Source organism: Ruegeria sp. C2 (assembly GCF_056537765.1).
This window is the reverse complement of record NZ_JBQFRZ010000004.1, coordinates 1-115343: the sequence shown is the minus strand read 5'-3', so window position 1 is coordinate 115343 and position 115343 is coordinate 1. Positions and strand designations below refer to the sequence as shown.

101 protein-coding genes and 1 pseudogene (1 of these 102 running past the window's edge) are annotated in these 115343 nt (G+C 57.1%); 59 read left to right on the top strand and 43 right to left on the bottom strand.

Going from position 1 to position 115343, the window contains the following annotated elements; translation table 11 throughout:
• From ACR0IV_RS14595 to dctP, 5 genes are all read right to left on the bottom strand, one after another.
• Positions 1 to 1096 carry the 5' portion of a M24 family metallopeptidase gene (locus ACR0IV_RS14595; protein ID WP_480659509.1) on the bottom strand. Its footprint begins 74 nt before the window's first position, so the window shows 1096 of its 1170 coding nt (coding positions 1–1096); it begins with the start codon at positions 1094 to 1096; the stop codon falls past the left edge of the window.
• A gap of 11 nt (positions 1097 to 1107) precedes the next feature.
• Positions 1108 to 2262, bottom strand: a complete 1155-nt coding sequence (locus tag ACR0IV_RS14590; protein ID WP_480659508.1) for a M24 family metallopeptidase — start codon at positions 2260 to 2262, stop codon at positions 1108 to 1110.
• A gap of 157 nt (positions 2263 to 2419) precedes the next feature.
• Positions 2420 to 3715, bottom strand: a complete 1296-nt coding sequence (locus tag ACR0IV_RS14585) for a TRAP transporter large permease (protein ID WP_480659507.1) — start codon at positions 3713 to 3715, stop codon at positions 2420 to 2422.
• A 1-nt stretch (position 3716) separates the two neighbouring features.
• Entirely contained in the window at positions 3717 to 4328 is a 612-nt protein-coding gene (locus ACR0IV_RS14580; RefSeq protein WP_480659506.1) for a TRAP transporter small permease, read from the bottom strand.
• A gap of 65 nt (positions 4329 to 4393) precedes the next feature.
• Positions 4394 to 5398, bottom strand: coding sequence for a TRAP transporter substrate-binding protein DctP (gene dctP / locus ACR0IV_RS14575; protein WP_480659505.1), 1005 nt, complete (start codon positions 5396 to 5398; stop codon positions 4394 to 4396).
• 152 nt (positions 5399 to 5550) lie between these two features.
• Between dctP and ACR0IV_RS14570 the strand changes: the two genes are divergently transcribed.
• Complete coding sequence (locus ACR0IV_RS14570; RefSeq protein WP_480659504.1) at positions 5551 to 6297, top strand: maleate cis-trans isomerase family protein; 747 nt, start codon at positions 5551 to 5553, stop codon at positions 6295 to 6297.
• Positions 6298 to 6341: 44 nt separating this feature from the next.
• Positions 6342 to 7031, top strand: a complete 690-nt coding sequence (locus ACR0IV_RS14565) for a GntR family transcriptional regulator (RefSeq protein WP_480472298.1) — start codon at positions 6342 to 6344, stop codon at positions 7029 to 7031.
• Positions 7032 to 7274: 243 nt separating this feature from the next.
• Here ACR0IV_RS14565 and ACR0IV_RS14560 read toward each other — a convergent pair whose 3' ends face one another.
• The 4 genes from ACR0IV_RS14560 to ACR0IV_RS14545 are packed head-to-tail and all read right to left on the bottom strand — an operon-like array spanning position 7275 to position 12335.
• Positions 7275 to 7838, bottom strand: coding sequence for a sarcosine oxidase subunit gamma (locus tag ACR0IV_RS14560; RefSeq protein WP_480472297.1), 564 nt, complete (start codon positions 7836 to 7838; stop codon positions 7275 to 7277).
• Positions 7831 to 10785, bottom strand: coding sequence for a sarcosine oxidase subunit alpha family protein (locus tag ACR0IV_RS14555; RefSeq protein ID WP_480659503.1), 2955 nt, complete (start codon positions 10783 to 10785; stop codon positions 7831 to 7833). Before ACR0IV_RS14555 ends, ACR0IV_RS14560 begins: the two co-directional genes overlap by 8 nt.
• On the bottom strand, positions 10782 to 11072 hold the full coding sequence (locus tag ACR0IV_RS14550; RefSeq protein ID WP_480472295.1) for a sarcosine oxidase subunit delta: 291 nt from the start codon (positions 11070 to 11072) through the stop codon (positions 10782 to 10784). The genes ACR0IV_RS14555 and ACR0IV_RS14550 overlap by 4 nt, the downstream gene beginning before the upstream one ends.
• Before the next feature lie 12 nt (positions 11073 to 11084).
• Entirely contained in the window at positions 11085 to 12335 is a 1251-nt protein-coding gene (locus ACR0IV_RS14545) for a sarcosine oxidase subunit beta family protein (RefSeq protein WP_480659502.1), read from the bottom strand.
• A gap of 380 nt (positions 12336 to 12715) precedes the next feature.
• Here ACR0IV_RS14545 and ACR0IV_RS14540 point away from each other — a divergent pair, with 380 nt between their 5' ends.
• The 24 genes from ACR0IV_RS14540 to queF all read left to right on the top strand — a co-directional run bounded on the left by ACR0IV_RS14540 (position 12716) and on the right by queF (position 33463).
• On the top strand, positions 12716 to 13741 hold the full coding sequence (locus ACR0IV_RS14540) for an ABC transporter ATP-binding protein (protein WP_480659501.1): 1026 nt from the start codon (positions 12716 to 12718) through the stop codon (positions 13739 to 13741).
• Positions 13729 to 14826: an ABC transporter ATP-binding protein gene (locus tag ACR0IV_RS14535; protein ID WP_480659500.1), complete on the top strand. Its 1098-nt coding sequence runs from the start codon at positions 13729 to 13731 to the stop codon at positions 14824 to 14826. Before ACR0IV_RS14540 ends, ACR0IV_RS14535 begins: the two co-directional genes overlap by 13 nt.
• A complete protein-coding gene (locus ACR0IV_RS14530) occupies positions 14823 to 16334 on the top strand; it encodes an ABC transporter substrate-binding protein (protein WP_480659499.1) in 1512 nt (503 codons plus the stop codon). Before ACR0IV_RS14535 ends, ACR0IV_RS14530 begins: the two co-directional genes overlap by 4 nt.
• 61 nt (positions 16335 to 16395) lie before the next feature.
• A complete protein-coding gene (locus tag ACR0IV_RS14525) occupies positions 16396 to 17340 on the top strand; it encodes an ABC transporter permease (RefSeq protein WP_480472290.1) in 945 nt (314 codons plus the stop codon).
• A gap of 1 nt (position 17341) precedes the next feature.
• A complete protein-coding gene (locus ACR0IV_RS14520) occupies positions 17342 to 18205 on the top strand; it encodes an ABC transporter permease (protein WP_480472289.1) in 864 nt (287 codons plus the stop codon).
• An 18-nt stretch (positions 18206 to 18223) separates the two neighbouring features.
• Positions 18224 to 20017, top strand: a complete 1794-nt coding sequence (locus ACR0IV_RS14515) for a gamma-glutamyltransferase family protein (protein WP_480659498.1) — start codon at positions 18224 to 18226, stop codon at positions 20015 to 20017.
• Position 20018: 1 nt separating this feature from the next.
• Positions 20019 to 20768 (top strand): DUF1028 domain-containing protein, encoded by a 750-nt coding sequence (locus ACR0IV_RS14510; RefSeq protein ID WP_480659497.1) that lies wholly within the window; start codon positions 20019 to 20021, stop codon positions 20766 to 20768.
• A 3-nt stretch (positions 20769 to 20771) separates the two neighbouring features.
• Positions 20772 to 21605: a sulfite exporter TauE/SafE family protein gene (locus ACR0IV_RS14505; protein ID WP_480659496.1), complete on the top strand. Its 834-nt coding sequence runs from the start codon at positions 20772 to 20774 to the stop codon at positions 21603 to 21605.
• 2 nt (positions 21606 to 21607) lie between these two features.
• Positions 21608 to 22327 carry a FadR/GntR family transcriptional regulator gene (locus tag ACR0IV_RS14500; protein WP_480659495.1) on the top strand — a complete coding sequence of 240 codons (720 nt, stop codon included), beginning with the start codon at positions 21608 to 21610 and terminating at the stop codon, positions 22325 to 22327.
• A gap of 79 nt (positions 22328 to 22406) precedes the next feature.
• Positions 22407 to 23549, top strand: coding sequence for an NADH:flavin oxidoreductase/NADH oxidase (locus tag ACR0IV_RS14495; protein WP_480659494.1), 1143 nt, complete (start codon positions 22407 to 22409; stop codon positions 23547 to 23549).
• A 285-nt stretch (positions 23550 to 23834) separates the two neighbouring features.
• Positions 23835 to 24608 carry an urease accessory protein UreD gene (locus ACR0IV_RS14490; protein ID WP_480659493.1) on the top strand — a complete coding sequence of 258 codons (774 nt, stop codon included), beginning with the start codon at positions 23835 to 23837 and terminating at the stop codon, positions 24606 to 24608.
• Position 24609: 1 nt separating this feature from the next.
• Positions 24610 to 24912 (top strand): urease subunit gamma, encoded by a 303-nt coding sequence (locus ACR0IV_RS14485; RefSeq protein ID WP_480472282.1) that lies wholly within the window; start codon positions 24610 to 24612, stop codon positions 24910 to 24912.
• Between the two features lie 15 nt (positions 24913 to 24927).
• Positions 24928 to 25089, top strand: a complete 162-nt coding sequence (locus ACR0IV_RS14480; protein WP_480659492.1) for a hypothetical protein — start codon at positions 24928 to 24930, stop codon at positions 25087 to 25089.
• The gene (locus tag ACR0IV_RS14475) at positions 25086 to 25418 is read left to right on the top strand and encodes an urease subunit beta (RefSeq protein ID WP_480472280.1); all 333 of its coding nucleotides are present in this window, start codon (positions 25086 to 25088) and stop codon (positions 25416 to 25418) included. The genes ACR0IV_RS14480 and ACR0IV_RS14475 overlap by 4 nt, the downstream gene beginning before the upstream one ends.
• Positions 25393 to 27153, top strand: coding sequence for an urease subunit alpha (ureC, locus tag ACR0IV_RS14470; protein WP_480659491.1), 1761 nt, complete (start codon positions 25393 to 25395; stop codon positions 27151 to 27153). The genes ACR0IV_RS14475 and ureC overlap by 26 nt, the downstream gene beginning before the upstream one ends.
• An 18-nt stretch (positions 27154 to 27171) precedes the next feature.
• The gene (ureE, locus tag ACR0IV_RS14465; RefSeq protein WP_480472278.1) at positions 27172 to 27624 is read left to right on the top strand and encodes an urease accessory protein UreE; all 453 of its coding nucleotides are present in this window, start codon (positions 27172 to 27174) and stop codon (positions 27622 to 27624) included.
• A complete protein-coding gene (locus ACR0IV_RS14460; protein ID WP_480659490.1) occupies positions 27608 to 28261 on the top strand; it encodes an urease accessory protein UreF in 654 nt (217 codons plus the stop codon). The genes ureE and ACR0IV_RS14460 overlap by 17 nt, the downstream gene beginning before the upstream one ends.
• The gene (gene ureG, locus ACR0IV_RS14455; protein ID WP_480659489.1) at positions 28258 to 28887 is read left to right on the top strand and encodes an urease accessory protein UreG; all 630 of its coding nucleotides are present in this window, start codon (positions 28258 to 28260) and stop codon (positions 28885 to 28887) included. The genes ACR0IV_RS14460 and ureG overlap by 4 nt, the downstream gene beginning before the upstream one ends.
• A gap of 93 nt (positions 28888 to 28980) precedes the next feature.
• A complete protein-coding gene (locus ACR0IV_RS14450; RefSeq protein WP_480659488.1) occupies positions 28981 to 29934 on the top strand; it encodes a LuxR C-terminal-related transcriptional regulator in 954 nt (317 codons plus the stop codon).
• Between the two features lie 124 nt (positions 29935 to 30058).
• Positions 30059 to 31051 carry an MBL fold metallo-hydrolase gene (locus tag ACR0IV_RS14445; RefSeq protein WP_480659487.1) on the top strand — a complete coding sequence of 331 codons (993 nt, stop codon included), beginning with the start codon at positions 30059 to 30061 and terminating at the stop codon, positions 31049 to 31051.
• A 185-nt stretch (positions 31052 to 31236) separates the two neighbouring features.
• Entirely contained in the window at positions 31237 to 31935 is a 699-nt protein-coding gene (gene queC, locus ACR0IV_RS14440) for a 7-cyano-7-deazaguanine synthase QueC (RefSeq protein WP_480472273.1), read from the top strand.
• A complete protein-coding gene (gene queD, locus ACR0IV_RS14435; protein ID WP_480472272.1) occupies positions 31935 to 32288 on the top strand; it encodes a 6-carboxytetrahydropterin synthase QueD in 354 nt (117 codons plus the stop codon). Before queC ends, queD begins: the two co-directional genes overlap by 1 nt.
• Positions 32285 to 32986 (top strand): 7-carboxy-7-deazaguanine synthase QueE, encoded by a 702-nt coding sequence (queE, locus tag ACR0IV_RS14430; RefSeq protein WP_480659486.1) that lies wholly within the window; start codon positions 32285 to 32287, stop codon positions 32984 to 32986. The genes queD and queE overlap by 4 nt, the downstream gene beginning before the upstream one ends.
• A 15-nt stretch (positions 32987 to 33001) precedes the next feature.
• Complete coding sequence (gene queF / locus ACR0IV_RS14425; protein ID WP_480659485.1) at positions 33002 to 33463, top strand: preQ(1) synthase; 462 nt, start codon at positions 33002 to 33004, stop codon at positions 33461 to 33463.
• Positions 33464 to 33581: 118 nt separating this feature from the next.
• Here the strand turns inward: queF and speB are convergent, their stop codons facing one another.
• Genes speB through speA form a run of 4 tightly spaced genes read right to left on the bottom strand, consistent with a single transcriptional unit; the run spans position 33582 to position 38775 of the window.
• On the bottom strand, positions 33582 to 34430 hold the full coding sequence (gene speB / locus ACR0IV_RS14420) for an agmatinase (protein WP_480659484.1): 849 nt from the start codon (positions 34428 to 34430) through the stop codon (positions 33582 to 33584).
• Complete coding sequence (gene nspC / locus ACR0IV_RS14415; RefSeq protein ID WP_480659483.1) at positions 34427 to 35596, bottom strand: carboxynorspermidine decarboxylase; 1170 nt, start codon at positions 35594 to 35596, stop codon at positions 34427 to 34429. Before nspC ends, speB begins: the two co-directional genes overlap by 4 nt.
• Positions 35597 to 35654: 58 nt before the next feature.
• Positions 35655 to 36866: a saccharopine dehydrogenase family protein gene (locus ACR0IV_RS14410; RefSeq protein ID WP_480659482.1), complete on the bottom strand. Its 1212-nt coding sequence runs from the start codon at positions 36864 to 36866 to the stop codon at positions 35655 to 35657.
• Between the two features lie 19 nt (positions 36867 to 36885).
• A complete protein-coding gene (gene speA / locus ACR0IV_RS14405; RefSeq protein ID WP_480659481.1) occupies positions 36886 to 38775 on the bottom strand; it encodes a biosynthetic arginine decarboxylase in 1890 nt (629 codons plus the stop codon).
• Positions 38776 to 38955: 180 nt separating this feature from the next.
• Between speA and ACR0IV_RS14400 the strand changes: the two genes are divergently transcribed.
• The 3 genes from ACR0IV_RS14400 to ACR0IV_RS14390 all read left to right on the top strand — a co-directional run bounded on the left by ACR0IV_RS14400 (position 38956) and on the right by ACR0IV_RS14390 (position 42155).
• Complete coding sequence (locus tag ACR0IV_RS14400; RefSeq protein WP_480659480.1) at positions 38956 to 39306, top strand: hypothetical protein; 351 nt, start codon at positions 38956 to 38958, stop codon at positions 39304 to 39306.
• Between the two features lie 250 nt (positions 39307 to 39556).
• Entirely contained in the window at positions 39557 to 39844 is a 288-nt protein-coding gene (locus ACR0IV_RS14395; protein WP_480659479.1) for a hypothetical protein, read from the top strand.
• Positions 39774 to 42155 (top strand): caspase family protein, encoded by a 2382-nt coding sequence (locus ACR0IV_RS14390; RefSeq protein WP_480659478.1) that lies wholly within the window; start codon positions 39774 to 39776, stop codon positions 42153 to 42155. Before ACR0IV_RS14395 ends, ACR0IV_RS14390 begins: the two co-directional genes overlap by 71 nt.
• 6 nt (positions 42156 to 42161) lie before the next feature.
• Here the strand turns inward: ACR0IV_RS14390 and ACR0IV_RS14385 are convergent, their stop codons facing one another.
• Positions 42162 to 44246: a serine/threonine protein kinase gene (locus ACR0IV_RS14385; RefSeq protein ID WP_480692758.1), complete on the bottom strand. Its 2085-nt coding sequence runs from the start codon at positions 44244 to 44246 to the stop codon at positions 42162 to 42164.
• Between the two features lie 143 nt (positions 44247 to 44389).
• On the opposite strand from ACR0IV_RS14385, the gene tssH reads away from it, so the two are divergent.
• The 5 genes from tssH to ACR0IV_RS14360 are packed head-to-tail and all read left to right on the top strand — an operon-like array spanning position 44390 to position 51397.
• On the top strand, positions 44390 to 47101 hold the full coding sequence (gene tssH, locus ACR0IV_RS14380; RefSeq protein WP_480659476.1) for a type VI secretion system ATPase TssH: 2712 nt from the start codon (positions 44390 to 44392) through the stop codon (positions 47099 to 47101).
• Between the two features lie 9 nt (positions 47102 to 47110).
• The gene (locus tag ACR0IV_RS14375; RefSeq protein WP_480659475.1) at positions 47111 to 48211 is read left to right on the top strand and encodes a DUF2169 family type VI secretion system accessory protein; all 1101 of its coding nucleotides are present in this window, start codon (positions 47111 to 47113) and stop codon (positions 48209 to 48211) included.
• Positions 48208 to 49251 carry a 3-oxoacyl-ACP synthase gene (locus ACR0IV_RS14370; RefSeq protein ID WP_480659474.1) on the top strand — a complete coding sequence of 348 codons (1044 nt, stop codon included), beginning with the start codon at positions 48208 to 48210 and terminating at the stop codon, positions 49249 to 49251. Before ACR0IV_RS14375 ends, ACR0IV_RS14370 begins: the two co-directional genes overlap by 4 nt.
• Entirely contained in the window at positions 49248 to 50480 is a 1233-nt protein-coding gene (locus ACR0IV_RS14365; RefSeq protein WP_480472140.1) for a PAAR-like domain-containing protein, read from the top strand. The genes ACR0IV_RS14370 and ACR0IV_RS14365 overlap by 4 nt, the downstream gene beginning before the upstream one ends.
• Before the next feature lie 11 nt (positions 50481 to 50491).
• Positions 50492 to 51397, top strand: coding sequence for a beta propeller repeat protein (locus ACR0IV_RS14360; protein ID WP_480659473.1), 906 nt, complete (start codon positions 50492 to 50494; stop codon positions 51395 to 51397).
• Here ACR0IV_RS14360 and ACR0IV_RS14355 read toward each other — a convergent pair.
• Both ACR0IV_RS14355 and ACR0IV_RS14350 read right to left on the bottom strand, forming a co-directional pair.
• Positions 51394 to 51708 carry a hypothetical protein gene (locus ACR0IV_RS14355; protein WP_480472142.1) on the bottom strand — a complete coding sequence of 105 codons (315 nt, stop codon included), beginning with the start codon at positions 51706 to 51708 and terminating at the stop codon, positions 51394 to 51396. The genes ACR0IV_RS14360 and ACR0IV_RS14355 overlap by 4 nt on opposite strands.
• Before the next feature lie 38 nt (positions 51709 to 51746).
• Positions 51747 to 52160, bottom strand: coding sequence for a DUF6484 domain-containing protein (locus ACR0IV_RS14350; protein WP_480659472.1), 414 nt, complete (start codon positions 52158 to 52160; stop codon positions 51747 to 51749).
• Between the two features lie 228 nt (positions 52161 to 52388).
• Here ACR0IV_RS14350 and ACR0IV_RS14345 point away from each other — a divergent pair, with 228 nt between their 5' ends.
• From ACR0IV_RS14345 to tagF, 13 genes are read left to right on the top strand one after another with little or no spacing between them, the layout of a single operon-like run.
• Positions 52389 to 53513, top strand: coding sequence for a type VI secretion system protein TssA (locus tag ACR0IV_RS14345; protein ID WP_480659471.1), 1125 nt, complete (start codon positions 52389 to 52391; stop codon positions 53511 to 53513).
• A 19-nt stretch (positions 53514 to 53532) separates the two neighbouring features.
• Complete coding sequence (tssB, locus tag ACR0IV_RS14340) at positions 53533 to 54069, top strand: type VI secretion system contractile sheath small subunit (protein WP_480472145.1); 537 nt, start codon at positions 53533 to 53535, stop codon at positions 54067 to 54069.
• A gap of 2 nt (positions 54070 to 54071) precedes the next feature.
• Complete coding sequence (tssC, locus tag ACR0IV_RS14335) at positions 54072 to 55580, top strand: type VI secretion system contractile sheath large subunit (RefSeq protein ID WP_480472146.1); 1509 nt, start codon at positions 54072 to 54074, stop codon at positions 55578 to 55580.
• Between the two features lie 25 nt (positions 55581 to 55605).
• Positions 55606 to 56085 carry an Hcp family type VI secretion system effector gene (locus ACR0IV_RS14330; protein WP_480472147.1) on the top strand — a complete coding sequence of 160 codons (480 nt, stop codon included), beginning with the start codon at positions 55606 to 55608 and terminating at the stop codon, positions 56083 to 56085.
• Positions 56086 to 56108: 23 nt separating this feature from the next.
• A complete protein-coding gene (tssE, locus tag ACR0IV_RS14325) occupies positions 56109 to 56828 on the top strand; it encodes a type VI secretion system baseplate subunit TssE (protein ID WP_480472148.1) in 720 nt (239 codons plus the stop codon).
• Entirely contained in the window at positions 56828 to 58705 is a 1878-nt protein-coding gene (gene tssF / locus ACR0IV_RS14320; RefSeq protein WP_480659470.1) for a type VI secretion system baseplate subunit TssF, read from the top strand. The genes tssE and tssF overlap by 1 nt, the downstream gene beginning before the upstream one ends.
• Positions 58669 to 59721, top strand: a complete 1053-nt coding sequence (gene tssG / locus ACR0IV_RS14315; protein WP_480659469.1) for a type VI secretion system baseplate subunit TssG — start codon at positions 58669 to 58671, stop codon at positions 59719 to 59721. The genes tssF and tssG overlap by 37 nt, the downstream gene beginning before the upstream one ends.
• A complete protein-coding gene (gene tagH, locus ACR0IV_RS14310) occupies positions 59718 to 61031 on the top strand; it encodes a type VI secretion system-associated FHA domain protein TagH (protein WP_480659468.1) in 1314 nt (437 codons plus the stop codon). The genes tssG and tagH overlap by 4 nt, the downstream gene beginning before the upstream one ends.
• 5 nt (positions 61032 to 61036) lie before the next feature.
• Entirely contained in the window at positions 61037 to 61483 is a 447-nt protein-coding gene (tssJ, locus tag ACR0IV_RS14305) for a type VI secretion system lipoprotein TssJ (RefSeq protein WP_480472152.1), read from the top strand.
• 23 nt (positions 61484 to 61506) lie between these two features.
• The gene (gene tssK, locus ACR0IV_RS14300; RefSeq protein ID WP_480659467.1) at positions 61507 to 62847 is read left to right on the top strand and encodes a type VI secretion system baseplate subunit TssK; all 1341 of its coding nucleotides are present in this window, start codon (positions 61507 to 61509) and stop codon (positions 62845 to 62847) included.
• On the top strand, positions 62844 to 64199 hold the full coding sequence (icmH, locus tag ACR0IV_RS14295) for a type IVB secretion system protein IcmH/DotU (RefSeq protein WP_480659466.1): 1356 nt from the start codon (positions 62844 to 62846) through the stop codon (positions 64197 to 64199). Before tssK ends, icmH begins: the two co-directional genes overlap by 4 nt.
• Positions 64200 to 64201: 2 nt before the next feature.
• The gene (tssM, locus tag ACR0IV_RS14290; protein ID WP_480659465.1) at positions 64202 to 67732 is read left to right on the top strand and encodes a type VI secretion system membrane subunit TssM; all 3531 of its coding nucleotides are present in this window, start codon (positions 64202 to 64204) and stop codon (positions 67730 to 67732) included.
• A gap of 3 nt (positions 67733 to 67735) precedes the next feature.
• Positions 67736 to 68209 (top strand): type VI secretion system-associated protein TagF, encoded by a 474-nt coding sequence (gene tagF, locus ACR0IV_RS14285; RefSeq protein ID WP_480659464.1) that lies wholly within the window; start codon positions 67736 to 67738, stop codon positions 68207 to 68209.
• Positions 68210 to 68226: 17 nt separating this feature from the next.
• Here tagF and ACR0IV_RS14280 read toward each other — a convergent pair whose 3' ends face one another.
• The 4 genes from ACR0IV_RS14280 to ACR0IV_RS14265 all read right to left on the bottom strand — a co-directional run bounded on the left by ACR0IV_RS14280 (position 68227) and on the right by ACR0IV_RS14265 (position 74720).
• Positions 68227 to 70527, bottom strand: a complete 2301-nt coding sequence (locus ACR0IV_RS14280) for a type VI secretion system Vgr family protein (RefSeq protein WP_480659463.1) — start codon at positions 70525 to 70527, stop codon at positions 68227 to 68229.
• A gap of 87 nt (positions 70528 to 70614) precedes the next feature.
• Positions 70615 to 73065: an ImcF-related family protein gene (locus ACR0IV_RS14275; RefSeq protein WP_480659462.1), complete on the bottom strand. Its 2451-nt coding sequence runs from the start codon at positions 73063 to 73065 to the stop codon at positions 70615 to 70617.
• A 3-nt stretch (positions 73066 to 73068) separates the two neighbouring features.
• Positions 73069 to 73959: a M15 family metallopeptidase gene (locus ACR0IV_RS14270; RefSeq protein ID WP_480659461.1), complete on the bottom strand. Its 891-nt coding sequence runs from the start codon at positions 73957 to 73959 to the stop codon at positions 73069 to 73071.
• The gene (locus tag ACR0IV_RS14265; RefSeq protein WP_480472160.1) at positions 73959 to 74720 is read right to left on the bottom strand and encodes a PP2C family protein-serine/threonine phosphatase; all 762 of its coding nucleotides are present in this window, start codon (positions 74718 to 74720) and stop codon (positions 73959 to 73961) included. The genes ACR0IV_RS14270 and ACR0IV_RS14265 overlap by 1 nt, the downstream gene beginning before the upstream one ends.
• Positions 74721 to 74856: 136 nt before the next feature.
• On the opposite strand from ACR0IV_RS14265, the gene ACR0IV_RS14260 reads away from it, so the two are divergent.
• On the top strand, positions 74857 to 75573 hold the full coding sequence (locus ACR0IV_RS14260; RefSeq protein ID WP_480659460.1) for an OmpA family protein: 717 nt from the start codon (positions 74857 to 74859) through the stop codon (positions 75571 to 75573).
• A gap of 11 nt (positions 75574 to 75584) precedes the next feature.
• Here ACR0IV_RS14260 and ACR0IV_RS14255 read toward each other — a convergent pair whose 3' ends face one another.
• From ACR0IV_RS14255 to ACR0IV_RS14240, 4 genes are read right to left on the bottom strand one after another with little or no spacing between them, the layout of a single operon-like run.
• Complete coding sequence (locus tag ACR0IV_RS14255; protein ID WP_480659459.1) at positions 75585 to 76541, bottom strand: UDP-glucuronic acid decarboxylase family protein; 957 nt, start codon at positions 76539 to 76541, stop codon at positions 75585 to 75587.
• 4 nt (positions 76542 to 76545) lie between these two features.
• On the bottom strand, positions 76546 to 77340 hold the full coding sequence (locus ACR0IV_RS14250) for a formylglycine-generating enzyme family protein (RefSeq protein ID WP_480659458.1): 795 nt from the start codon (positions 77338 to 77340) through the stop codon (positions 76546 to 76548).
• Positions 77337 to 78029, bottom strand: coding sequence for a formylglycine-generating enzyme family protein (locus ACR0IV_RS14245; RefSeq protein ID WP_480659457.1), 693 nt, complete (start codon positions 78027 to 78029; stop codon positions 77337 to 77339). The genes ACR0IV_RS14250 and ACR0IV_RS14245 overlap by 4 nt, the downstream gene beginning before the upstream one ends.
• Positions 78030 to 78031: 2 nt before the next feature.
• Positions 78032 to 79771: a caspase family protein gene (locus ACR0IV_RS14240; RefSeq protein ID WP_480659456.1), complete on the bottom strand. Its 1740-nt coding sequence runs from the start codon at positions 79769 to 79771 to the stop codon at positions 78032 to 78034.
• A 175-nt stretch (positions 79772 to 79946) separates the two neighbouring features.
• On the opposite strand from ACR0IV_RS14240, the gene ACR0IV_RS14235 reads away from it, so the two are divergent.
• On the top strand, positions 79947 to 81002 hold the full coding sequence (locus ACR0IV_RS14235; RefSeq protein ID WP_480659455.1) for an NAD-dependent epimerase/dehydratase family protein: 1056 nt from the start codon (positions 79947 to 79949) through the stop codon (positions 81000 to 81002).
• On the opposite strand, the gene ACR0IV_RS14230 is transcribed toward ACR0IV_RS14235, so the two are convergent.
• From ACR0IV_RS14230 to ACR0IV_RS14215, 4 genes are all read right to left on the bottom strand, one after another.
• Positions 80991 to 85766 carry a glycosyltransferase gene (locus tag ACR0IV_RS14230; protein WP_480659454.1) on the bottom strand — a complete coding sequence of 1592 codons (4776 nt, stop codon included), beginning with the start codon at positions 85764 to 85766 and terminating at the stop codon, positions 80991 to 80993. The genes ACR0IV_RS14235 and ACR0IV_RS14230 overlap by 12 nt on opposite strands.
• A gap of 17 nt (positions 85767 to 85783) precedes the next feature.
• The gene (locus ACR0IV_RS14225; protein ID WP_480659453.1) at positions 85784 to 86209 is read right to left on the bottom strand and encodes a hypothetical protein; all 426 of its coding nucleotides are present in this window, start codon (positions 86207 to 86209) and stop codon (positions 85784 to 85786) included.
• Positions 86210 to 86678: 469 nt separating this feature from the next.
• On the bottom strand, positions 86679 to 89801 hold the full coding sequence (locus ACR0IV_RS14220) for an efflux RND transporter permease subunit (protein ID WP_480659452.1): 3123 nt from the start codon (positions 89799 to 89801) through the stop codon (positions 86679 to 86681).
• Between the two features lie 35 nt (positions 89802 to 89836).
• Positions 89837 to 90958 (bottom strand): efflux RND transporter periplasmic adaptor subunit, encoded by a 1122-nt coding sequence (locus ACR0IV_RS14215; RefSeq protein WP_480659451.1) that lies wholly within the window; start codon positions 90956 to 90958, stop codon positions 89837 to 89839.
• A 545-nt stretch (positions 90959 to 91503) separates the two neighbouring features.
• Between ACR0IV_RS14215 and ACR0IV_RS14210 the strand changes: the two genes are divergently transcribed.
• A complete protein-coding gene (locus ACR0IV_RS14210) occupies positions 91504 to 91857 on the top strand; it encodes a hypothetical protein (protein ID WP_480659449.1) in 354 nt (117 codons plus the stop codon).
• 305 nt (positions 91858 to 92162) lie between these two features.
• On the opposite strand, the gene ACR0IV_RS14205 is transcribed toward ACR0IV_RS14210, so the two are convergent.
• From ACR0IV_RS14205 to ACR0IV_RS14155, 11 genes are all read right to left on the bottom strand, one after another.
• On the bottom strand, positions 92163 to 92585 hold the full coding sequence (locus ACR0IV_RS14205; RefSeq protein ID WP_480659447.1) for a universal stress protein: 423 nt from the start codon (positions 92583 to 92585) through the stop codon (positions 92163 to 92165).
• 74 nt (positions 92586 to 92659) lie between these two features.
• Positions 92660 to 93694 (bottom strand): Ldh family oxidoreductase, encoded by a 1035-nt coding sequence (locus tag ACR0IV_RS14200; protein ID WP_480659446.1) that lies wholly within the window; start codon positions 93692 to 93694, stop codon positions 92660 to 92662.
• A gap of 60 nt (positions 93695 to 93754) precedes the next feature.
• A complete protein-coding gene (locus ACR0IV_RS14195; protein WP_480659444.1) occupies positions 93755 to 94933 on the bottom strand; it encodes a UxaA family hydrolase in 1179 nt (392 codons plus the stop codon).
• A gap of 12 nt (positions 94934 to 94945) precedes the next feature.
• Entirely contained in the window at positions 94946 to 95251 is a 306-nt protein-coding gene (locus tag ACR0IV_RS14190) for a UxaA family hydrolase (protein ID WP_480659443.1), read from the bottom strand.
• 19 nt (positions 95252 to 95270) lie between these two features.
• A complete protein-coding gene (locus tag ACR0IV_RS14185; RefSeq protein ID WP_480659442.1) occupies positions 95271 to 96233 on the bottom strand; it encodes an alcohol dehydrogenase catalytic domain-containing protein in 963 nt (320 codons plus the stop codon).
• A complete protein-coding gene (locus ACR0IV_RS14180) occupies positions 96230 to 96967 on the bottom strand; it encodes an SDR family NAD(P)-dependent oxidoreductase (protein WP_480692760.1) in 738 nt (245 codons plus the stop codon). Before ACR0IV_RS14180 ends, ACR0IV_RS14185 begins: the two co-directional genes overlap by 4 nt.
• 8 nt (positions 96968 to 96975) lie before the next feature.
• On the bottom strand, positions 96976 to 98283 hold the full coding sequence (gene hisD, locus ACR0IV_RS14175) for a histidinol dehydrogenase (protein ID WP_480659438.1): 1308 nt from the start codon (positions 98281 to 98283) through the stop codon (positions 96976 to 96978).
• 36 nt (positions 98284 to 98319) lie between these two features.
• Positions 98320 to 99651: a TRAP transporter large permease gene (locus tag ACR0IV_RS14170; protein ID WP_480470772.1), complete on the bottom strand. Its 1332-nt coding sequence runs from the start codon at positions 99649 to 99651 to the stop codon at positions 98320 to 98322.
• A gap of 15 nt (positions 99652 to 99666) precedes the next feature.
• On the bottom strand, positions 99667 to 100182 hold the full coding sequence (locus ACR0IV_RS14165) for a TRAP transporter small permease (RefSeq protein WP_170694801.1): 516 nt from the start codon (positions 100180 to 100182) through the stop codon (positions 99667 to 99669).
• A 107-nt stretch (positions 100183 to 100289) separates the two neighbouring features.
• A complete protein-coding gene (locus tag ACR0IV_RS14160; protein ID WP_480659436.1) occupies positions 100290 to 101435 on the bottom strand; it encodes a TRAP transporter substrate-binding protein in 1146 nt (381 codons plus the stop codon).
• Positions 101436 to 101466: 31 nt separating this feature from the next.
• Positions 101467 to 101658, bottom strand: a complete 192-nt coding sequence (locus ACR0IV_RS14155) for a hypothetical protein (protein ID WP_480470774.1) — start codon at positions 101656 to 101658, stop codon at positions 101467 to 101469.
• A 155-nt stretch (positions 101659 to 101813) separates the two neighbouring features.
• Between ACR0IV_RS14155 and ACR0IV_RS14150 the strand changes: the two genes are divergently transcribed.
• Positions 101814 to 102863, top strand: a complete 1050-nt coding sequence (locus ACR0IV_RS14150) for a LacI family DNA-binding transcriptional regulator (RefSeq protein ID WP_480659434.1) — start codon at positions 101814 to 101816, stop codon at positions 102861 to 102863.
• A 225-nt stretch (positions 102864 to 103088) separates the two neighbouring features.
• On the opposite strand, the pseudogene ACR0IV_RS14145 reads toward ACR0IV_RS14150, so the two are convergent.
• A pseudogene (locus ACR0IV_RS14145) lies at positions 103089 to 103302 on the bottom strand (IS6 family transposase); the annotation flags it as partial.
• A gap of 186 nt (positions 103303 to 103488) precedes the next feature.
• Positions 103489 to 104799, bottom strand: coding sequence for an aminotransferase class I/II-fold pyridoxal phosphate-dependent enzyme (locus ACR0IV_RS14140; protein WP_480659433.1), 1311 nt, complete (start codon positions 104797 to 104799; stop codon positions 103489 to 103491).
• 60 nt (positions 104800 to 104859) lie between these two features.
• Between ACR0IV_RS14140 and ACR0IV_RS14135 the strand changes: the two genes are divergently transcribed.
• The 7 genes from ACR0IV_RS14135 to urtE all read left to right on the top strand — a co-directional run bounded on the left by ACR0IV_RS14135 (position 104860) and on the right by urtE (position 112690).
• Entirely contained in the window at positions 104860 to 105783 is a 924-nt protein-coding gene (locus ACR0IV_RS14135) for a LysR family transcriptional regulator (RefSeq protein ID WP_480659431.1), read from the top strand.
• Positions 105784 to 106022: 239 nt separating this feature from the next.
• Positions 106023 to 106409: a hypothetical protein gene (locus ACR0IV_RS14130; RefSeq protein ID WP_480659429.1), complete on the top strand. Its 387-nt coding sequence runs from the start codon at positions 106023 to 106025 to the stop codon at positions 106407 to 106409.
• A 287-nt stretch (positions 106410 to 106696) separates the two neighbouring features.
• Complete coding sequence (gene urtA / locus ACR0IV_RS14125; protein WP_480659428.1) at positions 106697 to 107971, top strand: urea ABC transporter substrate-binding protein; 1275 nt, start codon at positions 106697 to 106699, stop codon at positions 107969 to 107971.
• A 65-nt stretch (positions 107972 to 108036) separates the two neighbouring features.
• Positions 108037 to 109992, top strand: a complete 1956-nt coding sequence (gene urtB, locus ACR0IV_RS14120; protein ID WP_480659427.1) for an urea ABC transporter permease subunit UrtB — start codon at positions 108037 to 108039, stop codon at positions 109990 to 109992.
• Between the two features lies 1 nt (position 109993).
• Entirely contained in the window at positions 109994 to 111256 is a 1263-nt protein-coding gene (gene urtC / locus ACR0IV_RS14115) for an urea ABC transporter permease subunit UrtC (RefSeq protein ID WP_480471016.1), read from the top strand.
• Positions 111253 to 111993: an urea ABC transporter ATP-binding protein UrtD gene (urtD, locus tag ACR0IV_RS14110; protein WP_480471017.1), complete on the top strand. Its 741-nt coding sequence runs from the start codon at positions 111253 to 111255 to the stop codon at positions 111991 to 111993. The genes urtC and urtD overlap by 4 nt, the downstream gene beginning before the upstream one ends.
• Positions 111983 to 112690 carry an urea ABC transporter ATP-binding subunit UrtE gene (urtE, locus tag ACR0IV_RS14105; RefSeq protein WP_480471018.1) on the top strand — a complete coding sequence of 236 codons (708 nt, stop codon included), beginning with the start codon at positions 111983 to 111985 and terminating at the stop codon, positions 112688 to 112690. The genes urtD and urtE overlap by 11 nt, the downstream gene beginning before the upstream one ends.
• 146 nt (positions 112691 to 112836) lie before the next feature.
• Here the strand turns inward: urtE and ACR0IV_RS14100 are convergent, their stop codons facing one another.
• Positions 112837 to 113745 (bottom strand): c-type cytochrome, encoded by a 909-nt coding sequence (locus ACR0IV_RS14100; protein ID WP_480659609.1) that lies wholly within the window; start codon positions 113743 to 113745, stop codon positions 112837 to 112839.
• Positions 113746 to 113758: 13 nt separating this feature from the next.
• Positions 113759 to 114226: a c-type cytochrome gene (locus ACR0IV_RS14095; RefSeq protein WP_480659426.1), complete on the bottom strand. Its 468-nt coding sequence runs from the start codon at positions 114224 to 114226 to the stop codon at positions 113759 to 113761.
• Positions 114227 to 114312: 86 nt separating this feature from the next.
• On the opposite strand from ACR0IV_RS14095, the gene ACR0IV_RS14090 reads away from it, so the two are divergent.
• Positions 114313 to 115158, top strand: a complete 846-nt coding sequence (locus ACR0IV_RS14090; RefSeq protein WP_480659424.1) for a LysR family transcriptional regulator — start codon at positions 114313 to 114315, stop codon at positions 115156 to 115158.
• Positions 115159 to 115343: the final 185 nt, after the last annotated feature.

The following is a 115343-nucleotide window of genomic DNA, read 5'->3' as shown; positions in this document are numbered from 1 at the left end:
TCGATATGAAGTAGTCCGTCACATCGGTGTTGGTGAACCAGGAATGCGCATGCACGACCATACCAACCTCGATCTTGCGTTCAGAGTTAGGAAACAGCGAAGTCACCATCGAACCACCGGTCCAGCTGGGCGGGAAACCAATGCCAACCAGATAACCGCAGTGGTGACGATGATAGTCGTTCAAACCGGCGCTGCAGGCGACCTCACGCCAGGCATCATAGGCATCACCTGCCTTGTTGCCGGGTTGAAGCGCCTCGCAGATGGCTTTCATGCCGCGCATGGCCAGTTCGGCAGATTCGTGGGCACCATCGGGCGCGTCACCGACATAGACCAGTCGACCCATCGGTGCCTGATACTTGCGATAGGCGGCACAAGTTTCCATGAACACCGCATCGCCGTTGCCGAAGGTGTCACCACGCCACGTGGTGTGTTCCTCACCCAGACGGGTGGTCGGGCGGAAGAATGGGCCGAAGCCCGGATATTCGCTGCCTTCAAGGATCATCTTATTGTGGTAAGCGGCCGAGATTTCATAATCCGACGCCCCATCGCGAACCGCTTCAATCGCAGCCAGCGTGCCCAGATCTGCAGCGCGTGCAGCTTTGCGGGTATATTCCATCTCGAGCGGGGATTTCACCAGACGGATATCGTCGATGATACCCGACGCGTCGCTCCACTGCGTACCGGCACCGTCGTCCTTAATACGCTCGGCATGGCGCGGGGTCAGGAACAGGCTGCGCTTTTCAATGCCGACGCGGCCGCCCATGATGCCCAGATCCTTCATCGCCTGATGCACGTAGTCCGACAGATCTTCATGGTCCTTGTGACCATAGAATGCGGCGTTGTTCACCTGGTTGTCGTAGGTGATCTTTTCCATTGCGCGGCAGGCCAGACCCATCTCGCCATTGCGGTTCAGGATCACCACATGGGCTGCGAAGAACCCCCAGTGATCCATACCTGTCAGGTAATAGATGCTTTCGGGAACCGAGATCAGGATCCCGTCCAGATTGTTATCGGCCAGCGCCTGGCATGCGCGATCAACGCGTGTCTTCAGCTCTTCTGCAGGAAAAGGCATGGCGTTCATGATCATGTCTTTCATCGATAGTGCTCTTATTTACTGAGCAGGATTTGTCGAGGGTAGTTTGTGATGTATTCGAATCCTGTTTCGGTGACGACGACGGAGTCGCCGATCCGACCTGCGGTTACGCCATCGACTGAGATGCCGCCATCGACGGCGAAGGTCATTCCCGGTTGCAGCACGGTCTTGTCGCCGGCCTTCAGCTCGGGCGCTTCGAGGTAGGCGACGCCGATGGAGCGGCCTGTGCGGTAGCCTGTCTCATACCCACGTTCCTGATAGACTTCGTTGGCGGCTGCGGCGACGTCCTCGGCCAGAACGCCGGGACGGATCGCGTGGATCGCGGCCTGCTGGGCGTCGATCGCAGCCTGCTGCACTTCGCGGTCCAGATCCTTGACGTCGCCGACATGGAACATGCGGTCAAAGCCCAGCTTGTATTGCTTGAACTGCGCCATGTTGCAGAAGCAGAAGTAAACCGGATCGAACTTCTCATAGGCTTTCACGCTGGCGCGGCCATGCACCATCGAGGTTTTCTTGCCGCTTTGCACGATCTGCAGGTTGTGGATCATGGGCGAGACGAAGCTGTCCCAACCCTTATCGGTCAGAAAGCCCGCCGCCTTGCGCGAACCCGCATCAATCACAGCCAGCGCACTTTCGTATTCCTGCGCGCCTTCCTTCAGCGAGTTATGTGCGGCCAGCATCATCGCGCCTGCGATCTCACCGGCCTGCTTCATCACCTCGATCTCAAGCGGCGACTTGATGGTGCGCATCGCGCCCAGCACCGGCGAGATATCCTTGAGCGGAACGCCCGGATAGGTCTCGTCCAGGTGATTGCGGACAATCGCCGGGATCGAACTTTTTTCGATCCAGATCTCGGACGGGTTTTCACCCAAGGCACCCGCCAGAGCGCGGCCCCAGGTGCGCTGACCGATATCTTCCCAGGTGCGCACATCCTCGACCCAGGTCATGGCACCGACCATTTCCGATTCCATCAGCGGGGTGATGACGATGGGGGCATCGTCAGCATCCACCACCAACATCGACGGGCGGCCGAACTCGATCCCCAGATAGCCCCAGAAGCCGGCCAGATAAGCCATCGAACTTTCGTCAGTAAACACGGCCTTCTGGATGCCCGCATCTTTCATGCGGCCCTGAAGCTCGATTGTTCTTTGTTTTGCGTGTTCAAGCATGTGCCTACATCCTTCAAGAAAAGCCATCGGCATGACACTAAAACCGAAGGCAGGGTTGGTCCTAGGGAAACGCCATGCTCACACAGCATGGACGACCGCTTCTTTTTTCGAATAATCCGTGCCGCCCGCCTTTCACGCGGGCGACACGATTCACACCTCAGTCGAGGAGGCCCGGCAGGAACAATGCCACGGGCGGTATGAAGGTCACAACAAAGACCATCGGCAGGTGGCCCAGCAGCAGGAACTTCAGGGTCGGGCCGACATAGGTCGACAACGGCTGCCGGGTGACACCACCGGCCATGTAGAGCAGCGGCGCACAGGGCGGAGAGATGTTGCCCAGGCCCAGATTGGTGCCCACGATGGCGGCAAAGTGGATCGGGTCCAGACCGATCTTCTGCGTGACCGGCAGCAGGATGATCGCGGCCAGAACACCACCCGATACGTCATCGATGATCATGCCCATGATCAGCAACAGCAGGTTGATCAGCAGCAGGATGACAATCTTGTTCTCCGAGATGGTCAGCAGCAGATCGGCAAACTGGGTCGGCACCTTGGCCAGAACCATGCCGCGGCTCATGACGAACAGGAAGAACAGAACCATCAGGATCGCACCGGTCAGACGCGCGGCCTCGACTGTCGAGTTGAACAGCTTGTCAAACGGCAGCGTGCGGTAGATCAGCAAGCCAACGGCCAGCGTATAGACCAGAGCCATCGAACCGGCCTCGGTCGGAGTGGCGATCCCACTATAGATACCGCCCAGGATGATCACCGGCATGATGATCGCAAGGCTGGCACGTTTGCCGGTCTGGCCGATATCTTTCACGGTGTCAGAAAAGGACAGTTTTTCCGCGACCGTGATCGTCGTGTTGTTGCGCAGGAACCAGAAGTTGAGCGCGCAATAGGTGGCGGCCAGCAAGATCCCCGGACCCATGGTCGCCAGGAAGCACTTGGCCACGGACTCGCGGATCGCAATCGCGAAGACGATCATCGGAATACTTGGCGGGATCATCAGCGCCAGAACAGACGACACCGCAACAAGAGCGGTTGCGTGCCCCGGGGGATACCCTTCCTTGATCATGCGCGGGACCATGATTTTGCCGATGGCGGCAATCGCGGCCGAAGCTGATCCGGAAATCGCGCCGAACAGCGCGCAGGTGACAACGGTCACCGCACCCAGACCGCCCTTGGTGCGGCCCACAAACGAGTTGACAAAATCCAGCAGCCGCTCGGAGATCCCCGACGCCCCCATCAGGGTGCCCGACAGGATGAACAGCGGAATGGCCAGCAGCGAGAAGGCGCTGACCTGCGAATAGCCAAACCCGGCATGGAACGAGATATCCGTACCCTGCAGCGTGCCAAACACAAGGGCACCAATGCCGAAGGCAAAGCCCACCGGGACTTCGATCAGCAGCAGGAAGATGACAATCGCGATGGCGATGAAGAACAGCGTCATATCATTCTCCTCCCTTACCGGTGATCAATGCGCGGGCTTCGAGGAAGATCTGAAGCAGCATGTAGAAACTCATCAGCACGAAGCCAAAGACCATGCTGAGATCCCACATGTATTTGGGGAATTTCATATAAGAGCTCTTGCGGTTCAGGTTGATATTGAACTGCGCGAAGTCCCAGGCGTATTTGGCAAACACAACCAGTGCGATCAGGCAAACGACCGAGCCGAACAGACGCAGCGCCAGCAGGGCCTTCCGGTCCCGGACAACCAGCGACATGACACCACCTTCGATGTGGTCGCGCTCACGCGAGCAATAGGCCATGCCGATGAAGTAGATCCACAGAGCCATCATCGGGGCCAGTTCTTCGATACCAAGGAACGGAGAGGCGATGACGTAGCGCATGAACACCTGCGCCGCCATGACCAGACCCAGCAGGATCATGGCTGCGAACATGATCACCCGCATCAACCAGGCAACCTTGGCCTCGAGGCTGTAAAGGCCTCCCAGACCGCGATAGACAGGCTGATCCCGATCCTCCGGCGCAGGCACCGGTATGATCGGTGACGGCACCAGAACGTCGTCCAGACTGTCCGTGTGCAGAATATCTTTGGTCATTTCTCCTCCCTTCCTCCAAAGGAAGACACGCGCAAAGCAGGCTTTGCGCGTGTCCCTTGCCAGCGTTATTCCACGCCAGCTGCTTTCTTGATCTCGCCCATAACTTCGGCGCCGATGATCCCTTCCATGTAGGGGTATTCAACGGCCACGATCTTTGCTCGATAGTTTTCCAGCTGCTCTGGTGTCAGCTCGACCACTTCAATCCCGGCGGCTTCGATCTGCTCGAACCATTTCGGGCTTTCCGCTTCAGCATTTTCCCAGGCCCAGCTCACAGCTTCATTTGCTGCTTCTTTTACCCAGCCCTGCTGCTCTTCGCTCAGACCGTCGAACCATGCCTTGTTGGCGGTCCAGAAGGTGTGCTCAAAGTTTTCGCGGGTGAAGACGTAGGCGCTCAGGACATCCTTGAACAACAGAACTTCGGATGGCGGCGAATAGGCCCGGCCATCGATCGCGCCGGTCTGCAATGCAGTGTGCACCTCGGAGAAGGCCATCGGAACAGCCGAGAAACCGGTCGCCCTGTAGCGCTCGATCGCCATCGGCTGGCCCGGAACGCGCATTTTGAAGCCTTCGGCATCTTCGGGGAAGTTCACAGGAACATCGACGCCCTTGCGCACGACAAAACCGGTGAAGTCGGTCGGGATCGTGCCCAGCAGCTCCATGCCCAGATCGTTCATGACGCCGTTATAGACTTCGTTCATGGTCGAGCCGGGGCCGTAAACTTCTTTACCCTGCTCCCAGTCATTGGCGATGTAGCCCAGAATCGACACGTCCCAGCGGGGGTCAAGCTCGGAGTGGTTCCACGACATGGTCATCTGAACCGCACCCTGGGCAACCTGCTCAACGATCGACGTCCAGTCACCCAGATCACCGCCCGGGTGATACGAAACAGACATGGTACCGCCGGACAGCTCGTCCAGACGCTCCATGAATTGCTCGGATACTTTGTGGAAGATGTGTTCCTGATCCATCACGTGACCCAGGATGATATCCTGAGCCGATACACTGGACGCGGCAAACCCGGCAAAGCCGAGCGCAACAGCACCAGTCTTCAGAATTTTCGATACCTGCATTTGCGAAGATACCTCCCTTTAATGCGAACTCTGCCTGCTTTCGGGGCGGCCCCAGCAGACTGGCAGAGTTATTGACCTGTATACAGCTGTATGTCAATAATTGATTTATGGCAGCATTATATGCCGTTACCTAAAGGAGATGCATGCAGGTTATGAAGATTGATCCAAGATCCCTGTTCGACGAAGGCCGCCACAATCGCGCTAAAATAGGATTCGTACTGCTCGCTACAGAGCAGACAATCGAAGACGACATGATGACAATAATGCCCAATGGCGTAGGCACACACTTCACGCGCGTCGCCATCCCAAACAGCATAACCGTCAAAAACCTGACCGATGTCGGAAACGATTTGGCACGCGCTGCGTCGACCCTCTTGCCGGATGGAAGCCTTGATGTGATCAGCTATGCCTGCACGTCCGGTAGCCTGGTTCTGGGTGAAGACACCGTAGTTCGCGAGCTGCGCAAAGGTGCGCCCAATGCAATTGCAACCTCTTTGATCACCTCTGCCATTCGCGCCCTCAATACACTTGATGTAAAAAAGATCGCGGTGTGCACACCTTATTTGGATGAAGTGAATCTGAAAGAAAAACAGTATCTTGAAAATCAGGGGTTCCATGTCACGGAAATACGCGGCCTCAATCTTGAAAAAGACAGCGACATGATCCGAGTGCGCCTGGACGTGATCGAAAAACTGGCTCATTCGGTCAATTCCGCGGCAGCCGAAGCCGTGTTCATAAGCTGTGGTGCCCTGCGGGCAATCGAAGTGGTCGAACAGCTCGAAGACGCCCTGAACAAACCCGTAATTTGCTCCAATCAAGCCATGGCCTGGGATGTGTTGCGCCAAGCGGGCATCAAGGATCAGATTTCAGGATACGGACGGTTGTTGAGAGATTACTGATTGGCGGTCAGAAACGGTTAAGAACACGAGGAGGGATCAGAACAGTGACTATTGCAGATCCGGAAATCACGGCGCCCCCAAAGGTGACTGTGGACGAGATCCAAGAGCAAATTCTGGAGCGCATTTGCTTTGCGTATTACCCACCGGGCGCTCAGCTGAAAGAGGCCGTGCTTGCCAAGGAATTCGGTGTCAGCAGAACACCCGTCAGAGATGCCATTGCGCGAATCGGACATCTTGGACTGATCGAAACCCGCAACGGGGTTGGTACAGTTGTCATTGAGCTTTCGGCAGAGCGTGTCCGCCATCTCTATGAGATGAGGATGGAGCTGGCCCAGATGATCGGAACATTGTCGCCGATCACTGTTACAGCGCATCATCGGGAAGAAGCGCGCGCGATTTACGAAGATGCTGTTGCGCTGCGAGAGCGGTTGGATTCCCAGGAATATGTAAAACTGAACCAACGGCTGCAGGCACTGATCGCATCGTTGATCGGAAACCGCTCGCTGCGCGAGTTCTGGAATCAGGCATATTTCCAGTCGTCCAGCGTCTGGCATCGCATGGAACAGATTGTTGGTATCGTCGCTTATGACGCTGTGGTTCAGGAAACCTTTGATCTGGCGAAAGCGCTGGAGCGTGAAGACATTGCCGCCGTCGGGTTTCTACAGAGAATCTACATAGGCTATGCTTTTCAACTGATCGAAAAACACCTGCTAGACCCACAAAAAAGAGATTGAATTTGGCCGCGTAGACCGGTTCTTCGGGTCGGCGCTATCGGCTAAACCCATCGAGGCGAGAGAGCTGAGCCAGTTGCTTTTTGCCACAGGTCTGAACCGTGTTTTTTCGCGCCCATCCAAAGCAATACCGTCGTCGATCACATACTGAATCGTGCAACGTTTGGACTTGCGCCGATCAGTAACCGGCGTGCAAAGAACTCGACACGGGTGGGCAGCGATGATGCGCTGCCCTCGGGCTGACGCTCAGGCGATGGATTTCGCCGCCGCCAGCAGACCATGATGAAGTGATCCTGCCGAAGATCTGGGCCCTATGACGGCCACATGATCGTCTGCCAGCTTCCACAGGAAAACGCCCAGATGCTCAGCCGTGGTACGGATCGCCGCGCCCTGTTCCATCGTGCGAACCGGGGCATTGCTCAGCCGTTCGAACAAGTCGGACAAGGCAGCACCTTGCACATCGAACCGGCACCATCCGTCGGTCTGCTCGGCAACCGAGGCTGGATCGCCGGTGATTTGTTTCAGCTCAGATGCCAGCAGCTCGTGGCTGTCATGCGGTGCAGTGACCATCCACTGATCCGGCCCCATCCAAAACACGGCATAGGGTGCCGCCACGTCGGATTGACCAACTTCGGGCAATGTCACACCAATCTTGTCGGCCAGTGCATTTTGCACGGCACCTGCCTGATCCGTCCGTGCGGCGACCGAGGCCAGCGCTTGATCCACTACTTCGGTGATGGTGATCGTGCCGATGGTATCGACGCGCGGTGCGTCGCTGCCCAGCGGGGTGATGGGTTTCAGTTTATGCACGAAGCTTCTCCCCTTCCGGGTCCACGAAATGAGCGCTGACGATTTCGACCATGATCTCTTGTCCTTCCAGCGGGTTCACAAGACGCAGCTTTTCGCCCTTGCGATCGAAACCGCCTTTGACGAAGCCCAACCCGATCGAGCTTTCAAGGATCGGCGAATAGGCCGCCGAGGTCACATAGCCCTGATCATGGGCAGCATCGACCGGCCCGGTGGCGTTCATCAGATGCCCGCCCGCTGGCACGGTGTCCTTGGCATCCACTGGCTTCAGTCCGACCAGCGCAAGCGCCTCCGGGGCGTTCATCCCCTCACGACGGCTGAGCACATTGCCGATGCAGTCCTTCTTGGTGCTGACCATACGGCCCAGCCCAAGGTTCAGCGCGGTGGTCGTGCCGTTCAGTTCGTTGCCCGCAGCGTGACCCTTTTCGATCCGCATGACACCCAGCGCTTCAGTGCCGTAAGGCACGACGTCGAATTCTTCGCCCGCCTCCATCAGCGCGCGCATCAGCGCGTCGCCATAGCGTGTGGGTACAGCGATCTCATAAGCCAGCTCGCCCGAGAACGAGATCCGGAACAGCCGGGCACGACAACCGCCGCAGACAGTGATCTCACCACAGGCCATGAAGGGGAACGCCTCGTTCGAGATGTCAAACTCAGGATCCACGATCTTTTGCAGCAACTTGCGGCTGTTCGGTCCGGCCACAGCATACTGCGCCCAGGCCTCGGTGGTCGAGATCAGCTGAACATCCATATCCGGGTACAAACACTGGCGCACGAATTCCATGTTGCGATAGACCAGAACCGCGTTGGCGGTGGTCGTGGTCACGACAAAATGGTCCTCGGCCAGACGCGCGGCGGTGCCGTCGTCATAAGCTACACCATCTTCGCGCAACATCAGGCCATAACGCACTTTGCCGACAGGCAGTTTAGCGAAGCCATTGGCGTAGATCGTGTTCAGGAAAGCCGCGGCATCCGCGCCCTGCACATCGATCTTGCCCAGTGTGGTCACATCACAGACACCGACTGAGTTACGGGTCTGCAGAACCTCGCGGTCCACTGATTGTCGCCAATGGGTTTCGCCCTTGCGGGGGAACCATTGGGCGCGCAGCCAGTTGCCGACTTCGACAAACACCGCGCCCTGTTCCTCGGCCCATTTGTGGCTGGGCGTCAGGCGGGTCGGGTGGAATTCCTTACCGACCGCGCGGCCACCAAAGGCCCCCATCGCAACAGGCGTATACGGCGGGCGGAAGATGGTCGTGCCGGTTTCGGGGATGGACTTGCCGGTCAGCTCGGCCATTACCGCAAGCGCCCCCACGTTCGAGGTTTTGCCCTGATCGGTCGCCATACCTAGCGTAGTATAGCGCTTCAGGTGCTCGACCGAGGTAAAGTTCTCCTGTTGCGCCAGCTTGACGTCCTTGACGGTGACGTCGTTCTGGTAATCCAGCCAGGCGCGTTTTGAGCCTTTGACGTGCCAGAACGGGCTGATCGAAACTGGTGCATCTGCCGCAGCGGGCAGATCGGCAGGGGATGCTGTGATTCCCAAATCGCTCAGAGCGGTTACCGCCGCCGCCGCGCCGCCTTGCAGCGCCGCATCGGTGGTCAGATCGCCCTTGGCCGCGCCAGCAACGATTTGGCCGACGGGCAGGCCGTCACCGGGAACAAAGGCGTGGATATCCGCGTTCCAGACCGGGCGACCACGCTGATGGCAGGTCAGGCCCAGATTCGGGTTCCAACCGCCGGACATCGCCAGCGCTTCGCAATGCAGATCGCGGGTGTAACCTTTGTCGGTGCGCACCTGCACCGAGGTCAGACCAAGGCGGCCCGATGTGTTGATGATCTCGGCCCCTTTCAGGACTTCGGTGCCCTCAACATCGGGCGCGTCGGGACGCGTATCGACAATGGCCGGAACCTTGACGCCCTGTGCCATCAGATCGCGCGCCGTCTGATGCGTATCATCGTTGTTTGCAAACACCACAACCGATTGTGCGGGCGTCGCGGCCCAGCGGTTGGCGTAGGCCCGTACCGCTCCGGCCAGTAGAATGCCGGGCCGATCGTTGTTCTCGAACGCAATCGGGCGCTCGATTGCTCCGGTCGCAATCAACGCGCGCTTGGAATAGATCCGCCACAGGGTCTGGCGCGGCTTGTCCGCCTCAGGCGCAATCAGGTGATCCGCGTTTCGTTCGACCGCGCCATAGATGCCGTGATCATAGGCACCAAAGACAGTCGTGCGCGGCATCACCCGCACATTCTTCATCGACGCCAGCTCTGCCAGAGTCTGCGCAACCCAGTCGGTTCCAGAGATATCGGCCAGCGCCGCAGTCTCGGCAATCAGACGCCCGCCCATACGGAAATCCTCATCCGCCAGAATGACCTGGGCACCCGCGCGTCCAGCGGTCAGCGCCGCTGCCAGACCCGCCGGACCCGCGCCGACGACCAACAGATCGCAGTGCAGAAAGCCCTTGTCATAATGATCCGGGTCGGCTTCTCCGGTCAGGCTACCCAGACCGGCAGCCCTGCGGATGATCGGTTCGTACAGCTTTTCCCAGAACGCCTTGGGCCACATGAATGTCTTGTAATAGAAACCCGCGGTCAGAAAGTTCGAGAACCGGTCGTTGATCGCCATGAAGTCGCGCTCCAGCGACGGCCAGCGGTTTTGCGAATTGGCGTTCAGCCCGTCATAGAGCTCGGCCACGGTCGCGCGGGTGTTGGGCTCCTGCCGTCCGCCCGAGCGCAGTTCGACCAGCGCATTGGGTTCTTCACTGCCCGAGGTCAGCGGCCCGCGTGGACGGTGGTACTTGAACGACCGCCCCATCAGCCGCACGCCATTGGCGAGCAAGGCCGAGGCCAGTGTGTCGCCCTCAAACCCCTGATAAGACTTGCCATCGAATTTGAAGCTCAGGCTGGCGTCACGGTTGATCAGGCCACCGTTCAGACGATTGCGTTGTGTCATTGGGCAGCCTTCCTTGCGGTTTTGGCGACATCGCGCGCCAGCTCGACGTTCAGAATTTCATGGGTCACCGTGTTGCGGGTCACCACCAGCCACGACCGGTCGCCTTGTTCGTGGAACCACAATTCACGATGTTCGCCCGCGGGGTTGTCGCGCAGGTAGAGGTAATCGTGAAACGCCTGCGCCGCATTCTCAGCCTGCCAGTCGGGCCGGTTGATAAGGGACGCGTCGCCCAGATAGGTGAATTCCTGCGCGTCGCGCGGGCCAAGCAAAGGATGGTTGATAATCATCTGATAAGCCCCTCAGTGCAGGTTCGGTTGGGCGCCCTGCCCTTTTTCGTCGATCATGTGCCCGGTCATGAACCGGTCCAACCGATAGGCGGTCGCGGTTTCGTGCGGACGGTCGGTCTTCAGAAGATGGGCAAAGCAATAGCCGGACGCCGGCGTTGCCTTGAAACCGCCATAGCACCAGCCACCATTGAAGTAGAGCCCATCGATATGCGTCTTGTCGATAAAGGGCGAGCCATCCATGGACATATCCATGATCCCGCCCCAGCTGCGCAGCAGGCGCGCGCGACCCAAAGCAGGGATCAGCGACATGCCGCTTTCGATCACGTCCTCGACCACCGGCAGATTGCCGCGTTGCGCATATGAATTGTACATGTCCAGATCGCCACCGAACACCAGCCCGCCCTTGTCGGACTGGCTGCAATAGAAGTGCCCCGCCCCATAGGTGATCACGCCGGGGATGAAGGGCTTGAGCCCCTCTGAGACAAAAGCCTGCAACACGTGGCTTTCGATCGGCAGGCGCATCCCGGCCTTCTCAATCACGCGGCTGGAACTGCCTGCCACGGCGACGCCGACCTTCTTGGCACCGATGAAACCGCGGGAGGTGTCGACCCCAAGGACCTTACCGTTTTCGATACGGAAGCCCGTGACCTCACAATTCTGGATAATGTCGACGCCGCGCATGTCCGCGCCACGCGCATACCCCCAGGCCACCGCATCGTGACGCACCGTGCCGCCCCGCCGATGCAGCAATCCGCCTTTGATCGGGAACCGCGCATCGTTGAAGTTCAGGAACGGATACATCGCGCGGACGCCTTCGGTATCCAACAGCTCGGCATCGGACCCATTCAGGATCATCGCATTGCCCCGCCGCCGCGCCGCATCCCGCTGCGCGTCGGAATGCACGAGGTTCAAAATACCGCGTTGGCTGACCATCGCGTTGTAATTGAAATCCTGCTCGAGGTTTTCCCACAGTTTCAGCGAAAACTCATAAAACGGTTCATTGCCGTCCAGCAAATAGTTCGACCGGACAATCGTCGTGTTCCGACCGACATTGCCGCCACCGATCCAGCCTTTTTCCAGAACCGCGATACGGGCCCCACCGAATTCCTTGGCAAGATAGTAGGCAGTCGCCAGACCATGCCCGCCACCTCCGACGATGACATAGTCGTAAGCATCCGCAGGCGCCGGGTCACGCCATTGCGGACCCCAACCCTTGTGGCCGGTCATAGCCTCCTTGAAAAGTCGCAGAGCTGAAAAACGCATGAAGGCTCCTGTTCGTTGCAGTCTTTGGTTTGCACCCAACTCGGCTTGTGTTGCAGATGCTGTTTCGGACAGAATCCATTTCAGAACCGACAAACTTGGATGTCGCCCCCCCCCAAAAAAAAAGATCAGCGCCTGAGCTTCGGACAGAACCTATTTTGCCTGCCAAAAAGAGAGCCGGGAGCGCGCGACGACCTGCATATAGAGAACCGGTTTTCGAAAGGGCAACTGCATCTTCCGAAGGAATAAGTCGAAAGCGAAGCTCATCCTACGCTGTCGGCGAGATATGATCCTGATGGCGAAAAAGCAGCAATGATACATTGACAACTGCGCTCTAAAATTGCAACCAATTACATATTGGTTTAATGTAAAGGTTGCGAGCTGTGCCCAACCAAAACCCCAACGCCAAGCCTGACTCGTCAGTCGAGATCCTGAAGCTGTCTGACTTCAGCCTGTCGTTTCGCGGCCAACCCGCATCAGCCGTGGATGGTTTGGACCTGTCGGTATCTGCTGGCGAGACGTTGTGCATCGTGGGTGAATCCGGATGCGGAAAATCCGTCACCGCCATGGCCCTGATGGGGCTGCTGCAGCGAGACGTCATCGATATCCCGTCTGGTCTTCTGGAGTTTGAAGGTCGGCCATATGACCTGCGCACCGAACAGCTGGACGGCGCGACGCGGGGCGATCGCATGGCGATGATCTTTCAGGAACCGATGACCTCGCTCAACCCCGCCTTCAGAATCGGCGATCAGATCACCGAGGCCGTTTTACATCACCGCAACTGCAACCGAGACGAAGCTGACGCAAGCGCTTTGGCCATGCTGCGCCGCGTTGGCATCCCAGCCCCGGAACAGCGGTTGAACGAATACCCTCACCAGCTTTCCGGTGGCATGCGGCAGCGTGTGATGATCGCGATGGCGCTGATCAATAACCCCTCGCTGCTGATCGCGGACGAACCGACAACGGCGTTGGATGTCACCATCCAGGCGCAGATCCTCGATCTTGTCCGAGAGCTTCAAACAGAAACCGGAATGGGAACCTTGTTCATCACCCACGATCTGGGTGTGGTGGCTGAAATCGCGACGAATGTGGCTGTCATGTATGGGGGCCAGATCGTCGAGAGCGGCCCTGTCGACGCGGTATTCGACGATCCGCAGCACCCCTATACCATCGGCCTTATGAGCTCGGTCCCGCGGATGGCAGGATCGCGGGATCGGCTGATCACCGTGCCCGGAACCGTGCCGTCTCTGGCCGATATGCCTACTGGATGCCGGTTTCGCACGCGCTGCCCCTTTGCCACTGGCGAGTGTGCAGACCGCCCGATCTTGTCAGAGATGGGGTCCGAACATGCGGTTGCCTGCCACTACGCCCCACTGGAACAGCTCAAGGGGGTCAGATGCGCGATGTAATCCTTGAGGCGCGGAACCTCACACGCCATTTCACACTGGGTGCCGGGCTGTTCGAACGCAAAACCAAAGTGCGCGCGGTCGATGGCGTTTCGCTGTTGGTGCGCAAGGGTGAAACCTTTGCAATCGTCGGTGAATCGGGGTGCGGAAAATCGACGCTTGCGCGCCTTTTGATGCGGCTAGATCGACCGACCTCTGGCCAGGTCCTGTTTGAGGGGCGGGAGGTTCAGGACCTCGCCCGTCGCGAAATGGCCCCTTTGCGCCAACAGATGCAGTTTGTCTTTCAGGACCCATTCTCGTCGCTGAACCCGCGCATGACCGTCGGCAAACTGGTGGGCGAACCGCTGGAGGTGCATGCGCCTGAATTGGACGAGACCGCACGCCGTGAAAAGGTGGCTGCGTTACTGGCTCAGGTTGGGTTGTTGCCGGATCACGCCAACCGCTATCCGCACGAATTCTCAGGCGGTCAAAGACAGCGGATCGGCATCGCGCGCGCGCTGGCTTCAGGACCAAGGTTGTTGATCGGGGATGAACCGGTCTCGGCATTGGATGTGTCGATTCAGGCGCAGGTGATCAATCTGTTGAATGACCTGAAACAGGATCTGGATCTGACCCTTGTGATCATCGCCCACGATCTGGCCGTGATCCGGCATATGAGCGATCGCATCGCCGTGATGTATCTGGGTCAGGTGGTCGAAACCGGCCCTGCCGATCAGGTTTTCGAACAACCGCGCCATCCGTATACGCATGCCCTATTGTCCGCGATACCGGAACCCGAGCCGGGCCGCGACCGTGATCACATGGCACTTAGAGGCGAAACGCCCAGTCCATCTTCTCCGCCATCGGGTTGCCGGTTTCACACCCGTTGCCCCTTTGCGCAGGACGATTGCCGAGCCCAGACCCCGGTTCTTGACGATGCGGATTCGGATCATCACGTCGCCTGCCATCACTGGAAAACCATACCAGAGGCCGGAAAACCGGCCCCGCCCCGACGCCGCAGCGCCGGAGCAGAAGAGCGGTTCGCGCTGTATCGCGCGGCTGTCCAATCTCCCCAGGCTTCTGCCAAAAACAGAGAGGAAATATCATGAATGTCTTGAAAACCGGTCTTGTGGCCGGATTACTCGGCGCGACTGCCCTCAGCGCACAGGCCGCCGATCTGCGCATCGCCCTACAATCGGACGCCGATGTGCTCGACCCTGATCAGTCCCGTACGTTCGTGGGACGCATCGTCTACGCCTCACTCTGCGACAAGCTGGTCGACATCACCCCCGAACTGGAACTGATCCCACAACTCGCCACCGGTTGGGAATGGAGCGAGGACGGCACGTCCCTGACCATGACCTTACGCGAAGGCGTGGTGTTCCATGACGGCACGCCCTTCAACGCACAAGCCGTGGCCGACAATATCGACCGCTCGCAGAACCTTGAGGAATCGCGCCGCAAGTCAGAATTGAAGTCGGTGACCGGAGTTGACGTGGTCGATGACTATACGGTTCGCTTCAACATGGCCGCACCTGATGCAACTCTGCTGGCGCAATTCGCCGACCGCTCGGGCATGATGGTCTCTCCAACCGCGGCGAAGGCTGCGGGTGCAGATTTCGGGCTGAACCCAGTGTGCTCTGGCCCGTTCAAGTTCAAGGAGCGTGTAGCCCAGGACCGTATCGCGCTGGAGCGATTCCCGGATTACTGGAACGCGGATCAGATCCACTTTGACAGTGTCACTTTTCTGCCGATCCCCGACACCACCGTACGTCTGGCCAACCTGCAATCCGGTGACATCGACATGCTGGAGCGTCTGGCCGCGACTGATCTGACGCAGGCCGAGGGCGACGCTGGCATTAGTGTCGAAAGCGCTGTTTCGCTTGGCTATCAGGGCATAACGATCAACGTGAACAACGGAGACAAGGGCGATAATCCCTGGGGCAACGACAAACGTCTCCGTCAAGCGCTAAGCTATGCGTTGGATCGTGACGCGATCAATCAGGTCGTGTTTGAAGGCGCCTTTGCGCCGGGCAATCAGCCCTTCCCACCCACATCGCCGTGGTATGACGCCGACCATCCGGTGCCTGCACGCGATATAGACAAAGCCAAAGCGCTGCTGACCGAGGCGGGCTATCCTGATGGGATCGACCTTGAGGTTCAGGTCCCCAACACCACCGTCCCTCTGCAACTGATGCAGGTCGTTCAGGCCATGGCCGCCGAGGCCGGGATCAATATCGAGATCACGTCCAAAGAGTTCGCCACACTGCTCGCCGATCAGAGCGCAGGTGACTATCAGGCCAGCCAGATCGGGTGGTCGGGCCGTGTGGACCCGGATGGCAATATCCATCAGTTCATGACCACCGGCGGAGGCATCAATGACAGCCACTATTCGGACCCGAAAGTGGACGAGATGCTGAACAATGCCCGTGCCTCGACAGACTTTGACGCACGCAAGGCTGAATATGACGCCGCGCGGGACATTCTGGCCTCGGATATGCCCATCGTTTACCTCTATCACCAGACATGGATCTGGGCACTGGATGATGGGCTCAAAGGCTTCACCCCCTATCCTGACGGCATGATCCGTCTGGAAGGCGTGAAGCTGGAGAAATAAGCCGCTCACGGCCTGCCCGGTCCTTTGGCCGGGCGGGTTCCTTTGATCGAAAGCCCAAGCCATGTTGTCTTTCATTCTGCGCCGCATCCTGATTGCGATACCGACGATCCTGCTGATCTCGATCTTCGTTTTCAGCCTGCAAAAGCTGCTGCCCGGCGATCCCGTGCTGGCGATGGCAGGCGAAGAGCGTGACCCGGAAGTACTGGAATTCCTGCGCGAGAAATATCGCCTGAACGATCCAATCCCAGTGCAATACCTGACCTGGGTTGGCAACGCGTTGCAGGGCGATCTGGGGATTTCGCTGCGCACCAATCAGCCAGTGACCGAACTGATTGCAGAAAAGCTGCCGGTGACGATCCAGCTTGCCATTATGGCAATCTTGTTTGCGCTGGTGATCGGCATCCCGGCGGGCATCTTGTCAGCGGTGAAAAAGGGGACCGTCACGGATTACGTGGCCAACATCGTGGCGCTGTCCGGACTATCCATTCCGAATTTCTGGCTGGGGATCATGCTGATCCTGCTTGTTTCGGTAAAGCTCGACCTGTTGCCCGCCTCGGGTTACGTGCCCTTGTCTGAGGATCCGGTGAAATCCATCACCACCATGCTGATGCCCGCCTTTGTGCTGGGTACCGCACTGGCGGCAACGCTGATGCGACATACGCGGTCGGCCATGCTGGGCGTGCTGAAATCTGACTACGTGCGTACTGCCCGCGCCAAGGGTTTGCATGAACGCCGGGTCGTCCTGAAACACGCCTTCCGCAATGCGCTGACGCCGATCGTGACCCTGACCGCACTGCTGTTCGGCGAGCTGATCGCCGGAGCGGTGCTGACCGAACAAATCTTCACCATCCCAGGTTTCGGCAAGATGGTCGTCGATGCCGTGTTCAACCGCGACTATGCCGTGGTGCAAGGCATCGTACTGGTCACCGCCGTAGGTTTCATCGTGATGAACCTGCTCGCAGACGTGGCCTATGTGCTGCTCAACCCACGCCTGAGGGCTGCCTGACATGACCGTTGCCGATCCTATCCTGTCTCGTCGTCCCGAAAACCGTGTGTGGAAGAAATTCCGCACCCACAAAAGCGCCATGCTGGGCGGCTTTCTTGTCACCTTCTTTGTGTTGATTGCCCTACTGGCCCCGATACTGCCGGTGCCTGATCCGGCGGCCACCGATTGGGGCGCGGTGCGCAAACCACCAACCGCCGCTCATCCGTTTGGTACAGATGAAATCGGGCGCGACGTGCTGGCCCGGATGATCTGGGGGGCGCAAGCCTCGCTTCTGGCTGGGGTGGTTTCCGTTGGGATCGCGGTGATGCTGGGCGTACCTCTGGGCATCATCGCCGGGTATTTCGGTGGATGGGCCGACGCCATCATTTCACGCTGCACCGAGGCGCTGCTGGCTGCGCCTTTCCTGATCCTTGCGATCGCATTGGCGGCCTTTCTAGGGCCATCACTGACCAACGCGATGATTGCCATCGGTCTGTCAGCGACCCCGATCTTCATCCGGCTGACCCGCGGACAAGTGTTATCGGTCCGGGCTGAGGATTATGTGACCTCGGCCCGCGCCATCGGATTGCCCACGGCGAAGATCCTCAGCCGCTACATCTTTCCCAACGTGCTGCCACCGGTGCTGGTGCAGGCCACGCTCACCATCGCCACCGCGATCATCGCGGAGGCGTCGTTGTCCTTCCTCGGCCTCGGCCAACAACCTCCAGCACCCAGCTGGGGATCGATGCTGAATACGGCCAAGAACTTCCTCAACCAGGCCCCATGGATGGCCATGTGGCCGGGCATCGCGATCTTCCTCGTTGTGCTGGGGTTCAACCTTCTGGGCGACGGGCTGCGCGATGCGCTTGACCCGCGCGAACACTGAATTTCGGAGACAAAGAACATGTCAGATTTCACCACCCGCCCCGAGATCCGAGGCACCTTCGGAGTCGTCACCTCGACCCATTGGATCGCCTCGGCTGTGGGCTTTGGCATTCTGGAAAAGGGTGGCAACGCCTTTGACGCCGCAGTTGCCACGGCAATGACCTTGCAAGTGGTTGAGCCGCATCTGAACGGCCCGGCAGGCGACATGCCCGCGATTTTCCACTCGGCCAAAACCGGCAAGACCGAGGTGCTGTGTGCGCAAGGTCCCGCCCCCGCTGCTGCGACAATCGAACACTATACCGGGTTGGGTCTGAATCTGATCCCCGGTTCTGGTCTGTTGGCCACAGTGATCCCCGGAGCCTTCGATGGTTGGATGCTGATGCTGCGCGATCATGGCTCACTGCCGCTGCGCGATGTGATGGCGCCCGCTATCGCCTACGCGCGCGACGGGCACCCTGTGCTTCCGCGCGTGGCGCATACCATCAACGGTCTTTCAGATTTCTTTGAAGACGAATGGCCTACATCCGCAGAAACCTGGATGCCGGACGGCAAAGCCCCCGAGCCGCACAGCAACTTTGCCAATCCGGCGCTGGCGGCGACCTATGAACGCCTTGTGACAGATGCCGAAGCTGCGCATAAAGATCGACTGGAGCAGATCGATGCGGCGCGGCGCGTGTGGCGCGAAGGCTTTGTCGCGGATCGCATCTTCGAATATCTGGCCGATGCCAAGGTCATGGACGTGTCAGGCCAGCGCAACAGCGGGGTCATGGCGCGTAAGGACATGGCCGACTGGCAAGCAACCTACGAAGAGACACTCACCTACAACTACCACGGATGGACCGTTCATAAGACTCACGCCTGGAGTCAGGGGCCGGTCTTGTTGCAAGCTTTGGCCATCCTCAAGGGGATTGATCTGGGCGCAATAAACCCGAACGGGGCCGAGTTCGTGCACACGGTGATTGAGGCGATGAAACTCGCCTATGCAGATCGCGAGGCTTACTATGGTGATCCGGCGTATAGCGAAATCCCGATGGACTATATGCTAAGCGACGAATACGCCGCCCAGCGCCGCGCCATGATCGGCCCGGATGCATCACAGGATCAACGCCCGGGCCGGGTGCCCGGTTTTGAACACTTGGCAGACGCCTATGTCGCTCGCGCAGCGCGTGATTTCTCGGCCAGAACCGGGGCCAGCGCGGGTGAACCGACCATGTCGCATCTGACCGAGAAACGCGGTGACACCGTGCATCTGGACGTGATCGACCGCTGGGGGAACATGGTGTCGGCAACGCCGTCCGGGGGGTGGTTGCAAAGCTCACCCGTCATCCCGGGGCTGGGATTTCCGCTCAACAGCCGGGCACAGATGTTCTGGTTGGAACCTGGCTTGCCGACCTCGCTGGCACCCGGACGCAGGCCACGTACGACACTGACACCCAGCCTTGCGGAAAAGGACGGGGTCCAGCTGGTCTTCGGCACTCCCGGAGGAGATCAGCAGGACCAATGGCAATTGATCTGGTTCTTGCGTTTCGTGCATTTCGGGCTGGGGCTGCAGGAATGCATGGACGCGCCACTGTTCCATTCGATGCATTTTCAGGGCTCGTTCTATCCCCGCGCCACAGCGCCCGGCGAGATGATGATCGAGGAAACCTTTGGCGAGACCGTGATCGAGGACCTGCGCGCGCGCGGTCACAAGATCACCGTGGCCGAGCCCTGGACAGTTGGGCGCCTCACCGCAGCCCTTCGGGAAAAAGATGGAACCTTGCGCGCGGCGGCAACACCGCGGCTGATGCAGGCTTATGCAATAGGACGCTGACATGACGTATTCCCTGATCGCAAAAGACCCCGAGACCGGAGCCATCGGCCTGATCGTGGCCAGCCGCTTCTTCGCTTGCGGCGCGCGCGTTCCGTGCGTTGGTGCGCGCAGTGCGATTGCCTCTCAGGCGTTCTCGAACCCGGTCTGGGGAACCGAAGGGCTCAGGCGGCTTGAGGCGGGCGAAGCTGCGCAGGCGGTTCTGGATGATCTCGTCACCCGGGATTCAGGTCGGGACGCGCGACAAGCCCACCTAATGGACGCACAGGGCAACTTTGCGGCCTATACCGGGGCTGATTGCGTCGACTGGGCCGGGCATCGGCTCGGTGAGGCACATTCGGTTGCAGGCAACATGCTGGCTGGGCCGGATGTCGTGGACGCCACTTTCGAAACCTACGCCTCGGAAAGCGGCCTGCCCTTTCCAGAACGCCTGATGGCGGCCATGGAGGCTGGCGAGCGCGCGGGGGGCGACAAACGCGGCAAACAGGCCGCCGGTCTTGTCATTCATCGCGGGCAATCGCATGCATGGCTGGATATGCGCAGCGACGACCACGCTGACCCTCTGGCCGAACTGCGCAGGCTTTATGATGTGGCTGCTGAGCGGTATCTACATTTTGCGGAGGCGATGCCCAGCGAGCAGAATTTCTCGGGCAATCCCGACCGGGGCGCGCTGGAAGAGGCGATTGCCCGCGCGGACGCGAAACGTCAGGCCGAAGGGCGGGTAAGCCGCTCGCTGGCCAGCGACCCCGCGTGAGATATGGGCGGGATTGACCTTTCCACTCTGGCAACGCTGATCGCCATCGCAGGTGCGGCCGGAGTGTTTGGTGGTATTCTGGCCGGTTTGCTGGGCGTTGGCGGAGGGATCGTTATCGTTCCGGCGCTTTACTTTGCCTTGTCATTGACCGGCAGCAATCCTGCACTGACGATGCAGGTTGCAGTGGGTACGTCGCTGGCAACCATCGTGTTCACGGCGCTGTCCTCAAGCTGGGGGCACTACAAGCGTGGGGCGTTGGACATGGCGCTGCTGAAACGCTGGGCCCCGGCCATTCTGGTTGGAGTGATCATTGGCGGCCTGCTTGGCGGCGTGGTCAGCGGCTATATTCTGGTCGCCGTCTTCGCGACGGTTGCCGCTCTAGTGGCGCTGGACATGATCTTTCGCAAACCCGGCAATAGCGGCCCGCCGCGCAGTTTCTCTCCGCGCGTCTGGGCTGCGACCGGTGTGTTTGCCGGTGCGATTTCCGCGATGATGGGCATCGGTGGCGGCACTGTCTGCGTACCGGTTCTCAACTTTCTGGGCTACGACATCCGACGCGCAGTGGGCACCTCGGCGGCAATCGGCTTTGTCATCGGCCTGCCGGGCGCGCTGATCTATGCCGGAACAGGTCTGGGGCAATCCGGCTTGCCGCCTTTCTCCATCGGTTACGTCAATCTGGTCGCAGCAGCGCTGATCATCCCGCTGACAACCAGCTTTGCCCATGTGGGCGTCCGCATCGCGCACACGATTTCACAACGTGCCTTACGCCTTGCCTTTGGTGCATTCCTGATGCTTACGTCTTTGCGCATGTTTTATGACCTGATCGGAGCGTTCTGAACTTGGGAAATTGTCCAACAGATACTGAGCTGACCGCCGCCCTGCGCGCTGGCATCGAAACCGGCGATTTCCTGAAGAACGGCAAGTTGCTGCCCGAACGCGCACTGGCCGAAGCGCTAGCCGTTACCCGCGCCCGTATGCGTCGGATTCTGGATCAGCTCGAGGAAGAAGGCACTGTGTTTCGCAGGCACGGGCAAGGCACGTTCGTGTCACCACCCCCGGCCGTTGGCGCAAGCCCGTTCCGCGCCGTTGCAGCCAAGGTTATGCCCCGTGATGTCATGGAAGTACGTCTGGAGATTGAACCGGCATTGGCGGCATTAGCGGCACAACGCGCCTCGATCAAAGAATTGCGAACGCTTGAACAACTCATGCGGGCCACACTGGATGCTGCCGATACGCAGGCTTACGGGGTTGCCGATGATGTGTTTCACTACAAAATCGCGGAACTGGCTCACAATCCGTTGTTCCTGACGGTATATGACTCGATCCGCGCTGTACGGAAGCAGTCGGAATGGACACGTCAGCGCGAGACACAATATTCATCCGCGACTCTGGTACGCCTTGGCGAACAGCACGAACTGTTGTTCAGCAACATCGCATCACGCGACAGTCAGGCCGCCGCAGAGGTCATGCAATCGCATTTGCTTTCGGTATCAAACGCCATGCTGCGAGACAGGACCTATGGGCAAGCCGAGAACCTCACCGAGCAGCCAGAAGGTTAGCATGACCTTGGTGTCTTCCATCAGGTTTGGATGACCCCCTCCCCTCCACCTTCCTAAAACAAGACAGAGACAGAGAAAGATGCCCACACTATTCAGCAGCTTTCACCTTCGTGATGTGACGTTCAAAAACCGTATCGCTGTCTCACCGATGAGCCAGTATCGCGCCGTGGAAGGCCGGGCCAATGACTGGCATCTTGTGCATCTAGGACGGTTTGCCATGGGCGGAGCGGCGCTGGTCTATGCCGAGGCAACGGCGGTGACCCGCGACGGGCGTCGCACGCCCGGGGATCTGGGCCTTTGGGACGACAGCCAGATTGAACCACTGAGGCGTATCGCTGAGTTTATCACGCGCGAAGGTGCGGTACCGGGTATCCAGCTGAGCCATGCCGGGCGCAAAGCATCCGAGCGACGGCCTTGGCACGGCGAAACGCCACTGGATGAGGAGGATGTAAGCGCACGCAACGAAGAGGCATGGCCAGCCATTGCGCCGTCTGCCCTCCCCTATGCCGAAGGTTGGCCGCCGCCGCGGGAAATGACGCAAAGCGATATCGAAGCCGTCATTTCCGCGTTTGGTTCCGCTGCGAGACGTGCCCATTCCGCCGGTTTCAAGGTGATCGAAATCTATGCGGCCCACGGCTTTCTGGTGCATCAGTTTTTGTCACCGGTGACCAATCAGAGACAGGACAGATGGGGCGGCAATGCAGAGAACCGAATGCGGTTTGCCGTTGAGGTCGCACGCGAAATCCGCAGAAACTGGCCCGAGGGTTTGCCACTGGCCTTTCGCCTGTCAGCGACCGATTGGCTGGAGTCGGGACTGACCGTCGAGGACACAGTTGAGGTCGCGGCAGCGCTCAAATCGGTGGGTGTCGATATGATCGATTGCAGCACGGGCGGGATCGGCGGCAAAGAGAGGCCCCAGCGGATGACCATTGCACAAGGGTTTCAGGTGCCTTTCGCCGCGCAGATCAAGGCGCAGGCAGATATTCCCACCATGGCTGTCGGATTCCTTTGGGACCCGAAGGTTTGCAACGCTGTCATAGAACGGGGCGACGCCGACATGATCGCCCTCGCACGTGAGCTGTTGGACGACCCCAACTGGCCCCTGCACTGTGCTGCGGAGCTGGGGGAGGACACCGGTCACGCCCGTTGGCCGGTCGAGGCGGGCTGGTGGCTGATGAAACGAGAGCGGCTGCTGTCCAAACTTGGTCTGCGTCCGCTCTAGTCACCTGCCAGCAATCGGAATGCGATTAGCCCTGAAGCCGGATTGCAGGTGAGACGACGGTAGCTAAAGCGCAATTTGCCCATTTCTTGGGCGATTCCCCGAAAAGCGCTTAACGAATGACCACACGCTCCTGGTTGGTGGCCGCCAGCATTGTCGAAGAGTGGTTTCCAAACGCACTAACGCGGAAACACGGGACTCGAACCAACGCGTTGCGGGTGCGATATTACTCAACTTGCCTCCATATTGCCCATATCGGAAAGGGTGCAGCCACGTGCGAAAGGCTCTGTGAGCCTCAGCACCAAACGGCTGGGTGACAGATCGGTGCTGGATGTCCTGCACCAATCCGGCTCGTTTAAGTGTCTGTTTCCCCGCGCGCTCTCGCCTGCATTGGACACGGTTCTGCTGAATACTGCCGGTGGCGTTACAGGAGGTGACTCATTTCGGTTCAGTGTCACAGTTGCCACGGGAACGACACTTACACTGACCACTCAGGCCTGCGAACGTATCTACAAAGCCAAGCCGGGCCCAACAGGCCAGGTCACCAACCATCTGACGGTTGGGTCAGGTGCACGGATGAACTGGTTGCCTCAGGAAACGATCCTGTTCAACGGCTGTGCTCTCGACCGCCGACTGCTTATCGAGATGGCACCCGATGCAACAACGCTACTGGTCGAGCCATTGGTCTTCGGGCGTGCTGCGATGGGAGAGACCCTGACTGATATCCGCCTGCGTGACCGGATCGAAATCCGGCGCGATGGCATGCCTATCTTTCTGGATTCCATACGGTTCTCAGGTGACCTGCACAGCCATCTCTCGGGGCAGAACATAGCCAATGGCTCCCTCGCGATGGCGTTGATCATCTTTGCCGGGCCCTCGGCCGAGGGTCAGTTAGATGCTGTGCGCCGGATGCTGCCCGATACTGCCGGAGCCAGCCTGATCGGAAATGAACTTCTGGTCATCCGGATGCTGGCCCCGAACAGCTTCACTCTGCGCAAGGCTCTGCTGCCGGTTCTGCGCCGGTTGAACAACGATACCTTACCACGATGCTGGATGCTCTGACATGAACCTGACCCCACGCGAGAAAGACAAACTGTTGGTCGCCATGGCTGCCGAAGTTGCCCGCAAGCGGCTGGCAAGAGGCGTCAAACTGAACCACCCCGAGGCGATTGCACTGATCTCCGACGCGGTGGTCGAAGGCGCGCGCGATGGCCGGTCCGTGGCTGACATGATGCAGGCGGGGGCCGAGGTGATCACCCGTGCACAATGCATGGAAGGTGTGCCCGAGATGATCCACGAGGTTCAGGTCGAAGCCACCTTTCCGGATGGCACCAAGCTGGTGACCGTTCACAATCCCATTCGCTAACGAAGGAACTCTGATATGACCCGTATGCTCTTCCCTGCCCTGATCCTGGCCGGTCCTGCCGCCGCCCATACCGACACACATATCCACGCCCATGGCACCGACTATGCCACACTTGGTATTGGTCTGGCGGCTGCAGCGCTGGCCATGGTGGCGCTGATGATCAAGCTGAACAAATGATCCCCGGAGAAATCATTCCGGCCGAAGGCTCTCTGACGCTCAATGCCGGACGACGCAGTCGCCTCGTCGTTGTCGCCAATACCGGTGATCGACCGGTGCAGGTCGGCAGCCATTATCATTTTGCCGAAGCAAACTCGGCTTTGGACTTTGATCGCTACGCTGCCTTGGGGATGCGCGCGGACATACCGGCGGGCACTGCTGTCCGCTTTGAACCGGGACAGATCCGCGAGGTCATGCTGGTGCCATATGAGGGGCGTCGGCACATCTATGGCTTTAACATGCACATCATGGGGGCTTTGAAAGATGCCGGGCAAGATAAGTCGGAGTGACTATGCCTCGATGTTCGGTCCCACGGTCGGCGACAAGGTACGTCTGGCCGACACTGACCTCATCATCGAGGTTGAAAAGGACCTGATCGTGGATCGCGCGACCGCCGCGCGTTTCAGTGAAACGGGTCATCGCGAAGACGTCTATGGGGAAGAAGTCAAGTTCGGCGGCGGCAAAGTCATTCGCGATGGGATGGGACAGTCACAGGTTACTCGCGCGGCAGGTGCTGTGGATACGGTGATCACCAACGCGCTGATCGTTGATCATTCCGGCATCTACAAGGCAGATGTGGGCCTGAAGGACGGACGCATTGCCAAGATCGGCAAAGCCGGCAACCCTGACACCCAGCCCGGCGTCGACATCATCATCGGACCCGGCACCGAGGCCATCGCGGGCGAAGGGCGTATCCTGACCGCAGGTGGGTTCGACAGCCATATTCACTTCATCTGCCCGCAACAGATAGAGGACGCTCTGCATTCCGGCCTCACAACTATGCTGGGCGGCGGAACCGGTCCCGCGCATGGCACTCTCGCCACGACCTGCACCCCCGGCCCCTGGCATATCGGGCGGATGCTGCAGGCGGCGGATGCCTTCCCCATGAACCTGGCCTTCGCGGGCAAGGGCAACGCCTCATTGCCCGCGGCACTGGAGGAACAGGTAAAAGCCGGAGCCTGCGCCCTGAAACTGCACGAGGATTGGGGCACGACCCCGGCTGCCATCGATTGCTGCCTCTCGGTGGCTGATGCGATGGACGTTCAGGTGATGATCCACACCGACACGCTCAATGAATCCGGCTTTGTGGAAAACACCGTGGCCGCCATGAAAGATCGCACCATCCATGCCTTCCACACCGAAGGCGCGGGCGGAGGTCACGCCCCGGATATCATCAAGATCTGCGGCGAGAACCATGTTCTGCCTTCATCGACCAATCCCACGCGGCCCTTCACGGTCAATACGGTTGAAGAGCACCTCGATATGCTGATGGTCTGCCACCACCTCGACAAATCCATCCCCGAGGACGTGGCCTTTGCCGAAAGCCGCATCCGTCGCGAGACGATTGCCGCCGAGGACATCCTGCACGACATGGGCGCGTTCTCGATCATCGCCTCTGACAGTCAGGCGATGGGACGCGTGGGGGAGGTACTGATCCGCACCTGGCAAACCGCTGACAAGATGAAGAAACAACGCGGCCGCCTGCCCGAGGAAACCGGCGAGAACGACAACTTCCGTGTTCGCCGCTATATCGCCAAATACACGATCAACCCTGCCATTGCCCACGGCCTCAGCCATGAGATCGGCAGTATCGAAGAGGGCAAGCGCGCTGATCTGGTCCTGTGGAACCCAGCCTTTTTCGGAGTGAAGCCCGAGATGGTTCTGTTAGGTGGTACAATCGCCTGTGCACAAATGGGCGATCCAAACGCCTCGATACCAACCCCACAGCCGGTCTATAGCCGCCCGATGTTTGGCGCCTATGGGCGCTCGGTCGAACACTCGGCGATCACATTTGTTTCCGAGTCCGCGCAAGCCGAGGGGATTGGTGATACACTGGGACTGGCCAAGCAGACCGTCGCGGTCCGCAACACGCGGAATATCGGCAAGAAAGATTTGTTGCTGAACAACGCGACCCCACATGTCGAAGTCGACCCCGAAACCTATGAGGTCCGCGCCGACGATGAGCTGCTGACCTGTCAGCCCGCCGAAGTTCTGCCCATGGCGCAGCGCTATTTCATGTTCTGAGATCCCACGAGGCCCCCGATGACTCCTGAAATCAAAACTGCCCGCATCTATCACGATCACTCACATGCCCCGGCTCATGCGCAGGTCTCGCTGGACTATGACGGGCGCTTCCTGCGTCGAAAAATGCTTGCCACCGACGATGGAGAGGCGTTTCTGGTCGACCTGGCCCAAACCTTGTCGCTGGATCACGGCGGTGTCCTGATACTGGAGGACGGTCGCAAGGTCGAAGTGATCGCTGCACCGGAACAATTGCTGGAAGTGACCGGAGGTAACCTTCTTCGCCTGGCTTGGCATATCGGCAACCGCCATACGCCTTGTCAGATTGAACAGGATCGTCTGCTGATCCAGCGTGATCATGTCATCCGGGATATGCTTGGTAAATTGGGGGCGACCACCCGCGAAGTGGTTGAACCCTTCACACCCGAGGGCGGCGCATATGGTCATGGTAGGACCCATGGTCACGCCCACTAACGCAGATATCCTGACGCTGACCCAGTGGTTGTCTCCCGCTTATCCGGTGGGTGGCTTCGCCTATTCCCATGGTTTGGAATGGGCAATCGATTGCGGTGATGTTCAGACGGCAGACGACACCAAAGCCTGGATTGCGGATGTGATCACCTTCGGCGCGGGCTGGTCCGACTGCGTGTTTCTGGAATCGGCATACAAAGCTCAATCGACCGAAGCATTGCACGAGGTCGACATGCAGGCGCGCGCCTACTGTGCCTCATGCGAGCGATTGCAGGAAACACACCTTCTGGGTCAGGCCTTCTGTGAAGTAACCGCAGCGGTGTGGGCGCTGGATCTCGCCGCTCTGACCTACCCGGTTGCTGTTGGTCGTGCGGCGCGTTTGCGGGGATTGCCGGCCGAACTGACCACCCAGATGTTTCTGCACAGTTTCATGTCCAACCTCACCGCTTGCGCGACGCGTCTAATACCGTTGGGGCAGACACAAAGTCAGCGCGTCGTACACGAGATGACGCCCGTTTGCGTCCGTGTTGCCTCGGACGCTCAGACAGCCAACCTGGACGACCTGAGCGCAACCAGTTTTCTGGCCGACATCGCATCGATGAAACACGAAACACAACATTCGAGGATCTTCAGAACATGAGCAACATGAACGGCCCGCTTCGCGTTGGTATCGGCGGCCCCGTGGGCGCGGGCAAAACCACGCTGACGGCAGCCTTGTCCCAGGCGCTGCGGGACAAGCTGTCGGTTGGAGTGATTACAAACGATATCTATACTCAGGAAGATGCCGAAGCCCTAATGCGCATGCAGATCTTGCCTCGGGATCGTATCATCGGGGTGGAAACGGGCGGTTGTCCGCATACTGCGATCCGAGAGGACGCCTCGATCAATCTGGCGGCCGTCGCCGAAATGCAGGCCCGCCATCCGGATCTTGATGTTGTCCTGATCGAAAGCGGTGGCGACAATCTGTCCGCGACCTTCAGCCCGGAATTGGCGGATCTGACCATCTACGTGATTGATGTCGCTGCCGGTGAAGAGATCCCGCGCAAAGGAGGTCCCGCGATCAAGAAGTCAGACATCCTGATCATAAACAAAACCGATTTGGCACCCCATGTCGGTGCGTCATTGGAAGTCATGGAACGCGATGCGCAAACCATGCGAAATGGACGGCCCTTTCTGCTGACGTCGCTTCGTCACAGGAAAGGCGTTGATGCGATTGTCGATCTGCTTGTCCAGCAGGGTGGCCTAGACGTATCGGCCACCCACTAACCGTCGCCTTGGATTATCTTCAACAGTGTTTGGATTCTCGGGCTTTGCCGCTAGTCTGTGATCAAGTGAGTTCCATTTGATCGAAGCTACATCGTGCGCCCTATCATATCACCGGAAACCATCGCCAAATGGCAGCGGATCGTCGATCTGATCGCACGCGTTGCGGACGTACCCGCAAGTCTTGTCATGCGCACGCATGAACCGCACCATTCGGTCTTTGTCACCAGCCACAACGAAGGAAACCCTTATGCGATCGGTCGCCGTTTCACGCTAAACGAAAAGCTCTATTGCTATGGCGTTCTGGAATGCAACGGTGAGCTTACTGTCGAGGATGCCGCCAGCAATCCGAGATGGCAGGACAATGATGATATGGAACTTGGGATGCGATTCTATATCGGATATCCGCTGAAATGGCCGGATGGATCGATATTCGGTACAATCTGCGTTCTGGATTCACGTCGAAATCGGCGCGCCTTGCTATTCCGAGAGGGGCTACAGGAATTCGCCAGGGTTATCGAAGACGACCTTGCGCTGTTGATAGAGATCCAGCGGCGCACCGAGCTTGAGAAAGAGTTGCAGGCAACGTTGGACCAGTTGGAGCAACGCGTCGCCAATCGCACCAAGGATCTTGAAGAGGCGAACGCTGCGTTGCGCGTATTGCTCAATAGCGTGGAAACCTCACGCGAAGACTATGACGAAAAAATATTGCGCCAGATCAAAGGTCTCGTTGTCCCATATCTCTCCAAACTGCGCGGGCGGCTGGATCACGACCCTGCCGGGCAGGCTTATCTCGAACTTGCTGAAGAAAACCTCAAATTGATCACTTCAGAGATGAGCGATCATCTGACCACGATCTTCGAAGCTTTGACACCTGTCGAACAGGAAATCGCGCAGTTGATCATGCGCGGGCAAACCACAAAGGATATCGCGCGAACGCTATCGCGCGAGCCCAGCACGATCGAGTTTCATCGAAACAACATTCGCGCCAAGCTTGGATTAAAGCGCAGCGGCAAGAACCTGCGTAGCCTGTTGTTGGCCGCGCAATAAAACATGGGGATGACCCCCATGTTTTCCCCGTGTTTTTCCGATGCGAAGGCTAAGACATCCGATGGTTACCCTAAGTCAGGTCCGGGTCAGAACCGGATCAGATGACAACAGGGAAATCTAAACGATGGAAAAAGACGATCTGAATATGAAACCGACACTATTGCGCGGCAACGAGGATGACTTGGCGCCGGGCTTGTCGCGACGCTCCTTTTTTATGGCTGCCGGTGCTGCTGGCGTAGGTGGTGCGGCCTCACTTCTGACAACCACATCTGCCAAGGCGCAATCCACCGATTGGACTCAACCCGGCAACAACAATGGTGTCATCGAGTTGCAGAAGACCACCGGGCAGTCGGTAGATGGCGCAGTCGGAATCGACTATTTCGGCCATTGCGCAATCAAGATAACTTCGCCGGGCGGAGCAACCGTTCTGTTCGATCCCTGGCGCGATGATCCCTCGGGCGCATGGGGTCTATGGTTCAAGAATGAATTCCCGGAAACCCCGGTCGACATCTGCATGTCAACGCACACGCATTTCGATCACGACGCCATTCATCGCCCAATCTCGACCATGGTGCTGGACCGGATGGTTGGAAATTTTGAATTCGCAGACATCAAGATTACAGGCTTTGCTGACAAACATGTCTGCCGGGCTCCGGGCTGGTATGACTGGACCAACGCCTTGGGTGAATTCGGCGTTCAGGCCTGCCCACCGGACAACGTCAGCCATATGGATATGGTGGTCTATCTCGTCGAAACGGGAGGAATTCGAACCCTGATCTGGGGTGACAATCGGCACAACCCGCCACAGGAGTTCTGGGATGCCATCGGACAGGTCGACGTACTGACTCTGCCAGTGGACGGATCACAGCATATTCTGGACTATAAGCAGGGAGATGACATTGTCGCGCGTCTCAAACCCAAAGTCATTATTCCAACCCACTACCTGAACGAAACGACCAGCTATACCCTGACAACGCTGCAGCATGCAGACGATTGGGTAAAATCGCAAAGAAGCTACAAGATGCTGGACTCGGCCAGCCTGTCGCTTGAAGCCGGTGAAGTGGCAGGAATGGATCGCGAATTTCTCTACTTTGGTCACAATGCACTTGTGAGCTAATTCCCCCCAGCCCTGGGCGATCTGGAACTTGTCGCCCGGGGATCCTACCGCTCATGTCGAAAATGATCACGATACCGACAGCACGATACGTGAGATCAAAACGGCATTGAGCCTGACTGTGAAATACAGTAGCGGTCCCCGCGCCGGTCGCAGCCTACCCGGTTATCAAAACAAGGACTGACATCATGAAAACGACTTTGGTCTGCTCTGGCGGACTGGATTCTGTGTCTCTGGCACATGTGCTGGCGGGCCAGGGACACCTATCGCGCCTGGTCTCATTCGACTATGGCCAACGACATACAAAAGAGCTCGACTTTGCCGCCGCCTGTGCCACACGGCTGGGCGTCCCCCATCATCTGATCGATCTGCGCTCGGTCGGGGCGACGTTGACCGGATCGGCATTGACCGATGATCTGGACGTGCCCGACGGTCATTATGAAGAAGAGACCATGAAGGTAACCGTGGTCCCAAATCGCAACGCCATCATGCTGACGATTGCATACGGCATCGCATCGGCACAGGGGGATGATACGGTGGCGACTGCGGTGCATGGAGGGGATCATTTTATCTATCCCGATTGCCGCCCTGATTTCACCGATGCTTTCGATACCATGCAACGTGCAGCTCTGGACGGCTACGCGCAGGTCGCTTTGCATGTACCATTCGTGCATCGCGCGAAAGCCGATATCGTAGCGGACGGCGCGCGGGTTAACACGCCATTTGACCAGACGTGGTCCTGCTACAAAGGCGGCGATCTGCATTGCGGGCGCTGTGGCACTTGCGTTGAACGGCGCGAAGCATTCGATCTGGCGGGCGTTCCCGATCCAACCCTCTATGCAGACCCAGAGTTCTGGCGTCAGGCGGTCGAGAGGAAACGCGCCTGATGTACAGGATCACCAAGGAATTTCACTTCTCCGCTTCACATCAACTAACCCACCTGCCTGACGATCACCAATGCGCGAGACTACATGGGCATAATTATATCGTCGTGGTCGAACTGGCCTCGCGCGATCTAAATAACGACGGGTTCGTGCGGGACTATCATGAACTGAAACCACTCAAGAGTTATATTGACGAAACGTTCGATCATCAGCACCTGAATGATGTACTGAACTGCGTGACCACCGCCGAAAACATGGCGCGGCATTTCTATGATTGGTGCACCGCACGCTGGCCGGAAACGGCTGCAGTGAAAGTATCCGAGACGCCCAAGACCTGGGCCGAGTACCGGCCATGACCCTGCGCATCGCAGAAATCTTTGGCCCCACCGTTCAGGGCGAGGGCGCACTGATCGGACAACCCACTGTCTTTGTGCGCAGCGGTGGCTGCGACTTCCGTTGCGCGTGGTGCGATAGCCTGCACGCGGTCGACAGCGCCTTTCGCCACGATTGGAAGGCCATGAGCACCGAGGATATCTGGACCGAAGTTCAACACCTGTCCGGCGGGCAGCCTTTGACCGTGTCCCTGTCGGGCGGCAACCCCGCCATTCAGGACTTCGGACCGCTGATCCGGCACGGTTCGGATGCGGGTTACCTCTTTGCCTGCGAGACACAAGGCTCGGTCGCAAAACCTTGGTTTACGGATCTGGCCACTCTGGTGCTCAGCCCGAAACCGCCCAGCAGCGGTGAGCAGATGGACTGGGCCATGTTCGAGGCTTGTCTGGCGGTCCGCCCCGAAAACACCGTTCTGAAGATCGTAATCTTCGATGAGACCGATTTCACCTGGGCGCAGGATGTAGCCAACCGCTATCCGCATCTGCCCTTGTACCTGCAGCCCGGCAACCCGGAAACCGACCCCGATCTGCCGGTCGATCTGACTCAGGCAACCGGACGGCTGGAATGGCTGATTGACAAAACCCTGAGCGTTGGGTGGTTCACCCCGCGTATCTTGCCCCAGTTGCACGTGCTGGTCTGGGGCAACAAACGCGGCGTATAACGAACGGAGACGGCTATGAGCGATATCTACAGCAAACTTACCCAACTGGGCGGCGACACCGTCCTGCCGACCAATCCTGACGAAGCCGTTTTGGAGCGGGTGCAAAACCCGCAATCTGACGTGTATTACAATGTGCGTTTCACTGCGCCCGAATTCACATCGCTTTGCCCGATGACCGGGCAGCCGGACTTTGCCCATCTGGTCATCGACTATGTACCCGGCGACTGGCTGGTAGAAAGCAAATCGCTGAAACTGTTTCTGGGTTCTTTCCGCAACCACGGAGCGTTCCACGAGGATTGCACGATTTCGATTGCCCGCCGCCTGCAAGAGTTTATGAAACCGCGCTGGCTGCGCATAGGCGGCTACTGGTATCCGCGTGGTGGCATCCCGATCGACGTGTTCTGGCAAACCGGACCCTTGCCCGAGAATGTTTGGGTTCCTGATCAGGGTGTTCCGCCTTATCGCGGGCGTGGCTGAACTGTTGGCTGAAAGCTACGCTCTGAAATCCAGCTCGTTTCCTGAACAGGTTGCGAGCGCCAGTGCTTCACTGTGCATGGCAGAATTCAGGTCCGACAGATCTTACGTGCGACCGTTCTCAACCGTCGCACGCCGCCATCAGGCGATAGGTGATCTGGGCCGCGGTAAAATCCCACGCTGCTTCGCCGTTGGGCGCAAGTTCGACAACGTCGAAACCGACACAGCGTCGGCCTTTCAGCGCATTTTCTACAAGGTGCAATGCCTGATAGAACGATAATCCGCCTGGAACCGGTGTTCCCGTTGCAGGCATCTGACTGGGGTCTAAACCATCCACATCAAAGCTCACATAGATCAGTTCGGGGAAGTCTTCCGGTAATTCCACCGATAAGATGTTTCCCGTCACCAGTTCCTCGGCGTCCACGTGAAAGACCTTGTTGGCCAAACGACTTTCTGCTTCCTGTGGGCAAAGCGCGCGCACACCGAACTGAGCCAGACGAATGCCATCTTCGACCAGCAGGTGCATCACCGACGCGTGGGAGTGTTTTTCACCCTGATAGGCAATCCGCAGATCAGCATGGGCGTCAATCTGCACAATGCCGATGGGCTGGCCCAATGCACGCGCTACTCCGGATACTGCGCCGTAACTCAGGGAGTGTTCGCCGCCCAAAGTCACGGGGATTTTGCCGGCTTTCGCGACGGCTTCGGTCGCGGCGGCGATGCGCTCCATCACCTCAGGCAGTGGCCCTTCGCAATCTATCGGTTGGTGTGTATAGATGCCTGCGCCGCAGGGTTCCTTGCCTTTGCACAGGCGTTCAAGCTCGTTGGATGCCTCGATGATTGCGTCTGGTCCGGATGCCGTGCCAGAGCCGTATGAGACGGTGCGCTCCAACGGTACGGGAATGACATGAAAACGTCCGGCTGCATCCCGTTCCGCCTGGGTAAGCTCACTGTCCAGAAAAACACTCATGAGAGCCTCTCCTTAAAATCTTCATAGCCAAACTGTTTCACGATTTTCAGCGCGTCGGTCTCGCTATTCCACAGAGCGATGGCAGGCAACGGGACACCATTGAAGGTGTTGGTTTTGACCATCGAATAATGAGCCTGATCGAGAAACGCAAAGCGCTGCCCGATGGTCAGCGAAGCGGGCCATGTGTAATCTCCGATCACATCCCCCGCGAGGCAGGACGGACCGCCCAGCCGATAGGTTGTTCCCGCCTCGGATTCATTCATCAGCGCGGGACGATACGGGGCTTCGATCACATCTGGCATATGACATGTTGCCGAGATGTCTGTGATCGCGAGATTCATGCCGTTGACAGGTAAATCGAGGATTTCACCCACCAAAATACCCGCATCCAGCGCCACGGCCTCACCCGGTTCTAGATAAACGTCAACCTGATGTTTGGTTCGAACCTCCTGAAGGAATGCAACCAATGCGTCACGATCATAATCCGCACGGGTTATGTGATGCCCTCCTCCGAAGTTCACCCATTTCAGGTTAGGCAGATAGGGGGCCAGCTGAGGTTCAACTGCGGCCCATGTCCGGGCCAACGGTTCAAAACCCTGCTCACATAGTGTGTGCATGTGAACGCCATCCACGCCTGCCATGTTTTCGTCCGTCAGAGAACTGACAGGCGTGCCGAGCCGGGAACATGGCGCGCAAGGATCGTATTTCGGAATTTCACCCTCCGAGTGCTCGGGGTTGATCCGCAGCCCAACCTGCACACTGGCGTTCCGGGCCTGATCGAGGAAACGGTCTTTCTGCGCGGGGCTATTGAAGATGATATGATCAGAGAGTGCCAATATCTCGGCCATGTCCTGTGCTTTGTAGCCCGCGCAGAACGTTGCAACCTCACCCCCGTATTCTTCGCGCCCCAATCGCGCCTCGAAGATACCACTGGCACAGGTGCCGCCGAGATATCTCTGCACCAGAGGCGCCAGAGAATACATGGAAAAGGCCTTGAGTGCGCTCAGAACATGCGCGCCGGATCGGTCTGAGACATCTTTTAGGATCGACAGGTTCCGCTCGACAGCCTTTTCGTCAACGACAAAACAGGGCGAAGGAACGCGGCTCAGGTCAAAATCGCGAAAGGCACCAGCATCGCCGGCCTGTGTCGTCATCATCTCGGACATGGGTCCCACCTGGTCAGGGCGCAGGAAGGGTGTCCCTCCCGCGCGGTCTTGTTATGGATCAGAACGTAACCGGGCCGTCCAGTTCATGCACTTGCCAGGGCAAACCATGGTCATTCAGCATATCCATGAAATTGTCGGGATCCAGCTGCTCCATATTCCAGACGCCGGGTTCGACCCAGTTGCCTTTGAGAACCTGCGCCGCGCCGATCATCGCCGGAACGCCGGTGGTGTAAGACACTGCCTGCGAGCCCACTTCCGCATAACATTCCTCATGGTCGCAGATGTTGTAGATGTAATAGGTCTTCTCGCCCGAACCATCCTTTGCCTGTCCGGTGGCAATGTCGCCGATGCAGGCTTTGCCCTTGGTTTGCTCGCCCAGATCACCGGGATCGGGAAGCAGTGTTTTCAGGAACTGGATCGGGATGATTTCCTTACCGTCATGCATCACTGGGTCAATGCGGGTCATACCGACGTTTTCCAGAACCTTGGCGTGCATGATGTAAGCGTCGCCGAAGGTCATCCAGAAACGGGCACGCTCGATTTCGGGGAAGTGAGTCGAAAGCGACTCCAGTTCCTCGTGATACATCAGGTACATATTCTTCGGACCAATGCCCGGAAAGTCGAACTCAACCTTGTGGGACATGGCAGGTGTGGTCCGCCAGTCGCCGTTTTCCCAGTGGCGTGCTTCCTGCAGCACTTCGCGCAGATTGATCTCGGGGTTGAAGTTGGTGGCGAAGGCTTGATCATTCGACCCGCCATTCGCATCGAGCACATCAATCTGACGAATGGTGTCCAGCTTGTGCTTTTTCAACCAGGTCGCAAAAACAGACGTTACGCCCGGATCAAATCCTGAACCCAGGATCGCCATAAGCCCGGCTTCTTTGAACTTGTCCTGATACGCCCACTGCCAATGATATTCGAACTTGGCTTCATCCTCAGGCTCATAGTTTGCGGTATCCAAATAATGGCACCCGGCTTCCAGGCACGCGTCCATCAGTTTCAGATCCTGATAGGGCAGCGCGAGGTTCACCAGAATCTCGGCCCCGGTTTCACGGATAAGCGCCACGGTGGACGCGACATCCATCGCATCCAATTGTGCCGTCTTGATATCCACACCCACGCGTTCCTTGACGCTGGCCGCGATGGCATCGCATTTCGACTTGGTCCGGCTGGCCAGAGTGATATCCGTGAAGATATCGGCATTCATTGCCATCTTGTGCACTGCGGCATGGCTGACGCCGCCGGCGCCTACGACAAGTGTCTTTCCCATGGGTTTCTCCTGATCGTGGTTATTCAAAATAGGTGTATCCATTCATCGAGTCGCGATAGGACCCGATCAGCGTCTTGCGTTCATCAGCCCTGATCTTCCCTGCCGAGATCGCTTCGTCCACCATCTTGCGGAAGGCGGCGATACAATCGGCCGGATCATACTCAACATACGAAAGCACTTCGGCAATGGTATCGCCCTCCTGTTCGTGGAGCAGATCGAACCCGCCGTCGGCCCGCAAGTCGATTGTTACCACATTCGTGTCTCCAAAGAGATTGTGCAGATCCCCCAGCGTTTCCTGATAGGCGCCCACGAAGAAGACCCCAAGATAATAGGGCTTGGCTTCAGGTAGAGAATGCACAGGCAAGGACGGCGAGGTTGAGCCTGCCAGTATGAACTGATCCAGCTTTCCGTCGCTGTCGCACGTGATATCCGACAAGACCACGCGCCGGTCAGGCTCTTGGTTCAGCATCTGGAGGGGCACGATCGGGTGTAGCTGATCAATCGCCCAAACATCGGGGAGCGACTGGAAAACCGAAAAGTTGCAGTGATACACATCCGCAATCTTCTGCAGTTCCTTTTCCAGATCACCGCTTTGCTCGGCCTCGGGGGTGATCGTTTTGATCCGTGCCATGAGGTTCAGATAGATGCGTTCGGCCCGCGCCATCTGGCGCAGATCCACGTAGCCGCGGCGGAACAAGGCACGCAGTTCGTCCCGATAGAACCGAGCATCGTTCCAGCATTCCTGCACCCGTTCAGGCACAAGATATCCCGAAATTGCGGCCAGATCCGACACCAGGTGGTTATCATCCGGTTCAACCGCCGGTGCGTCCGGCGCGTCATAAAGCGTACTCTCCAGCACGTCGAAGACGAGCATGGACGACGTCGCCGTGACCGCCCGGCCGCTTTCCGTCACCAGAATTGGGTGATCGATCTCGGCCTCATCCATGGCATAGGCCACGGTTTCCACCACATTGGCGCAGTACTCTGACATCGAGTAGTTGATCGAGTTTTCGGTCGCTCGTTTTTCACCGGTGTAATCCACGCCAAGACCCCCGCCCAGATCCAGATGGGTCAAGGGCGCACCTTCGCGGGTCAGTTCGGTGAAATAGCGGCAAGCTTCGGTCGCGGCGCGGCGCACATCGTTCACGTCCGGGACCTGACTGCCCAGATGGGAATGCTGCAGCTTCAGACAATGCAACAAACCTTCGTCTCGCAGGCGATCCACAACGCGCAACAACTGGTCGGTGTTCATGCCAAAAGCTGATCGATCCCCCGAACTGCTTTGCCATTTGCCGCTGATCTGGTTGGTCAGCTTCACGCGAACCCCCAGCAACGGATCGATCCCCAGCTCTTTCGCGACTTCGATGACGATCTCTGCTTCCTTTGGGCTCTCCAGGACGATTACTGTATTAAATCCCAAACGGCGTGACAGGATCGCCAAGCGTACGAATTCTGCATCCTTGACCCCGTTGCAAACAATAAGCGCCTCTTTCGACAAGCGATGAGCCAGGGCAATAACAAGTTCGGGTTTGGATCCCGCCTCAAGGCCATAGTCATACTGGCGGCCAAATTCGATGATCCGATCCACGACCTGTGCTTGTTGGTTTACCTTGATCGGGAAAACCCCGCGATAAGGTGCACGGTATCCAGTCCTTGAAATGGCTTGCGCGAAGCTCTCGTTCAAATGCCGGATTTCCGCTTCAAGGAAACTTTTGACGCGCAGGACCATCGGGCTGGCGATGCCGCGCTGTTGCAAGTCATGCAGGATCGCCGGCAGGCTTACTGCCGCAGCCTCGGGATAGGCAGGATCACACAGGGCGACGTCACCGTTCGCAAGGACGGTGAGCAGACCTTTGCCCCAACGGTCGATACCGTAAATGGAGTCGGAAACGGGCTGTTCATCAGGCATTCGAACAAACCTTTTCTGAGATGTATTGAAGATAAGAGTACAGCAGCTCAGCGGAATTGCCGAGTAGCACTACGCAGGTTCTATCTGTCCGGCGTTATGAAGATGAAGCCATTTCATCTGCGTATACTCCAAGTCAAGCTCTCTTCAGAAAGCTGAGCGGCGGATATAATTGCGGAGTTAGTGAGTCAACGAAAAACTTCTTCCGATGACCTTGGTGCCAACGGTGATCTGTTCAACGAATTTGTTCAAATATTTCCGTCTGACCATTTAAATCGGAAGCGGACAATCGAACCCTTTCAAAGTACTTTTGATGGCTTTAAGGCTCGCTGTGTTGGCTCCACCACTGCTGATGACGATCTTCTGTCGCAAGCCATTGATCTCAATCATATGCGCAAGGAACCTCGTAACGGCTGCTTTGTTTCGGCATTGAAAAAGCATGAGATCGAATATGGAAGAAGACTGCGAACAAGATCACGTCCTTCGAATACCTATGCGACCGTGAAAGAAATCACGAACAGGCTTTCGACTTAAAACACCTAGCGCCTTTCACCTAAAGTGTTTGCGGGTGTCGACAGCCAAAAATTTGCAACAGAACCGCTTCATGTCTTTTCGAGATAAGGGGAGGACGAGCAATCAACCTAAAGGCCAGTTATGGACAAGAGTGACTAACTTCACAGCACTGCAAAATGGTCTTTGTTAAACAAGCATGGACAGATTGAGCTTACTCCACGTAAAGTAATTATTGTATTATTATGGTTGAATTTAAGGGGGGAAACCCGTGATGGTCCGAGTATCACTATCGTTCATGATGTGCGGCACGTTAATTTTGGCAGGCTGCGATGGCCTTCCGATCGATAGCAGCCAGACAGAACCGACTGTTGAGCCACAACCCGCTGCAGCTGCTGCTCCGGCGGTTGCAACACCCGCAGCTCAATCACCTGCATCCGCCCCTGTACAGACACCTTCACCCAGTTCTTCGTCCATTGGTGAGGATCGCGATGGCGGCGACGGAGGCGGCGGAGGTGGTGGTGGTGGCGCTGGAGGCGGCGGCGGAGGAAGCTGGGGCTGATACGGAGGAGCCACGCATGTTCTGGCGCGAAGTTGCAGGCCGAATACTGGGTGTAATGCTTCCTCTATGCCTGCTCGGCAACGCGACGCTGGCACAAACGCCGGGCGCACCGCGCATTGCGATTGTGATCGGCAATCAGGACTACACCCATGTCGGTGACCTCAGCAATGCACGCAAGGATGCTCAGGACATCGCGGCATTGCTGCGCGAGTTCAACTTTAAGGTCTATGACGGGTATGACCTTGAAAAGCGTGAATTCGAAGAACTGCTCCGTACCGCCGTCCTCAACATCCCGGATTCCGCCAATGTTCTGTTTTATTATGCCGGGCACGGAATCCAGATCGGGCGCAGGAATTACCTGCTGCCTGTGGATGCCAGGTTCGAAAGCATCTATGACGTTCCTCTTGCGACGATGACCCTGGACCGGGTTATCGATACGCTATCCGCCCGTAGTTCCGCACATGTGGCCATTCTTGATTCCTGCCGGGACAATCCTTTCAGCGACATCCGACTGGCGGCCGATCTGGACGCCAACCTGTTCGAAACACGCACCGGCTTTGATGTGTTCCGAACGCCGCTGAATTCACTCGTGGCCTATTCGACCTCACCCGGGGCGGTGGCCAGCGATGGGGCTTCGGGCCAGAACAGCCCCTATACAGCGGCCGTTCTGGAGACCGCACGTGCCGCGCCGTTTGAAAACATTCAGGCTCTGTTTCCGGTCATTCGAGAACGTGTGCACAGTTCGACCAACGGGCAACAGATTCCATGGGAAAGCTCAACGCTGGTTAAACCTTTCTACCTGACGCAATCGCAATCCGAGGCGGTGTCGGAAACACCTCAGGCAGCAATATCTCGGTCGTTGGATCTGACCCAGCAATTCAACAAGAACGTGCCGCTGTCCCAGCTTCTGGAGCAGGCACTGGGCACCGATATTGACGAAGTTCAGTTGGTCGAGCGACCCGAACAGGGTGTTATTGCCATTGGCTCAGGACAGGATAATGGCGCAATCTCCTACGCTCCGGAAATTTCCGACATCCGCGCGGTGGATTTCGTCACACCCGACCTCTCGGATACATTCTCGGTCGAGATAGTGACCTCGGGCCAGCAGCGCCAGCGGGTTGATGTATCGCTGAAACTGAACATGAACGCCTGTGATCTTGAGGCGGGCGATGCATTGGATCTGAACGGCGTGGGCGTGTTTCGTCTGCCCAATGAAATCAGAATTTCCGATGGGCTGAAGGCCTGTCAGACAGCTGTTGCGACCGACCCCGACAATGCGCGGTTTCGTTATCAACTTGGTCGCGTTCAGCAAGCCGCCGGTCAACTAAGCGAGGCTTATGCCAACATCTTGGCCGCTGCACAGGCCGGTCATATCCGTGCGAAATATGCCCTTGCAGTTTTGCTGGACTCTGAACGGATAGACCGTGCGGTTACCCGCATCCCCCGTGATCCGCAGATGGCGCTGGAATTGTTGGAACAGGGTACTGCCGAACAAGATCCTTATGCGATGCATACGCTGGGCAAGAAGTTGCTGCGCGAAGGTACAACGCAAGCGGCCAAACAACGCGGCTTTGAATTGCTCGAACGTTCAGTCGAGCTGGGTCATACCTATTCGATGAACGAACTGGGGCTGTATTTCCTGCGTGAAAACTCCGACCATTATATCCCTGAACGCGGTATGCGTTATTTACGGGCGTCCGAATTGCGTAAGGACATTTACGGGTACGACAACCTCGCTTACGTGGCCCTGAACGGGCTGGGCGGCAATCCGGTGGATCACGACAAGGCGCTGGAGTATTTTCTGGCCGCCACCGAGGGAGGTCACCCAACAGCACCTGCCAGCGTGGCCCGCATGATCTTACGAGGTCAGCTTCCCGGTCGGACTAAAACAGAAGCGCTGGGCTGGTATGACATGTCGCTGGCACGTGGCGATGCATGGGGCGGGGCAAACGGCGCTTATATCATTCTAGACGGGCAGGTCCCGGGTAAGGGGCCAGCGGACGCGGCCTTGCGTGCGGCCAAGGCTTCACTTCTGGCAGATACCGACGCCGCAGGACAGGCCAGCGATCAATTGGGGACTCTATCACGTACTGCGCTGGATCGGGGTTTGCAGTTGGCCTTGAATGAACTGGGGCAAAACGTGGCGGTCGATGGCCAGGTCGGACCGGCCACCAAAAAGGCCCTGGAAAACGTCGCAGTAGCACAGGGTGTTCCACTGTCCGCAGCAACATTGAATGATCCCAAAGAACGTCTGCTTTTGGCAGCGCGGGTGTATTGGGCCATCAACCCAGTGCGGTTCGATCTGTTCTAACCAGCCTCAGGGTCGGGCATCAATGATCCGGCTGGCAACGCCGATGATTTCCCCCTCTCGGCCTTCTAAGGCTCCGGCCAAAGCCTCAGCCACCGATGTCACGCTTTCATCGCGGGGGCGGCGGAGATCGAACAAGTCCGAGCGGCTCAGAATTGCGATCACTTCGGTTTTTCCATAGTCGCCTTCATTGATCCGGATCGCCAGGCGCGTATTGTCTTGCTTGAACTCTTCAATCGAATGAAGAACCCGCACCTGTCGTACCCCGTTCTGGATCTCTCCCAGAGAAGCCAGGTTATGTGCGGTCCGGTTCACATTCGGCAACACATGGAACACGGTTCCAGTATTGTCGACCACCATGACCCACAGCGACCCGTCCGAAATCGTTTCAGGCACATGCACTTCGACCATCGGGTTTTCGCCTGTCCGAAATACACCGCTGAGCGAGGGCGCGCCAGTGGCCCCATCTCCCAGCCAAATTGACAGGTTCGCGGAAGGCACATCCGGAAGCACTGCGCGAATAGCACAAAGCTGATCATTCAGGATCGTGGTGTCAAAACGCAGGTTTCTGTCACCCACTACTGGGCCCAGCGCACGCTGGATCGTATCCTGATCAGATCCGTTGGCCAGATCACCGGTGATGGTGATCGTGTCAAACAACGCATATGTGCCGTCAGCAGTGGCTGAGGCGCTAAGCGGCCCGCAATTTCCCAGTCGCGACAGTGACGATTGCAATGCAGCGCGTGACAGAACGCGGGGACCTGCGACAATATCCCGTTCGACCTCAATGCCCGAGGCGCTGACGAACTGAGCCAGTTGAGCCTCAAGAGCACCCCGCGCCGAACCACTGGACGCGATACCACTCAGATTGGCGTGCGCGTCCGTCACCGACAGCTCCCAGCTTTCCAGATTGGCGGCAAGGCCCATCAATTGGTTCATCAACGTGGGCCACTCAGGGCTGGGCACTCCATCAGCCAGAGTGACGGCCTCTTGCGATGCTGACTGTCCGGTTGCGCGCTCGAATCCGGTTCGGATGACATCGGCCCCCGGCTGATCCGGCGCATGACTGGCCAAAACCATACTGCCGTCAACCAGAGTGGTTACGGTCAGCTCATAGGGGCTGGCGACTGGCAGTGGTGGTTTGAACAAGTCGTCAAAAACTCCACCTGCCCACAGCCCTCCGAGCACGGCAACCAAAGCAACAGGCAAACCAATAAACATGTTTCTACCGGGTTTTCCGCGACCCTTTGTGCCACGTTCAGAAGAAGCACTGACCGGTTTCAGTTTCCCACCAACCCATTCCAACGCTTCTGCCGCATCGCTGGGACGATCGTCAGGCGCGGGAGCAGACAACCAGTCAATCAGGTGCCGCAGGTTTTCACCAAGCCCGGATGTGTCCAATGGTTGTTGTTTGCGCCGGATGACCTCGCCCGGCGTCGCACCAAGAAACGGGATTTCCCCTCGCGCTGCGGCCAGAAGCGATGCCCCCAACGCATACAGATCCGTCCGACGCTCAGCCCGGCCTTCCAATTGTTCGGGCGCGGCATATTCATATTTTCCGGCAAAATCGTTCCCAACGATTGTACGGGCACCTGTCGTTGTATCCTTTGCGATACCGAAGTCGATAATCGTCGCCCGCTCGGGGTCACCATCGCGCAGGATGATATTGTCCGGGCTCAGATCGCGATGCACGATCCCGTTGCGGTGCACCTGAACCAACCCTTCAAGCACGCGGTGCGCGACAATCAAAAGCTCCCGATCTTCGATCCGGCGCTTCACCATCAGGTCGTTCAGCGAGGTTCCGTCAACAAACTCCATCACCAGAAACACGTGGTTCTGATCTGACATCGAGCACTCGGAATAGCGCACCACTGCATCGTGCACGATGGTACGTATCTCTTCTTCGCGCTTCATTAGCTCGACATAGTCAGCGTTGCCGGAAAACTGTGAATTAAGCGCCTTGATCGCCACCTTCCGGTCCACGACCCGGTTGCGGGCCAGGTAAACCTCGCCCGTACCACCCCGGCCGAGCACACCCAGAATTTCATAAGTGTTGTTCAGAACCTGGCCGGTCTGAAAAATATCACCTGGCATCGGATCAATCATCAACGCGCCCCGCTGGAATTAGCCCATTGTCAAAACTATCGATTCAATTCCGGAATTAGCTTATACTTTATGTACTATACCGGTTTGCTTTTTCAGAGAATTTAAATTTTTTCGCAATTGAGGGACAGTGTATGGCACCACGGGGGTCGCAGGAAACAGTGAAACGCAAAGAGCTTGTGGGCAAACTTAATCCGATTTGTTTCGCAGCTTTTTCAGGTGCCGCACAAGCCGCGAAAAGACGCGGTAATCCTTATGTCGAGCTTGTGCATTTCATAACCGAACTGGCAGATTCCGAGCGTTCAGATATGGACATCCTGCTGGATGCTGCGGGTGTTGATCGCCACAAACTGACCGGTGACATGCTGCGTGCAACCGATGCCCTGCCCCATGGTGCCGGATCAGTCGAAGAATTCTCGGATCATATTTTCCGGGCCATTCAAGAAGCATGGAACTTTGGATCGCTTGACTTTGGCGATGACACCGTTCGTTCAGCCTATATTTTGCTGGGCGCCCTGCAGGTTCCCGTGCTGGAGGGGTTGTTGTTCAAGATCAGTCTTGAGTTCGACAAGCTCGACCCGGCGGCGATGGCAGCGCAACTTGACGACCTTCTGGCGGCTTCGCTGGAACGCATTGAACCCGACGGTGCCGCAGAAGCCCCCCGTAAACCGGCGCGCGGTGGCGAGTCGTCGCTTGAAAAATATGCCACCAACCTGACACAGCGCGCCCAGGACGGGGCGATGGATCCGGTTGTCGGGCGTGACGCCGAGATCCGTCAGATCATCGATATTCTGATGCGTCGCAAGCAGAACAACCCGATCCTGACGGGTGAAGCAGGTGTGGGTAAAACCGCCGTGGTCGAAGGATTTGCCCAACGTCTGGCACGGGGCGATGTTCCGCCTCAGTTGCGCAACGTGGACCTGCATATGCTGGACATCGGGTTGATGCAGGCCGGGGCATCGGTCAAAGGCGAATTCGAAAAGCGCCTGAAAGCCGTGATCGACGAAGTTCAAAGCTCAGACACACCCATCATCCTTTTCATAGACGAAGCTCATACGTTGATCGGCGCAGGGGGTGCGGCTGGAACAGGCGATGCTGCCAATTTGCTGAAACCTGCACTGGCAAGGGGAGAACTGCGGACCGTCGCGGCGACAACATGGGCTGAATACAAACAGCATATCGAACCCGACCCCGCCCTGACCCGGCGCTTTCAGGTCGTCAAAATCGATGAACCGTCCGAAGACAAGGCCATATTGATGTGCCGTGGCGTCACCGGAGTGCTGGAGAAGCACCATCAGGTCGAGGTTCTGGACGAAGCGATAGAAGCTTCGGTCAAACTCTCGCACCGTTATATTCCAAGCCGTCAGTTGCCGGACAAGGCGATCTCATTGCTGGATACCGCCTGCGCCCGGGTCGCAGTGTCGCAACATGCCACACCTGCCGAAGTTGACGATGTCGAACGACGTCTGGCCGCGCTGGAGATCGAAGCTGGAATAATCGACCGAGAAGGCGAGATCGGCATCGACATCGACGAGCGCAAGACCGATGTCGATGCCGCAATCGCAGCGGCCCAAGGCCAACTGGAGGCCGCCAATGCCCGGTGGGAGGCGGAACAGGCACTGGTCAAAGACATCCTTGAACTGCGCGGCCAGTTGCGCGCCTCGGGCGCAGTTCTGGATGAAACCGGCGCCGAAATTGAGGCTGGTGCGGATGAACAAGATAGTGATCCAACCAAACCTGAAACCGAACCCTTTGATCGCGATGCCGCGCTATCTGAACTGCGCCAGAAAATGACCCAGCTAACCGAGGCGCAGGGTGAGACTCCGCTGATCCTGCCATCAGTTGATAAGCAAGCCGTCGCCGCCGTTGTTCAGGACTGGACCGGCATTCCCATGGGGCGGATGCTGTCCAGCCAGAGCGAACGAGCGCTGGCGCTGGCAACGACCATGGCGGAACGGGTTGTTGGACAAGACCATGCGATGGAGATGATCGCTAACCGTATTCAGACTGCCACTGCGGGTCTCGGCGCACCGGAAAAACCGGTCGGCGTTTTCATGCTGTGCGGACCATCCGGTGTTGGCAAGACCGAGACTGCGCTGGCACTGGCTGATCTGATGTATGGCGGCGAAGGGAACCTGATCTCTATCAACATGAGCGAATTTCAGGAGGCACACACGGTCTCGACCCTGAAAGGGGCACCTCCGGGCTATGTTGGCTATGGCAAAGGCGGCATTCTGACCGAAGCCGTGCGCCGCCGCCCATACTCGGTCATTCTACTGGATGAGGTCGAGAAAGCTCATTCGGACGTGCACGAGATTTTCTTTCAGGTCTTTGACAAAGGCATGATGGATGACAGCGAAGGGCGCCGGATCGATTTCAAGAACACGCTGATCCTGCTGACCTCGAATGTTGGCTCGGACGAGATCATGGCGATGACCGAAGACGGCAGCAAAACGGCCGATATGGAGGAGTTGACCGCGGCGCTGCGCGCTCCGCTGTTGAATGTCTTTCCCGCCGCTTTGCTGGGGCGAGTGGTGACGATCCCCTATTATCCATTGTCAGATTCAATGATCGAGGCCATCGCCGGGCACAAGCTGCGCGGTATCGCCAGACGGCTGGAAGAAGGATACGGCGCTGAGCTGACTGTTGGCCCAAGTGCGATGCAGCTCATCAAAGATCGCTGCACTGAAATCGAAAGCGGGGGCCGGATGATCGATGCGATCCTGACGAATACGCTTTTGCCCGAGCTCAGCCGCCAGATCCTGAACTATTCGCTGGAAGGGGCTGAGCTGACTTCGGTAGTTGTTTCCGGTGGCCCGGACGGGTTCGCCTACAAATTTGCATAGGCCCAGCAGATGCAGGTTTTCAATAAAACTAATTTCGCCTATGGCATCACGATGGGAATGGATGTGGCCGGGCGCGAATATTTGTCGCTGGTGGTCAAGGGCACCTTCGGATTTCCCGACCATCCGGATCAGCCACCGCTGCCAATGCCACAGCAGGCTCCGTTGGTGATGGCCGATGAGTACAGCGGTGAACCGGGGTATTCGGCAACCACATGGGAAACTGATTTTGCGTTTCGCAAAGGCAAATGTGACGTCGTCCTGAACGGGGCCGCATATGCGCCGGGCGGTAAACCCGCCCAAAAGGTTCAAGTCGGTTTGAAAGTTGGTGCCATGGCCAAAACGTTCAACGTCATCGGTCATCGGGAATGGCGTGTGATCGGCCCAGCGATCACGACGACTGACCCTATTCCCTTTTCCCGGGCGGCGTTCAGCTATGATACTGCTTTTGGCGGAGCCTGCATGCTGGACCCGGAAGACAAGCTTCCACCCGTCTACCTGCCCAACCCGATAGGACAGGGATTTGCCAGCCTCAAAAACCAGTCACGCCTGAGCGGGCTTCCCCTTCCAAACACCGAAGAAATCGGAGTGCCTGTTACTTCGCCCTATGAAGATTACAAACCAATGGCGCTGGGGCCAATATCGCGCGTTTCACCCGAACGGCAGCGATTTGCCGGAACTTACGACGATAACTGGAAGGACAATGTCTTTCCGTTTTTGCCCGCAGATTTCGATGAACGCTATTATCAGCAGACCGCGACCGATCAGCAGATCGGCTATCCTGCCGGCGGCACTCAGGTGGTACTTGTCAACTTGACGCCGCGCGGGAAAGAAGCATTTTACCTGCCCGATACCAGATTGCCGCTGACCATCTGGCGCGATTGGGAGAAAGCACTGGAACAAACTGCCCTACCTGACACGCTGCTGATTGACGCCGAGAAAAGGGTTTTCTCGCTCACCTGGCGTGTCGAGGTGGCTATTCGCCGGGTGATCACCGAATTTACCGAGTTCTGGATTGGACCGCCTACGCGCGCGCAGGTGCGCGCCAAGCAGAAAGGCAAAGTCTACAGGCCAGCCCTTTCCTTGCGCATACCTGAACAGGTTGCGTTATGACCGGCGGCGTCAACATCCTGTCCGCAGGAATGGTCACGGCCGTCGGCTTGAATCGCGCGGCATCTGCGGCGGCCATGCGTGGCGGGCTGGACGGGTTTCAGGAAACCGATTTTCTGGCTGCCGATGGTGAATGGCAATTGGGGGCTCCGGTCCCCCTGCCCCGAAATTGGGTCGGTGAAAAACGTGTCGCACATCTGGCAGCTGGTGCTGTGGTCGACGCGCTTGACGGCTTCCGCGCACAGATCGAAAACCTGACCGTCATTCTCTGTCTGGCCGAAGAAACCAGACGCGGCGCGCCCGTGCGCGACCCCGACAGTTTCGCCCGCAAGCTGATCGAATTTTCGGGCCTGTCGCAACAGACCAGTTTCGAAACCGTGGAATATGGCCGGCCCTCGGGCTTTGCCGCACTGGAACGCGCCAGTCGCATACTCCGTCAGAACCCGGATGATCACGTACTGATTGTCGGCGCAGACAGCCTTTTGACGGGTCCCGCCGTCGCCAGTTTCATCCAAGCCGGTCGTCTTCTCGACGGGAACAATGCCAATGGTTTCATTCCTGGCGAGGCAGCCGCCGCGCTGCTATGTACTGGCGGGGCGCCGACACAGCTTGCGATGACAGGTCTCGGCCTGAACCGCGAGTTGGCCTATTTGTACAACGATGAAGAACTGCCGCTCCGCGCCGATGGCATGACCAGCGCTTATCGTCAGGCGCTTGAGAACTCGGGCATTACATTCGACCGGATTGATTATCGCATTTCTGATCTGACCGGTGAGGCTTATTTCTTCAAACAAACCGCGTTGTCGATGCAACGGCTTTTGCGTGAACACCGGGAGTTACAGGAACTCTGGACTCCGACCGAATGCATCGGGAACGTGGGCGCCGCAGCAGTTCCGATAATGATCGCCTGGGCGCTGGAAGCTTCGATCAAGCGCTACGCGCCAGGTAATCCGGTGCTTATAGAAGCCTCGGGGGATGATGGAACCTGCGGTGCGGCGGTGTTCTTCGCGCCCGACATTTCCGACAAGGCCAGCGCCGCATGACCGTCTTCGCCAATAATCTGGAAGTGTCCTGCAAGAAGCAATCCAACCAAGTGATTGCCGCGTTTCCCGATGTTTGTTTCACGCCGCCGCAAGCCCCGCCAACACCGCCGGGCGTTCCGATCCCCTATCCTTCCTTCGGGATGGACAGTAATACGGACAAAGGCACCGGAACCGTCAAAATCGGTGACGAAACGATCAACTTGAAAAACAACTCACATTTCACAAAAACCACCGGCACTGAAGCCGGAAGTGCGAGTAAAAAGGGCATCGTCAGCTCAAAGAACACCGGCAAGGCCAAATCGCAGGCCTATTCGATGAATGTGAAAGCCGAGGGCAAGAATATATGCCGGTTCTCGGATATCGAGACCAACAATCATGGCTCACCGCCCAACGCGCCACCCTGGCCGAAGATTGGGCAACCTTGGGTGGTTGACCCGACAAATCCCTGCGCCAAAGATATCCAAAAGATGCAGGAAGGCTGCAAAGACTACAAGAATCTTGATGAAGCTTGCAAAGCAGCGGGACTAAGCCTCTCCCCCGGTGTAGACAACACTACCCGGAGTTCGGACGATACAATTTCACATAAAGCCGGCGGTGCGGTCTTCGTTGGTCTAAAGGCGTCAAAAGATCTGGCGTCAGACGAAAACCGCGTAAACAAAGAACGTATGCGTGACTCTGGTGCGGCGCGCAAGAACCCTTGTCTTGCAGCAATGAAATGCAAACTTGTGGCAAAAAAGGACGCCGACAAGGGAGAATGCTGTGGCAAGCAAACAGGCCACCACCTAGTACCCGAATCCAGTTTTTCGGTGGACGGAACCGCACTGCCTGGAGTCAGCTACAATGAGAAGGCAGCACCATGTGTTTGCGCCGAAGGGGCAACACATAACAAGGGAAGCCATGGATTGATGCATAACGACATGTATTGCGAGATCCTTGACAATGCATTGTCACCAAGTGATCCAAAGAACCCATTGAATTGCCATTCGCTTACTTATGGCCAGATGCGTGATAAATCGATTTCATCAATGAAAAAGGTTTTTCCGGAATCTGATTGTAGCCCCGCCTGCATCAAAGCGCAGCTTGACGCATTTCACGAAGAAGCAGGGGTCACAGAGAATACACCGTTGCGCGCAGACAAAAATCCGGGCCGACCGGCAGTCGAAGCAAGGCGCATGATCGACAATATCCAGTCTTATCTCGACAAGGCAATGAAAATGGCCGGCGGTTGAGGAAGCCACATATGCAACCTATTCTTAACGATTTCTCACTGACTTGTGGAGCTGCCAAGGATGATATCACGCTGGCTTTTTCATGCGTCATTGACGAATTGGCTGGCGATAAGAACGAACCGCACGCAGCCTTGCTGGAAATGCATAACGGTACGGTCAAACCCATCGGAAATCGCGATCACAGCATTGTTTCTGCTTGTTACAGTGAAGGTCACCAATCAGGCCCAGCCTTTTTAGGAGACTGGGGTAAGTTCATTCATTTTGTTAATGGTGAAACAATCGAAGAAGACATCGCTGTCAAACGTGGGCCGTTGCGTAAACTTGCCTGGATCGATGGCAGGTTTTATGCCGCTGGAACATCTATGCAAGTTTTCCGGCGCGACGGCGCCAACAAATGGACCGATATCAGCCCATCCGAAACACTACGCAAAGAATTTGATCAGCAGAACTTCGAATCCATTGATGGTTTTGGTGCTCACGAGCTCTACGCAGCGGGGGAATTTGGTGTGGTCTGGCGTTTTGACGGAACAGATTGGCATCCGGTTCAAAGTCAGACAAACGCTTGTTTCTACGCTGTCTTATGTACGAAGGGTGGGCAGGTTTATACGGCCGGTCAGTACGGGACTGTATTGCGTGGTAGACAGGATGACTTCGAACTTCTTTGCAGCGAACCCGGGATAATCGATATATGGAGCGTAGCGGAGTATCACGGAGACATTTATTTGGCCGGGTTCACTGCGTTGTTCATTCTCGATGTTGAAGATGAACTCACGCTTATTCCGGAACCCCTCAAAATTGCTAACAGTTTTTCAGAGCTTGTTGTTGGCGGAGACACATTGTGGTCGCTAGGTATGAAAGACGTTCTGATATTCGACGAGGAATATTGGTTAAAATTTGATCAGGTGACTATGGCCTAACCCGCTAACTTCTCTGCCAAATACGCCCGCACCCCATCCAGATCCAAATCGGCGATCCAGACATCGGCGGCGTTGGGTTGCAGCATCCTCAAAACGAACAGCTCACCTGGTTCAGGATATTCATCGAACCGTTCCTGCGCCACGCGTAACCCTTCCTCACCTGCAACGCGGAGCCCGTCGATATGAGCGTTCAGACGTTCCACGACCCGGTCGATGCGCTCTTCATCCATATCAGGGTTTTCATCGGGATTGAGCAACGCGTAGTCGTAGATATTCCACAGATGCGCCGCCTCTTCTGCGTGTTGTCGCACTATGTTTTCAAGGATCAGGCTTGTCACCAGTCACCTGTTCAGTTGATGTTGACCGAACCGCCGCGGATACGGTTGGACGCCGTTGCATGGTTGACCAGATAGCTGCCCCTTATGGTGATATGACCATCCGCTTCCATGATGATTGATGCCTTGCCGCAGCGCAGTTCAATCCGCTCCTGACCGGTGACGCACACGCGGTCTCCATCCCGGACAATCTCGGCACCATCGCCCGGCGCAATAATCCGTCCAAGGATCAACGGGCAATCAACCTGCCCTTGTTCGAATTGGAGCGCCACCTCGCATCCGGTGTGATTGTCGTCCAACATCACCAGACTGCGCGCAGCGACCGGGTGATCCAGCGGATTGGCCGGATATGCGACCAAAGGCACGCCGTCCTCGAACCCCTGAAGGACACCGATCATAATTCCATCGATCCGTTCTGTAACACGCATGCAACCCTCCGGCGTAGTTGCTGTTCAGTATCACATGAAGCTGCACCCTTCACCAAAAGCAAATTCGATTTCATGACCCGTCATCCACGATGGCCAAGGCTGCAGACATCTTCTGGTATCTAGTTCACACAAATAATGCCAAATATCGAGATATAGTGATTTTATTGCAAGAATCAGATTGTTTTGCGAGACTTTGAACATTGTTGAACGCAAATTTTAGGCTGCTGTATGGATTTTGGGATCCTTCTTGAGCCGTTGGAAGGTGACAACCCTTCCGGGGTGGAACTGAGGAACGAACCGCGTTTCCACGCGATAGAACGTTTGCTTGAAACAGCGACGAAGACTAATCGTGTGCTGCCCGACGGGACACTCAACCCCTCTGCTGCACCGATCGACTGGTCATCTATTGAACGCGACGGATTAGACCTGGCCCAGACGGGTCGCGATCTGCGGATGTTGAATATTCTCATCCGTGCCGGTGTCGCCACTGACAGTTTCGAGGGGCTGGCAGCTGGCCTTAAGATGCTGGACGCAACGCTGGAAACCTATTGGGACACTCTGAACCCGGCACTGCGGGACCGCGATACGCCGCAAGCCTGCGTTCAGCCCAGGCAGAATGCGATCAAACAGTTGGAGAATGATGACAACGGACTTCTTGGTGACCTGAAGTTTTCAGTCGCACTCAGCCCCCGTGGCATCGGCCCCCTGACCGGAGAGGATTTGGCGGCCGCCACGTTGAGCGCGTTTGACGCGCAAGCCAAATATGCCGGTGCTACCGAAGAAGAACTGGCAGGGATCGCGGCCAAGCACGAAGCCCGCGTCGGGCGCGTCAAGGCGGGAACACGTGCGCTGGCGGCAGAAGAACCGGATCGCGCCGAAGCACTGGTTGCAGCCTTGAATCAGGCACAGGAGGCACTTGGCTCCATTTGCGTACGTTTCAACACTCAGGCCGGTTACGAAAAGGATCCGGGGCTGAACCTGAACGAACTAGGGGAATTTCTGGGACAGGTACGAACCACGCTGGAGGTGGCAATGTCAGACATCCGTCAGTCTGACGGCGAACAGGAAATCGTATCCGAGCAACCGCGGGCTGCTCCGGCAACCGCCACGCCCGCCAGCTCTGCGACACCCGGCGTCGTGAATTCCCGTGCGGATGTCGAACGGTGCCTGGACAGCATTATCGCCTTTTACGAGCGCACTGAACCGTCAAGCCCGATTCCTCATCTGGCCCGTCGGCTAAGGCGGATGGTCCCGATGGATTTCATGGACTTGATGGAGGAAGTCGCCCCATCCGGCCTGAAAGAGTTTCGCAACGTTGCAGGCGTGGAGGACGCCAAGGGGAGAAAGTCTTAAAATTTCGAAGGAGTTTTAAATGTCCGAAAGTAAGCAGAAGGTCATTGAGCGTAATCGCGCCCCGAGGGTGCAAATTGCTTATGACGTTGAACATTATGGCAGTCCCACGACGATTGAATTGCCATTTGTGATGGGCGTAATGGCCGATCTGGCGGGGAAATCCGAGACACCTGAAGCCAAAAAACCCGTAGGTGAGCGCAACTTTGTCGAAACCGATGCGGGTCGTTTCAACAAATTCATGGAAGCCCTTGGTCCGCGTGTGAAGACCCGTGTTCCAAACACATTGCCATCTGCAGATGGCGGGGAAGCCGACGAAGAACTTTTCGTGGATCTGACCTTTTCCAGCATGGGTGACTTTGCCCCAGACAAGATGGCGGCGCAGGTTCCGGCGCTGAACGAGTTGCTGAAAATGCGCAACCAGCTTGAGGAATTGCTGGGATACATGGACGGCAAGGTCGATGCAGAAAAGCGCATCGCCCAACTTCTGAACAACGAACCGCTTCTGGCGCAGGCCGCCGAAGAAGCCCTGAAAAACGCTGAAAGCGAGGAGGGTTAAGCATGGCTGAGAAAGAAGCACAGGCCGCCGGAGGCGCCGCCGAGGCCGAAGAACTGGATCTGGGTGAATTTTCCGACCTGCTGGAAAAAGATTTCCGCATAAAAGACAGCGAAAGTGACAAGCTCAAGGGGCTGGTTGCCAATCTTGCAATAGCAGCCAAGGATCGTTCAGGCTCGGCAACAATCTCGGGCAATGCGATCAAATCCATCAAGTCACTGATTGCCGGTATCGATGGTCTTCTGACCACGCAGATGAATGAAATCCTGCACAATGACGAAGTGCGTCAGATGGAAGGCACCTGGCGTGGTCTGCACTATCTGGTGAACAACACCGAGACGGATCAGAAGCTCAAGATCCGGGTGATGAACATCAAGAAAGAGGATCTGGGCGAAACGCTACAGGACTTCGAAGGCCAGATGTGGGACCAGTCCCCGATCTACAAAAGCATCTATCAGGCCGAGTATTCGCAATTCGGCGGCGAGCCATTCGGGGCGATCATCGGCGCTTATGAGTTCTCACACAATCCGCAGGACGTCAGTCTGTTGCGCGAGATGTCGGGGATATGCGCCTCAGCCCACGCACCGTTCATTGCCGCCGCTGCACCGCAGCTGTTCAAGATGGAAAGCTGGCAGGAATTGCCCAACCCGCAGGATCTGGAAGGCATCGTGTCGTCTCCGGATTATGCCAGCTGGCAATCGCTGCGCGAAAGCGAGGATGCACGATACATCGGGTTGACCATGCCACGCGTGCTGGGCCGCCTGCCCTATGGCGCGGACACCATTCCGGTCAAGGGTTTCGATTTCGAAGAAGCCATTGACGGCAAACATGATCACTATGTCTGGATGAATGCCGCCTTTGCGATGGGCGTGAATATCAACCGCAGCCACAAGCTGTATGGGTGGGGAACCCAGATCCGGGGCGTGGAATCCGGTGGAACCGTGACCAATCTGCCGGTTCACAGCTTCCCGACCGACGATGGCTCGATTGCAATGAAATGCCCGACCGAGATCGCCATCGATGACCGGCGCGAGGCTGAACTGGCCAAGCTGGGCATGATGCCGGTACTGCATCGCAAGAACACCGATCTGGCTGCCTTTATTGGGGCTCATTCGCTGCAGGATGACGAAACCCGGGCCGGACGTTTGGTCGATCCGGATGCGCAGGCCAATGAACGGCTGTCTGCCAACCTGCCCTATCTGTTCCCGGTCAGTCGGTTCGCGCATTACCTCAAGGCCATTGCACGCGACAAGGTGGGCACGTTCAAAGAGCGGTCCGATATGCAGGTTTGGCTAAGCGAATGGATCAACCGCTATGTGTTGGCCAATCCGTCCATGGCTGATGACAAAGCCAAGGCCAAACGTCCACTTGCTGCGGCAGAGGTTGAGGTGGACAGTGTCGAAGGACGCCCTGGCTACTACAATGCGCGGTTTTTCCTCAGACCTCATTACCAACTGGAAGGCATCAACGCGAGCTTGAGGCTCGTATCCGAGCTGCCCTCCGTCAAATCGTAGTTCATTAAGTTAAAGGAGTAATTCCATGTTAACCGGATATATGCTGATCGACGACGTCCCTGGCGAAAGCGTGCGCGCTGATCACGAAGACGAGATCGATGTCCACTCCATCGACTGGATCATCCAGCAGGGCGCAACTGCACAGGTCGGCAGTGGTCGGTCGCTTGCCCGTGCCCAGGTTGGGGCCGTCAAAGTCAACAAGTTCTATGACGCCTCCTCACCCTATCTTGCGCTAGCCTGCATGCAGGGCAAGGACTTCCCAGAGGTGACAATCGCGGTTCGCAAGGATTCCGGCGAAGCGCATCTGGATTATCTGGTGATCAAAATGGAGAATGTCGTAGTTTCAGGTTATGAAATTCTTCCAACACCTCAGGACAGTCTGGTGATTGAAGAACATGTGAGCCTGACATGTGAGAAGATCTCGATCCTCTACACCGTTCAGGCCGACGACCACAGCGCCGGAGATGAGCACGAGATTGAATACGATATCTCAGCCGGTGCGTGACCCAAAAAGGGCCGACTGAACTTATGTCAAACCAAAGGTCTGGGCTGTCTGCCCGTCAAGAACGCGTCCAGCCGTCCCTGTGGGACCGGCTGGTCGATGAATTGCCGGGTGTTCTGGCTGAAACCGACAGTATGCGCCTGGAACTTAGCAAAGAGCTGGGACGCAATGTCGACTTGGAGCAGGTCGTTTTGGGCGGTGCGCGCGCGGTTGAGCAGCTAGTAGACCTTGGCGACGAACAGCGACAGAAACTGCACGTCTACGTTGCCAAGATGCACCAGCGTCAAAGGTTGGAAGACAGCGGCATTGTGGTTGATGCCGACACTCTGCGCGAAGCGGTGCGTCGTGATATCGAGATGCTGTTCAACATCGAACGGATGGAGGCCGATTTTCTGCTGACCGAACTGGAACAGATGACCACACAGACCACCGCCGAAGAACTGACGGATTTTCCGCAGGTCCGAAGCTCGGTGCTGAACTATGGTGTGCCATCATTCTCGGGGCGTCGCGGATCCGATTTTGACAAAGACGCTTTAGAGCGTGAGATCAGGCAGGTCCTGCACATCTATGAGCCACGGCTGAAGAAAAACACCGTTCGAGTAAAGGTCGATTTCAATGACAAGACTGGTATGCGGATCACCATCGACGGCGTTCTTTTGCTGTCTCCGGTGCCAGAACGGCTGCGCTTGTCCACAGCGATCGACCTCGACAACGGAGAAGCCGCAACAACGTTGGTAGAGCTCTGATGGATCGCGCGTTCCTGGCATATTACGAAGAGGAACTGACCCATATCCGCGAATTGGCCGGAGAGTTTGCTGCAATTCATCCGAATGTGGCACGCAACCTTTCGATTGAAAGCACACCTTGCCCCGATCCCTATGTTGAACGCCTGCTCGAAGGCGTCGCATTTCTGGGCGCTCGTACCCGATTAAAGGTAGATGGTGAGGCCAGCCGCTATGTACGCAACCTGCTGGACACTCTGTATCCCGATCTGGCCGGCCCCAGTCCGGCCATGTCCATGGCGCGTCTGGCCCCCGGCCCGCAGATCGACAGCATGGTGGGCGGGCACGAGGTTGTCCGGGGCACAAGATTGGTATCTGGCTTACGCGACGGGCTGACCACACGTTCAACATTCACAACCGCACAAGCGGTGCACCTGTGGCCCGTCAAAATCTCCAAGGTGGAATACCTGCAGGACCCGGGCTCCCTGCGAGAGGCAGGGATCGGGGATCAGGCCGGATCGCAGCCCCAGGCGGGCTTGCGGATCGAACTGACACGCACCGGCCCAGGGCTAATGTCCGATCTGAGCTTGGACAGTCTGGATATCTACTTCGGAACCAGCAGTAGAGCAGGTGCAATTTTTGATGCGGTGTTTGGATTCGGGCATCGTATGGTGGTACGCCCAGCCGAACGCAACGCACGATTTCAGCCCGCGGCGGCACCGACCATGGTCGGTATCTCGGACGATGAGGCACTGACCCCCAAAGTTCGCCACGCCTTCGAAGGCTATCGATTGCTGCGGGAATACTTCCTGATGCCGGAGCGGTTCCATTATGCACGACTGTCGGGCCTGTTTAGCGCAGTAGAAACTTGCACAGGCACCAGCATCGAATTGGTGATCTTGCTGGACAAGGAACAACCCGCGCTCAACGATGTGAAGTTGAAGGATTTTCAACTTTTTGCCACTCCGCTGGTCAATCTGTTCGAACGGGAATGCAATCTGGTTCAGCTAGATCCGCAGAAATCGGCACACATCATTCATGCTGACCGCACGCGCCCCCGGGATTACGAGGTCTATCGCCTGCTTCGTGTTGAAGATGCCGAAACCAACGGGCCGCAGGCGCGAGTTACCCCGATATTTTCCGTCGAACAGCGCTCGGATTCCGGCTATGTCTACTCGGTCGAACGCCGACCGCGCCGACCGGGCGAAGATGAAATCAGACGTGGGCAAACCCGGACCAGCTATACCGGTGACGATCTGTTCATCTCGGTGACCCACCCCGCTGGCATGAACAGCAGTGGGGCCCTCAAACGGCTGGATATCCGGGCCCTCTGCACAAACCGCGATCTGCCGATCCTTGATGACACCCCGGTGCTGACATTGGAAACCGGTGATCCGGTGGGCAAGGTCGATCTGCTAAGCGCCTTCAAACGGCCGCGCCCATCGCTGCGCTCGGCCCTCCCATCGGGGTCCGGGTCTGAGCGCAAGATGGACGATCTGACCTGGCGCTGGATCGCACAACTCAGCCTGAACCACATCTCGTTGGCAGCCGAAGGGCGCGACAGTGAACCTTTGCGCGCATTGCTGATGCTATATGCCGATCGGGGCGATCCAACGCTGGAACGCCACGGCCGCTCGCTGACGCGCGTACAATCCTGGCCCGTGATTGAGCGGATCCAGCGCCCTGGACCTATCTGCTTTGGCCACGGAGTCGAGATCACGCTGGAAATAGACGAGACCGTTCTGTCGGGTCACAGTTCGCTGCTTCTGTCAGCTTTGCTGTCGCACCTGTTCGCCCGCCATGTCGGCATAAACTCATTCATCCGGACCCGCACGCATCTGACGCAGCAACAACAGGAGGTAGCATGGCCGATGACGCCCGGCGCGCGCAGCCCGATCTAGCAGAACAAAGCATCACCGAGATGGATTTCTTCCAGATGCTGGCACTGCTGGAAACTGATGGGCAAAGGTTTGGCCGCTCTGGCGGGCCGATGAACGAACCTGCCCGACTGGGTCAATCACCAAGGCAAGGATTTGCCACACAAGATGTCGCCAGCCTGACCCTTCGCGAAGGCGGCGTTCCACAGGTTTCCGTCAATGTCCTGGGCCTGTTGGGTCCTGAAGGTCCGATGCCGCTACACCTGACCCGCTGGGTACGCGAGCGCTTGTCGAACCGCTGGTTCGCTGGCGACAACGCCGGCGCACTGGCGGACACGTCCTTTCTGGACCTCGTCAACATGCTTCAGCACCGGATGCTGGCGTTCTACTGGCGCGCCTGGGCCGACGCCCGTCCGGAAATTCACATGGTCCATGACGATGGCGGGCGGGTAACTGCCATGCTGCGAGCCCTAGCGGGGCTTGGCCTGCCCGGCACCCTATCCGACGACAGAAAACTGAACGATGCCAAGTTGCGGCACGCAACATCGCTGGTTCAGGATCGTCACAGTCCCGAACGTTTGACCGCCTTTATCGAGTCTGTCGTGGATGCGCCGGTTGCGCTTGAAGAATTTGTCGGTGTCTGGATCGATCTGCCCGAAGCGCTGCAAACCCGCTTGGGCCAGGCTCATTCAGGTCTGGGGACTGAGGCGGTCGTGGGTGCGCGCAGCTTTGACCGCCTGTCACGAGCCGAGCTACGTGTCGGCCCGTTGAGCTTTGACCAGTTCGCTGCATTTCTGGAAAACCCAGATCTTTGGGAGCGACTGTGCCATGCCGTGGTGTTTGCGGCCGGGCGCGAGATCGAATTCAACCTGCGCCTTGTCCTGCGCGCCGACGAAGTACCGGATGCCCGGCTGGGCGCATGCCAATTGGGGCGTACGATCTGGCTCAACCCGCTGCCGGATCAGGATGCTGACGACCTTTGCGTGCCCAGTATCACAAAAAACTGGAGTGCCACCCCTGACAACAAGGTGGCCGCATGAGTGTAACCCTGACCCTCGAAAGCGCCCCACATGCGCAAAGCGAAACGCAGAAAACCTACCTGGGTGGCCAAATGTTGATCGGGAGAGGTGAGGATTGCGACTGGCGGCTGGATGACCCGGATATGTTCATTTCGCGCAAACACCTCATACTGACCGACGAGAGCGGTGAGCTTGCGGTTCTGGATGCCAGCTCGGGCGGGCTGTTCATTGACGGATCATCGGAACCATTGGGCACGGGCAACAGCCTCCGACTGGAACATCAGATGCGCCTGCGTCTTGGCGATTTTGTCATTCGCGTCGATCTGCACGACGCTAAGACGGACGAAGCCACTTCGCCACAACCAGACGGCGACAGCTTTTTCGATTTCGGCACATCTGAGATGCCGGATGCTGCACCAAAGGAAAGACCCAAGGAGTTGCCCGACCCATTTGGTACCAGAAGCACATCCGACGAGTGGGACAAATGGACCGAGCCGAATGAACCGGCCCCTCCGCCCCGCCCGCTGGATCAGCGCGATCCGTTTGAGCTTGACCTCAGCAGGCAATCTGCCACCCCGCAGGAGACTTCGTTTTCGGCGAGCCGATATTTCGAAGACACGCCCACCGAGACACACGAAGATCCTCTGCCGGGTCAGGCAGCAGATGCGACAGATCCTGCGCCATCCGTAAGGATTGCCCCCGAACCTGCATATAAACCGACAGAGCCGGTTCGGCCCCAGACGCCTTTGGCAACCGAAGACGCCGATCTGCGCACAGCTCTGTTTCGGGGTTTGGGGCTTTCGGAAGAAGAAGCTAAACACGCCACAGCAGAAGAGATTGAGGCGATCGGCGCGCGCCTGCGCGAAAGCGTTGAAGGGTTGATGTTCTTGCTGCGCACCCGGGCACAGGAAAAGCAGAAGATCCGCGTAGCCCAGACCATCATTGCGAATTCAGACGTTAATCCGCTGAAGTTTCTGGCCAGCACGGACGAAGCGCTGCTTTCTATCATACGCAATCGAGACGCCACCTACCTGCCCGGCGATCGGGCTGTAACTGATGCCTATCGTGACCTTGCCGATCACCAGATCCGCACTTGGAAAGCCCTGCAGGCAGCGCTGCGCCGGATGATCGACCGGTTCGACCCGGAGGAGGTTGAGAGGGAACTGGAGGATACCGGTTTTCTGGAACAGATCGTGGCAGGCGGGCGTTCCGCCAAGATGTGGCAGCTTTATCAGGAACGATACCGAGACATCGCCAAATCTGCAGAAGAGCGCTTTCTTGGCGAGGTCGGCGCGGATTTTCGCGATGCATACGAAACAAAAGGGAGTTAGCAGAGATGAGCCTGAACCGACGTTTATTCATCGGCGGCATCGCCGCCACCCTGACCATTTCCGCCTGTAAGAAGCCAGGTACTCTGACAGTGTCGGCACAGGGGCAACCCGGTGCGAACCCCGGTGTGGACGGGCAGGACCGACCCTTGACCATCTTCCTGCTTCAGATGTCTGGCAGCGGTGCTTTTGACAGCGCGGATTTCTTCGCCCTTCAGGACCCGTCCGCGGCCCTGGGCAGTGAGCTGCTCAAGGCCGAACAGATCGTGCTGACCCCGGGCAATGTGGCAACCAAAACCCTGACCATGCAGCCGGAAACAACCGTCGTTGGGTTCGTAGCTGCCTTCCGCGACCCGACGGGCAAGCAATTCCGCGCCAAAACGCCCGCACCCGGCAAGAATGCCGGTGTGATCCTGTCTGCCGGACCCTCGGGTCTGCAACTTCAAGACGCCTGAACCGTAAAAGGAGCCGACTGCGCATGACCGATAGCAACAAGGTGGTCTGGTCCGAAGGGCTGTTCCTGCGTACACAACATTTGCAACAGCAGGATCGCCATAATGAATGGCTGACCCGGCGCGCAATCCGTGCCGTGCCTTTGCAAAACTGGGGCTTCGGAAGTCTGACGCTGGACCGCAACGCGCTTGAGGCAGGGCTTATCGGTATCGAAACGGCAGATGGTATCCTGCCTGATGGTACGATATTTTCAGTGCCCGGCAGCACAGCGGCGGTGCCGCCAGCTCAGGTAAACGCGGACACCGAAGCCGGGTTGGTGCAATTGGCGGTGCCCCTGGAACGGGCCGACGCCGCACAGATTGACCCCAGCCATGCGGACCCATCTGGCACCCGCTATCGCGGTGAGATCATAACCGTGCGCGACGCCATACGCGGCGGGGCCGATCCCACCGAAATAGAAGTGGCACGTCTTGCACCGCGGCTATTGTTGCCCGGTGATGACACCGCAGGCTACACCACCTTGCCAATCGCGCGCATCAACGGGTTGGATTCCAACGGTGCAGTGACTCTGGCTTCTGGATTTCTTGCGCCTGCTCTCACACTCGGAGCGCAATCCGGATATGCCAGTTTTCTGAAAGAACTGGTCACCGGTCTTGATCGGATTGCAGATGCCCATGGCAAAATGGTTCTGGGTGGCACGGGCGCATCAATGGAAAACCTGCTGATACTGCAATTGGCCAATGCAGCACGACCGCGGATGGCACACATTCTGGCGCAGAACAATCTACACCCCTCGGATCTGTTCATGGAGCTTTCCGGGCTGGCAGGACAGATGGCAACTTTCGGCTCATCTTCACGCAGGCTGGCCGAGTTCCCGTTGTATGATCACACGGATCCGCAACCCGCCTTCGATGCACTGACCGACACGCTACGTTCACTGGTACTCTCGCTTCAGCATGTCGAGCCGAAATCCCGTGCATTGGCCGTCAAACGGCATGCAGACAACATCTGGACCGTGCGCATCGACAATCCCGGTATCATCGAAAGCAACCGTATCGTAATCCGGGTCGGCAGCGAGATGTCCGAAGAGATGATGCGTAAGATCTTTATCAATCAGGCCACTGTCGGTGCCGCAGATGATTTCGACGATCTGTGGAAATCGAAACTGCCGGGTATTCCGCTAAAACCTCTTCATTCGCAGCCTCGTGAAATCCCCTATGACGGAGACAGGCTGTGTCTGGAACTTGATCGCAACTCGGAACATTGGGCGGCCCTCGCGGACGCGCCGGGTTTTGTTCTTGGGGTGGCGGGAAAGCTGGACCGCGACCCTGACATTGACTGCTACGCCGTGAGCCGCAAACCATGACGAAAGATGATCCATTCGGACTGGGCCAAGATGCTGGCCGCACGCGCATTCGACCTGTGTCGAAAAAGCGCGAAGCAACGGCGTCACAACATGGTCACTCACATTCGACGGTTCCAGTTTCCGATGCGCGATTGCGGGACGCCAGAGCTTCGGACAATCCACTAGTCAATGCGTTTTCGCCGCTGCTTGGGCTCGCGCCAGAGCTTGAAACCGCCTCGGCCCCTGAAAACCCCGAGGTTCTGCGCGCCCGTTTACTGGACAATCTGACATATGCCCGCGACAGCGCTGTCTCTTCGGGGCTGACATTGGGGCAAGCCGACAAGGGCGCCTGGTTTGTCGCCGCCCTGCTGGATGACATTGCGCTCAACACGCCATGGGGCGGTGGGTCTGGTTGGCCAAGGATGCCGTTGGTGGCTGAACTCTATGGCAATGTCGATGCAGGGGAGCGGTTCTTTGACTTGACCGACGACTTGCTGCGGTTCCCCGAGCGTGATCCGCATTTGGCCGAGCTGGCGTTCTTGTGCCTGTCCCTTGGGTTTCGTGGCAAACACCGGCTGACGGGTTCAAGCGGCGAAGCCACGCTGACACAACTGCGGGCTCAGCTGGCGCGCGCACTGACGGACCGTGACGCCGAAGACAAAGCCATTTCACCCCATTGGCAAGGGGTTGTCGCCGAACATGATAATCCGGGATTCATCGTGCCGCTCTGGGCGATTGGCCTGATCGCCATCGCGTTCATGGCACTGGTCTATGTGGGACTTGGCGTTCGTCTGTCAAACAAGGGCGAACAGCTCTATGCGCTGGCCGAAGTGCTCCCCCCGCCTGAACGGGCCGCCATTTTCCGACCCATCATTGAAACCGTCAAGGAACCCAGCCCGATACCCGAGCCGCTGATCATTGAATTGTTGCCATTGTTTGCGCAGGCCGCCCCACCTGACACCGTATCCGCCCTGTCCGGGCGCGAGGACGTCTCGCTGGCGATTGTGGTCCTACAGGCAACCAACCCCGAAGTCTTCCGCTCTGCCAAGGCAGATCTGAACCCGCAATACACGACTTTGGTTCAATCGATCGCCAGCGTAATCGTGGATAATCAGGACATCATTGGCAAACTGCGTATCGTCGGCCACACGGACAGCATTCCGGTGCAACGCACCAACCCATTCCAATCCAATCAAGGCCTGTCCGAAGCTCGTGCCAAAAGAATCGCAGAACTCCTGATCGCAGCAGGCGTTCCGACCGATCTGATCTCGGTCGAGGGGCGCGCTGCGGCGGAACCGATTGCTGACAACGGTACCAAAGAAGGCCGTGCCCGTAATCGCCGGGTCGAAATCATCGTTCAAAAGAGGGTTTAGGGATGGGTGTTGTCAAAGCAATCTTCGGCTTTCTCTTCTCCCGCCTTTTGTGGACTATCATCGGTCTCAGCCTGTTATCGGTACTGATCTGGCTGTTTGGAGGATTGCTGAAATTCGGCGAAACAGCGCCTCTGGAAAGTGATCTGTCACGCACAATTACCATTGGCGTGATCTGGATTCTGTGGCTGCTGCGGTTGCTTTACAAGCAGATCAGGGCAGCGCGTGCCAATCGCATGTTTGTCGCCGAACTGGCCGCCGCCCCGCCCGAAGAGCCCAGCGCGCCCGGCGAGGAAAATGTTGCTGAGGTCAACGCCAAATTCGCCGAAATCATGGATCAGATGAAACGATCGAAACTGGGGGGGCGTAAATTCCTGCGCGACATGCCCTGGTATCTGTTCATCGGCCCGCCCGGCACTGGCAAAACCGCAGCCCTGCGTAATTCCGGTCTGCATTTCCCAATTGACCTGTCAGACGACCTCAAAGGCGTTGGTGGCACTCGAAACTGCGATTGGTTTTTCACCGAAGAGGCCGTGCTGGTCGACACTGCAGGCCGCTATGTACAACAGCAAAGCGACGCCGAGGTCGATGCCGCCGAATGGAAAGGTTTTCTCAAACTGCTGAGCAAACACCGCGGTCGGCGCGCGCTGAACGGTGTGATCCTGACCTTGTCGGTTCAGGAACTTGCCGGGTCCGACGCCTCGATCCGTGAACACGGGCGAGAGCTGCGCAAGCGTCTGATCGAACTGCAGGATGAGCTGAGTCTGCAACTTCCTGTTTATCTGATGATCACCAAAGCGGATCTGATCCCTGGGTTCGAGCCCTTCTTTGCCGATCTGTCGACCCGTGAGCGCGAGCAGGTTTGGGGTGCTACCCTACCCACAGATGTCCGGGTAGATGGGGTTACGATAGATCGCGAAACCCGTGCCCTGCAATCCGAACTCGAACACCGCCTAGTCGGGCGCATGGCATCGGATTTACCGCTGGACCAGCGTGGCGCAGCCTTCCGCTTTCCCAGTCAACTGGACCAGTTGAGCGGTCCGATCAAGCAACTGATCGATGCCGTCTTCGGGGAAAGCCGCTATGAAGACAGCCCCTGGCTGCGGGGATTCTATCTAACTTCAGCCACTCAGGAAGGTTCGCCCATAGATCAGATGATCTCTGGTATGAGCCAGTCTTTGGGCTTGCCGGTTGCACCGCCCAAACCTCGGGCGATGGGGGAAAAACGATCGTTCTTCCTGCGCAATCTGTTAACCGAGGTTGTGTTCAAGGAGGCCGGGCTGGGCACCTTTGATCCACGTTCCGAAGATCGCCGGCGTTGGATATTCCGCGGGACATTGGCTGCGGCAACACTTGCCACGGTGGTGGCCGTGCTGATGTTTACATTCTCGTATCTCCGTTACTCCGGTGGATTGACGGATCAGGAGCGGCAATTGTCTAAGCTGAATGCGCGGCTGGCCAATGTTGCTGCCCGCCAAGCTCCGACCGATCCGCTGGATCTCGATCTGGCGCTGGATGCGGCCACCGAAACCATCAATTCCGACAGCGCTGTGCAAGCTGGTTTAATGACCATATTCGGCCCCACCGCCAAAGCTGAGCTGGATCAGGCGCAAACCCTGGCCTACGATCACACGCTGCGCAATATTCTCGAACCACGCATGGTTGCAACACTTGAGGCCACCATGTGGCGCCATTCACGTGATCCGGACTTCCTGCTTAGCGCCTTGAAAACCTACCAGATGATGACCGGATTGGCGGCCTATGACGCCGATTTCATCGCGGAATGGTGGCAGATTGATCTGCCCGAATACGCCCCGATTGATGTATTTCCGACGCAAGATGCCGTTGATCACCAATTGGCTGCCATTGCCCGGATGGCCAATGAGGAGGACCGTATCGCGCCCGATCCGGCCCTGGTGAATACCGCCCTGGAAAGCATCTGCACCATACCGCTTGCGATCCGTGCCTATCGGTCCTTGATGCGGCAGCCGCAGGTTTCGGGGCTCGAGGACTGGATACCCGCTGAACATACCGGACCCAACGGGACACGTGTTTTGACACGGCTGTCCGAGAAAACTCTGCGGGTGGGCCTCCCCGGTGCCTTTACCTATGAGGGGTTCCACAAGACGGTGCTGCCCGCCGTGCCCGAAGTGGCTGCGCAGGCCATTCTGGATCGCGCCGTGTTCGAAGGGGGGTGCGCCGAAAGCTCGGATACCACAACGACATTGCTCGAGACGGATATTCTCAAGCTATATTACGATGACTACGTGGCCCAGTGGGACAGCTTCCTGCGCGACATCCGGCTGGCCCCGATCACCGATCTGAACACGGCACGGGTCAATCTGAAGGATCTGTCGTCGGATGACAGCGCGCTCAAGCGGCTGCTGCTGGAAGTGGTGGCCCAAACCCATCTCACACGCGTTGAAAATACCGATAGCGGCGGACCACCCAAAGGGTTGCTCAAGGCCGCCAGCAAAAAACTCGGTAAAGTCGGAAAGCTTGCGAAAAAGGGTTCTCAAATCGTCGGGTCCGGCGGGGGTGCGACAGCGACCCTCCCCGGTGCACCGGTCGCCGATCACTTCAAACCGGTTCGCAGCGTCGTGGAAGAGGTCGAAGGACAACCACCGCTTATCGGTGACACAACCGTAGCACTGACCGCGCTGTATAATGAGCTTCAGACAGTATCTGCCGGGGCGAACCCCCAGGCGGAGTTGCTGGCGCGCGGCGGATTGCCGGTGCTGACCGGTGCGATTGCCGACGAGGCGCAGTTCTTGCCCCCGCCGATCAATGACTGGGTACGCGGAATTGCGGGCGACACCATCGAATTCACGCGCGACGCAATCGTCGCTGGCCTCAACGCACAATGGCGGGCGGATGTGATGCCGTTCTGTGTTTCGGCAACGCGGGGGCGATACCCGTTTGATCCATCCAGTTCGATTGATGTGAATACGGCCGATTTCGCGCGACTATTCGGGCCTGGTGGCTTGGTCGACAGTTTCACCGAAAACCACCTTGCCCCTTATATCGATACCACCACCCGGCCCTGGAGCTGGCGCAATGATCTGGGGCTGGACCCGGCGTCGCTGTCCCCTTTCCAGAACGCGCGCGCCATGCGTCAGGCCCTGTTTCCCGGTGGCGCGGGTCCGGTGATGTCCTTTGCGCTGGAGCCCAGGGACCTTTCAGCCAACGCAAGCAGGATCACGTTGAATCTGGATGGTCAAACGCTCAGCTACTTCAACGCAGCCGCGCGGCCAGTGCCGATGACATGGCCGGGACCGGATGGGACAAATATGATCACGATGAGCTTCGCGCCTGTGGATGGCTCGACCGAGGTCATCACCTCGCAGACCGGGTCCTGGGCGTTTTTGCGACTGATCCGGGCCGGGCGCCTTTCGCCCACAACACTGCCCGAAGTGTTCCGCCTTAGCCTTTCGGCGGCCAATTACAAAGCCGATTTCGATCTCCGCGCCAATTCCGTGGACAACCCCTTTAATCTGGAAATGTTTTCCGGCTTTGATTGCCCCAGCGGGTTCTGATCGATGGGTACTGGCTTCTTTGGCAAAATGCCAGCATCCGGCGATTTCATCGCACGCGGGTTGAGACCACATATCCGGCCTTTGCTGGATAGATGGCTGACCCTGCATCTGGCCGAACCGGCCCGTCGGCCCGAAATCTGGCCTGAGACGGCCCTGCACGCTTTGATACAGGGGCCGGAGCATATGCTGGCTCTGGCGATATTGCCCAGCCAAGATGCCGTCGGGCGGCACTTTCCTCTGGCGGCGTGTTGTCCTGTGGAGTCTGCCGATCAGGCAGGGGTTGAAAACTGGGCCGCCGCTGTTTTCCCAGCGCTTTGCATGTCACAAAGCCCAGCATTTAACCCGGATGCGTTGTACGCAGCCCTGCAGCCCGTTTCCGATCCTCCAGCCGTGGCTTCTTCGCTGACACCGCCGCTGGCCTGGGCCTCGGACCCGCCGGTCAAACCAGAAGACTGCTTTGGCAATCTTTTTGGGTGACCCCCCAATAGGCGAACTCAGTTCTGGCTGATCTTGCTGGCTTTCAATGTCATGTTGCCACTGGCCTTGGCTACGATCTTACCGCTGGCCTTCAACGACAGATCTTTGCCATCCAGCACAATCGTTCCGTCCTTTTTCATCTGCAGCTTGGCATCTCCACAAACCAAAGTGATGCTGTCGACGGCCTTGATCGACAGATCTTTGCCAACCTCGACCTCCATCATCTCAGCAATTACGTGTTTCGAGTCTTTAGAGACATTCACAGACCTTGAACCAGCAATCTTATAGGCCCCGTCGGCACCAATCTCGACATCTTGCGTTGCTGCGATTTCGACCTTTTGGTTACCGCCGATTTTCCAACTGTCATCAGCACCGATCTCGTGATCCTGTTGCGCCCCCACGGTCATTGAACGGCTCGCACCGATTGTATTCGTCTGTACCGCCCCGACAGATCGGGTTTCTGCAGCGCCTACCGTATCGGTACGCGCCGCACCAACTGATACGGTCTGCAGCGCCGCTACGGTCTGGGTGTGGTTCAAACCGATGGTTTCAGTGGAACTGGAGCCGATGGTGATCGATTCCGTATCCCCGACAGTAAGCGTACGCGTTGCGCCGACTGTTTCAGTGTCATGGCTGCCGATGGTCACATCGCGGTTTACACCCACCGATGTAGACTTGTTGTTGCCGACACTTTCGGTGCGGTCATTGCCGATGGATTGGGTGCCGTCATGGCCCACATCCTCGACCCAATCGTTGCCAATGGTGCGGGTCTCATTATTCTTGACCAGCTCATTGTGGTCCTTTTCGGCCTGGAAATATACCTCTTCCGAGCCCTTTTTGTCTTCGAAACGCAATTCATTCCAGCCGCCCCCGCCCAATGACGAGTTAGACTTCCAACCCGATTGCGTCGCATTGTCAGGTAACCCGTAAGGCGGCATCTGTTCTGCGTTATAGACGCGGCCTGTGATAATCGGCTGATCCGGATCACCTTCCAGAAAATCAACGATGACCTCCTGCCCGATGCGCGGTATCTGGATAAAGCCCCAACCCGCCCCAGCCCAGACGGACGACACCCGCACCCAGCACGAGGAATTTTCGTCATTCGCCCCCTCGCGGTCCCAATGGAACTGCACTTTGACGCGCGAGTATTCATCTGTGTGAATCTCTTCTCCGGATGGGCCCACAACCACAGCTGTCTGCGGGCCACGCATAACGGATTTTGGAGTTACTTGGGGTGGCCGGTATTGGATATCACCGGGCATCAGAAGATATCTGGCCTCGAAGCCGGGGTGTTCGTTGTCGCCCAGAAGCGACGAATAGGCCTTGCCCTGCATGTCATAATCGACCCGCAGGATACAGTATTCCGCGTTCTCGGCATCACGCGGATACAGCGCCAACTTGAAGCGCGCACCGGACCACGGCATTCGTGCGGTGGATACAGCAGTGATCCTTTGTGCCGGGGACAGGCCCTCTTGCAGTCTGACAGTGGCCAGATCTTTGCCGCGTCCATGGTCCTTATAGGTACCGGGATAGCTGTAACGTTCCTTGTCGTCCTGTTCATGTCCGACCGGCAGCTCGTCCAGCGCCATCAGATCGGCGGACGGTTTGATGAAATCATAGTCGGTATGCACATAGGCACCCGGCACGACAGCATCAGTTCTGTCCCAATCCGTGATGACTTGCGGGTCCTGCGCAAAATCAATCTTGTCGCCTTCAAATTCGATCTCGGACATCCCATCGGTGGCAATCAAGGTGGCAATGTCATCGACCAGAACCAGCTTGTGTTCCCCATCGTCAAATTCATGAAAATAATAAATGCCTTCATGCTCCATCAGCCGCTGGATAAAATCCAGATCGCTTTCACCATATTGAACGCAATAGTCGCGCGGCTCATAACTTTCGTTCAGACGCAGTTCGAACAGCAGATTGTCCTGCTCACCCAGAATTTCTTCGATGATCTCGACAACGCTTTTGGCCTGAAAAATGCGATTATCTGTGGTCTTCGATAGAAACCACAAGGCAGGCCTGAGCGTGAGCTCATAAAAACCCCACCCTTCTTTGAGACCGGCAAAGCGAAACCGATCAACCAAGCCGTGAAAATAGCGCTCGTGTTCTTCAAACCCGGCCCGGACCGTAACGGGAGTTCCCAGCAACTTGTCCGAACTAACGTTGAAATCGGATGACTGCAGTGTGAGTTCGAATTTGAAACACGTGCTGATGGCATCGAAGCCGGTCATCCGGGCAAAGCGCAACCCATCCGGGTCGTCGGGGGTATCGACTGGCTCGGTCTTGGCTTGGAAATGCCGCTCGTCAAACATCACTGCACTCGCTTCCTGAAAATCTCTTTCAAATCTGCGTGCTAATGTAGCACAGGCATGGCGCGCCGCAGAGTCCCGGCGCGCAATTTACAGAACCGGTGGGCATGAGAATCCACGCATCAAGCTGCGCGCCGAAACTGGGTTCGCCGCATCCGGGAACACAATTTCCACAAAAGCGCGTCCATCATCGCTGCGAATGTCGACCAGAACCCGGGCACCTTCGTCGCGAAACCGCAGCCGGAACCGATCCAGAAGCCTCAGCAATCCCCAATATCCAGCGGCATTAAGCTCTGCATTGTCTGTGCCCTCGCGGAAGCTGATACTGGCCCCCATTAACGGCGCCGGGCCCGGCCATGCCAATATCGCGGGTTCACCCGTTGCACGCACTGGTGCGCCCTGCCCCCCCACTGCGACGACCATTCGTCCGCGTTCGGCCAATGCCGCCATCTCTAACTGCAACTGCAACTGACCCTGCGCATCAAAAAGCGCATCGGACAGCAGGACGGCACGTTCGAAAAAGGCGGCTGAACCTGGGTCCAGCCCGGCAAAACGTGCTTCTGGTTTCCAGCGCCATGGCCGTGAGGACTGATCGAGGAATTGGGCCAGATAAGCACTGTAGAACTGCATCAGACTGCCGTTTGGGGCCATCAATGCAGTAACCTCGGACGGAACTGCGTCCGCACCGTCTGCGAATGGGTACTGATTGTGCAACACTCTGCGGCAGGCGGGATAGATGGTTTGTTGCCAGCGTAGAACCAGTGGATCTGCGCCAGACTGAGAGGTTGCCGCGTTGGCCTGTGCCAGCACATCTTCAGCAATCTGCACAATGATCCGGGGGGCGGTTTGCAGCACGTTGATCGTCCGCGCACGTTCCTGCACGCTAACCAGTTTCGCTGTACCTTTCTCTCCGTCGCGCTGCCGTGTGCTGAGTGCCACGTTCAATGTTGAAAACAGCTGGCTGAGCTCTGCCATGCCGCCTTCATCCATCCATTGGACCACCGGACCAAAAACACGGCCCAATTCGACCTTTTGGTCAAAGCTTCGGCTTTGGTCCCGCCCTCCCATCTGCGTCCAGCTTGCGCGCAGCACCTGCGATAGCGGATTCGCGCGTTGCGCCAATACGCCTGAAACCAGAATGGCCCGATCCGGGTCATCGAACGGTTCCACCCGCAGATCGGACAACCACTCCGTCCACACGGCAATCGTTTCCCGATGCAATCGGGCCTGAACCTCGTCCGGGGTTTGATTGACCGGGTCAGACATCTGACCCAACACCACCGGAACCATGCGGCGGGCATCCTGTACGGCGACGCCAATGCCGTAATCCCGCGCATAGGCCCAGCCGTCCTGCGTGAACAACCCCGGCAAAGCCGAATCCAACGCAACGCCGGAACGGCGTACAAGGATGTCGGACAGACCCGGTATATTTGCCTCGGGATTCCAGGACGGCAGAGCCCGGGTCTGCGAAGCGCGCAACAGTTCCAGCCACACCCGATCCGCCTCGGACGTCTCGCTGGCAAAGCCACGCGCCAGATCCTGTATCTGCGCATCGGTGGCCTGTATCGTACCGTCGGGGGTTGGAAACGCCATCACATGACGAGAAAACCCGGGTAAACCATGGGCGTCTTGGTTATCCTCCAACCAGCCTTCAAGATAGGCGGGTGACCATTGCAGATCACCGCTGAGCACAGCAAAAGCCCGAAGCGCGTCGTAAAGTTTCAGGCTGTCGCCTTCGGTCGCCAGCACCTCCTCCAGTACAGTGGCCAGCGTGGCGGGACCAACTTTGGCTACGTCAGACCGGTATCTGTTTTCCGCGACTGTTTCGCTGTCCACGCGTGGCAATCGAACAACCCGGCGCAACGGTGCATATTGTGCTGCACGAACCACCCGATCCCGCGCTTGGGAAACCTGTGTCAGTGAGTTGGTCAACTCGGCCCTTGCCATATCAGGTGCCAGCGTCATCGCACCAATATCCTGTTCAAACCGATCCAGAATTCTGGCGTGGAACCGATACTCCAGCCAACACGCATATCCGGCCAGCGACAGCAAAAACACCAGAAAACTCAGCACCGCAAACACGCCCCAATTCGAGCGGCTTCTTGTCAGGCTGCGACCTCCCGTTTGTACTTGCAGCGCCACATCGTCCAAAAACGCTGCAAGACCAGCATAGTCAGCCCCGGCATCGCGGGCGGTTTGGGAAAACTCGCGTATACGCGACAGCGACATTTGGTGGTCATCAAACAAAGCCTTTTGCGCCAGAACACTCCACGTAGTCAGTTTCAAAGCGCTCTGCGCGCGGGCCCGCGTATCGATCAGCATGGCGAGCCCCAAGCGCGCCGGAGCAATCGCAGGCTGCGGAACATCGCTTTGCTCCAACGCACTTGCGAACACGGTCAGAGCCTCTTTTGCACGCGCCAACAACGCAGATTCACCAGCGCGCACTTCTTCATCCATACGGTCAATCAAATCGAATATGGGAACCGCAGCTTTCTCGAAGACCTGCTTGCCCGACGCTGGCTGAGCATCTCTGCGCACCATCAGCTACAGCTGACCTTCTGCGCGCCAGCGCAGCAACGTTTCCTCGCCAACTTCGAAATGCATCGAATCTTCACGGCGATAGGTCGCGCCCCAATACCAGCCTTCGGCATTGAACAACTCGGCCAGTAACAACAGACCAAACTGCGTACCACCATCGCCAAAGCCATCCAGCTGTCCTTGAAGCTTGATGTCGATCGCCGTGCCGAATGAGTGATTGGAGATCGAACTGCTGGAGCCCCGGATCAGCCGTACGCACAGGCCACCTGCCGTCCCGAGCGCTGCATAGATATCAGGTTCGGTGGCTTGCAGGGTGTTAAAAATCCGCTCCAGCGAGTCCAGCGCCGGACGCAGCAGGGTTACACGAATTGGACCCACCTGCCTTGTTTCCACGAGCGCGCTCAGCGCCGCGTTGGTGATACCCTGACAGTTGGTGCCATAGTCGCGCCGTGGCTGACCCAACAGCTTGAGCATCGTGGAATTGCGCGGTTGCGTTATCCCCTTGTTGAAACGCGCCTTGGCCAACTGCATGACCTCGGTCATCTCTTCAGTGGGAATGTGGTCCGCGATCTCGGGCATGGTTTGCGTCACATCAAGGCTTAACCCCTGTGCTGCATCGCCGACGGGATTTGTCGTCGCGGCAGAGGGCACCTGGGCCGCAAGAAGCGCATTCGCTTCCGCCTGTCGTTCAATGGCTGTTTCAGCTTCATTCAATGCCTGTCTCAGCGCTTTGATTTCGGTGGTCAGGGTCTCAATCCTGTCTTCGGCACGATCCAGCCGTAACTCAGTCCCGCCATCGGCGGTCTGCAAGACCGCTCCGACCACCGCAAAGACAATCGCCGCGGCAATCAAACCTATCGCAATGATGATCGGGCCGATCAGCGTACCTTGTCGCATCAGCGTGCTTCCTGCACGAAGGTCGATACCACCGAAACATTGTCCGGCGCACCGCGTTCAAGGCAATGGATTATAAGATCGGCGCACAGGGCCTCGGGGTCTGTCGCCCTCAATGCGCAATCGGCGATGTCATGATCACCCAGACACGCCGTCAGCCCGTCGCTGCACAGCATCAGAATATCACCTGGCACCACCGGAACGGACAGCGCATCAAGTTCAATCTCAGGTTCATATCCGACGGCGCGGGTGACAACATGAGCGTCAGGATGGCTGGCGCTGTCTTCATCACGCAGCAACCCCTCATCGACCATAGTTTGAACGACCGTGTGATCACGTGTCAGCAACCTAAGGCAGCGTTGTCGCATCAGATATGCACGACAATCACCCGCCCAAACGATATTGGCGTGACCGTTCTGAAACATCAACGCCACCACCGTTGCACCAAAGCGTTGTGTTCCCTTGGACCGCGCCACTGACTGAATTTCAGTATTCGCCGCCTGAAGGCTACTACGCAGCGCAGGTATTGCTGACATCGTATCAACCACTTCAGACAAATGACGCGTGATTATGTCTGAGGCTACATCTCCGTTCCCGTATCCACCCATCCCATCGGCCACGGCCCAAAGAACCCCGGTTGGATCAGTTAAGATAGCATCTTCATTGTCAGACCGCACCCGGCCGGTATGGGTCAGCCCCGCCCCGGCGACATATAAAGCCGCACGGCGCGGCGGGTGTGGAATTTTGGTCGTCGGAACTGTCATACCGAGCGTTCACCCAAGTCCGGCAGCCCACAACACAGGGCCGAAGAAGCAGCCAATACAAAAGACAGAATTGAATATTTGTAGATATTAACCTAGTATCGGGACCGTACAAATCCTTTTTTCTCAGGTGATTCAAATGCGGTTTTATTCAGGATGTATCGGCGGAATCTGCCTTGCCGTTCTGGCCCTGCCCGCGCTTGGCCAAGAGATGACTCCGGAGGAAATCAATGAGATTTTCAACCGGCAGATTGAGGTTCAGAACCAGCCGCTGACCCGCTCGCTTGACGGCAGTTCGAATGCCCGTGGTGTTTCGTTGGTCACGGTAGAGGATATTCAGGCCGAGGCGGTAAGCCCCGAAAGCATTGAGATCTCACCTTCGGCGCAAACTGCAACCCTGCCAACGACGGAAACAGCAATCACGACACAGGTAACCGGCACGACGTCAACGCCGGATACCACTCAGGTCACCAGTGCAACCGATCCGAATAAGCCACTGGTCTACGCCAAGCTCGACACCGAATTGCAGATCAATATGCATATCAAATTCGGGTACGATTCTGCTGCGCTGGATGAAAGTCAGAAATCCAAGCTGTCAGCTATGTGTACCGCAATGAAGACCAGCCCGATTGACCTGTTTCGCATCATTGGGCACACGGATACATCCGGCTCGGATGAATATAACCAGCGCCTTTCGGTACTGCGCGCGAAAGAAGTCGCGCGTCATCTGGTACAGGAATGTGGTATCGCACCTCAGCGTCTGGAAACAGTCGGGATGGGGGAACGTTTTCCGGTCAACTCCAGCAATCCGCGCGCCGAGGAAAACCGCCGCGTAGAATTCCAGGCCATGAGTTGACGGCTTGCAGTTCAACCGGAGTTGCCCCGAAAATACGCGATGGTACGCCGTAGCCCTTCATCAAGATCAGTCTGCGGGGTCCAGTCAAGCACGGCCTTGGCGCGGGTAAGATCCGGTCGGCGACGTCTTGGGTCATCTGGTGTAGTGTCCTGAAACTCAATCCCCGAGGGCGATTCCGTGAGTGACAACACCCGCTGAGCCAACTGTAATATCGTGATCTCCTGCCTGTTTCCCAGGTTGAGCGGACCGGTCACTCCAGCATCGGTCCCCATTAGCGCCATAATGCCGTCGACAAGATCATCCACATAGCAAAATGAACGGCTATGGCTGCCATCACCATAGATGATCAGCGGTTTACCGGTTAATGCACGCGTGATGAAATTCGAAACCACCCGTCCGTCAGCAGGATGCATGTTCGGGCCATAAGTATTAAAAATCCGGGCGACCTTTATGTCTAACCCATGCTGCCGATGATAGTCGAAGAATAGAGTTTCGGCACAACGCTTCCCTTCGTCATAACAAGAGCGCGGCCCGATCGGATTAACATGCCCCCAATAGTCTTCGGATTGTTCCGGCGTTGCGGGATCACCATAGACCTCCGATGTTGACGCCTGAAAAATTCGCGCATCCAACCGTTTGGCCAAACCCAGCATATTGATCGCGCCATGTACCGATGTCTTAACGGTTTGAACCGGATCATGTTTGTAATGTACCGGCGAGGCAGGACAGGCGAGATTATAGATCTCATCCACTTCGACATATAATGGCAGGGTCACGTCATGGCGCATGAACTCGAAATTCGGGTTTGAATGCAGATGGGCGATATTGCGCTTGGACCCGGTGAACAGATTGTCGACACACAGAACATCGTGGCCTAGTGCCAGCAGCCGATCCACAAGACGCGAGCCAATGAAACCGGCACCGCCTGTGACCAGAATTTTCTTGGTGCTGTCCCTGAGATGCGGCATCCGGCTATTGCGCGTCCCGTAAGACGCGGAAACCTACCGCCGAATTGCGCAGAATAATCCTGTCAGCCCATTGTCCGTCGTTGCGAAAGTGGTTTTTGGCGGGCACCACCCACGAGGCACCACGAAAAACCGCATTTGAACAGTCGCCTTTGAAGCAGGTGTTGGTCCATTGCCAGACATTGCCTACCGCATCATAGAGACCCAGCTGATTGGGCGGAAAGGCCCTGACCGGAGAGGTATAGGTATACCCGTCGTCGCAGGTCAGAATCTTCCGGCCATCTTCAGGAAAAGCAGCTTTGAAATTGGCATCTGCGGCGTTCGCGCGGTCACAGATTTCGGCGAAATCATCACCCCACCAAAAGGCCGTTTCCGCCCCCGCCGCCGTGGCGGCTACGGATTCTTCGTAGGTTGGCAAACGGTAATACTGACCAGTCTTCTCGCTAAGCCAGTCCGTATATGCTGTGGCCTCAAGCCAGTTCATGCAAACCGCAGGATGATCCGGCCCCTGTTCAAACCCCGGGTCAGACCAGCCTTTGCCGGGTGTGTTTTTCCATCGTTTGGCGATACGGATAAAACAGCTTTCATCGCCGGGTAATTCGGTTTCTGCAGCAAACTCGGCAAATTGTGCGCGGGTGACCAAAGTTGCGGCGATAGCAGAGCCATTTTCCAACAAGATCATCTCGGGACAGCTATCACAATCGCGAAAGACATTACCCGAGCTTGTCTCGTTCTGCGCCCATGCAATGCCCCCGGCAAAACAGAAAATCAGGACGTGGAAAAACCAACTTATATGTGTCATTCGAACTCCCTCACCACACGAATGCCATAGGTATTGAAAGGTACCGTTACGCTGTTGAATATGCTTTTGGTCATCCTCAGATCCGATGGCGGGCTGGACCAGCCCCCGCTCAGCAGAACCCGTTCCTCGCACGCAGCGGACACGCAATCACTTGTCCAGATCCAGACATTGCCCACGGCATCCAGCAGGTTAAAGGGATTGGCCTCATAACTGTCCACGGGGGTTGTCCCCACGGCGTCCAGCGCCCGACCGCACCCCAGACACGTTGCGCGATCCCGTCCAATCTGCTGACCCCACCAATAGTTTGTCGTTGCCGACGCCATCACCGCGTAAGTCAGCTCTTCTGCGGTGGGCAGTCGATAAGACTTGCCAGTCTTGTCGCTGAGCCAATCGGCATAGGTTTCGGCCCCCTCATAGGTGATGCAAGTCGCCGGATGCCGCGGACCCTGTTCAAAACCCGGAAAGTTCCATTTGCACCCCCAACCAGCGTTTTTGTAGCCGGTTTCCTGAACATAAGCGCGGAATTCTTCAACCATCACCGGGGCGCGGGACATATACAACCCGTCCGGCAGGATCACCATCTCAGGGCAGATATCGCAGTCTTTTTCAACACGAAGTTCAGGGGTCGGCAACAGAAGCTGTGCGTCAGCCAAAACGGGCATGATCCCGATCAATAGGATCGCGTACACTCTCAATTTCCAAGGCTCCGCAAAACCGGTTCGGCCCCTTCAACACCCAATGTCACGGCAACGGTCAGCAAGGATCGGGCTTTGGACAGATCGCGCTCACCCCCTAATCCATCACGATAGAGGATGCCCAGATTGGCCATCGCCAGCCCATTGCCCTGATCTGCCGCCCGGTCCAGCCACAGGCGTGCCATCTTCTCGTTCTTGCGCAATCCCTGCCCCGCGGTCAGCATGATCCCCGTTGCTGTCAACGCATGACTGTCGCCCAGCGCCGCAGCCGATAGCAAAAGATCAACGATCTGTTGCGGTGTAAGACGGCCCGTTTGCGAGGCACCGATGGTGGCCTGATAATTGCGTACCGCCCGGCGCGTCGGGGCATCAAGAACGCCGGAGATATCAGAGACCTGATGCCCCAGCGCATTCAAACCGTATTGAATGAACTGCACTGGTATCTGCGTCACCTTGCGCTTGATTTCCCGCTCAAGTCGAACATCACTGACATCTTCGGGCAAGGCTCCGTCAGCCAGTGAGGCAACGATCTCTTCGGCGCGCAGGGTCGCTTCGAGGCGCTGTTGCGCCAGGTCGGAGAACGCGCCTTGAGGATAGAGCGACAGGAACATGCGGAAATCCGAAGCCGCATGAGAGTTTTCGATAGAGCGCCAGTGGATTTCCTCAAGCGTCATGCGGTTGCGCTCGATCTCGTCCTGCAATTCCTGCAGTTCTTCGCGGGCAATATCGGCCAATATCCCCTCGGGGAACGTTTGTAGGAAATTGTTCCATTCTTCTTCGGTATTGGTCGCCCGCGCCCGGACAAATCCCGACTGCGCCGCGCTTGCGCGTTCCTCGGATTGTTCCAGCGCGGTGATTTTCAGACGCGCCACCGAAGCGAAATTCCCGTCAGGAAAGGCTTGCAGAAAAGCTGCGTAATCCTCGCGCCGGTTCGTGCTGGCAATCGCCTGCCACGCCTCAGCCTCGGTGCGGGCGCTGCTGTCCAGACGTTGCAGCGTACTGTTTTCATCAAAGAAAAAACGACCGATTAACGAGTTATTCTCCCACGGCAATTGCCTTTGCTGCGTAGCTGCAAAGACATCGCGCCGCACGTCAGCCATCATCAGACGAATATCAATGTTAGGCGTCGAGATGTGCTTCAACAAAGCCTTGGTAAACGGGCTGTTACGCCCCTCGCCGTCATAAGCAACATTCCCTGGTGCTGTCGCAAAGGCAATGTACGACCCTCCATCCGCCCTCACCCGCGCTAGGCCTCGCCCGAACCCGTCCACTTGCCCGCCTATCGGTATATCACTGGTCAGCGGATTGTCCCTGCAGGCGTCGAGCAGAACAATCGATGTTTCGGTGAATTGGTTCATCAAACCAACCACGCGGTTTACTGTAATCGTCTCGTCAGACAGGTTGCGGTCGCGGTTTATTTGGGCATCCACAGGAATCAGGTGGTTCTCATTGTTCACCTGCACACCGTGTCCTGCATAGAAAAACAACGATGTATCTGCGCCTTCAATCTCGGTTGCGAAATTCAGCAGTGAGGCCCGGAAAGCGTGCAGGCTCAGATCGGTGGCGAGTATGACCTCGAACCCAAGCTCTTCAAGCTTGGTGGCAACATCTGTGGCGTCGTTGACTGGATTTCGCAGCTTGCCAAGAGTGCCCTGATAGGCCGAGTTGCCAACGACAAACGCAACACGCTTGCCCGCCCCCGGTCCGGCAGACTGAGCAAATACATCATCTGTCAACGCTTGAAAAAACAGCGTTGAGATTATTAAAATTCTAAGCCACACCATCCAGAACCGAATAGTCGAACATCTGTAAAGCCTTAAAGTAGCTTGTCCCTTATACGCGAAAACGGTAGGTTTAGCGACAAAGATATTAGAATTTAAACACATTCAGAGACAGCCGGAGACCCAGCCCGTGACCACCAACAGCCTGGCCCTTGTGACCGGATCACTGGGACTTGTCGGGGTTGCTGCTGTGCGCAGATTTACGGCGTTGGGGTTTGACGTTGTCGGCATAGACAATGATATGCGGCGGGTGCTGTTTGGGGACGCCGCCAGCAATGCAGGTAAACAGGCAGCGCTTGCCGCCAGCTGCCCAGGTTACCAGCATTACAATCTGGATATTCGCGACGACGAGGCAATCAGAGCCTTGTTTCGCAAGATCGGTCGGGGTCTGGCTGTGGTCGTCCACGCAGCCGCGCAGCCTTCGCATGATTGGGCGGCGCGTGATCCTTTCACCGATTTCGCCATCAATGCCACTGCAACTTTGAGCTTGCTTGACGCGTGCCGCTCTTTCGCTCCGGACGCGACATTTCTTTTTACATCCACGAATAAGGTCTACGGCGCCCGTCCCAATCTGCTGCCATTGCAGGAACATGACAGCCGGTTGGAACCTTCGCCGGACCACCCGTTTCACGCACATGGTATCGATGAATCCATGTCCATCGATCAGACACAGCACAGCCTGTTCGGAGTATCAAAAACTGCGGCAGATCTGATGGTTCAGGAATATGCCACCCGCTTTGACCTGAGAGCTGCGGTGTTCCGGGCTGGATGTCTGACGGGCGAGGATCACAGCGGTTCCAAAGCGCACGGGTTTCTGTCCTTCCTCTGTCGGACCGCCTTACGTGGCGAATGTTATGAAGTGATCGGCAATGGCGGCAAGCAGGTGCGCGATAATTTACATGCAGATGATCTGGCCGAGGCGTTCGTGCGCGTCATGCAGGGCAACAAACTTTTGGGCGTCTATAACATGGGCGGCGGGCGTGGCAGCTCGGTTTCTGTAATCGAGGCGCTGGATATCGCACAGGACCTGCTAGGCCGCGAAGTGCCGCGCCGGATTAACCCCGAACCCCGCTATGGTGATCATCAGTGGTGGATTTCGGATACACGCTCGTTTCAAACCGATTACCCCGGCTGGGCACCACGTTATTCAGCACGGGACCTGATCGCGCGTATGTTAGGGCAATAACGTGTCCAGACGCGCAGACACGGCGTCATATATCTCGAATTCGATGGCGTTGTTCGCGCGAAATACGGCGATGTCTTCCTCTGTCGCGTCCTCGGTTCGCAAGCTTGCGTTTTCATGCGGCAGCACATCCGGTGCAGGTTTGCCGAGCTTGGCTGCCAAATAGTCCATACACGCAGGTATCCGTTCGAGCGTGCCGACAAACCAATAACTGTCCAGCACCTGTCGCCAGTTGCTTTCATCACACTCGAAATGCGTCAGAAAGATCCCTTCGTTGCTCCGCAGGTACTCTCCCAGCGGGACGGGTTGATAGGTTTGATCATAGTCGAGCCGCAGTTTCTTTTCATAGGCGTGAATTGAAATCGCACGCTCCAGCGGGTCACGCAGAAAAGTGATTTTGCGCCAGCGATCTGAGTTGGCAGTTTGCGGATATCTTTCCGTCAACCGGGCCCGATCGGCTGCAAAATGACCACATAGCATCGTCTTCGCTCCCAAACTATCCAGATCCAAGGCTGGTGGCATGATATAGGCCCAGGGCGCGCGATAATCTTCGGCCAGTTCGAACCAACTGCTGAAGATCCGCTTCAGACTGGTGCCGCCTGTTTTTGGCATGTGGTGAAACAGATAACGCGGCTCCGGGCCGCCTTGGGACTTGGGCAGCAGCAGGTCCTCAAACCAGCGCGCGAATTCGTGCTGCTTCATCGCCGTTTCCCGACTTTCCGCAATCCGGGCTCGCACCTCAGATAAGCGGGCGGGATCACCAGCCAGATCAGCCACAATATCCACATAGGCCTGATGCGAATTGGCAATCAGATCACCCAGCCCGAATTCTGCCAGCCAACCTGCAGCTTGATGTCCGCGCTGCGTTTTACCTTGCAAGGCAACAACGGGCAGACCGCATTGCAACGCTTCAACCGTGGTCGTTGCCCCGGAATACGGGAAGCTGTCCAGATACAAATCCGCTGCAACCAACACCTGTTTGACTTCTGCATTCGGGATCGGAGGGAGGATGCGGATCCGGCGCGGATCGACATCGGCGGTTTTACAGGCCTCTGCCACTCGGGCATTGAAAATCGATCCGTCATAGGTCTGCTGCCAGCTGGCGGCAAAAGGATAAAGCACCAGCACAGCCTCGGGAACGGCTGCCAACGCGCGGGTCCAGACTTGTAGAACTTCCGCGCCTATCTTGTCCGTCATTGCACCACTGACAAGCATTACCGCCCCAGCATCGATGCCGACTCGCTTACGAGTCACCTGTATCGCATCCACATTCACCATGGGTGCCGGAGGTATGTCGAACGCCTGCCCAGCGCCGGGGGCCCAATGTATCGTCTCAGTATAGTCATCGGAAGCGCATGAAGGGGCCACGGATTTACCAAGAACAAAACTGTCAACACTGGCAAATCCGGTAGTCGCCGGGAAAACCGCCGACAATGCAATCTGCCTTGGCGCCAATCGATGCGCGCAAAGCTCGGCCATGAAGCAATGGCCATAAAAATTGGCACCAAGCAGCATCACATCCACCTGAGCTCTGCGAATGGAGACCACCGTCTCGGATAGGGAATACCCGGCAAGGCCGACCACCCGACAGCCTTCAAAGCCCGAGTCGGGGGCCGCATTCTGTTCTGTCAAAAACAGCGTCACTTCGACCCGGTCAGCAGAGAGCTTGCGTAACAATGCGCGCCATATCCAAGTCTCAGGCGAAGGTTTCGTGTTGTGCAGGACCACCCCAATTCTGAACGGGCCACGACGCGGCCCGCGCGCACGGGTTTGCGGCGCGAACAAATCGAACCCGGCCCTCAGCAGCTTGGCCTCAAGCGCCTGTGCAAAAGCTTGAACATGCGGTCGCAGCGGCAGATCACTGAACAGCAACTGCCGGGCGCGGAAGGATGTAACCACCTGCCCCGCCAAAAGACCAAGGGGGCTGTTTTCCGGGCTATTGGCGATAACTTCGCGCGCCTGAGACAGTATCGAAACCAAGTGATCCTGATAGGCCTGTAATTCAGATTTCTTGGTGCCAGCAACTGGATCGGCAACGAGGTAAGCCCCAAGTATCCGGGCGAAATCCGGCGTCAGCTCGGGCAAGGCGGTCAGCTCTGTTCCCTGCAGAGTTATATATCCGGGACCCTGCAGCATTCGAAGCGCCAGATCACGCAACCAATCAGCCCGATCCAGCGGTTCAAACTTTTGTTTGCAGCTTGGAAGTTTTGCCGACAATTGCGTCAGCATATCCAAGTCATTCGCTGCCAGCCCACCAAATGCGGCTGAGGGGCTAAGCGCAGAAATAGCGGCGGTCAGCTCGTCTCTGAATGCTTCGAGTTTTGAATAATCGGCCCCTTGCCGCAACGCTTGCCGCAGCTGTTTCAGAATGCGCGCGACCTGCATATCCGGCAAAGCCGGGACGGGCTGAGCCAGCGCTTGTTCTTGCCCGTTGTCGGCAGCAACTCCAATCCGGTTCAGCCGCAGACCACCGTGGTTTCCGACAAGCCCGTCATCTTGGTTATCCTGTGGGCGAGTAGCGGCGTAGATATCGATTTCTATCCGATGCCGGGGGCCCGCCAGAACGCCGTCAAGATCGACTTCGACAATTCCCGCCCCGGTTAGCTGTACCGTTGCTCGGGCAGTGCCGCCCACATTGATCACCAGCACCAGCCGATCCCGCAGCGCGATTGGGTCCAAAGGCTCCAGATCAAGGCGCAGAACGGAACCGGTGCGAACAGCCGCCTGCGACACCACAATCTGTGCGGTGCTTCCAAACATCATCGCGGTGCCGTCCGGATCATGCATCCAGCCATCGGACAGGAACGACGACAAGGCCCTCCCTGTGCCCGGACCAGCCCAGCCACCCGGAACCAGTGCAGGCAACTCATACCGCCCAACCGGACCCTCGGGTAGCCAAGACATGCTTTGAATTTCGATGACCGGGTCATCCAGGAATTCCTGTGGTTGCAGGTCAAATCTCAGCACGGCCGGGCTGTCAAAAACGTCCATCATATGTGGAATTTCGATCAAGCACTGTCCCGAAGGACCGATTTCAGCGTGGTATACCGCGTCACGTATTCCAATTGTCAAAGACCCTGGCACTTGATCCGGTGAAAAACTCAACTGCAGGCAAAAGGGCGGCTTTAGGGGCGGCACAGCCAGTGACAGTGCCTCGCCAGAACCAATCAACCGCTCGCCCGACAACACGTGACCATTTTTCGTCTGCACCACATCCCCAAAACCCGACATCAGAGCACTGCCAGCCACCGGCACGACAGCTGAAGCTGGTTCAGCTGGCTCCGGCTCCAACCCGATGCGCTGGATTTGCAGGCGATGGGCTTTGCGCCAAATCCTGGAAAACACGCCAAATCGCCCGGGAAACTGATCCGTAATCCGTAGCTCAATATCATCCGGGGGGGGAGGCAACCTTGCTGCTTCGGGCAGCACGACTGTTATAGTTTTCTTCGATATGACTTCTTCAGATCCCACTGGCAATCCATTGTGAAAGACTGCGATCTCAACGGGTAGATCTGAACGCGGAACAACATCCAAGCTAAGCTTGGCGGGTCCGGACCAGACCCGCGCAAAGCTGAACCGCCCTCTCCCGGCACTCAGGTCAGCACCACCCGTGCTGTGATCACGGGACCACTCCGGACCTGTCAGCCACTCCATGGGATCCTGGGGCGGTTCAGATTCCGGCAACAGACGGGCCTCAAAAGGTGTGCGAGTGGCTCCAGGCGCGGCAAGATCGCGGGTCAATCTGCGGCCTCGTAGAATATCGAGTGCAGTGCGCAAGAAACGTCGTTGATACCGGGGATCAACACTCCATTTCCTGATGGTTCGGCTGAAACGGGCGCAGGTGAGATAAAGCCACAGGCTAGAGGTTACTCGCCCGCCTTGAGCAAGCGACAATGCTCGTTTCCTAAATGCAGCCAGAGATCCCGTGTCAAACACGAGGTTTTCGGCCTTCATCTGACATCGCGACGCCGCAAACAGCAATTTCGTGCGATCGGAACGCGACAAATCACGCCCTGCGCGATCAGACAACGCGATAAGGTCCAAGCCAGCCTGCGCAATGTCACGCAAACCGCGGTTGGCCCGCCACGGGCCTGTGACGCCACTGCGGAAATAGTTGTTCTGCCCATGAACACGATATGCGCCCAGCGTCTGCCGGATTTGCCGGATCGGGGCGGCCAGGACCGCCACACGGATAAGCAGCGCATCTGCACTTATGCGCCAGCGTTCCGTGGGCAGAGGAAAGGCCCAGGCAACAGCGTCACGGCGAAAGGCATTACCGCTGGTGGGCATGAACGGAATCGTCAGGTGGCTGAGCATCCGGCCCAGAAGATCGTCGTCGGGCAAGTCCATTACATATTGCCCGATCCCACGCCCCTGACCGTCGATCATGCAAAGCCCAAAGGACAAAGCCGATATTTCGTCGCTCCACAACCGGCGCACAACCTCGATCGCCTGCGGTTCAAGCTTGTCATCTGCGTCAACGAACATCACGATCTTACTATGGCTGGCGGCAAAACCAGCATTGAACGCCGATGCCTGCCCGCCATTGGGTTGATCAATCACGGTAATCCCCTGCTGGAGCGCCAATATCTCGGCGCTGCCATCGGTTGAGCCATCATTTACCACAATGATCTCGTCCGGTGCGCAGGTCTGAGCATACAAACTGTCCAGGCACGCTTGAAGATAGTGTCCGTAATTGTAATTGGTTACGATTACGGAAACCGAGAGCGAATTGCTGCTTTCAATGGAAGAGGTATCAGGTTTCACGCGCTGATATTCGGGCGCTATCCGCTATAGCCGTCAGACGCACCTTCACGCCCATCGCCGCCATCACCGCGATCCGCCTGTATCCCAAGAGCTTGTTTTACACCTGGTGAAAGCGAGCTTACAACCGCAGGGCTTAAACCCTGAACAACAGCGTCGCTAATCCGGCTAAGGGTAGCTGGCGATTGATCTTGCAGCAGTTTTCGCACCAGCATGCTGTCAGGATAACTGCGCAGAAACTGTTCGACCGATGCCACGGTACCCTGAGATTTCGCTGCTTCAAATGCTGCAATCTCGTCCGGAGATGCGGTTATGCCAGGGGTTGAACCACCCGATGAAGACCCAATTGCATCGATAAGATCGCACCCAGCCAACGGAATGGCCGATACAGCCACGCCCATCAAAATCTTCTTCCTCAAATTCCGTGGTCTGGATGGTTTTGCCATCGGTCCACCTCGTACATATGAAATAATATGAGTATGACCTTTGCACGAGTTCCCAGTCAACCTTTGCAATTTGGAACGCTCATCGCTTTGCGATCAATGCCAGATCGGGGTCTGATCCGGCAGTGGGAAGGATAGCGCGGATCTGTTAAAGTCTTTTGGTCATTAACCTGCGAGAAGTTTGCGCTGCCGCCATGGATGCGTAGCGCGGCATCGCTCAGCTCTGATCTGTGTGAATATCCCAATCAGCCCCAAGTTCCGGTTCAGTCGGTTTATTTGAAAGTGCCATCGAGACCTCCGCACAAGCGGCGGCAGCACCTGATAAAGTCGAGGTTGCAAACATACCCCGCATGGGCCAATTCATGCCTGACGCCCCCCCCTTTTGGACAATTTTCTGAGTTGGTTGTACAACTTCGTTGCAATCACCAAGACCCAACGGTCAGCTTAAAACTTTGCAACAAAGCTGTAGCCCTCATCTTTTTCCATTCGCCTCAGAAGAAACCACACGCCGAACCAGTCTGTATATCACAACAAAGAAAACGGGCACGAAAACGACGCCAAGTACAGTTGCCGAAATGACACCGCCCATGACACCTGAACCCATGGCGGTGCGACCACCGGCCCCGGCGCCAGACGACAAGACCAACGGCAGAACGCCCAGAGAGAAGGCCATCGACGTCATGAGAATTGGTCTGAATCGTTGATGCGCTGCGTCTCTGACACCTTGGAGCAACGGCTCTCCGGCCTGGACCTTGTCTCGTGCGAACTCCACGATCAGAATGGCGTTCTTGCCTGTCAGACCGATCACCGTGAGTAGTGCGACTTGAAAGTAGACGCCGTTTTCGAACCCACCCAGCCATGCGCCAGTCAGTGAGCCAGTGATCCCGATGGGCATTGCCAGCATGACCGCGAAAGGAATGGTCCAGCTTTCGTACAGAGCGGCCAGACACAGGAAAACGGCAGCTAGTGAGAGCGCGTATAAAAGCCCGGCCTGATCGCCAGACTCACGTTCCTCCAGCGACAATCCGGTCCATGCGATCTGGTAGCCTGGCGGTAATTGCTCCGACAACGCTTCGATTTCGGCCATGGCTTCGCCAGTCGTAAACCCTTCGGCGGGACTGCCCTGCATCTGAATGGCCGAGACGCCGTTGTATCTGTACAGACCCTGAGGACCAAACTTCCAGTTGGTCGAGGAAAAGTTTGACAAGGGAACCAGGCCGCCAGAGGCGTTACGCACGCGCCAAGCCTCGATATCTTCGGGGACCATGCGATAGGGTGCGTCGCCCTGAACATAGACACGTTTGATGCGCCCGCGATCGAGGAAGTCGTTTACGTATCGCCCCGCCCATGCGACAGACAGAAGCTCTCCGACTTCGCGCGCGGAAAGCCCCATGGCTCCTGCGGCCCGCCAGTCCAGATCGATATTGAACTGTGCTGCATCCTCCAACCCGTTTGGTCGGATTGAAGCGATGACACCGCTTTGAGCAGCAAGGCCCATCAACTGATTGCGTGCCTGCACAAGCTCCTCGTGACTCTGTCCGTCTCGCGCCTGCAGGTAGAAATCAAAACCGCTAACGTTACCCAATTCGATGACGGCCGGGGGGACGATCGGGAAAACAAAGGCTTTTTGAATCTGGGAAAAGGCCCCAAACGCGCGGCCCGCAATTGCCTGTGCGCTGCGATCCGGAGTTGTGCGCTCGTCCCAGTCTTTCAGGCTGATAAAGGCGAGGCCCATATTCTGTCCCTGACCGGCAAAGCTGAACCCGCGCACGGTGAAGACCGAGGCCACGTTGTCTGCTTCGTTCTCGATGTAGTATTGTTCAATCTGCTCCAAAACGCCTTCCGTCGCTTCGGCTGTCGAGCCTGTGGGACCCTGAACAAGAGTGAAGAGGATGCCCTGGTCTTCCTCGGGCAAAAAGCCGGTTGGCGTTCGCGCGAACAAGAACACCATCATTCCGCCAATTAGCAGGTAGATCAGACCAACACGAAGCGGTCTCCGGATTGAGAACCCAACCAGTGATGAATAAACATCCGTTAGCTTGTCAAACCCACGGTTGAACCATCCGAACATACCGCGATTGCGTTTCTCGTGATCCGGTTTGCGTAGAAGCGTGGCGCATAGTGCCGGTGTCAGGGTCAGCGCGACGACGACAGAGAGCATCATTGCCGATACAATGGTGATCGAGAATTGTTGGTAGATAACCCCCGTGGATCCTCCGAAAAAGGCCATTGGTATAAATACAGCGGACAAAACCAGGGCAATCCCGACAAGAGCGCCTGTGATCTGCCCCATGGATTTCTGAGTTGCCTCGTAGGGTGACAACCCTTCTTCCTCCATGATCCGTTCGACGTTTTCGACAACAACGATAGCGTCGTCGACCAGAAGACCAATCGCCAGAACCATCGCTAGCATCGTCAGTGTGTTGATCGAAAACCCAAAGACCGAGATGATCCCGAATGTGCCGAGCAGAACAACCGGTACGGCAAGAGTTGGAATGATCGTTGCACGAAGGCTCTGCAAGAAGAGGAACATGACCATAAAGACCAGGACGATCGCCTCGATCAGGGTGTGGACCACTTCTTCGATGGATATTTCGACAAACGGGGTGGTGTCGTAGGGAACGACATATTCTACACCATCCGGGAAAAAGGCAGACACCTCATCGAGCTTATGTTTCACGCGTTCTGCGGTATCCAGCGCATTGGCGCCCGAGGCGAGCCGGATCGCCATGCCTGCAGTCGGCTTTCCGTTAAACCAGGCGGACGTGGTATAGCTTTCGGCGCCAATCTCTACCCGCGCTACGTCGCGTAGCAGTACAAGACCACCATCGGTTTCAGCTCGGACCACAATCTGCTCGAAATCTTCAGGCGTCGATAGCAGCGATTGTGCGGTGATTGTTGCGTTCAAGGCTTGACCCTCGACCGCAGGCAATGCTCCAAAAGATCCTGCCGAGACCTGCGCGTTTTCCTCTGATACGGCCTGCACGATATCAGTCGGGGTCAATTCGAAGGCCGCCAGTTGTTCGGGATTCAGCCAGATCCTCATCGCATATTGGGCGCCAAAAACCTGAACGTTGCCAACACCTTCAAGACGGCTAAATTCGTCGACCATATTGGACACCATATAATCCGACAAATCGACAGCATCGAGGCGGTCATCGGTCGACACCAATGCTGCAACAAGAAGAAACCCACCCGAAGATTTCTCAACCGTCACACCTTGCCGCTGCACAATTTCGGGCAAAAGCGGCGTCGCTTGGCTCAACTTGTTCTGGACCTGAACCTGAGCGATGTCCGGGTCAGTTCCCGTTTCGAATGTCAGCGTTACTGCGGCCAGACCGGTCGATGTCGAAGATGAGTTGATGTAGCGCAGCCCATCCAACCCTGTCATTTGTTCTTCGATCACCTGCGTGACTGTATTGTTAACTGTTTCGGCCGAAGCCCCGGAATAAACCGCATTCACCTCAACTGTCGGCGGAGCAATCTGAGGATATTGCGCGACCGGCAGATTTAATATGGCCAGCGTGCCGATCCCCATGAGCAGAATGGAGATGACCCATGCGAATACGGGTCGGTCAATAAAGAAACGTGCCATAGACAGCTTTCACACTTGGTTGGTGGACACCGGGCTTACGCGTCGGGCTCTTCTGTGGGGGATACTTGCATTCCGACCGCAATCTTTTGCAGCCCGGAAACAATGAGCCTGTCGCCTGCTTTCAGCCCGTCGGTCACGATCCATTTGTTTCCCTGAGTGCCTTGAACAGTGAGAAGCCGCTCGGCAACGGTGTCATTTTCATCCACGACCATTGCCGTGGGCTGACCACGCCGATTGCGCCCGATGCCTTGCTGGGGTGCGAGTATCGCGTCCTGCAAAACCTCAAACGGGAGGTGGGCGGTCACGTACATTCCGGGCAGAACGATTTGCTTAGGGTTCGGAAACTCGATCCGTAGCACCGAAACACCGGTCTGCGGATCCACCTGTGGCTCGGCTGCCAGCACGGTACCGGTCTGGTCAAAGGTCGACCCGTCAGCAAGCGTCACCGTGACCGTTGGATCCAAAGACTGAAGCGCAGCGGGCTGCGTTGCAATGGCCCGGTTGAAGCGCAGCACATCCTGAGTAGACACGGCCACGTCCACATAAACCTTGTCGATCTGACGGATTACAGCCAGTGGTTCGGCTTGTTGAGCGGTGACAAGCGCTCCTTGCGTCGCCAAAGCGCGGCCGACCCGACCCGACAGGGGTGCCCGAATGGTTGTATGCTGCAGATCGATTTTTGCGGCCTGAAGTTGCGCCTTTGCCACCAAGAGCGCAGCCCGCGCAGCGTCCCTTTCAGCAACAGCGCTGTCCACTGCCTGCTGACTTGCGACGTTTCGCAACAGCAGTTCAGCCACGCGCTTCTCTTCTTTTTCGGCTGCGGTCAAGCGGGCTTCGGCCTGCGCCACATTCGCAGTGGATTGCTGAACCTGAGCCTCATAAACGGCGTCGTCGATGCGATACATCGCGTCGCCTTCCTTAACGGTGCCGCCTTCCTGAAACTGGCGTTCAATGATAATTCCGGACACCTGCGGCCTTACCTCGGCCACGCCCAGCGCGGCAACCCGGCCAGGCAGTTCGGAAAACAAAGTCACATCCTCCGCCTCCAGCGTGACGACGGTCACTGGCACCGCGATGGACTGAGCCTGCGCAGCTGATGTCACATTGAACAAAATCACTGCCGACGAAAAAATCAGTAAGTGTTTCAGTCTCAACATCCTTCACGTCTCCGGTACAGTCAGATTGTATGCAAATTGCGTAGTTGTTCCGGTATCGGCTCCGGATGCTCAAATCCTGTTATCTCGGCGTGGTGCCGACAAGAAACCACAAAGGCTTAGATTGAGACTTTTTCTTCTGCATCGCCCAATTATTAAATGCAATACAGGCTTTACCAATTAGTTCGCTTCTTTCTTAGAAAACAGTTCTACTTTGCAGGCAAATCAATAGGCCGTGCCACAAATTTCTGATGAAGCTATGTTCGGCTTAAGCCGAAGCACACTTATCCCGCGAGTTTGGCAGGCTGATGAAATCCCGGCTGAGCAAGACGTTTCCGTCAATCACGTGACGCTAAATCGATGGATCGTTAAATCTGCGCCACCAGTTGCCTATCGAGCGCATCATCAAAGCGGTCGTGCACTCGATCCTGAAGAATGGACGAGACATATGTGCGTATCAAAAAGTAAATGAGTCTATCAGTACCAAGCTGTCGACAAATACGGGAAGACCCTTGATTTCATACTTTCCGAGCCCAGCACAAAGCTGCGTGACAAAGATTTTCGAGCGTGTGCCTGAGATAAACTGTCTCCTGAGCAAGATAGTTATCAACAAAAGCCGCGCCAACACAGCATGTATCAAAACCGCCAACAGGATACCGAGAAGCTATGGCTATCCGATCCCAACCGAGCCGGTGAGGTTGAAACTTCTGAATAACATCAATGAACTGGCCCACCGTTTCATCAGACGTCGGCTTCGCCCAATGCTCGGGTTCACATCATTTGTGGCGGCCCCTGCCACGCTTGATGGGATTGAAGTTGCGCAGACGATCAATAAAGCGATAGTTTTAGGAGCGAAGCAGGAAGCCTGGACCACGCTGTATTTGGACGCAGCGCGCAGATAGGCCTCAGAGCGTCGCAGTTCGCAGCGAAGTCATGTTCGAGAAGACTCATACCCTTACGCGCCTTACCTGTCAGTCCGGTGATTTAGCGTGACGTGATCGACCGATACGCCTCGCTCATGCATGCTTTCATCCAGCTCACGATATGACACTCCATATTGGACATGGAAAACATCACGAACAGCATCACTTCCCTGGGATATCGAGCGCCTTTGAAAGAGATCATGAACCGACTTTCAACTTGATAACACCGACACTCGTTCACTCGCCGGCGGCGCGAGCATCAATGGTCAAAAGTTTGCAACAGCTTACCCACAGCTAAGCGGACGCTGGATCAAAACGGAACATGTTGCCCGGCGAGATACACGTGAGGCTGTCGAACCCAGAAAATAGTCCATTGCCGAAGGATGATGCGCGCCGACAATGATCAGGTCGGCGCCGATTTCAAGTGCGACCTCAGTGATACGCATACCGGGTTTCCCGGTCTCGACCTGGCAATCGATATCAACGGCATCTGCGGCGAGGGATCTGAGTTTCCCCATGATTTTGTTGGTCAGGTGATTTTCGGACTTCACAGTCACGAACTCGGCCGTAAATCCGGGGATTTGTTCCAGCACGGTCAGTAGCGTGATCTTTCCACCCGGGGCCAGCATATTGCGGGCGGTGGCAATCTTCTCGGCGACCAGTTCTTCATGGTCGATCGCCACGGGGATCAAAATGGATTTGTACATGTAACGCACTCCTTATCAGGTTGATGTGGCGTCCAGGGGTGAAGCGCTCAGTTCTATTGTGACCGTTGAAAAGCTCAATTTCGGACCTCTAACGGTGGCGTGTTGCCCGAGCCGGCGAATTGACAGACCTGCCCATAGAGATGTGAGGGAATGCTCAAACCATCTTTCCTTGCCGAAGCGATGGCTTGGCGGCGGCGCTCTCCCGGAAGACGCGCGCCTTCCAACGAGGCTATTTGATCAAGCAAAGCTGCTACACGCACCCCGAAATCAGAGCGGATACCCGGGTTGATGGCGATGAGACTTTGACCGACATCCGGCGCATCGCCTTCCGCTTGAAAGAACGAGCCTGCATTTTGACTAAAGGCGCTGCCCGTCAACGCCGCTGCAAGTATCTCGACCATAAGCGCCAGCGCCGTACCCTTGGCATCGCCGATGGGCAGCATCGTACCGCCCAATGCGGCCTCAGGATCGGTCGTCGAATGCCCTGAAGAATCCAGCGCCCAGCCTTCCGGTATCGGTTTTCCCGCTTTCCTTGCAGCCATGACCTTTCCGCGTGCGACAACGGACAGCGACAGGTCGATAACCAGCGGCGGGCCATCGGCAACGGGTGTCGCGAAGGCAATCGGGTTGGTGCCGAAGATAGCCTCTTTGGCTCCCCAAGGCGCGATAGCCTTGGGTGTATTGGCAAACATCAGGCCGATCAGACCGGCATCGGCAATCCGCTCGACCTGTACCGACAAGGCTCCGCAGTGATGCGAGTTGCCGATGGTCATGACTGCGATGCCCATCTCACGCGCTATGGGAACACCTGCCTTCAGCGCAGCCTCCAACGCAGGATAAGCAAACCCATGGTTGGCTTTCACGTGCAGCGCAGCAGGTGCGTACTGCTTCACAACCGGTGCTGCATCCGCTTTGATTTTTCCGCTGTTTACCTGCGCCACATAGTCCGCCACGCGACTGAAACCGTGCCCAACCTGCCCCTCGCTTTCCGCGGCCACAAGGGCCCGCGAAACGCTGGAGGCGACAGCGCTGGAAACGCCGGCTCTTTCGAAGACAGTGGTCAGCAGGGCGACCGCCTCCGCGAGCGTCAGGTGGATCGTGTCAGCCATTTAAGCCCCGGTTCAAACGAGAGGCGGCCATTGCAAATGCATCTGGCCACCTCGGGGTTTTTACGCACTGCGATACAGCTTGGTCATCGAGAATTCCCGATGCCCCAGTGCTTCTGCCGCTGTGTTGCGACCATTCGCGGTCCGGCGGATCATGTCGATCAGCGCGTCTCCGGCCTCATCAATGGTTTGCTCACGACGCAGGATGCCCGAGACATCGACATCCACGTGTTCACCCATGGTGCGCACAGTGCGTGGGTTCGCAGTGATCTTGATGACCGGTACGATCGGATTGCCCACCACGTTGCCTTGCCCGGTTGGGAAAGTGTGGATCACCGCACCGCCTGCGGCCATCAGTGTCACGCATTCCGCCGCCGCTGAAGAGCTATCCATGAAGTAGAGCCCTTTGCCCGAGTTTGGCTGCTCGGCGGGTTCCAAGATGTCGACATACTGCGAGGTCCGGCCGATCTTTTCGAGGTTACCAAGCGCCTTTTCCTCAATGGTGGTCAGGCCACCTTCGATGTTGCCTTTGGTCGGCTGGCTGTCGCTCAGGTCATCAGTCTGATGTGCAAAGATCACGTCGTCCTGATAGGCTTTCCACATCTTGTACCAGCGCTCGCCCACCTCTTCGTTGATAGCGCGCTTTTGGCAGATATGCTCCGCCCCCGTGATCTCGGAAGTTTCGCCGAAGAACCCGGTGATCCCTTCGGGCAGCAACTTGTCATACATGTTGCCGACGGTCGGACAGGAACCAAGACCTGTTGTGGTGTCGCTCTCACCGCATTTGGTCGAGATCCACAGCTCGTTGATCGAACATTCCTCGCGCTGAACCTCGGTGGCCTTGTGGACAAAGTCCTTGGCCGCCCATGAAGCTCGCCGGATGGTCTCGAAGTCGCCGTTCTGTTCGATTGAGAACTCTGCCACTTCCTTGCCGGTCTCGCGGATGCCGTCGGCAATGCGTTTGGTCCAACCTGGTTCGATGCCGATCACCACCACCGAATGTACATTGGGGTTGGCTCCGGTGCCGATCATGGTGCGGAAATGCAGCTCCAGATCTTCGCCGAACTGAAGGCGACCATACGCGTGCGGGATCGCCAGTGTACCTTTGACGTTATTGGCCACCGCTTCGCAGGCGGCATTGGAAATGTCATCGACGGGCAGGATCAGCACGTGGTTGCGTACGCCAACCCGACCGTTTTCACGCCGGTAGCCCATGACGGTCATGTTTGAATATTTACTCATGATATTAGCCCCTTACCAGCGCTTGGTCTTGCAGTTATGCGTGTGGACATGCCCGCCACGGGGAATGTCAGCGATGATCTTGCCGATATCCTCGCCATATTTGATCGCTGTATCCCCGCCCTTGAGATCCGTAAGCGCAATCTTGTGGCCAATCGGAACATCCGCGCCTGCGGTCAGGCGGAAGGTCGAGTTGTCGTGGGTGATACAGCACAACATATCGGTGCCCGCGGTCAGACCTTCGACCACCACCACACCGACATTGTCTTCCTCTTCATGCACCAAAAGGTGCGGTATTTCATTTGGGGCTGGATTTGACATGAACGTCTCCGGTTTTTTGCTATGGTTTAAGGATGGTTTTCGGCGCAAGCGTCTTGCCTGCACGAATGTCTGCAAAGGCTGCGGCCCCGTCAGACAGCCCGCGGGTTTCGACCCAGTCAAGTGACCCGAGGCGGCCTTCGAACATGGCCCCGCAAGTGTCGCGGAAGTCTTGTGCGGTATAGGTATAGGTGCCGATCAGGGTGATTTCCTGAAGCGTGATGCGCCGGATATCGAGGCCACCTTCGGAACTGCCGAGGCCAATGTGCAGGATCACCCCGCCAGGGCTGACGAGTGCGGAGGCTACCGCGCGGGTCGCCGCAAACCCCACCGCATCGATCACCAATGGTATGTCCTGTTCCGGCGCGTCTATCACTGCGATCCCACAGACCTCGCGCAAATAGGCAGCACGGGCTGCATTCGGTTCCGACAAGGTTACCTGTTCGACTCCCATCGCAATGAGTGACAGCGCTGCAGCCAAACCGATGGCCCCGCCCCCGATCACATGGGCGCGGCGATCATCGGCCGGGTGCAGGGCTGCAAGCCCGAGCCGCACCGCATGCCAGCTAACGGCGATCGGCTCGGCCAGCGCGGCCTGTTCCAGAGTGATATGTGCGGGCACTTCAACCAAATTGCGCTCCGGTATGGCAACGTACTCGGCAAAAGCGCCCTCGCGCGGTGGCATGGAGATGATCTGTCGCGAGGGGCACAGGTTTTCACGCCCCGACCGGCTCGCTGCGCTGTCGGGGTCACTAACCAATGGGTTGATCGTCACGCGGCGACCATCAGCCGTCACTCCGGCCCCTTCATGGCCGAGGATCAGCGGTGCCGGGCGCCGATCATCATGGCCCAGATAGGCGTGCATGTCGGACCCGCATATCCCAACGCTGTCGATGCGGACGAGAACCTCACCGGGGTCAGGCTCCGGGTTCGCGAAACTGCGGTATTCGAGCGTTTCGACATCTGTGTAAACCAAGGCTTTCATTTCGCTGTGAAACCTCCGTCGACCATCAGAACCTGTCCGGTCACGTAAGCGCAGGCATCGGAACAAAAGAACAGCAAAGGGCCATCAAGGTCCTCAGGTTCACCGTTTCGACCGATGCAAGTCTGCGCAGCGTTGCGCGCCGCGCGCTCAGGGTCATTGAACACGGCAGCCGTCAGTTCGGTCCGGAAGAACCCCGGGCCAATGGCGTTTACGCATATTCCGCTTGGGGACCAGGCCTCGGCCATCGCCCGGGTCAGCTGTGCCACGCCGCCCTTCGACGCCCCGTAGCTGAGACCACCCGGAAAGGCCCTGCTGGACTGGAGCGAAGCAAAATTAACGATCCGACCCCAACCCTTCGCCTTCATACCGGGCACAAGGTGCTGCGATAGAAAGAAGGGCACAGCAAGGTTCAACCCTATCGTTATGTCCCATCCTTCCGGCGATACATCATCCGCAGCTTCACGCGTGTTGATCCCGGCAGCATGCACCAGAATATCCGGCGCCCCGAATGGCTGCGACGCAGCAGTCGCCAACTCCTTAAGCCCATCGCGAGCCGAAAGATCCCAAGGCAGCGGATGGATCTGATCCTGCTCCGCCAACGCATCCGCACGCCGAGCCACGCCCACGACCTTTGCGCCAGCGCGCGCCAGCACGTCTGTAGCTCTGCGCCCAAGGCCGGAACTGGCGCCGGTCACAAGCGCTGTATGTCCAGTGAGATCAGGATGATAGGTCACGGGTTGGGTCAGTCTTCGGCTGTCAGGTCAAAGTTTTCATCGGGGAAGAACTTTGCCAATCGAATATCCGCAGTCCGCGCATGCCCCTCCATACCTTCAAGGCGTGAGATACGGGCCGTCGCCTGCGCAATCGGCTTCATCGCATCAACGGTCGATCGCTGCCACGTCACGATCTTCATGTATTTGTGCACGCTGAGGCCACCTGTGTAAGTGGCCGCCCGGCTTGTTGGCAGCACGTGATTGGTGCCCGAGGCCTTGTCGCCAAAGGCAACCGTGGTCTCTTCGCCCAAGAAGAGCGACCCGTAGCAGGTCAGTCGATCCAGCCACCAATCAAGATCATCGGCCATGACTGTCAGGTGTTCCGGGGCGTATTGATCCGATGTCGCCGCCATTTCTTCGCGATCCGCGCACAGGATGACCTCGGCGTAATCGCGCCACGCAGCCGTAGCGTTTTCGCGGTTCACTTCGGGCAGGTCCTCGATCAGGACAGGCACCAGACGCATGACCTCTTCGGCCAGATCACGATTGTCTGTCACCAGCCAAACCGGTGAGTTGTATCCGTGTTCCGCTTGCCCGACCAGATCCGTCGCAACAACCATCGGATCAGCGGTGACATCCGCAAGGACCAGACTGTCGGTCGGACCCGCGATCATGTCGATGCCGACACGCCCGAACAGTATACGCTTTGCTTCGGCCACAAACTGATTGCCGGGGCCCACAAGGATGTTGGCCTTGGGAAGACCGAACAACCCGAAGGTCATCGCTGCAACCCCCTGCACGCCGCCCATGGCCATGATCTTGTCGGCGCCGCAGATATGCGCGGCGTAGACGATCGCAGGCGCGATACCGACATCCGGGCGTGGTGGCGAGCAGGCGACGATATGTTTACATCCCGCCACCTTCGCCGTCGTCACGGTCATAATCGCGCTGGCGATATGGCTGTAGCGCCCGCCTGGAACGTAGCAACCGGCTGCATCCACCGGGATCATCTTCTGGCCAGCGGTCAGGCCCGGCACGACCTCGACCGCGATGTCGGTCATGGATGCCTTTTGCGCCTCGGCAAAGCGTTTGACGTTGCTATGGCTGAACTCGATGTCACGCTTCAACTTTTGCGGTACAGCGTCCATCGCAGCCTGAATTTCGGCATCGCTGAGAATGACGTTGCCTTCGTAATTGTCGAATTTGGCGGCGTATTCCAACGCCTTGGCATCGCCGCCTGTTTCGATGTCAGTCAGGATTCCCTGGACAATTTCGCTGACATCCGACGCTCCGCTACGCGCGGTCAGCGTGGCTTTCTTCAGGTATTCACGGGTCATGAATTAGGTCCTTTTCCTACCGCGTCTTTCGGCGGCTTATCGATAGACATCAGGCAACAGCGAGGTCGAAAACGCCGGAATATAGGCGATCATCAACGTCACGATCAGCATGAAGAAAACGAAGGGGATGGCGCGGTAGGCGATCTTGAGGATCGACTCCCCCGTAATCCCCGACACCACGAACAGGTTCAGCCCCAATGGCGGAGTAATGAACCCAACCCCCAACGCCGTGATCATCATGATGCAGAACTGGATCTGGTTCATCTCGATCTCTTGCGCCAGCGGGTAGAGGATCGGAGCCAGGATCACGATGTTGGGCGTCGTTTCCATAACGCAGCCCGCGATGATCAGGATGAGAACCATCATGGCGATCAGCACATATTCGTTGGAGCTGACGGAGGTCAGAGCGCCGACAAAGCCCTGCGGTACGCCAATGATCGCAAGCGCTTCGGCTAGAGGGATCGAGAAGGCGATGATCGGAAGGATCACGCCGTTGACCTTGGCTGAACTGACCAGCATGGCCGGAAAATCGGACAGTTTCAGTGTGCCCAGGATGAACCCGATGACAATGGTCACAACGACCGCGACGGCGCCAGCTTCAGTCGGGGTCAGTTTTCCCGAAAAGATGCCATAGAAGATGATCCCGGGTACGAGGAAGGCGTACCAACCGGACTTGACCGTCCTCCACAGATTCGCGCGCCATTCGGCTGCGGTCATCATGCCGCCACCTTCCCAGAGGTTGAACCGGTTCATCACGACGTTGGTGAGCAGGATGGCCGTCAGGATCAAAAGGCCCGGGATCAGTGCTGCAAGGAACAAGGTCGAGACGGCTATGCCCAGCACAAGGCCGATGATGATATAGGCGATGGAGGGTGGGATAAGAATCCCGGTACATGCCCCCGCCGCGACCAAGGCGCAGGCGTAGGGACGGGGGTAACCACTCTCGACCAACCGGTCGATGGTCATGCGCCCAACGGCTGCCGCACCCGCTGCATCCGATCCGGAAATCGCCGCGAACATGCCGCAGACCAGAACGGTGGCCGAACCGAACCCGCCCTTGGCCCAGCAGGTCAGCGCCTCGGCCACGTCCAGAAACTTGCGACTGAGCCCCGTTCGAACCAGTACATCCCCGGTCAGGATGAACAGCGGCACGGCTGTCAGCGCAAAAGCGTCAATGCCCGAGAACAGCTTCTCACCCACAAGGCTGAGCGGCAGCGCACCGGACATGAGCAGCATGGTGATCGAAGCTGCGCCAATCGCAGCCCAAACCGGTACGGCGAGCGCGACAAGGACGACAAAGAGAATAACGGAGGCGTAGAAATCCCACCCAAGTTCAAGTGTTTGACCACCGAGTTGTTGCCACATCATGGATCAGGCCCTCCCTTAATCGAACAGCTTGTCGCCTTCGTAGACGGGACGGCCCGCTCGAAGGTCGGCAATATCGCGGAGGAAGGATTGCACCAGCCGGAAGATGACCAGCGCGAAACCAAACGGCACCGCCATGAGGAAAAAGACCTGGCTGATCCGCAGACCATGCGTGACAGACCCGAATTTCCAGGACACGTGAACGGTCTCCCACGACCAGTAGATCGCGACGAGCGCCACAATGAACATGACGATGTCGCCGAAAATGTAGAGCAGCGTTTTGACCGTGCGCGGAACGTAATGCATCAGTACATCGATGCGGATGTGACCGCGTTCCTTCACCGCTGCAGCGGCACCGATCCATGCGAGATAGATAAACGCATACCGGACGATTTCTTCGCCCCAGATGGACGAGTAGGCAAAGACCTCGCGCCGGACCACTTCTATGAACATCGTGCCGACAAGCATGACGTAGAAGACAAGAAGCAGCCAACGTTCGGCATTTTTATCAATCGCTCGAAAGAGCTGAGACATGGCATCCTCACTACCGTCGCGCGGGGGCGACGTTTTCTAGTGGGTTTTTCGGTGAGCAAACATTAGGTGAGCCGACGCCAGAAGCGTCGGCCCGGGGAGAGACGCGATCAGGCGTCGTGCACGTAGTATTTCGCACGCGTGTTTGCGGCTTCTTCCAGCTTGGCGAACGCATCCATCGATCCGGCGAGCTCGGTCTTGAAGCTGTCCCATTCGCTGCGCTGATAGCCGCCGGCTTCTTTCCATTCGGCCAACTGATCTTCGCTGAGCGAGTGGAACTCCACACCGTTTGCGATCAATTGAGACATCGCATAGGCCCGTGCCGAAGGTACTTTGGACAGGTTCTGCTGCTGGGTAACCTCGCCCGCAAACTCAATACCTTCCTTGACGTCCATCGGCAGACTGTCAAACCATTCGAGGTTGATCGAATAGACCTGACTGTCAGGCACCGCTTGAGTGAAGGTCACATGGCTGAGGATCTCACCAAAGCCAAAGACGTGCAGCGCGCCCACCGAGGGATCAAGCGCATCTGCGACGCCTTGCCGGATGGCCGATGGAGTTTCACCCCAGGCCACAGGCGTCGGGTTTGCACCGACCATGCCGTAATACTGCTGCAGCATTTTCGATCCGGGTACGCGGAATTTGACACCGGACATATCTCCCGGCGTGATGATCGCGTTGCCACCCTTGCGAACCGCGACGACGCGCGGGTCGATCACGATATACATCAGAGCTTTGAAACCAGATGCCGCAATCTTGGGGTCAACTTCCGCCTTCCACGCTTCGGATGAGGTCAGGTTCGTGAACCGCTGGTTCGAACCGCAGAAATACGGAAGGTTGATCAGATCAACCACGCTCGCGAAGGGTGCGAAGTTCGACAGCGAGTGCTGCGCGGCCTGGATTGTGCCTCCCTGCACCGCCTGCGCCAGTGCGCCACCGGCGCCGAGCTGACCACCGGGGGCCAGTTTCACATAGACCTTGCCATTGGTCATGTTCTGGATGTTTTCTTTCAGGTCCAGCTGCATGATCGGATAGCTACGAGACGCGCCCAGCACATAGGCGGTCGCCAGCGTCATCTTGAATTCTGCCGCGTTTTCCCGATCTCGTTCCTCAGCGGCTGTCTGAGCTGCGGCCTCGCTGGACCACAGTGTCCCGGCTGCGCCTGCAACCATAGCCGCCGTGAATGAGCCAGTGCCTGCAAGTTTTAGAAAATTCCGACGCTCGGCCGAGGCCAGCTCCTGTTTGGTCTTGTCCATGTGTTCTCCTCCCGTTTGGACTTTTTCGGATTTATTCCTTTGGTTTTTCCTCCGAAATTTCTTTTGCTTCGCTGCGGAGAATGCCGACGGAAAAGGCGATGGCCGCCGCAAACAAAATCAGCATCTCCCAGACATTATTGACCAGAGGCGCCTTCGTGACCGCCCCGATCACCACGTTCGCAACAAACGCGAGCAGCAATATCCCTGCTATCAAATATGGCATGCGTCCTCCCCAACCCATGCAGTTTTTCGCACTGAGTCGCCTCGAATGTAAGCGCTTACATTTTTCTATGCAAGCGCTTACATCAAACATGTGCTAAGCTTGGCGTTAACTTCGTCCTTTTGCTCGAACTCGACTTACGCTAACTGCCGCCCTGAATGACCAGAAAAGCCATGCCTCAATCCGGGAACGAAAACACAGTTCCAACCCTTGCCGATGTTGCACGACTTGCGGATGTGTCCACCGCAACGGTGTCGCGTTGTCTGAACACCCCCGAACGGGTTGGCAAAAACACCCGCGAACGAGTTCTGGCGGCGGTTCGCGAGCTTGGATACGCGCCGAATTTCGGCGCGCAGGCCCTTGCGGCACGGCAGACGAATACAATCGCCGCTGTGATACCGACAATGGAAAACGCCGTGTTTGCACGCGGGCTGCAGGCGTTTCAGGAAGAACTGGTGCGGCACGGAAAAACTCTGCTGGTCGCGTCGTCTGCTTATGATGCGGAGCTGGAAGAAAAACAGGTGCGTGCGTTGGTTGCGCGGGGCGCTGATGGGCTTTTGCTGATCGGATATGATCGCGAGCCCGAGATTTATTCCTTTCTGGAAAAACGACGCGTCCCCACTTTGATCGCGTGGTCTTTCAATCCCGATGAGACACGTCCGGCCATCGGCTTTGACAACCGCAAGGCCATGTCTGCCCTTGCGCGGCAGGTCATCGCACAGGGTCACCAACATATTGCCTGCATCTCGGCGCCGATTGGCTCGAATGATCGTGCCCGAGGGCGCGTGGACGGAATCCGAGACGCCAAGCTTGAGGCTGGGCAGGACCCAGACGCATTGTTCCTTGTTGAAACGCCTTATGGAATCGAAACGGGCGAAATCGCGTTTCGCGAGGTCATGACAGCTGTTCCACACACAACTGCCGTGATGTGCGTCAATGATGTTCTTGCCGTAGGAGCGCTGCGCGCGGCCCGGGAAATGGGTCTGGAGGTGCCAAAAGATATCTCGATCACCGGCTTTGACGACATCGAAATCGCGATGCTTGCCGAACCTGCCCTCACGACCGTCCACGTTCCGCATCGAGAAATGGGCCGTCGCGCCGCTGGAATGTTGATCCAGATGCTTCGAGATGGTCTCAACGGTCAAAGTGTTGAGCTTCCAACTGAAATTCGACTGCGACAGTCACTCGGCCCCTCCCGCCAAATGTAGCAGTCTCGCTCAATAGATTGGACACCCCCTCATGCGGTTCCGTTACAAAGATTAGGGTTGGCCAAGTAGATTTGCGATCGCTTCAGGTTCAGATTGCCAACTCGGAGGATCGACGAGGCAGGCAGATTCCGTGCGGCAATTGCCCCTTCGTGGATCATATTTGCGACATCAATGCCTGCTAGCGTCGCCGTGACTGAAGCGAATGTAAGTCTCATCCAGCTTCTAAGAGCGGTCACATGGTCTTTTCGGCGCCGCTTTGTTTCCGCGATCGCACCCGAATACCGCGTGACTCATCGGTTATGCGTGGTGTGATCGACCGATACGCCTCGCTCGTGCATGTTTTCTTCCAGATCACGATATGACACTCCATACTGGACATGGGAAACATCGCGAACAGCATCACTTCCCTAGCATATCGTGCACCTTTGAAAGAGATCATGAACCTTCTTTCAACTTGATAATACCGACACTCATTCACTCGCCGGCAACGCGAGCGTCAATGGTCAAAAGTTTGCAACAAAACCGGATTGCCGCCGCTCGCTGCATGAGCAAAATGGGGCCGCTCGGACTCACAATCTTTACAAAAAAGCAGACCCCCATTCTTTGGTGGAAAATTTCTGCAACTCTAACGGTGAACAAAGTGCGCACTCGAAAAGCTGCGTCGCCAGTCCGTCACTTCGGCGGCGATAGCTTCACCCTTCAATCCCCGCGTGATCAGAGAAGCTAGTCTGTCGGCGTGATCAGACGTCATGCCCCATCTCACCAACTCGGGTGTGCCCAGACGCAAGCCATTCATGTCACCTGCAACTTCCGGTGCAGGCAGGCCAATGCCACAAGCCAGGAACCCGGCGTTGCGCAAGGTCTTGGATGCAGTTTGTCCACCGCCAAACCGTTCTGCCAGAACAGCGAACTGGTGAGACGCGGTAAAGCCCTCGCGCCCTGCGAACACGGGAACGCCTTGGGCATCGAGGCTTTGCGCCAACGTTCGGGACATAGCGATCATCTCGGCGGCGTAGTTCTGCCCATAGTCGCGCCAGTCCAGCATCGTTACGGCAAGAGCAGCCGACTTCGCCGCATCGAAATTTGCTGTCATGCCCGGGAAGGCAATGGCGTCCAGAGCCTTTGCGATCTCAGCATCATTTGTAACGATTAGACCACCTGCAGGGCCACCCAGGCTCTTATACGTGCTCATGGTCATGAAGTGCGCCCCTTCGGCCAACGGATTGCGCCAGGCTTTGCCTGCGATGACCCCGCATTGATGCGCGGCGTCAAACATAACCTTGGCGCCGACTTCATCTGCAATAGCGCGCACTTCTTTTACCGGGTGCTCAAAAAGATTGAGGCTGCCACCAACAGTAATCAGTTTGGGACGCTCCTTTTGCGCAAGCGTGCGCAGCGCGTTGAGGTCGACAGTATAGCCATCAGCATCTGTTGGTGCATCTACTGTATGCAAACCAAACAACCCGGCGCATCCTGCGATGTGATGTGTGACATGCCCGCCGATCGACGCAGGCGGAGCAATGATCGTATCACCCGCTTTGCAAGTGGCCATGAAGCCGTAGAGATTGGCAATCGCTCCAGATGGCACGCGGATTTCTGCGAACTTCGCATCGAAGACTTCTGCGCAAAGCTCTGCCGCGATGACCTCAATCTCTTCGATGGCTTCCAGACCCATTTCGTACTTGTCGCCTGGATACCCAAGCGAGGGTCGAGACCCAATGCCCGAAGACAGCAGCGCTTCGGCTCGTGGGTTCATCACATTGGTCGCGGGATTGAGGTTAAAGCACTCTTGCTCGTGGATCTCCCGGTTTCGGTCCGCCAAATGCTCGATATGCTCCAGCAGTTCCCGGGAAGAGGTGCGTGACGTGTCGGTCGCGATCTTCTGGACAAGGGCTTCACAGTCCGCAGGGACCCAGTTTCTCGTTTCTATGGTCATCGCAATTCCCTCCTTTGCTTTGCCCAGATTGGACAGATCGCATGACAAAGCAAACCAGTTTTGCTATTTCTCAGCTTAGAAAAACTAAGGCTGGTATTAGTGGCTGTTGCACCCCATCGCCCCAAGGGCCCACCCCTCAATGCATTGCGTGCCTTCGAGACAGCCGCAAGGCTGGAAAGTTTCGTTTCTGCCGCCGAGGAGTTAGGCGTTACAGCTGGCGCAGTCTCTCAGCACATCAAGGCCCTGGAGGCTTGGGCCGGAACTGCGCTGTTCGAACGAAATGCCCATGGCGTCTCATTGTCATCCTCAGGGAGGACGCTGACAAAAGACTTCACGGAGGCCTTCGATCTTCTAGCGGCGGCAACACAAAGCCTGCGCAATCTAGCGCCTAACCCGGATATCCACATAGCCGCCCTGCCCTCGATAGCGCAGCTATGGTTACCAGCGCGACTGGGCAAACTGCGCAAAAAACGCCCCGACCTGCGCGTCTCAGTGACTGCGATGGAGAAGCCCCCAAGCCTGTCGCGAGAACTGTTTGATCTTTCCGTGTTCTTTTCTGATCCGAGTGGAACACCGGATCAGATCGTGCTGGCGCAAGACAGGATCCTTCCTGTTTGCTCACCGAATCTCGCAGCCGGACTCGACCTCGCATCTGCACAGCTGTTGCACGATCAGACGTGGCAAGAAGACTGGTCCAATTGGTCAGAGGCGACAGGTGTTTCAGTTGGTGATCCGACAAGGGGACCGCGATATTCGCTCTACGCCCTTGCCCTAGAAGAATCGAAGTCTGGCGCGGGCGTGCTCATGGGGCATGGTTGCCTGGTTGAGCAGGCGCTTCGTTCCGGGCAACTTCTGAAAGTTTCACAGGAAAGCATCGAAACTGGCCAGGTGCTGGCTCTGGAACTTCCGCATAAATCGAGACGACATCCCGCGATCGATGACGTCGTTAACCTGCTTCAAGAAGAAGAACCGCAGCCCGACTGATGAGATATTTGGCGATAGCTTGTGTGTCTACTTTGGTCTTGAAGCCGGTATGGAATGCTAGCTCAGCATCTTCGACGTTTTGTTACAAGCTTGACCGTTAGTGCAGAGCAGAATTGAATAATCAAGCACTGAGCCTGGGAAGATCAGGTCTTTCGTGTCTGAGCAAACCGTAAGCTATAAGTCATTGATTTCATAAGTGCCGCCTTGACGGGCACATTTTCAGTTGCAATGTTTAAGATATGGGCGTTTTGAGAACAATTTTCCTTTCAATGTCATGCTTCTTAATGTCTGCCGGACTACTTTATGCCGAAAGCGACATGGTCAAATCGTTTGCAAGCTGCGCGGGCCGCTTTTCAGCTGAAATGGAACATGCGTGGCTGTTGAACGATGCAAAAGCTCAGGACTATGAACTGCGCCGCGGCGGATTTGTGTCTTTGCTAGAAGCGACGGCCACGGCGGACAATGCCGAATTGGTCTTAAGCCACAGGGTAAATTCCAAGCACGCACATGCGCGCCTATTGCAAACTGCGACCTTTGGTTCAGATGTGGCAAAGGCAAGTGCTGCGCGTCGAACTGCCAAGCAATATTTGGATCAGTGCAACCTGTTGATCCTGGGCGGCGCTTAAAAGGCGCTTCGCTGCAGTGCCGCATTATTAGGCTGAGCATGCTGCATCGCCGCAAATTTAGGCAGTCCTCTGAATCAATCCAAGAACTCAGGCCATGAGACTCTGACGCTCGGGTAAATCTGCCTTAGCACTGTGGTGCGCCGCAAGACGGCTTGGAAAATGTGCGAAGGTGCCCGGCCTAGGAACCTGAAGACGCCCTCGCACACCGCAAATATGCGTAGGGGGGTATATGGGACGTTTCAGCGGCCCGAACAACCCTGCTGCGCATCGCATAAAAGGAAATGCTGATGCACACCAAACTTCTCACCACAACCGCCGCAGTTCTGTTGGCCAGTTCATTGCCTGCACTGGCCGATTGCCCAATCAAGGTCGGCGTATTGCATTCGTTGTCCGGCACCATGGCCATTTCGGAAACCACGCTGAAAGACACAATGGAAATGCTGGTCGAACAACAAAACGAAGCCGGTGGTCTTCTGGGGTGCGAACTTGAAGCCGTAGTTGTTGACCCGGCCTCTGACTGGCCGCTGTTTGCCGAAAAGGCGCGTGAATTGCTGACGGTCCACGAAGTTGACGTGATTTTTGGCAACTGGACGTCGGTATCTCGTAAATCCGTCCTGCCGGTGATCGAAGAACTGAACGGTCTGCTGTTCTATCCGGTTCAGTATGAAGGTGAAGAAAGCTCGAAAAACGTATTCTACACCGGTGCCGCGCCGAACCAGCAGGCGATCCCCGCCACCGATTACTTCCTGGACGAACTGGAAGTTGAGAAATTCGCTCTGTTGGGGACCGATTACGTTTACCCACGGACCACGAATAACATCCTCGAAAGCTATCTGAAGCAGAAGGGCATCGCGGAAAAAGATATCTTCGTCAACTACACGCCATTCGGTCATTCGGATTGGTCCAAGATCGTAGCCGATGTGGTTACGCTTGGCGCGGACGGCAAGAAAGTCGGCGTGATCTCGACCATCAACGGCGACGCAAACGTTGGTTTCTATAAAGAACTGGCCGCCGCTGGCATCTCGGCTGACGATATTCCGGTTGTTGCCTTCTCGGTCGGCGAAGAAGAGCTGGCCGGCCTCGATACGACAAACCTCGTCGGTCATCTGGCGGCTTGGAACTACTTCCAATCAGCCGAAAGCGATGCGAACGACGCATGGGTCGAAGCGTGGAAAGCCCGCATGGGTGAAGAGCGTGTGACCAACGACCCGATGGAGGCCCACTACATCGGTTTCAACATGTGGGTGAACGCGGCGACGGCTGCTGAAACCACCGATGTCGACGCGGTTCGGACCGCCATGTACGGTCAGGAATTCCCGAACCTGACAGGCGGTACAGCGGTGATGCTCCCGAACCACCACTTGGCCAAGCCGGTGTTGATCGGCGAAATCCAGGAAGACGGTCAGTTCGACATCATCAGCCAGACCGAAGAAGTTCCGGGCGACGCCTGGACCGACTATCTGCCTGAATCCGCCGTTCTCGTGTCGGATTGGAAAGAGCTGGGTTGCGGTATGTACAACACCGAAACCGAGAGCTGCGTGCAGATCAAGTCCAACTACTAAGGACTTCACCTGAATTCCTCGGGGCGCGTCTTGTGCCCCGAGGCTCAATACAAAGGTCTTCCTAAATGACGCTTCCGTTCAGGCGGGCAGTGCTTGCCCTGCTGGTCCTTGTGGTCCCTACTCTTTTGCAAGCGCAATCCGCAGACGCCCCGGTGCAGCAGGTATTGCAGTCCTACGCGGAGGTGATCCAGAAATCCTCTCGCAAGACAATTGGCCCGGCGATTGACGCGTTGGCGCAAAGTGGACTGCCCGAAGCGCAGACCGTCTTGGAGCGTTGGCAAGCGAAGGGCATGTGGTTCAACAAGGAAACCGGTCTGTTTGTCTTTGCTTCAAAGGCTGATGGCGGGTTGCAGATCTTCGACGTCTCTGACGGGGCGGAGATCGGGGTTGTTGACAAGAAGGGCTATAAACAACTCAAGCCAAATTCCGGCATTCGAGGTTTGATCGCCTCTGCTCTGGTGCAGTTTCAACTGAACGACCCCAATCCCAAGACCCGCGACGTTGCTTTGACAGCGATCGAGCGAGACGCCGAGGCGTCGCACCTGTCCGCACTGCGCGGTTCAATCGAGGCTGAACAAGACGCCGATCTCAAAGCGCGCAAAGACCGGCTGGAGCGTTTGCTGACGATCCGTTTTGACGAGGATGAGGCCGCAAGACTAGCTGCCATCGAAAGCTTCGCTGGCGACCTGAGCGTCGATGTCCGGGCAACGCTCAATCCTTTGGTTTCATCCGAAATCAAGGTCGCGGATGACGTTCCGGATGGGGCGGTTGGCATTGAGGTCGGATCAGACGCGCTGTCGCAGGAACAGGCCTATAGCCTGCTTGTCGCAAATGGCTTGGCACCGGAACCGGTAGATTCAGGAACCATGAAGCAAACCCTTATCGCCAACATAAACGGCGATACCGTCGCCGGTGTGCAAGTGGCGAGCCTGGACGAGGACGCCGCACGAAAGGCCGCCTATCAGGTGCTGGCCCAACAGGGTCTTGCGGCCCCGCTGGTGACACAAGATGACATTGCCGAAGCCGTTCAAAATCATAAGTTCTTTCGGGTTTACGTCTCGGCCCCTCTGCCGATCGCACTTGCTGCGCAGGCAGCGCTGGACAACATCGAAACACAGGTCGCTTTAAACCAGACGGCTGATTTGGTGTTGGATGCACTGTCTCTGGCATCGATCTACTTCCTTGCGGCGATTGGACTTGCGATCACCTTCGGCGTCATGGGGGTAATCAACATGGCCCATGGCGAATTCATCATGATGGGCGCTTACACCGGCTACGTGGTACAGCTGTTCATTCCCGATCTGACGCTCTCAATCTTTGTCGCAATTCCCTGTGCCTTTCTTGTGACCTTCGGGGCCGGAGTTCTGCTGGAGCGATTGGTCATTCGTTGGCTGTATCATCGCCCGCTGGAAACCCTGCTTGCAACCTTTGGCGTCTCGATCGCGCTTCAACAATTGGCCAAGAACATCTTCGGCACGCAAGCGCGTCCTCTGACCGCACCGGAATGGTTGGACGGGTCGATGGTGCTGAACGACATCGTATCGATCAGCTACATCCGCATCGCGATATTCGTACTAGCGTTGCTGTTTCTGGCACTGTTCCTGATCGTCATGAATCGGACCCGGCTGGGGCTGGAGGTGCGCGCCGTGACACAGAACCCTCGCATGGCGTCCTCGATGGGCATCAACCCGGACCGGATCAACATGCTGACATTCGGCCTGGGTTCGGGCATCGCGGGCATCGCTGGCGTGGCCATCGGGCTTTACGCCAAAGTTACATCCGAGATGGGCTCTGACTACATCGTGCAAAGCTTTATGACGGTCGTTGTCGGCGGAGTCGGCAACATCTGGGGCACGCTGCTGGGCGCGACGATGGTTGGAACGCTGCAAAAGGGGATCGAATGGTTTAACCCGTCCAACACGCTGGCGGCACAGACCTATATGATCCTGTTCATCATCCTGTTCATTCAATTCCGACCACGAGGCATCATCGCGCTCAAAGGTCGGGCGGCGGAAGCGTGATATGGTTGACGTGACATCCACAACCGAGCCGATGCGCAAGCCACTGGTGCTGCGCTATCCCTCTGTCGCCATCTTTCTGATCATCCTGTCCCTGTTTACGGCAATTATCACCGTCCTGGGCGAAGGGTTTGGCATCGGGCTGATTTCCACCAGCTTTATCAAGACGTTGGGTAAGACGCTCTGCCTGTGTCTTGCCGCGTTGGCGATGGATCTGGTGTGGGGCTATACGGGTATCCTGTCGCTGGGGCACATGGCCTTCTTTGGCATCGGCGGATACGCCATCGGCATGTGGCTGATGTATGCCCGCACCGAGATTATCGTGGTCGATAGCCTCGCAGCTTCTGCCTTGCCACCAACGGCACAGGAAATCTCGGATGGCATCGCCACTCAGATTTTCGGCGTTGTCGGTGCTTCCGAGTTTCCCCCGATCTGGGCCATCGCGCATTCACTGCCACTACAACTGGCTGCCGTCGTGCTGGTTCCCGGTCTGCTGGCACTTGTCTTTGGGTGGCTGGCGTTCCGCAGCCGCGTGACCGGGGTTTACTTGTCGATCCTGACGCAGGCGATGACGCTGGCGCTGTCCCTGTACCTGTTCCAGAACGACAGCGGGCTGCGCGGGAACAACGGTTTGTCGGGGCTGCAAAACCTGCCGGGCCTGGACTCGGTGCCGCAGTCAACGGTTTCGATCCTGTTCTTCTGGGCGTCCGCCTTTGCACTTGGCCTTGGCTACCTTGTCTGCGCATGGGTGGTGTCCGGCAAATTCGGATCGGTCATTCGCGCCATACGTGACGATGAAAGCCGTGTCCGGTTCCTCGGCTACTCGGTCGAGGCCTATAAGCTGTTTATCTTCACTTTCACCGCCGTGATCTGCGGCATTTCCGGGGCCCTCTATTACCCCCAAGCCGGCATCATCAACCCGGCTGAAATCGCCCCCATCGCCTCAATCTACCTCGCCGTTTGGGTGGCAATCGGTGGACGCGGAAGGCTGTACGGAGCCATCATCGGCGCGGCCTTCGTCTCGCTGCTGTCCACTTGGTTTACAGGCGGGCAAGCCCCGGACATCTCACTCGGGTTTTATACGATCCAGTGGGTCGACTGGTGGACCATTCTGCTTGGGTTCTCGTTTGTCGCGGTCACGCTGTTCGCGCCCCGCGGTGTAGGGGGACTGATCGACAAGCTTACAGAACGCCGTGCGCCTGACCGACACGGTGCCGATCTGGGGCCGGACCTTGGATCGCTGCGCGAAAAGGAGGCGAATGAATGAGCACGCTTCTCGAAGTCTCTGGTGTTTCCGTGGCCTTTGACGGTTTCAAGGCCATCAACAACCTGACGTTCCAAATCGGCCCCGCCGAAATGCGCGCTGTCATCGGCCCGAACGGGGCGGGAAAGACGACGTTCATGGACATCATCACCGGCAAGACCAAGCCTGATGACGGTCACGTTCTTTGGGGTGAAAAGTCGGTCTCGCTGCTGTCGATGAGCGAAAGCCAGATCGCCCAGGCTGGTGTGGGGCGAAAGTTCCAGCGTCCGACTGTGTTCGAAGATCAAAGCGTTCGCGAAAACCTGATGCTTGCCCTGAAAAACAAGCGCGGGCCGTTGGCTGTCCTGCGGTTCCGGGCGCGCCAGGAAGATCATGAGAAAGTCGCCGCTTTGGCCGAGGAAATCGGGCTGCGACAAGCCCTGGACCGCAAGGCAGGTGAGCTCAGCCACGGGCAGAAGCAATGGCTCGAGATCGGTATGCTGCTGGCTCAAGATCCACAGTTGCTGCTGGTGGATGAGCCTGCGGCCGGGATGACCCCGGCAGAGCGACAGCACACAACCGACATTCTTGTCGAAGCGGCCAAAACTCGAGCCGTCGTCGTTGTCGAACACGACATGGAATTCGTCCGTCGCCTCAATTGCAAGGTAACTGTGCTGCATGAGGGGTCGGTTCTCGCCGAAGGGTCATTGGACCACGTCACCCAGAACGAAGAAGTAATTGAGGTTTATCTTGGCCGCTGACCTTCTGAAAATCTCCGATTTATCTTTGCATTATGGCGGCAGCCAGATCTTGAACGGCGTTGACGTTACCGCGCGCCAGGGGCAGGTGACCTGCGTGATGGGAACCAACGGCGTCGGCAAAACGAGCCTGTTGAAGGCCATATCTGGCACGCATCCCCGCAGTGGAGGTAACTACCTGCTGAACGGTGAAGAGATCGATAACGCCACATCCTATGAGCTCGCCAGAAAAGGCGTGGCTTATGTTCCGCAAGGGCGCGAGATTTTCCCGTTCTTGACGGTTCTTGAGAACCTCGAAACCGGCTATGCCTGCCTGTCTCGCAGAGATCACACGATCCCCGACTATATCTTCGACCTCTTTCCGATCCTCAGAGAGTTTCTTTCGCGGCGTGGCGGTGACTTGTCTGGTGGCCAACAACAACAGCTTGCAATCGCGCGCGCGCTGATCACAAAACCAAAGCTTCTTCTGTTGGACGAACCAACGGAGGGTATCCAACCCAACATCATCAAGCAGATCGGAGAAGTCATTCGCCAGCTGCGGGATCGGGGCGACATGGCAATTGTCTTAGTCGAACAGTTTTTTGAGTTCGCTTATTCGTTAGGCGATGAGTTCTTGGTTCTGGAGCGTGGAACGCCGTATCTGCAAGGTTCGAAGAACCAAATTGGTAAGGAACAACTAAGATCAGCAGTTTCGGTTTGAAGTCACTGAAGCAATGACCCGACATTCTGCCAAGCCGGCAGCATCATACTCAGCAATTCGCGCTTAAGAATGGAAGCGAGTCATATGGTCGATCACATGAGACCGACTGTAGACACCGGCGCCCACATCATAGCGTCAAACGACTGTTACTCGGATGAAAGCCCTGTCGACGAAACAGGAACAGCTTTCAAATAGGCGGCAATTGCTAAACGGTCGTCATCTGTAAGCCGAGATGTGTTTTCGATAACTTCAACCATCTCACCACCAGCGCTGTCATAATCCGGTGTGAAGCCAGATTTCAGGTATTCCGCTATGTCAGCTTCGGACCAATCAAGCTGGTCTGGTGTTAACCCGGGAATGCGACCTTTCCCGCTTGGGTTTGGCGCACCCGTCAGCCAAAGATCTCGTTTCAAACCGCCCAGGCCGTTTCGCGGCGTATGACATTCAGCGCAGTGCCCCAGCGCCTCCACAAGATACCGGCCTCGTCTTTGTTGATCATTCAGATCACTTTCAACCGCCCAACCTGGTGCCAGGTGCAAAAGCTTCCATCCTCCCAACCCTCGTCTAACGCTGAAGGGGAAACCCACTTCATGCGCATCGCTTTCGGTCACGGCCGCTGGCAATGTGCCAAGAAATGCATGGAGCGATACAACATCATCGGCGGTCATGTTGGCATAGGATGTATATGGAAACGCTGGGTAATAGTGTTGCCCTTCGGGTCCGGTCCCATGGATCAGGGCATCGGCTAAATCCAGCGCGGACCAGGAACCGATACCGGCAGATGGATCACTGGATATATTGGGGGCTATGAAAGTGCCGAAATCCGTCTCAAACCGACGACCGCCGGCGAGCATAAGCTTTTCCTCTCCAACCGCGTCCGGCGCTGAGTGGCAGGATGCACATCCTGCTGCAAAGAAAACGGCCTCACCTCTCGCGAGATCGGGAGTAATACCGTCCAGTTGAACTTGATCCAATCTTTGCGGTCGGGTCAGCACCAAACCGGCCAACCCGACCAAAACTACGGCACCAGCGACAAAGAGAATAGAACGCCGCACCATCAATGCCTAATCAGTCCTTTGGCGCTCTGTATGCCTTGTGACATGCCGAACAGCTTCCACCTAAATCTCCCATTGCCGCTTTCAGCGCTTCAACATCTTGTCCTGCCGCAGCCTGCATCGCAACAGCAGCGTCAGCCATGGCCTGCCCTTTGGCACCGACGTCCGGGAAGTTTTCCCAGATAGCGGGCAGAGCGCGCGTGGAGGGGTCGGAAACATTGTCGGATCCGGCGGGCCACATCGCGGATTGATCGAGCTGCGTCAGAACGACAAGGTTATTCGCGGCTCGTGTTGCGGCCTCCGCATCATATTCCGTCTCCCCCTTGGCCATGCCGCCGAGAGTGCCAAGATTGAATGAATAAAGCTGCATGATTGAGGTCCGAGCCTTCACAGCCGGATTCTCACTTTCCTGGGCGATGGCTGTGCCAAGAGCGGCAACTGACAATAAACCTGCCGCGAAGATTGAGAACTTATTCATCATGATGTGTCTCCCTGTTCAATAAATCGAATATTAGCTTGAACGAAATTACTTGTAATTGTTTGTTATTGGTCTCTACTTGTTAATTTATGAACAACGAGAATTGGGATGACATTCGGTACGCACTTGCGGTGAGCAAATTCGGGTCGCTGAACGCTGCGGCGTCTGCCTTGGGAGTGACACATGCTACGGTCCTGCGCAGGGTTGCCGCATTCGAAGAACGAAATGGCTGCCTCATTTTTCAAAGAAGCCCGTCGGGATACTCCGTTCTTCCTCAAGCCCGCGCGATCTTTTCGGCTATGGAAAGTGTTGAAGATGCCGTGCTTTCCATGGAGCGTGCAATTGTCGGCGCAAATCGTTCTCCTGAAGGCCATGTGCGAATTACGTCCACCGACAGTCTTTGTCAGATCGTTCTCCCGCAAATACTTAACGATATCTCACTCACCTACCCCGGCCTGAAACTGACTTTATTGAGCGGAAACAATCATCACGATCTATCCCGTCTGACTGCGGACATAGCTGTACGCCCATCAATAAAGCTCGGGGAAGGGTTAATTGGTCAGCGGGCCGGAACACTGTCATTCGGAGTTTTTGACGACGGTTCTGACAAACGCAAATGGATGAGGCTTGATGGGGCATTGAGCCGTTCACTCCCCGCCAAATGGCTGGCGCAGAATGTGAGTGCTGACGAAATGACGAACGGAGCAGACAGTTTCTTAGTGCTACAGCAAATGGCTGCCGCGGGAATCGGAAAAACATTTTTGCCAGCATTCTTTGGCAACGCGGACTCCCGGCTTCGGAGGTCGCACGACGTAAACCCAGAAATTGAGGTTCCGCTCTGGGTCGCAACGCTGGACGAAATAGCAAACACTCCGAGGTTTGCAGTTGTTCAAAGAGCGTTGGTTGAACGTTTATCCAATGTTCTTGCTGTATGACATTATTCTTTTGAATCAGCCGCGGGCACCTGGATTGCAATCCCAGTAGATGCACGGCGTAGAACCTTTGATGACGTCATCAGAACTAACGGACTGGCTTTGTCGCATTCTTTTCTGAAGTCTGAATGCGGTTCGAAACTTGCTGTGTTTAGATGGCTAGTTCCGCAAACTGCTTGAACGGACAG

Coding starts and splice junctions, on each gene's coding strand:
- tssF (WP_480659470.1), top strand. CDS start 56,828: ATGGATCGCGCGTTCCTGGCATATTACGAAGAGGAACTGACCCATATC.
- ACR0IV_RS14225 (WP_480659453.1), bottom strand. CDS start 86,209: ATGGCAAAACCATCCAGACCACGGAATTTGAGGAAGAAGATTTTGATG.
- ACR0IV_RS14280 (WP_480659463.1), bottom strand. CDS start 70,527: ATGTTTGACGAGCGGCATTTCCAAGCCAAGACCGAGCCAGTCGATACC.
- ACR0IV_RS14510 (WP_480659497.1), top strand. CDS start 20,019: ATGACGTATTCCCTGATCGCAAAAGACCCCGAGACCGGAGCCATCGGC.
- ACR0IV_RS14160 (WP_480659436.1), bottom strand. CDS start 101,435: ATGGACAAGACCAAACAGGAGCTGGCCTCGGCCGAGCGTCGGAATTTT.
- hisD (WP_480659438.1), bottom strand. CDS start 98,283: ATGACCCGTGAATACCTGAAGAAAGCCACGCTGACCGCGCGTAGCGGA.
- ureE (WP_480472278.1), top strand. CDS start 27,172: ATGACTCCTGAAATCAAAACTGCCCGCATCTATCACGATCACTCACAT.
- ACR0IV_RS14255 (WP_480659459.1), bottom strand. CDS start 76,541: ATGCCGCATCTCAGGGACAGCACCAAGAAAATTCTGGTCACAGGCGGT.
- dctP (WP_480659505.1), bottom strand. CDS start 5,398: ATGCAGGTATCGAAAATTCTGAAGACTGGTGCTGTTGCGCTCGGCTTT.
- ACR0IV_RS14570 (WP_480659504.1), top strand. CDS start 5,551: ATGAAGATTGATCCAAGATCCCTGTTCGACGAAGGCCGCCACAATCGC.
- ACR0IV_RS14505 (WP_480659496.1), top strand. CDS start 20,772: ATGGGCGGGATTGACCTTTCCACTCTGGCAACGCTGATCGCCATCGCA.
- queC (WP_480472273.1), top strand. CDS start 31,237: ATGAAAACGACTTTGGTCTGCTCTGGCGGACTGGATTCTGTGTCTCTG.
- ACR0IV_RS14545 (WP_480659502.1), bottom strand. CDS start 12,335: ATGCGTTTTTCAGCTCTGCGACTTTTCAAGGAGGCTATGACCGGCCAC.
- ACR0IV_RS14515 (WP_480659498.1), top strand. CDS start 18,224: ATGTCAGATTTCACCACCCGCCCCGAGATCCGAGGCACCTTCGGAGTC.
- urtD (WP_480471017.1), top strand. CDS start 111,253: ATGAGCACGCTTCTCGAAGTCTCTGGTGTTTCCGTGGCCTTTGACGGT.
- ACR0IV_RS14365 (WP_480472140.1), top strand. CDS start 49,248: ATGACCGTCTTCGCCAATAATCTGGAAGTGTCCTGCAAGAAGCAATCC.
- ACR0IV_RS14215 (WP_480659451.1), bottom strand. CDS start 90,958: ATGTTGAGACTGAAACACTTACTGATTTTTTCGTCGGCAGTGATTTTG.
- ACR0IV_RS14130 (WP_480659429.1), top strand. CDS start 106,023: ATGGGCGTTTTGAGAACAATTTTCCTTTCAATGTCATGCTTCTTAATG.
- ACR0IV_RS14530 (WP_480659499.1), top strand. CDS start 14,823: ATGAATGTCTTGAAAACCGGTCTTGTGGCCGGATTACTCGGCGCGACT.
- ACR0IV_RS14250 (WP_480659458.1), bottom strand. CDS start 77,340: ATGACACATATAAGTTGGTTTTTCCACGTCCTGATTTTCTGTTTTGCC.
- ACR0IV_RS14205 (WP_480659447.1), bottom strand. CDS start 92,585: ATGTACAAATCCATTTTGATCCCCGTGGCGATCGACCATGAAGAACTG.
- ACR0IV_RS14170 (WP_480470772.1), bottom strand. CDS start 99,651: ATGATGTGGCAACAACTCGGTGGTCAAACACTTGAACTTGGGTGGGAT.
- tssE (WP_480472148.1), top strand. CDS start 56,109: ATGTCAAACCAAAGGTCTGGGCTGTCTGCCCGTCAAGAACGCGTCCAG.
- ACR0IV_RS14095 (WP_480659426.1), bottom strand. CDS start 114,226: ATGATGAATAAGTTCTCAATCTTCGCGGCAGGTTTATTGTCAGTTGCC.
- ACR0IV_RS14155 (WP_480470774.1), bottom strand. CDS start 101,658: ATGCCATATTTGATAGCAGGGATATTGCTGCTCGCGTTTGTTGCGAAC.
- ACR0IV_RS14475 (WP_480472280.1), top strand. CDS start 25,086: ATGATCCCCGGAGAAATCATTCCGGCCGAAGGCTCTCTGACGCTCAAT.
- ureC (WP_480659491.1), top strand. CDS start 25,393: ATGCCGGGCAAGATAAGTCGGAGTGACTATGCCTCGATGTTCGGTCCC.
- ACR0IV_RS14580 (WP_480659506.1), bottom strand. CDS start 4,328: ATGACCAAAGATATTCTGCACACGGACAGTCTGGACGACGTTCTGGTG.
- tagF (WP_480659464.1), top strand. CDS start 67,736: ATGGGTACTGGCTTCTTTGGCAAAATGCCAGCATCCGGCGATTTCATC.
- ACR0IV_RS14090 (WP_480659424.1), top strand. CDS start 114,313: ATGAACAACGAGAATTGGGATGACATTCGGTACGCACTTGCGGTGAGC.
- ACR0IV_RS14445 (WP_480659487.1), top strand. CDS start 30,059: ATGGAAAAAGACGATCTGAATATGAAACCGACACTATTGCGCGGCAAC.
- ACR0IV_RS14185 (WP_480659442.1), bottom strand. CDS start 96,233: ATGAAAGCCTTGGTTTACACAGATGTCGAAACGCTCGAATACCGCAGT.
- urtA (WP_480659428.1), top strand. CDS start 106,697: ATGCACACCAAACTTCTCACCACAACCGCCGCAGTTCTGTTGGCCAGT.
- ACR0IV_RS14330 (WP_480472147.1), top strand. CDS start 55,606: ATGTTAACCGGATATATGCTGATCGACGACGTCCCTGGCGAAAGCGTG.
- tssC (WP_480472146.1), top strand. CDS start 54,072: ATGGCTGAGAAAGAAGCACAGGCCGCCGGAGGCGCCGCCGAGGCCGAA.
- ACR0IV_RS14260 (WP_480659460.1), top strand. CDS start 74,857: ATGCGGTTTTATTCAGGATGTATCGGCGGAATCTGCCTTGCCGTTCTG.
- ACR0IV_RS14200 (WP_480659446.1), bottom strand. CDS start 93,694: ATGGCTGACACGATCCACCTGACGCTCGCGGAGGCGGTCGCCCTGCTG.
- queE (WP_480659486.1), top strand. CDS start 32,285: ATGACCCTGCGCATCGCAGAAATCTTTGGCCCCACCGTTCAGGGCGAG.
- tssM (WP_480659465.1), top strand. CDS start 64,202: ATGGGTGTTGTCAAAGCAATCTTCGGCTTTCTCTTCTCCCGCCTTTTG.
- ACR0IV_RS14395 (WP_480659479.1), top strand. CDS start 39,557: ATGGTCCGAGTATCACTATCGTTCATGATGTGCGGCACGTTAATTTTG.
- ACR0IV_RS14550 (WP_480472295.1), bottom strand. CDS start 11,072: ATGATTATCAACCATCCTTTGCTTGGCCCGCGCGACGCGCAGGAATTC.
- ACR0IV_RS14385 (WP_480692758.1), bottom strand. CDS start 44,246: ATGCCAGGTGATATTTTTCAGACCGGCCAGGTTCTGAACAACACTTAT.
- tssJ (WP_480472152.1), top strand. CDS start 61,037: ATGAGCCTGAACCGACGTTTATTCATCGGCGGCATCGCCGCCACCCTG.
- ACR0IV_RS14485 (WP_480472282.1), top strand. CDS start 24,610: ATGAACCTGACCCCACGCGAGAAAGACAAACTGTTGGTCGCCATGGCT.
- ACR0IV_RS14190 (WP_480659443.1), bottom strand. CDS start 95,251: ATGTCAAATCCAGCCCCAAATGAAATACCGCACCTTTTGGTGCATGAA.
- ureG (WP_480659489.1), top strand. CDS start 28,258: ATGAGCAACATGAACGGCCCGCTTCGCGTTGGTATCGGCGGCCCCGTG.
- ACR0IV_RS14195 (WP_480659444.1), bottom strand. CDS start 94,933: ATGAGTAAATATTCAAACATGACCGTCATGGGCTACCGGCGTGAAAAC.
- tagH (WP_480659468.1), top strand. CDS start 59,718: ATGAGTGTAACCCTGACCCTCGAAAGCGCCCCACATGCGCAAAGCGAA.
- ACR0IV_RS14275 (WP_480659462.1), bottom strand. CDS start 73,065: ATGGTGCGCAGAGATGCTCAGCCAGCGTCGGGCAAGCAGGTCTTCGAG.
- tssK (WP_480659467.1), top strand. CDS start 61,507: ATGACCGATAGCAACAAGGTGGTCTGGTCCGAAGGGCTGTTCCTGCGT.
- urtB (WP_480659427.1), top strand. CDS start 108,037: ATGACGCTTCCGTTCAGGCGGGCAGTGCTTGCCCTGCTGGTCCTTGTG.
- ACR0IV_RS14480 (WP_480659492.1), top strand. CDS start 24,928: ATGACCCGTATGCTCTTCCCTGCCCTGATCCTGGCCGGTCCTGCCGCC.
- ACR0IV_RS14165 (WP_170694801.1), bottom strand. CDS start 100,182: ATGTCTCAGCTCTTTCGAGCGATTGATAAAAATGCCGAACGTTGGCTG.
- ACR0IV_RS14375 (WP_480659475.1), top strand. CDS start 47,111: ATGCAGGTTTTCAATAAAACTAATTTCGCCTATGGCATCACGATGGGA.
- ACR0IV_RS14555 (WP_480659503.1), bottom strand. CDS start 10,785: ATGACACAACGCAATCGTCTGAACGGTGGCCTGATCAACCGTGACGCC.
- ACR0IV_RS14270 (WP_480659461.1), bottom strand. CDS start 73,959: ATGCGACAAGGTACGCTGATCGGCCCGATCATCATTGCGATAGGTTTG.
- ACR0IV_RS14520 (WP_480472289.1), top strand. CDS start 17,342: ATGACCGTTGCCGATCCTATCCTGTCTCGTCGTCCCGAAAACCGTGTG.
- queF (WP_480659485.1), top strand. CDS start 33,002: ATGAGCGATATCTACAGCAAACTTACCCAACTGGGCGGCGACACCGTC.
- ACR0IV_RS14265 (WP_480472160.1), bottom strand. CDS start 74,720: ATGACAGTTCCGACGACCAAAATTCCACACCCGCCGCGCCGTGCGGCT.
- ACR0IV_RS14410 (WP_480659482.1), bottom strand. CDS start 36,866: ATGGGAAAGACACTTGTCGTAGGCGCCGGCGGCGTCAGCCATGCCGCA.
- speA (WP_480659481.1), bottom strand. CDS start 38,775: ATGCCTGATGAACAGCCCGTTTCCGACTCCATTTACGGTATCGACCGT.
- ACR0IV_RS14345 (WP_480659471.1), top strand. CDS start 52,389: ATGGATTTTGGGATCCTTCTTGAGCCGTTGGAAGGTGACAACCCTTCC.
- ACR0IV_RS14360 (WP_480659473.1), top strand. CDS start 50,492: ATGCAACCTATTCTTAACGATTTCTCACTGACTTGTGGAGCTGCCAAG.
- ACR0IV_RS14495 (WP_480659494.1), top strand. CDS start 22,407: ATGCCCACACTATTCAGCAGCTTTCACCTTCGTGATGTGACGTTCAAA.
- tssG (WP_480659469.1), top strand. CDS start 58,669: ATGGCCGATGACGCCCGGCGCGCGCAGCCCGATCTAGCAGAACAAAGC.
- ACR0IV_RS14590 (WP_480659508.1), bottom strand. CDS start 2,262: ATGCTTGAACACGCAAAACAAAGAACAATCGAGCTTCAGGGCCGCATG.
- ACR0IV_RS14535 (WP_480659500.1), top strand. CDS start 13,729: ATGCGCGATGTAATCCTTGAGGCGCGGAACCTCACACGCCATTTCACA.
- tssB (WP_480472145.1), top strand. CDS start 53,533: ATGTCCGAAAGTAAGCAGAAGGTCATTGAGCGTAATCGCGCCCCGAGG.
- ACR0IV_RS14220 (WP_480659452.1), bottom strand. CDS start 89,801: ATGGCACGTTTCTTTATTGACCGACCCGTATTCGCATGGGTCATCTCC.
- speB (WP_480659484.1), bottom strand. CDS start 34,430: ATGAGTGTTTTTCTGGACAGTGAGCTTACCCAGGCGGAACGGGATGCA.
- ACR0IV_RS14140 (WP_480659433.1), bottom strand. CDS start 104,799: ATGACCATAGAAACGAGAAACTGGGTCCCTGCGGACTGTGAAGCCCTT.
- queD (WP_480472272.1), top strand. CDS start 31,935: ATGTACAGGATCACCAAGGAATTTCACTTCTCCGCTTCACATCAACTA.
- nspC (WP_480659483.1), bottom strand. CDS start 35,596: ATGTCCGAGATGATGACGACACAGGCCGGCGATGCTGGTGCCTTTCGC.
- ACR0IV_RS14460 (WP_480659490.1), top strand. CDS start 27,608: ATGGTCACGCCCACTAACGCAGATATCCTGACGCTGACCCAGTGGTTG.
- icmH (WP_480659466.1), top strand. CDS start 62,844: ATGACGAAAGATGATCCATTCGGACTGGGCCAAGATGCTGGCCGCACG.
- ACR0IV_RS14350 (WP_480659472.1), bottom strand. CDS start 52,160: ATGCGTGTTACAGAACGGATCGATGGAATTATGATCGGTGTCCTTCAG.
- tssH (WP_480659476.1), top strand. CDS start 44,390: ATGGCACCACGGGGGTCGCAGGAAACAGTGAAACGCAAAGAGCTTGTG.
- ACR0IV_RS14525 (WP_480472290.1), top strand. CDS start 16,396: ATGTTGTCTTTCATTCTGCGCCGCATCCTGATTGCGATACCGACGATC.
- urtC (WP_480471016.1), top strand. CDS start 109,994: ATGGTTGACGTGACATCCACAACCGAGCCGATGCGCAAGCCACTGGTG.
- ACR0IV_RS14585 (WP_480659507.1), bottom strand. CDS start 3,715: ATGACGCTGTTCTTCATCGCCATCGCGATTGTCATCTTCCTGCTGCTG.
- ACR0IV_RS14150 (WP_480659434.1), top strand. CDS start 101,814: ATGACCAGAAAAGCCATGCCTCAATCCGGGAACGAAAACACAGTTCCA.
- ACR0IV_RS14370 (WP_480659474.1), top strand. CDS start 48,208: ATGACCGGCGGCGTCAACATCCTGTCCGCAGGAATGGTCACGGCCGTC.
- ACR0IV_RS14390 (WP_480659478.1), top strand. CDS start 39,774: ATGGCGGCGACGGAGGCGGCGGAGGTGGTGGTGGTGGCGCTGGAGGCG.